This window comes from Tepidimonas sp. HKU77 (genome assembly GCF_049728535.1).
Lineage (GTDB): Bacteria > Pseudomonadota > Gammaproteobacteria > Burkholderiales > Burkholderiaceae_C > Tepidimonas.
On record NZ_CP187300.1, the window covers coordinates 1,397,501 to 1,512,843 of the forward strand.

General features: G+C 66.2%; 94 protein-coding genes, 5 tRNA genes, 2 rRNA genes and 7 pseudogenes (2 of these 108 running past the window's edge). 63 read left to right on the forward strand and 45 right to left on the reverse strand.

Annotated features, from left to right (window positions below; all coding sequences use genetic code 11):
- From ACPP3B_RS06710 to ACPP3B_RS06745, 8 genes and pseudogenes are all read left to right on the forward strand, one after another.
- Window positions 1-781: ribosomal RNA gene (locus ACPP3B_RS06710) — 23S ribosomal RNA — on the forward strand (it extends 2,099 nt beyond the left edge of the window).
- 263 nt (window positions 782-1,044) lie between these two features.
- Window positions 1,045-1,158 (forward strand): 5S ribosomal RNA (gene rrf / locus ACPP3B_RS06715).
- 428 nt (window positions 1,159-1,586) lie between these two features.
- Window positions 1,587-2,951, forward strand: coding sequence for a group II intron reverse transcriptase/maturase (gene ltrA, locus ACPP3B_RS06720; protein WP_424860098.1), 1,365 nt, complete (start codon window positions 1,587-1,589; stop codon window positions 2,949-2,951).
- 132 nt (window positions 2,952-3,083) lie between these two features.
- Window positions 3,084-4,142 carry a homocysteine S-methyltransferase family protein gene (locus tag ACPP3B_RS06725; RefSeq protein ID WP_299020023.1) on the forward strand — a complete coding sequence of 353 codons (1,059 nt, stop codon included), beginning with the start codon at window positions 3,084-3,086 and terminating at the stop codon, window positions 4,140-4,142.
- Window positions 4,143-4,250: 108 nt separating this feature from the next.
- Window positions 4,251-4,963, forward strand: a pseudogene (locus ACPP3B_RS06730) (GGDEF domain-containing protein).
- A 23-nt stretch (window positions 4,964-4,986) separates the two neighbouring features.
- Window positions 4,987-5,856, forward strand: a complete 870-nt coding sequence (locus tag ACPP3B_RS06735; protein WP_299020025.1) for a MinD/ParA family protein — start codon at window positions 4,987-4,989, stop codon at window positions 5,854-5,856.
- On the forward strand, window positions 5,849-7,456 hold the full coding sequence (locus ACPP3B_RS06740; RefSeq protein ID WP_424860114.1) for an HDOD domain-containing protein: 1,608 nt from the start codon (window positions 5,849-5,851) through the stop codon (window positions 7,454-7,456). The genes ACPP3B_RS06735 and ACPP3B_RS06740 overlap by 8 nt, the downstream gene beginning before the upstream one ends.
- A gap of 95 nt (window positions 7,457-7,551) precedes the next feature.
- A complete protein-coding gene (locus ACPP3B_RS06745; RefSeq protein WP_299020017.1) occupies window positions 7,552-7,881 on the forward strand; it encodes a DUF1840 domain-containing protein in 330 nt (109 codons plus the stop codon).
- Window positions 7,882-7,911: 30 nt separating this feature from the next.
- Here ACPP3B_RS06745 and ACPP3B_RS06750 read toward each other — a convergent pair whose 3' ends face one another.
- The 9 genes from ACPP3B_RS06750 to ACPP3B_RS06790 form a co-directional block, all read right to left on the reverse strand.
- Window positions 7,912-8,892 (reverse strand): tripartite tricarboxylate transporter substrate-binding protein, encoded by a 981-nt coding sequence (locus ACPP3B_RS06750; protein ID WP_299020015.1) that lies wholly within the window; start codon window positions 8,890-8,892, stop codon window positions 7,912-7,914.
- Window positions 8,893-8,981: 89 nt separating this feature from the next.
- Window positions 8,982-10,868 carry a potassium transporter Kup gene (locus ACPP3B_RS06755; protein WP_299020013.1) on the reverse strand — a complete coding sequence of 629 codons (1,887 nt, stop codon included), beginning with the start codon at window positions 10,866-10,868 and terminating at the stop codon, window positions 8,982-8,984.
- A 110-nt stretch (window positions 10,869-10,978) separates the two neighbouring features.
- Complete coding sequence (locus ACPP3B_RS06760; protein ID WP_424860115.1) at window positions 10,979-12,244, reverse strand: phenylacetate--CoA ligase family protein; 1,266 nt, start codon at window positions 12,242-12,244, stop codon at window positions 10,979-10,981.
- A 58-nt stretch (window positions 12,245-12,302) separates the two neighbouring features.
- A complete protein-coding gene (locus tag ACPP3B_RS06765) occupies window positions 12,303-13,112 on the reverse strand; it encodes an ABC transporter ATP-binding protein (RefSeq protein WP_299020010.1) in 810 nt (269 codons plus the stop codon).
- A 150-nt stretch (window positions 13,113-13,262) separates the two neighbouring features.
- Window positions 13,263-14,600, reverse strand: a complete 1,338-nt coding sequence (locus ACPP3B_RS06770; protein ID WP_424860116.1) for an ABC transporter substrate-binding protein — start codon at window positions 14,598-14,600, stop codon at window positions 13,263-13,265.
- Window positions 14,601-14,647: 47 nt separating this feature from the next.
- Complete coding sequence (locus ACPP3B_RS06775; RefSeq protein WP_424860117.1) at window positions 14,648-15,724, reverse strand: branched-chain amino acid ABC transporter permease; 1,077 nt, start codon at window positions 15,722-15,724, stop codon at window positions 14,648-14,650.
- 13 nt (window positions 15,725-15,737) lie between these two features.
- Window positions 15,738-16,667, reverse strand: a complete 930-nt coding sequence (locus ACPP3B_RS06780; RefSeq protein ID WP_424860118.1) for a branched-chain amino acid ABC transporter permease — start codon at window positions 16,665-16,667, stop codon at window positions 15,738-15,740.
- A 13-nt stretch (window positions 16,668-16,680) separates the two neighbouring features.
- Window positions 16,681-17,466, reverse strand: a complete 786-nt coding sequence (locus tag ACPP3B_RS06785) for an ABC transporter ATP-binding protein (RefSeq protein WP_424860119.1) — start codon at window positions 17,464-17,466, stop codon at window positions 16,681-16,683.
- Between the two features lie 40 nt (window positions 17,467-17,506).
- Entirely contained in the window at window positions 17,507-19,453 is a 1,947-nt protein-coding gene (locus ACPP3B_RS06790; protein ID WP_424860120.1) for an AMP-dependent synthetase/ligase, read from the reverse strand.
- A 204-nt stretch (window positions 19,454-19,657) separates the two neighbouring features.
- Between ACPP3B_RS06790 and ACPP3B_RS06795 the strand changes: the two genes are divergently transcribed.
- From ACPP3B_RS06795 to htpG, 6 genes are all read left to right on the forward strand, one after another.
- Window positions 19,658-20,371: a Crp/Fnr family transcriptional regulator gene (locus tag ACPP3B_RS06795; RefSeq protein WP_424860121.1), complete on the forward strand. Its 714-nt coding sequence runs from the start codon at window positions 19,658-19,660 to the stop codon at window positions 20,369-20,371.
- 196 nt (window positions 20,372-20,567) lie between these two features.
- Entirely contained in the window at window positions 20,568-21,413 is an 846-nt protein-coding gene (locus ACPP3B_RS06800) for a DUF4394 domain-containing protein (protein WP_424860122.1), read from the forward strand.
- A gap of 16 nt (window positions 21,414-21,429) precedes the next feature.
- Complete coding sequence (locus ACPP3B_RS06805; RefSeq protein ID WP_299019054.1) at window positions 21,430-22,029, forward strand: methylamine utilization protein; 600 nt, start codon at window positions 21,430-21,432, stop codon at window positions 22,027-22,029.
- Window positions 22,026-24,443 (forward strand): putative bifunctional diguanylate cyclase/phosphodiesterase, encoded by a 2,418-nt coding sequence (locus ACPP3B_RS06810; RefSeq protein ID WP_424860123.1) that lies wholly within the window; start codon window positions 22,026-22,028, stop codon window positions 24,441-24,443. Before ACPP3B_RS06805 ends, ACPP3B_RS06810 begins: the two co-directional genes overlap by 4 nt.
- Complete coding sequence (locus tag ACPP3B_RS06815; protein WP_366139707.1) at window positions 24,440-25,210, forward strand: pseudouridine synthase; 771 nt, start codon at window positions 24,440-24,442, stop codon at window positions 25,208-25,210. The genes ACPP3B_RS06810 and ACPP3B_RS06815 overlap by 4 nt, the downstream gene beginning before the upstream one ends.
- 153 nt (window positions 25,211-25,363) lie before the next feature.
- Window positions 25,364-27,301 (forward strand): molecular chaperone HtpG, encoded by a 1,938-nt coding sequence (htpG, locus tag ACPP3B_RS06820; RefSeq protein WP_424858549.1) that lies wholly within the window; start codon window positions 25,364-25,366, stop codon window positions 27,299-27,301.
- An 18-nt stretch (window positions 27,302-27,319) separates the two neighbouring features.
- On the opposite strand, the gene ACPP3B_RS06825 is transcribed toward htpG, so the two are convergent.
- Window positions 27,320-27,925, reverse strand: coding sequence for an AAA family ATPase (locus ACPP3B_RS06825; RefSeq protein ID WP_299019048.1), 606 nt, complete (start codon window positions 27,923-27,925; stop codon window positions 27,320-27,322).
- A gap of 110 nt (window positions 27,926-28,035) precedes the next feature.
- Here ACPP3B_RS06825 and ACPP3B_RS06830 point away from each other — a divergent pair, with 110 nt between their 5' ends.
- From ACPP3B_RS06830 to ACPP3B_RS06845, 4 genes are read left to right on the forward strand one after another with little or no spacing between them, the layout of a single operon-like run.
- Window positions 28,036-28,896: a class I SAM-dependent methyltransferase gene (locus ACPP3B_RS06830; RefSeq protein ID WP_299019045.1), complete on the forward strand. Its 861-nt coding sequence runs from the start codon at window positions 28,036-28,038 to the stop codon at window positions 28,894-28,896.
- Window positions 28,893-30,134, forward strand: a complete 1,242-nt coding sequence (locus ACPP3B_RS06835; RefSeq protein ID WP_424858550.1) for a cation:proton antiporter — start codon at window positions 28,893-28,895, stop codon at window positions 30,132-30,134. The genes ACPP3B_RS06830 and ACPP3B_RS06835 overlap by 4 nt, the downstream gene beginning before the upstream one ends.
- 10 nt (window positions 30,135-30,144) lie before the next feature.
- Window positions 30,145-31,269, forward strand: coding sequence for a YbdK family carboxylate-amine ligase (locus tag ACPP3B_RS06840; protein WP_424858551.1), 1,125 nt, complete (start codon window positions 30,145-30,147; stop codon window positions 31,267-31,269).
- A gap of 60 nt (window positions 31,270-31,329) precedes the next feature.
- Window positions 31,330-32,484, forward strand: coding sequence for an aminotransferase class V-fold PLP-dependent enzyme (locus tag ACPP3B_RS06845; protein ID WP_424858552.1), 1,155 nt, complete (start codon window positions 31,330-31,332; stop codon window positions 32,482-32,484).
- 8 nt (window positions 32,485-32,492) lie between these two features.
- Here the strand turns inward: ACPP3B_RS06845 and ACPP3B_RS06850 are convergent, their stop codons facing one another.
- On the reverse strand, window positions 32,493-33,347 hold the full coding sequence (locus ACPP3B_RS06850; protein WP_299019037.1) for an ABC transporter permease: 855 nt from the start codon (window positions 33,345-33,347) through the stop codon (window positions 32,493-32,495).
- A gap of 10 nt (window positions 33,348-33,357) precedes the next feature.
- On the reverse strand, window positions 33,358-34,293 hold the full coding sequence (locus tag ACPP3B_RS06855) for an ATP-binding cassette domain-containing protein (protein WP_299019035.1): 936 nt from the start codon (window positions 34,291-34,293) through the stop codon (window positions 33,358-33,360).
- 76 nt (window positions 34,294-34,369) lie between these two features.
- Between ACPP3B_RS06855 and asd the strand changes: the two genes are divergently transcribed.
- Window positions 34,370-35,233 carry an archaetidylserine decarboxylase gene (gene asd, locus ACPP3B_RS06860; RefSeq protein ID WP_424858553.1) on the forward strand — a complete coding sequence of 288 codons (864 nt, stop codon included), beginning with the start codon at window positions 34,370-34,372 and terminating at the stop codon, window positions 35,231-35,233.
- A 19-nt stretch (window positions 35,234-35,252) separates the two neighbouring features.
- Here the strand turns inward: asd and ACPP3B_RS06865 are convergent, their stop codons facing one another.
- Both ACPP3B_RS06865 and gorA read right to left on the reverse strand, forming a co-directional pair.
- Window positions 35,253-36,815, reverse strand: coding sequence for an AMP nucleosidase (locus tag ACPP3B_RS06865; protein WP_299019031.1), 1,563 nt, complete (start codon window positions 36,813-36,815; stop codon window positions 35,253-35,255).
- Window positions 36,816-36,847: 32 nt separating this feature from the next.
- A complete protein-coding gene (gene gorA, locus ACPP3B_RS06870; RefSeq protein WP_424858554.1) occupies window positions 36,848-38,254 on the reverse strand; it encodes a glutathione-disulfide reductase in 1,407 nt (468 codons plus the stop codon).
- A gap of 107 nt (window positions 38,255-38,361) precedes the next feature.
- Here gorA and ACPP3B_RS06875 point away from each other — a divergent pair, with 107 nt between their 5' ends.
- Window positions 38,362-38,895 carry a hypothetical protein gene (locus tag ACPP3B_RS06875; protein ID WP_424858555.1) on the forward strand — a complete coding sequence of 178 codons (534 nt, stop codon included), beginning with the start codon at window positions 38,362-38,364 and terminating at the stop codon, window positions 38,893-38,895.
- A gap of 6 nt (window positions 38,896-38,901) precedes the next feature.
- On the opposite strand, the gene uvrA is transcribed toward ACPP3B_RS06875, so the two are convergent.
- Window positions 38,902-41,883, reverse strand: coding sequence for an excinuclease ABC subunit UvrA (uvrA, locus tag ACPP3B_RS06880; RefSeq protein WP_424858556.1), 2,982 nt, complete (start codon window positions 41,881-41,883; stop codon window positions 38,902-38,904).
- Window positions 41,884-42,249: 366 nt separating this feature from the next.
- Here uvrA and ACPP3B_RS06885 point away from each other — a divergent pair.
- From ACPP3B_RS06885 to ACPP3B_RS07025, 29 genes and pseudogenes are all read left to right on the forward strand, one after another.
- Window positions 42,250-42,829, forward strand: a pseudogene (locus tag ACPP3B_RS06885) (anthranilate synthase component I); the annotation flags it as partial.
- 98 nt (window positions 42,830-42,927) lie between these two features.
- Window positions 42,928-43,770: pseudogene (locus tag ACPP3B_RS06890) on the forward strand (anthranilate synthase component I family protein); the annotation flags it as partial.
- Entirely contained in the window at window positions 43,767-44,342 is a 576-nt protein-coding gene (locus tag ACPP3B_RS06895) for an anthranilate synthase component II (protein WP_314226559.1), read from the forward strand. The pseudogene ACPP3B_RS06890 and the gene ACPP3B_RS06895, both read left to right, overlap by 4 nt.
- A 67-nt stretch (window positions 44,343-44,409) precedes the next feature.
- Window positions 44,410-45,465 (forward strand): anthranilate phosphoribosyltransferase, encoded by a 1,056-nt coding sequence (gene trpD, locus ACPP3B_RS06900; RefSeq protein WP_299019019.1) that lies wholly within the window; start codon window positions 44,410-44,412, stop codon window positions 45,463-45,465.
- Window positions 45,462-46,265 (forward strand): indole-3-glycerol phosphate synthase TrpC, encoded by an 804-nt coding sequence (gene trpC, locus ACPP3B_RS06905; RefSeq protein WP_314226561.1) that lies wholly within the window; start codon window positions 45,462-45,464, stop codon window positions 46,263-46,265. Before trpD ends, trpC begins: the two co-directional genes overlap by 4 nt.
- Complete coding sequence (locus ACPP3B_RS06910; protein ID WP_299019015.1) at window positions 46,262-46,825, forward strand: hypothetical protein; 564 nt, start codon at window positions 46,262-46,264, stop codon at window positions 46,823-46,825. The genes trpC and ACPP3B_RS06910 overlap by 4 nt, the downstream gene beginning before the upstream one ends.
- A gap of 15 nt (window positions 46,826-46,840) precedes the next feature.
- Window positions 46,841-46,926, forward strand: a tRNA-Tyr gene (locus ACPP3B_RS06915).
- A gap of 79 nt (window positions 46,927-47,005) precedes the next feature.
- Window positions 47,006-47,079 (forward strand) — tRNA-Gly (locus ACPP3B_RS06920).
- Window positions 47,080-47,140: 61 nt separating this feature from the next.
- A tRNA-Thr gene (locus tag ACPP3B_RS06925) sits at window positions 47,141-47,215 on the forward strand.
- A gap of 70 nt (window positions 47,216-47,285) precedes the next feature.
- Window positions 47,286-48,476, forward strand: a complete 1,191-nt coding sequence (gene tuf, locus ACPP3B_RS06930; protein WP_424858557.1) for an elongation factor Tu — start codon at window positions 47,286-47,288, stop codon at window positions 48,474-48,476.
- 42 nt (window positions 48,477-48,518) lie between these two features.
- Window positions 48,519-48,594 (forward strand) — tRNA-Trp (locus ACPP3B_RS06935).
- A gap of 126 nt (window positions 48,595-48,720) precedes the next feature.
- Complete coding sequence (gene secE / locus ACPP3B_RS06940) at window positions 48,721-49,101, forward strand: preprotein translocase subunit SecE (RefSeq protein ID WP_424858558.1); 381 nt, start codon at window positions 48,721-48,723, stop codon at window positions 49,099-49,101.
- 2 nt (window positions 49,102-49,103) lie between these two features.
- On the forward strand, window positions 49,104-49,682 hold the full coding sequence (gene nusG, locus ACPP3B_RS06945) for a transcription termination/antitermination protein NusG (RefSeq protein WP_314226263.1): 579 nt from the start codon (window positions 49,104-49,106) through the stop codon (window positions 49,680-49,682).
- Window positions 49,683-49,913: 231 nt separating this feature from the next.
- Window positions 49,914-50,345 (forward strand): 50S ribosomal protein L11, encoded by a 432-nt coding sequence (gene rplK, locus ACPP3B_RS06950; protein ID WP_132962721.1) that lies wholly within the window; start codon window positions 49,914-49,916, stop codon window positions 50,343-50,345.
- A 1-nt stretch (window position 50,346) separates the two neighbouring features.
- Window positions 50,347-51,048, forward strand: a complete 702-nt coding sequence (rplA, locus tag ACPP3B_RS06955) for a 50S ribosomal protein L1 (RefSeq protein ID WP_424858559.1) — start codon at window positions 50,347-50,349, stop codon at window positions 51,046-51,048.
- A gap of 316 nt (window positions 51,049-51,364) precedes the next feature.
- Window positions 51,365-51,865, forward strand: a complete 501-nt coding sequence (gene rplJ, locus ACPP3B_RS06960) for a 50S ribosomal protein L10 (RefSeq protein WP_314226261.1) — start codon at window positions 51,365-51,367, stop codon at window positions 51,863-51,865.
- Window positions 51,866-51,905: 40 nt separating this feature from the next.
- Window positions 51,906-52,280 carry a 50S ribosomal protein L7/L12 gene (gene rplL / locus ACPP3B_RS06965; RefSeq protein WP_314226260.1) on the forward strand — a complete coding sequence of 125 codons (375 nt, stop codon included), beginning with the start codon at window positions 51,906-51,908 and terminating at the stop codon, window positions 52,278-52,280.
- Window positions 52,281-52,540: 260 nt separating this feature from the next.
- Window positions 52,541-56,656 carry a DNA-directed RNA polymerase subunit beta gene (rpoB, locus tag ACPP3B_RS06970; RefSeq protein ID WP_424858560.1) on the forward strand — a complete coding sequence of 1,372 codons (4,116 nt, stop codon included), beginning with the start codon at window positions 52,541-52,543 and terminating at the stop codon, window positions 56,654-56,656.
- 28 nt (window positions 56,657-56,684) lie between these two features.
- Entirely contained in the window at window positions 56,685-60,884 is a 4,200-nt protein-coding gene (gene rpoC / locus ACPP3B_RS06975) for a DNA-directed RNA polymerase subunit beta' (protein WP_424858561.1), read from the forward strand.
- Window positions 60,868-62,265, forward strand: coding sequence for a 16S rRNA (cytosine(967)-C(5))-methyltransferase RsmB (gene rsmB, locus ACPP3B_RS06980; protein WP_424858562.1), 1,398 nt, complete (start codon window positions 60,868-60,870; stop codon window positions 62,263-62,265). The genes rpoC and rsmB overlap by 17 nt, the downstream gene beginning before the upstream one ends.
- Complete coding sequence (locus tag ACPP3B_RS06985) at window positions 62,222-62,923, forward strand: DUF4390 domain-containing protein (protein ID WP_424858563.1); 702 nt, start codon at window positions 62,222-62,224, stop codon at window positions 62,921-62,923. Before rsmB ends, ACPP3B_RS06985 begins: the two co-directional genes overlap by 44 nt.
- A complete protein-coding gene (locus tag ACPP3B_RS06990; protein ID WP_424858564.1) occupies window positions 62,920-65,223 on the forward strand; it encodes an ATP-binding protein in 2,304 nt (767 codons plus the stop codon). The genes ACPP3B_RS06985 and ACPP3B_RS06990 overlap by 4 nt, the downstream gene beginning before the upstream one ends.
- Before the next feature lie 9 nt (window positions 65,224-65,232).
- Window positions 65,233-66,030 (forward strand): response regulator, encoded by a 798-nt coding sequence (locus ACPP3B_RS06995; protein ID WP_424858565.1) that lies wholly within the window; start codon window positions 65,233-65,235, stop codon window positions 66,028-66,030.
- 38 nt (window positions 66,031-66,068) lie between these two features.
- Window positions 66,069-66,144 (forward strand) — tRNA-Phe (locus tag ACPP3B_RS07000).
- A 417-nt stretch (window positions 66,145-66,561) separates the two neighbouring features.
- Window positions 66,562-67,926 carry a group II intron reverse transcriptase/maturase gene (gene ltrA, locus ACPP3B_RS07005; RefSeq protein ID WP_424858566.1) on the forward strand — a complete coding sequence of 455 codons (1,365 nt, stop codon included), beginning with the start codon at window positions 66,562-66,564 and terminating at the stop codon, window positions 67,924-67,926.
- A gap of 389 nt (window positions 67,927-68,315) precedes the next feature.
- Entirely contained in the window at window positions 68,316-68,915 is a 600-nt protein-coding gene (locus ACPP3B_RS07010) for a type IV toxin-antitoxin system AbiEi family antitoxin domain-containing protein (protein ID WP_024892246.1), read from the forward strand.
- Window positions 68,912-69,745 (forward strand): nucleotidyl transferase AbiEii/AbiGii toxin family protein, encoded by an 834-nt coding sequence (locus ACPP3B_RS07015; protein ID WP_424858567.1) that lies wholly within the window; start codon window positions 68,912-68,914, stop codon window positions 69,743-69,745. Before ACPP3B_RS07010 ends, ACPP3B_RS07015 begins: the two co-directional genes overlap by 4 nt.
- A 100-nt stretch (window positions 69,746-69,845) precedes the next feature.
- Complete coding sequence (gene istA / locus ACPP3B_RS07020; RefSeq protein ID WP_045786200.1) at window positions 69,846-71,492, forward strand: IS21 family transposase; 1,647 nt, start codon at window positions 69,846-69,848, stop codon at window positions 71,490-71,492.
- A pseudogene (locus tag ACPP3B_RS07025) lies at window positions 71,489-71,953 on the forward strand (ATP-binding protein); the annotation flags it as partial. The gene istA and the pseudogene ACPP3B_RS07025, both read left to right, overlap by 4 nt.
- Window positions 71,954-72,120: 167 nt before the next feature.
- Here ACPP3B_RS07025 and ACPP3B_RS07030 read toward each other — a convergent pair.
- The 14 genes and pseudogenes from ACPP3B_RS07030 to ACPP3B_RS07095 all read right to left on the reverse strand — a co-directional run bounded on the left by ACPP3B_RS07030 (window position 72,121) and on the right by ACPP3B_RS07095 (window position 83,726).
- A complete protein-coding gene (locus ACPP3B_RS07030) occupies window positions 72,121-73,110 on the reverse strand; it encodes an IS5 family transposase (RefSeq protein ID WP_424858568.1) in 990 nt (329 codons plus the stop codon).
- 4 nt (window positions 73,111-73,114) lie between these two features.
- Window positions 73,115-73,768, reverse strand: a complete 654-nt coding sequence (locus ACPP3B_RS07035; protein WP_424858569.1) for a diguanylate cyclase domain-containing protein — start codon at window positions 73,766-73,768, stop codon at window positions 73,115-73,117.
- A gap of 125 nt (window positions 73,769-73,893) precedes the next feature.
- Complete coding sequence (locus tag ACPP3B_RS07040) at window positions 73,894-74,562, reverse strand: c-type cytochrome (protein ID WP_221892517.1); 669 nt, start codon at window positions 74,560-74,562, stop codon at window positions 73,894-73,896.
- An 11-nt stretch (window positions 74,563-74,573) separates the two neighbouring features.
- Window positions 74,574-75,821 (reverse strand): molybdopterin-dependent oxidoreductase, encoded by a 1,248-nt coding sequence (locus tag ACPP3B_RS07045; RefSeq protein WP_045785196.1) that lies wholly within the window; start codon window positions 75,819-75,821, stop codon window positions 74,574-74,576.
- A 37-nt stretch (window positions 75,822-75,858) separates the two neighbouring features.
- Entirely contained in the window at window positions 75,859-77,244 is a 1,386-nt protein-coding gene (locus tag ACPP3B_RS07050; protein ID WP_424860159.1) for a beta-propeller fold lactonase family protein, read from the reverse strand.
- Complete coding sequence (locus tag ACPP3B_RS07055) at window positions 77,244-77,711, reverse strand: DUF305 domain-containing protein (protein ID WP_424858570.1); 468 nt, start codon at window positions 77,709-77,711, stop codon at window positions 77,244-77,246. The genes ACPP3B_RS07050 and ACPP3B_RS07055 overlap by 1 nt, the downstream gene beginning before the upstream one ends.
- 24 nt (window positions 77,712-77,735) lie before the next feature.
- The gene (locus ACPP3B_RS07060; RefSeq protein WP_424858571.1) at window positions 77,736-78,578 is read right to left on the reverse strand and encodes an anti-sigma factor family protein; all 843 of its coding nucleotides are present in this window, start codon (window positions 78,576-78,578) and stop codon (window positions 77,736-77,738) included.
- A complete protein-coding gene (locus ACPP3B_RS07065; protein ID WP_424858572.1) occupies window positions 78,575-79,102 on the reverse strand; it encodes an RNA polymerase sigma factor in 528 nt (175 codons plus the stop codon). Before ACPP3B_RS07065 ends, ACPP3B_RS07060 begins: the two co-directional genes overlap by 4 nt.
- 39 nt (window positions 79,103-79,141) lie before the next feature.
- On the reverse strand, window positions 79,142-79,570 hold the full coding sequence (locus tag ACPP3B_RS07070) for a nuclear transport factor 2 family protein (RefSeq protein WP_424858573.1): 429 nt from the start codon (window positions 79,568-79,570) through the stop codon (window positions 79,142-79,144).
- Window positions 79,571-79,675: 105 nt separating this feature from the next.
- Entirely contained in the window at window positions 79,676-80,713 is a 1,038-nt protein-coding gene (locus tag ACPP3B_RS07075; protein ID WP_424860160.1) for a YeiH family protein, read from the reverse strand.
- Window positions 80,714-80,808: 95 nt separating this feature from the next.
- Entirely contained in the window at window positions 80,809-81,198 is a 390-nt protein-coding gene (locus ACPP3B_RS07080; RefSeq protein ID WP_424858574.1) for a thioredoxin domain-containing protein, read from the reverse strand.
- 14 nt (window positions 81,199-81,212) lie between these two features.
- Window positions 81,213-81,596, reverse strand: coding sequence for a hypothetical protein (locus ACPP3B_RS07085; RefSeq protein ID WP_424858575.1), 384 nt, complete (start codon window positions 81,594-81,596; stop codon window positions 81,213-81,215).
- 317 nt (window positions 81,597-81,913) lie between these two features.
- Window positions 81,914-82,561: pseudogene (locus ACPP3B_RS07090) on the reverse strand (transposase); the annotation flags it as partial.
- Between the two features lie 118 nt (window positions 82,562-82,679).
- The gene (locus ACPP3B_RS07095) at window positions 82,680-83,726 is read right to left on the reverse strand and encodes a YeiH family protein (protein WP_066708475.1); all 1,047 of its coding nucleotides are present in this window, start codon (window positions 83,724-83,726) and stop codon (window positions 82,680-82,682) included.
- Between the two features lie 131 nt (window positions 83,727-83,857).
- On the opposite strand from ACPP3B_RS07095, the gene ACPP3B_RS07100 reads away from it, so the two are divergent.
- The gene (locus ACPP3B_RS07100; protein WP_200899120.1) at window positions 83,858-84,772 is read left to right on the forward strand and encodes a LysR substrate-binding domain-containing protein; all 915 of its coding nucleotides are present in this window, start codon (window positions 83,858-83,860) and stop codon (window positions 84,770-84,772) included.
- Window positions 84,773-85,030: 258 nt separating this feature from the next.
- On the opposite strand, the gene ACPP3B_RS07105 is transcribed toward ACPP3B_RS07100, so the two are convergent.
- The 14 genes and pseudogenes from ACPP3B_RS07105 to ACPP3B_RS07170 all read right to left on the reverse strand — a co-directional run bounded on the left by ACPP3B_RS07105 (window position 85,031) and on the right by ACPP3B_RS07170 (window position 98,837).
- Window positions 85,031-86,269, reverse strand: a complete 1,239-nt coding sequence (locus ACPP3B_RS07105) for an IS256 family transposase (protein ID WP_132963481.1) — start codon at window positions 86,267-86,269, stop codon at window positions 85,031-85,033.
- Window positions 86,270-86,404: 135 nt separating this feature from the next.
- Window positions 86,405-87,394 carry an IS5 family transposase gene (locus ACPP3B_RS07110; RefSeq protein ID WP_066708478.1) on the reverse strand — a complete coding sequence of 330 codons (990 nt, stop codon included), beginning with the start codon at window positions 87,392-87,394 and terminating at the stop codon, window positions 86,405-86,407.
- A gap of 36 nt (window positions 87,395-87,430) precedes the next feature.
- Window positions 87,431-87,712 (reverse strand): annotated as a pseudogene (locus ACPP3B_RS07115) (Clp protease N-terminal domain-containing protein); the annotation flags it as partial.
- 182 nt (window positions 87,713-87,894) lie between these two features.
- Window positions 87,895-88,770, reverse strand: a complete 876-nt coding sequence (locus ACPP3B_RS07120) for a LysR family transcriptional regulator (protein ID WP_424858576.1) — start codon at window positions 88,768-88,770, stop codon at window positions 87,895-87,897.
- A gap of 25 nt (window positions 88,771-88,795) precedes the next feature.
- The gene (locus ACPP3B_RS07125) at window positions 88,796-89,806 is read right to left on the reverse strand and encodes a 2Fe-2S iron-sulfur cluster-binding protein (RefSeq protein ID WP_424858577.1); all 1,011 of its coding nucleotides are present in this window, start codon (window positions 89,804-89,806) and stop codon (window positions 88,796-88,798) included.
- Between the two features lie 10 nt (window positions 89,807-89,816).
- On the reverse strand, window positions 89,817-90,470 hold the full coding sequence (locus ACPP3B_RS07130; protein ID WP_424858578.1) for an aromatic-ring-hydroxylating dioxygenase subunit beta: 654 nt from the start codon (window positions 90,468-90,470) through the stop codon (window positions 89,817-89,819).
- Window positions 90,467-91,813 carry an aromatic ring-hydroxylating oxygenase subunit alpha gene (locus ACPP3B_RS07135; RefSeq protein WP_424858579.1) on the reverse strand — a complete coding sequence of 449 codons (1,347 nt, stop codon included), beginning with the start codon at window positions 91,811-91,813 and terminating at the stop codon, window positions 90,467-90,469. The genes ACPP3B_RS07130 and ACPP3B_RS07135 overlap by 4 nt, the downstream gene beginning before the upstream one ends.
- A 36-nt stretch (window positions 91,814-91,849) precedes the next feature.
- Complete coding sequence (locus ACPP3B_RS07140; RefSeq protein ID WP_424858580.1) at window positions 91,850-92,611, reverse strand: type 1 glutamine amidotransferase; 762 nt, start codon at window positions 92,609-92,611, stop codon at window positions 91,850-91,852.
- 118 nt (window positions 92,612-92,729) lie between these two features.
- Entirely contained in the window at window positions 92,730-94,208 is a 1,479-nt protein-coding gene (locus ACPP3B_RS07145; RefSeq protein WP_424858581.1) for a glutamine synthetase family protein, read from the reverse strand.
- 300 nt (window positions 94,209-94,508) lie between these two features.
- Window positions 94,509-94,946: a DUF1284 domain-containing protein gene (locus tag ACPP3B_RS07150; protein WP_424858582.1), complete on the reverse strand. Its 438-nt coding sequence runs from the start codon at window positions 94,944-94,946 to the stop codon at window positions 94,509-94,511.
- A complete protein-coding gene (locus tag ACPP3B_RS07155) occupies window positions 94,943-95,488 on the reverse strand; it encodes a biotin transporter BioY (RefSeq protein WP_424858583.1) in 546 nt (181 codons plus the stop codon). The genes ACPP3B_RS07150 and ACPP3B_RS07155 overlap by 4 nt, the downstream gene beginning before the upstream one ends.
- 175 nt (window positions 95,489-95,663) lie before the next feature.
- Window positions 95,664-96,653 carry an IS5 family transposase gene (locus ACPP3B_RS07160; RefSeq protein WP_066708478.1) on the reverse strand — a complete coding sequence of 330 codons (990 nt, stop codon included), beginning with the start codon at window positions 96,651-96,653 and terminating at the stop codon, window positions 95,664-95,666.
- A gap of 117 nt (window positions 96,654-96,770) precedes the next feature.
- Window positions 96,771-98,153 (reverse strand): heavy metal sensor histidine kinase, encoded by a 1,383-nt coding sequence (locus tag ACPP3B_RS07165; RefSeq protein WP_424858584.1) that lies wholly within the window; start codon window positions 98,151-98,153, stop codon window positions 96,771-96,773.
- A complete protein-coding gene (locus ACPP3B_RS07170; protein ID WP_072756547.1) occupies window positions 98,154-98,837 on the reverse strand; it encodes a heavy metal response regulator transcription factor in 684 nt (227 codons plus the stop codon).
- Window positions 98,838-98,991: 154 nt separating this feature from the next.
- Here ACPP3B_RS07170 and ACPP3B_RS07175 point away from each other — a divergent pair, with 154 nt between their 5' ends.
- The 11 genes and pseudogenes from ACPP3B_RS07175 to ACPP3B_RS07225 all read left to right on the forward strand — a co-directional run bounded on the left by ACPP3B_RS07175 (window position 98,992) and on the right by ACPP3B_RS07225 (window position 112,647).
- Window positions 98,992-100,851, forward strand: coding sequence for a copper resistance system multicopper oxidase (locus ACPP3B_RS07175; RefSeq protein WP_424858585.1), 1,860 nt, complete (start codon window positions 98,992-98,994; stop codon window positions 100,849-100,851).
- Between the two features lie 23 nt (window positions 100,852-100,874).
- Window positions 100,875-101,792 (forward strand): copper resistance protein B, encoded by a 918-nt coding sequence (locus ACPP3B_RS07180; RefSeq protein ID WP_408033405.1) that lies wholly within the window; start codon window positions 100,875-100,877, stop codon window positions 101,790-101,792.
- Between the two features lie 54 nt (window positions 101,793-101,846).
- Window positions 101,847-102,359 (forward strand): cupredoxin domain-containing protein, encoded by a 513-nt coding sequence (locus ACPP3B_RS07185; RefSeq protein WP_424860161.1) that lies wholly within the window; start codon window positions 101,847-101,849, stop codon window positions 102,357-102,359.
- 24 nt (window positions 102,360-102,383) lie between these two features.
- Window positions 102,384-102,866 carry a DUF411 domain-containing protein gene (locus ACPP3B_RS07190; protein ID WP_043702089.1) on the forward strand — a complete coding sequence of 161 codons (483 nt, stop codon included), beginning with the start codon at window positions 102,384-102,386 and terminating at the stop codon, window positions 102,864-102,866.
- Between the two features lie 19 nt (window positions 102,867-102,885).
- Window positions 102,886-103,131, forward strand: coding sequence for a DUF2933 domain-containing protein (locus ACPP3B_RS07195; protein WP_062196592.1), 246 nt, complete (start codon window positions 102,886-102,888; stop codon window positions 103,129-103,131).
- Window positions 103,132-103,135: 4 nt separating this feature from the next.
- Window positions 103,136-105,493, forward strand: a complete 2,358-nt coding sequence (locus ACPP3B_RS07200) for a heavy metal translocating P-type ATPase (RefSeq protein WP_424858586.1) — start codon at window positions 103,136-103,138, stop codon at window positions 105,491-105,493.
- 409 nt (window positions 105,494-105,902) lie between these two features.
- Complete coding sequence (locus tag ACPP3B_RS07205; protein ID WP_058616470.1) at window positions 105,903-106,199, forward strand: CopK family periplasmic copper-binding protein; 297 nt, start codon at window positions 105,903-105,905, stop codon at window positions 106,197-106,199.
- Window positions 106,200-106,333: 134 nt separating this feature from the next.
- A pseudogene (locus tag ACPP3B_RS07210) lies at window positions 106,334-106,555 on the forward strand (type II toxin-antitoxin system PrlF family antitoxin); the annotation flags it as partial.
- Window positions 106,544-107,827, forward strand: a complete 1,284-nt coding sequence (locus ACPP3B_RS07215) for a TolC family protein (protein ID WP_424860162.1) — start codon at window positions 106,544-106,546, stop codon at window positions 107,825-107,827. The pseudogene ACPP3B_RS07210 and the gene ACPP3B_RS07215, both read left to right, overlap by 12 nt.
- An 11-nt stretch (window positions 107,828-107,838) precedes the next feature.
- On the forward strand, window positions 107,839-109,455 hold the full coding sequence (locus ACPP3B_RS07220; protein ID WP_424858587.1) for an efflux RND transporter periplasmic adaptor subunit: 1,617 nt from the start codon (window positions 107,839-107,841) through the stop codon (window positions 109,453-109,455).
- Between the two features lie 9 nt (window positions 109,456-109,464).
- The gene (locus ACPP3B_RS07225; RefSeq protein ID WP_424858588.1) at window positions 109,465-112,647 is read left to right on the forward strand and encodes an efflux RND transporter permease subunit; all 3,183 of its coding nucleotides are present in this window, start codon (window positions 109,465-109,467) and stop codon (window positions 112,645-112,647) included.
- Here the strand turns inward: ACPP3B_RS07225 and ACPP3B_RS07230 are convergent.
- The gene (locus ACPP3B_RS07230; RefSeq protein WP_424858589.1) at window positions 112,629-113,573 is read right to left on the reverse strand and encodes a heavy metal sensor histidine kinase; all 945 of its coding nucleotides are present in this window, start codon (window positions 113,571-113,573) and stop codon (window positions 112,629-112,631) included. The two genes, ACPP3B_RS07225 and ACPP3B_RS07230, sit on opposite strands and share 19 nt — an antisense overlap.
- Here ACPP3B_RS07230 and ACPP3B_RS07235 point away from each other — a divergent pair.
- Window positions 113,560-113,733 (forward strand): hypothetical protein, encoded by a 174-nt coding sequence (locus ACPP3B_RS07235; RefSeq protein WP_424860207.1) that lies wholly within the window; start codon window positions 113,560-113,562, stop codon window positions 113,731-113,733. The genes ACPP3B_RS07230 and ACPP3B_RS07235 overlap by 14 nt on opposite strands.
- A 385-nt stretch (window positions 113,734-114,118) precedes the next feature.
- On the opposite strand, the gene ACPP3B_RS07240 is transcribed toward ACPP3B_RS07235, so the two are convergent.
- On the reverse strand, window positions 114,119-115,105 hold the full coding sequence (locus ACPP3B_RS07240; RefSeq protein ID WP_424858590.1) for an IS481 family transposase: 987 nt from the start codon (window positions 115,103-115,105) through the stop codon (window positions 114,119-114,121).
- A gap of 108 nt (window positions 115,106-115,213) precedes the next feature.
- On the opposite strand from ACPP3B_RS07240, the gene ACPP3B_RS07245 reads away from it, so the two are divergent.
- Window positions 115,214-115,343, forward strand: the start of a protein-coding gene (locus ACPP3B_RS07245; RefSeq protein WP_058616470.1) for a CopK family periplasmic copper-binding protein. It continues 167 nt past the right edge of the window; the window shows 130 of its 297 coding nt (coding positions 1-130); its start codon is at window positions 115,214-115,216; the stop codon falls past the right edge of the window.

Genomic DNA, 115,343 nt, shown 5'->3' on the forward strand with positions numbered 1-115,343 from the left:
GAGGCTGTGAAGCGGTGCCGCCAGGTGCCGTGGAGCCGACGTTGAAATACCACCCTGGTGCGTTTGAGGTTCTAACCTGGGCCCCTGAATCGGGGTTGGGGACAGTGCATGGTAGGCAGTTTGACTGGGGCGGTCTCCTCCTAAAGCGTAACGGAGGAGCACGAAGGTACGCTAGGCACGGTCGGACATCGTGCTGGTAGTGCATAGGCATAAGCGTGCTTGACTGCGAGACTGACAAGTCGAGCAGGTGCGAAAGCAGGTCTAAGTGATCCGGTGGTTCTGTATGGAAGGGCCATCGCTCAACGGATAAAAGGTACTCTGGGGATAACAGGCTGATACCGCCCAAGAGTTCATATCGACGGCGGTGTTTGGCACCTCGATGTCGGCTCATCTCATCCTGGGGCTGTAGCCGGTCCCAAGGGTATGGCTGTTCGCCATTTAAAGAGGTACGTGAGCTGGGTTTAAAACGTCGTGAGACAGTTTGGTCCCTATCTTCCGTGGGCGCTGCAGATTTGAGGGAGCCTGCTCCTAGTACGAGAGGACCGGAGTGGACGCACCTCTGGTGTACCGGTTGTCACGCCAGTGGCATCGCCGGGTAGCTATGTGCGGAAGAGATAACCGCTGAAAGCATCTAAGCGGGAAACTCGTCCCAAGATGAGATCTGCCTGGGGGCTTGACCCCCCTGAAGGGTCGTCGTAGACCACGACGTTGATAGGCTGGGTGTGTAAGTGCAGCAATGCATGGAGCTAACCAGTACTAATGGCCCGTGAGGCTTGACCCTATAGCTTTGTGAGCCTGTGGCGCGCCTGCGGCGCGCTGCGACGCACGAGCGGCACGAAGACGCAAGTCGTGCAACGCTGCAACAAAGCAGTGTCTTCAACGATCGGCAACGAATGTGGGCGTGTGGCAAGAGCCGCACGACAGACGGCATCCGTCAGCCCGACGCCAATCCGACGCGAGATTCGACTCTGTGAGCACTTGCTGCTGCGGCCGCCCCAACCGTGCGGGGCCAAGCCCCATCGCAGCAGGTGAGAACCGGTTATGCCTGACGACCATAGCAAGGTGGTCCCACTCCTTCCCATCCCGAACAGGACAGTGAAACGCCTTCGCGCCGATGATAGTGCGCACCTCGCGTGTGAAAGTAGGTCATCGTCAGGCTGTTATTGCTAGCCACCCCGGCATCCCCTGCGGATGCCGGGGTTTGCTTTGTGCGCCCGGCACGGGCGCACTCTTGTGGGTGAAAGTCCCACCGTAAGTTGATCACAGCGAACGAAGCGAAGCGCAACTGCATGAGGGCGACCGAGTGTGGGGAGGAAGCGTGGAGCGAAACTGCGAGCCGATGGACAAGAACCGGATAGAAGGCGCTGCCGAGCAGGGCGAGCGGGCATGAATCCGCGAAGCTCTCGTGATCAAGGCGAAGCGGCGTAAATCCGGCGGTTGTGCAGTGAAGGAGTGCGTTCTTACCCGGGGAGATCTCGCCTTATGCCTGAAAGGGCGACGTGGTGACACGGAGCGAGAAGTCAGCAGAGGCCATAGTAGCTGCCAGTCGTGAGCGAAGGGCCGAACGAGAAGGAGTGCTTGAGACCATGTCGATGCTGGAAGCAAGGCGTCAGAAGTCTGCGCAAGCAGAGCGGGCGGGGGTAGCGCACGGTGAAGCCGGGCGGGAACCTGTCAGCGACGAAGCGGCCGGCCCGCGACGGGACACCGAGAGCACAGGGCCGGGACTGCTGCAAGCGGTTCTGGCGAGAGAGAACCTGCGGCGAGCATGGAAGAGAGTCAAAGCCAACAAAGGCGCAGCCGGCGTGGATGGGCTGGACATTGACCAGACCGCCCGCCATCTGGTGACGGCGTGGCCATTGATTCGGGAACAACTGCTGCAGGGGAGGTACCGGCCCAGTCCGGTACGACGGGTAACGATCCCGAAGCCGGACGGTGGCGAGCGCGAGCTCGGCATTCCGACGGTCACGGATCGGCTGATCCAGCAAGCACTGCTGCAAGTGCTGCAACCGCTACTTGACCCGACATTCAGCGAGTGCAGCTACGGCTTCCGGCCGGGCCGACGAGCCCACGACGCGATACTGGCGGCGCAGGGCTACATCCAGTCCGGACGGAAGATCGTGGTTGATGTCGATCTGGAGAAATTCTTTGATCGAGTCAACCACGACATCCTCATCGACCGCCTACGCAAACGCATCGACGATGCTGGAATCATTCGGCTGATACGGGCGTACCTGAACAGCGGCATCATGAGCGATGGCGTAGTGTTTGAGCGGTATCAAGGCACGCCGCAAGGTGGGCCGCTGTCGCCGCTGCTGGCGAATGTGATGCTGGACGAAGTGGATAAGGTACTGGAGAAGCACGGCCACTGCTTTGCGCGCTATGCCGACGACTGCAACGTCTATGTCCGTAGTCGGAAAGCTGGCGAACGGGTCATGGCGCTGCTGCGCAAGTGTTACGGCAAGCTGAGGCTCAAGGTCAATGAAGCCAAGAGTGCGGTGGCCAGCGTCAAGGGAAGGAAGTTCTTGGGCTACAGCTTCTGGTTTGGCAAGGAGGGCGTCAAGCGCAGGGTGGCCGACAAGCCGATGGCGACGTTCAAGCAGCGGGTGAGGCAACTGACCCGGCGCTCAGGCGGACGCAGCATGGCGGAGGTCATTGAGCGACTGAAACCTTATCTGTTGGGATGGAAAGCCTACTTTGGGCTGGCGCAAACACCGGGCGTCTGGCGATCGCTGGACGAATGGCTGCGCCACCGACTACGGGCGATCCACCTCAAGCACTGGAAGCGGGGTAGCACGATCTACCGGGAACTGCTCAACCTAGGCGCGTCCGAACACGTGGCAAAGCGGGTGGCAGGCAATTCCCGCTGCTGGTGGCGGAATAGCGCGGGCGAGCTCAACCGGGTGCTGACCATTGCCTACTTCGACAAACTTGGCGTTCCCCGTCTCTCATGACCTCAACTTCTCGAACCGCCCGGTGCGGACCCGCATGCCGGGTGGTGTGGGAGGGGCCCGGTCAGGTATCCTGACCGCCCCTATCTCGATTTGGTGTCGCGTCTTCGCGTTGCGGCACAATCGGGGACCAATATGAGGAACGTGTACACCCGGGGGCGAGAGCTGGTGGCGCTGCTCGCGCGCCGTATCGTGATCATCGACGGTGCCATGGGCACGATGATCCAGCGCTTTCGATTGGACGAAGCCCAATATCGCGGGGCGGGGCCGGGCGGACGCGACGCCGATCCGCGTTTCGAGTCTCACCCGGTTGACCTCAAGGGCAACAATGATCTGTTGAGCCTGACGCGGCCCGATGTGATCCGCCAGATCCACGAGGGGTACCTCGCCAGCGGGGCCGACATCATTGAGACGAATACGTTTGGTGCCACGGCAATCGCGCAGGCCGACTATGGGCTGGAGGCTTGGGCCTACGAGATGAATGTCGAGTCGGCGCGGCTGGCTCGCCAGGCGTGCGAGGCATATTCGTCGCCGGATCGGCCCCGCTTCGTGGCGGGCGCGCTTGGGCCCACGCCACGGACGGCCAGCATCAGTCCGGACGTTAATGACCCCGGAGCGCGCAATGTGACGTTCGATGAGCTGGAGCACGCGTACCACGAGCAGGCCTTGGGGCTGATCGAGGGGGGCGCTGACGTGCTGTTGGTCGAGACCATTTTCGACACGCTCAATGCCAAGGCAGCGTTGTTCGCGATCGAGCGCGCCTTCGACGACACCGGCGAGCGCCTGCCCATTCTGATCAGCGGGACGGTGACCGACGCGTCCGGCCGACTGCTCAGTGGGCAGACGGTGACGGCATTTTGGGCCAGCGTGCGTCACGCGCAGCCGCTTGCCGTGGGGCTCAATTGCGCGCTCGGGGCGGCGTTGATGAAGCCCTATATTCAAGAGCTGGCGCGGGTGGCGCAAGGCACGTACATCAGCTGCTATCCCAATGCCGGTCTGCCCAACCCCATGAGTGAGACGGGGTTCGATGAGACGCCCGAGGACACGTCGCGTCTGTTGCACGGCTTTGCGGCGGAGGGGCTGGTCAACATCGTTGGGGGGTGCTGCGGGACCACGCCGGACCACATCGCGGCCATTGGCGCGGCGGTGAAGCCCTGCGCGCCGCGCCGCGTGCGTTGGTGGCGAGATGAATGACGGGCCGCTCGTCGTGCCGGGGGCCTGAAGGGAGGACGCGCTATACTGCCCCAAACCCTTGCATCTCGGTTCGACGGGGTCACGGGGTCCGTTTTGGCGAGTCAGCCCATGCAGCACGACCAACTGCGACTGGATCATGCCCGTACCCTGTTGCAGCAGGCGGGGGTAGCATTGTCCGTGCCTGAGGGCGCGCCGCCCGAGGTCGAGCTGCAGGCGATCATCGATGCGTTGTGCGAACTCAGCGAGCGTGACGCCCTGACGGGGTTGCCCAACCGGCGTGCGTTTCTAGCGCGCGTGACGCAGGAGTTAGACCGGTCGGCCCGGGCGGGCGAGACCGCGTTGCTCGTGATGATCGACATCGACCACTTCAAATCGGTCAACGACCGCCATGGGCATGCCGCGGGCGATGCGGTCTTGCGCGCCGTGGCGCACGCGCTGCAATCGGCCGTGCGCCCGATGGACACCGTGGCGCGTCTGGGCGGCGAGGAGTTCGGGGTCGTGTTCCCCAATTGCGCGCCGTCGGCGGGCGCGGCGCTGGCCGAACGGTGCAGGAGAGCCCCATCGTGTTGCCCGACGGGGTGACCACGATCCATGTGACCATCAGCGCGGGCGGGGCGTATTCTCCCGCATGGGTGCGCTCCAGCGCCGAACACTGGCTGGAGCGCGCGGATCGGCAGCTCTATTTGGCCAAGCGCCAGGGGCGCAACCGTGTCCTGATCGAGCCGGTCGCCCACACCGAGGTGAGTGCGGAGGAAAAACACTTGCTGTTTGGCTGGCACGATGCGGACGGCCTTATCATCGACTCCGCCGACGCGGTTTGAATGCGAGGCGATGCCTGATGTCCATGAACACTGCCGAGACCACCTCCACGACATCCGACCCGGCCCCCGGCGGCGTCTTGTTTCGCCCGAGCAAGGGGCGGGTCATCGCCATCACGAGCGGTAAGGGGGGCGTGGGCAAGACGTTCGTCGCGGCCAACCTGGCCGCCGCGTTGGCGCGCCGAGGCTTGCGCGTGCTGGTGCTTGATGCCGATTTGGGCCTGGCCAATCTGGACGTCGTGCTCAATCTCTACCCCAAACTGACGCTACACGACGTCTTCACGGGCAAGTGCGGGCTCGACGATGCGATCGTGAAGGCGCCAGGCGGGTTTTCGGTGTTGCTCGCCGGATCCGGTATGGTGGAGTATTCGCGGTTGACGCCCGAGGTGCGTGAGGACTTTTTGCGGCTCATGGGCCAGGTCGTGCCGCGTTACGATGTCGTGCTGCTCGACACCGGCGCCGGTATTTCGGATGTTGTGTTGTTCGCCCTGTCGCTGGCCAGCGAGATCCTGCTCGTCGCCACGCCCGAGCCGACCTCGCTCACCGATGCCTACGCCACCATCAAGGTTTTGGCGACGCAGCAGCAACGCCAACTCGTGCGGCTGATCGTCAATCAGGCCGCGCGTCCGGGGGATGGACGGGCCATCACCGCGCAACTGCAGGCGGTGCTCAACCGGTTCGTCGGTGCAGCGCCGTCCGCGGGCGCGGACAAGCGCCCTGCCACCGTGCGGCTCGTGCACATGGGGGATATCCCCGCGGACAAGGCGGTCAAAGAGGCGGTGATGCGCAGGCAGCTCCTGCTGTTGCAGGCGCCGGGGTCTCCAGCTGCGCTGGCGGTGGCGCAAATCGCTGGCCGTCTGGTCGACACGGTACTGCGGGCGCACGAGCATGTTTGAGCGGCGGATGGGGGACGCCAGCACCACGCCCGCTACCTCGAGTGAAAAGCAGCGACTCGAAGCGCTGCTGGCTCATCTGCGCGGGAACGCCGAGTTTCCCGCGCTGTCGGCACAGGTCAGCCGCATCCAGGTGCTGGCAGGCGACGAGCAGGAAAACCTGCACCGCTTGGCCGAGGAGATCCTCAAGGATGTCGCGCTGACCCAAAAGCTGCTGCGTGTGGTCAACGCGGCACCGCACGTGGCCCATAGGGGTGGCGTGTCCACCGTCTCGCGTGCATTGAGCCTGATTGGCCTGGATGCGGTGCGTGGTATCGCGGCCAGCCTGGTGTTGCTCGAGCAGTGGAAAGACCGCGCTCAGTCCCAGCGCTTGCGCGAGGCCTACGCACGGGCGCTGTTGGCGGCGCAGATGGCCGCCGAGCTTTGCGGTCAAGGCCCGGAGCGGGAGGAGGTTTTCCTCGCCGGACTGTTCCAGGGGCTGGGCCGGATGTTGACAGAGTGCTTTTTTCCCGCCGAGGCACAGCGCATACGGGCCGAAGCGCAGGGTGACCCCGCGCGCGAACACGCCGCGGTGCTCAAGCATCTCGGGGTGGGATATGACGCGCTGACGCAGGCCGTTGCGCGGGACTGGGGTTTTCCCGAGGCGCTGTGTCGGGCCATGGAGCGACCGGCCGGCCCCGTCCCGCCCCGTCCCCCGCAGGATCGGGTCGAATGGGTGCGTTGGGTGGCCGCCGCCGGAACCGATTTGGCCGATGCCTGGCTGCGCGGTGCCAGCGAAGGATCGGGAGAGGGGTTCCGTCGCCTGTCCGCGCGCTATGGGCATTTGGTGAATCAGTCGTCGGAAATGGTGGCCGAGACCGCCCGGCAGGCGCGCTCGAACTATCTGGCCTTGCTCGAGGCGGTCGACTTGGCGCGCAGCTTGAGCGCACCCGAGTGGACGGCGTGGCTGCGCAGCGAGCAGACCGATCCGCTGCATCCGGTCAGCGGTACGGCGAGCCCCGCCCCCGCGACGCCCAGCACTGATGCGAACGATGACCGAGGTGGCGAGGACGACACGCGATCCCTGGATCTGCCCAGCGGTTTGCTGACGCTGGCCCAGGGACTGCAGGACGCGACCGCCGCCCTCTTGGAGGGCGCGCCCGCGCCACTGCGCGTCGAGCTGGGGCTGGAAACCTTGCACCGTGCGCTCGGCGTGCGCCGCACTTGGCTGGTGAAGCCCGGCGCCGATGGCGTGTGCCAGGCGTGCCGTTGGCTGGGCGACGGCGCCGCCAAGGTGGCTCCCTTCTACCGCGTAATGGCTTCGCGTGGCGCGTCGGCAAGCGAAGATTTACTGGCGACGCTGGGGCGGCTGCGCAAGGATACCCGTATCGAGTGCACGCCGGCGGCACATCTGGTGGCGCGTCTGCCGCAGTGGTACCGTGACCGCCTGCCACGCGATGGGGTGCTGCTCGTGTTTCCCTTGTGGCGGGGCGACGAATGGATCGGCTGGATTCACGCCGATGGGCCCGCCGCGGCCCTGCCGTCGTTCGGCGCGACCGAGTTGGCATTGTTGCGCGCCATTCGGCACCTGCTGACCGTCGCCCTCAAGGATGAGCACATCTGACCCGGGGCCCACTTAGCGCGGGGTTGCCGTGCCGTCAGAATCGTAACATGCTGGGGAGGCGCAACCCCGATCTCGATTCTCGAAAGGAGCCAACCATGCTGTACCGCTTCAAATCCAAGGCCACTGGTGACGTGGTCATGCTCGAGCCCAACGGCCGGCGGGTCCTGGAAATCCTAGGTAAGGATCCGTCGGGGCCGGGCATCATCCTGCCGGAGCAAATGCCCGCCGCCATCGAGGCGCTGCGTGCCGCAGTGGCCGCCGAAGAAGCCGAAGCCGAACGCCGGCGCCGCGAAGCCGAAGAAAAGGGCGAAGAACCCTTGGAGCCCGTCGAAGAGCGCGTGCCATTGCGCACGCGCGTCGCGCCCTTCATCGAGATGCTGCAGCACTGCCAGCGCGAAGGCAGCGAAGTGGTCTGGGGCGTTTGACCCTCGCGCGGTCCGGAAGCCCTGACTTGCTCAGTCGGCGTATTGACCGGCGGCGTCTACCACCGCTTTGATTTTCGCGATTTCGCTCGCGACGAAGGCTTTGTGGCCTTCGGGCGTGCTGCGCCGGTCGTTGCTCACGATCGCGCCTAGAGCTTTTTGTTTTTGGATGAATTCTGGGTCGCGCAAGGCGGCGCGCAGTGCTTCGTTGAGGCGTTTGAGGACGGGCTCGGGCGTGCCCTTGGGCGCATACAGGCCGTGCCAAATGGTGAGGTTGAAATCCTTGAGCCCCATCTCCTGCAGCGTGGGATAGTGTTTGAGCAGCGGGTGATCCGACAGCGGTTTGGCGGTCGTGACGGCGAAGGCCTTGATGCGGCCGGCCTCGATCTGCTGCGTGGTGTTGGTCGTCTGGTCGCACATGACATCGATCGTGCCGGCGATCAGGTCGTTCATCGCAGGGCCGGTGCCGCGGTAGGCGATGGTCGTCATCGACTTGTCGAGCTTGACCGCGTATTGCCACATCAGACCGCACAGATGCGATGCCGAGCCCAGCCCTGCATGCCCCAGGTTGAGCTTGCCCTGGTTGGCGCGAATGTAATTTTCGAAGTCACGGTACGTGTTGGCGGGCAACTGGGGCTTGCCCACCAGGGTCATGGGCACGTCGTTGATGATGCCCAGGTACTCGAAGTCCTCAAGCGGTTTATAGGGTAGTTTGCGGTATAGCGCCGGGGTCGCGGCCATGCCGATGTGCCACACCAACAGCGTGTGTCCGTCGGGTGTCGCACGCGCGACCTTGTTGGCGCCGATCGTGCCACCGGCGCCGGCGGCGTTGTCGACCACGATGGTGGCGTTGTTCAAGTGCTTGCGCATCGACTCGGCGAGCTGGCGTGCGACGGTGTCAGTGGGGCCGCCTGCCGCAAACGGCACGACGAAGGTGATGGGCTTGGAAGGGAAGTCCTGGGCAGATGCGGCAAAAACCGCGGCCGACAGGGCGAGCGCAACAAGGCGTTTCATGTTTGGTCGGCTCCAACGGAGACATGAATGACCGACGAATGGTAGCGCGTCGGCGCCACCCTGCACCATGCGGGAAACCACGAACGCGCTCAGATTTCGATTTGCGCGCCAAGTTCGACCACGCGGTTGGCGGGCAGGTGTAGAAAATCAGCGATGGATGTGGCGTTGCGGTGCATGCCTGCAAACAGCTTGTTGCGCCAGTGCATCGGCCCTTCATCGTGGCGTGGCAGCACGATCTCGCGCGACAGAAAATACGAGGTGTCCATGTCGTCCAGCGGCACCCCGTGGCTGCGCAACAGCTGAAGGGCTTGTGGTACGTCGGGATCGTTTTTGAAGCCGAAGTGCAGCACGACGCGCCAACAGTCGTGGCCCAGCGGCTGCGCCTCGACCCGCCGGTCGAAGCCGATCCACGGGACCTCGTGATGGCGCACGGTCACGAACAGGTTCGTCTCATGCAGCACCTTGTTGTGCTTGAGGTTGTGCAGCAGCGCATTGGGCGCGACGTCCGGCTCGGCATTGAGGAAGACGGCCGTGCCAGGCACGCGCAGCGGCGGGGCCGAGAAGATGCTCGCCAGGAAGGCCTCGAGCTCGATGGACTGCTCGTGCAGGCGTTGTGCCAGGCGTTCTCGGCCGCTGTGCCAGGTGGTCATCAAGGTAAACATCGCCGCGCCGATGGCCAGCGCGAACCACCCCCCACTGAGCAGCTTGACCGCATTGGCGGCGAAGAAGACGGCGTCGATGGCCAGAAACAGACCCGTGGCGCCCACGCACATCCACCATGGGTAGCGCCACGCGTAGCGCACCACGAAGAAGGTCATCAACGTCGTGATGAGCATGTCGATGGTGACGGCGATGCCGTAGGCGGATGCCAGCGCGGAACTCGACCCAAACCCCAGCACCGCACCGACGATGCCGAGGTACAGCGCCGCGTTGACGGTGGGAATGTAGATTTGGCCGGTGTCACGCACGGACGTGTGCAACAGGCGCTGGCGCGGCAGATACCCCAGTTGCACCACCTGCTTGGTGACGGAAAACGCGGCTGTGATGAGGGCTTGGGACGCGATCACCGTCGCACACGTGGCCAGCCCGATCAGCGCGGGCAGCGCCCAAGCGGGCGCCATGGCGTAAAACGGGTTTTCGACGGCATCGGGCGCGTCCAACAGCAGCGCGCCCTGACCGAAATAGTTCACCACCAGCGCGGGCATGACCAGACCGAACCATGCCAGCCGGATCGGGCGTCGGCCGAAATGCCCCAGGTCCGCGTAGAGCGCTTCTGCCCCCGTGACGCACAGCACCACCGCCCCCAAGGTCAAGAACGCCACCCACGGCTGCGACAGCACGAACTGGACGGCGTGATGCGGTGCGAGCGCTTGCAGCACCTCCGGGTGGCGGGGGATGTTGAGCAGCCCTAGAGTGGCCAACGTTGCGAACCACACCGCCATGATCGGTCCGAACAGGCGGCCGATGCGGGCCGTGCCGTGTCGCTGCAGGGCAAAGAGACCCGTCAGAACGGCCAGCGTCACCGGCACCACCACGGGCTCCAGCGCGGGGGTGAGGACCTCCAGCCCTTCGACCGCCGACAGCACGGAGATCGCAGGCGTGATGACACCATCACCGAAAAAGATGGCCGTGCCAAAAATGCCCAGCGCGAGCAGCGCGCGCTTGAGCCGCGGCCGATCCGCCACGGCGGTGGATGCCAAGGCGAGCATCGCGACCAGGCCGCCCTCGCCCTGGTTGTCCGCCCGCAGGATGAGCGTGACGTACTTGAGCGACACGACCAGGGTCAGTGTCCAGAAAACCAGGGACAGCACGCCGTAGACGTTGTCGGGCGTGACCGGCAGCCGCCCGAGGTTGAAGACCTCCTTGAGCGCGTAGAGCGGGCTGGTGCCGATGTCGCCGTAGACGACGCCCAAGGCGGCCAACGTCAACGTCGGCAACGGCGAGCGGCCAACGGGATGAGCAAGAGCAGATGCCAAGACCGGGAACGATCGTTGCGATGCCCGTATTGTGCCGTATTGTGCGCCCACGGCGCGGGGTCCATCCGGCTACTTGTTGCGTGGGGACAACGGCTCGCCTGAGCGGGCGGTCAGTCGTAGGTACGAGCGTCTTCGATCACTTTGCCATCGTTGGGCAGCGACCCACTGGCCACCAGCTCGACCGTGCCGCGCAGCTTGGTCACCTCGCGCAGCGTGGCGTGCAGGGCCTGCTCGAGCGCGGGCGAAGGTTGATCGGTCTCCGCCAGCAAGCGCATGTGGTCGTCGGCCATGCGGCCGCTGACCACCAAGCGCGCCCGACGCACTTCCGGGTGTCTGCGTACCACCTCGGCCACCTGGGCCGGGTGCACGAACATGCCCTTGACTTTGGTCGTCTGGTCGGCCCGTCCCAGCCAGCCGCGGATGCGGGTATTCGTACGCCCGGTGGGGCATGGGCCGGGCAGCACCGCCGACAGGTCGCCCGTGCCGAATCGGATCAGCGGATAGTCCAGGTTGAGCGCGGTGACCACCACCTCGCCCACTTCGCCGTCCGGCACCGGTTCGTCGGTGCCGGGGCGCACGATTTCCACGATGACACCTTCGTCGACGACCAAGCCCTCGCGCGCGGCCGTTTCGTAGGCGATGAGGCCGACGTCGGCGGTGGCGTAGGCTTGGTACGCGACCACGCCCCGCTCCGCCAGCCAGTCGCGCAGGCTGGGCGGGAAGGCCTCGCCCGAGACCAGCGCTTTGCGGATGGGCAGTGTCCGGCCTACCGCTTCGGCTTTTTCCGCCAAGATGCGCAAAAAGCTTGGCGTGCCGCAATACGCCACCGGCTGCAAGTCGAAGATGGCCGCCAGTTGCTGCTCAGTGTTGCCCACCCCACCCGGAACCACCGGGCAGCCCAGCGCCTGCGCGCCCGCCTCCATGATCCACGCCCCCGGCGTCAAGTGGTAGCTAAAGGCGTTGTGGATCAAGTCGCCGGGTTCGAAGCCGGCGGCCACCAGCGCGCGCGCGCTGCGCCAATAGTCGCTCGCGTGGCCCTCGGGTTCATAGATGGGGCCGGGCGACTGGAATACGCGTCGCACGCCGCGGGCGCGCAACAAACCGTTCCAGCCGATGGTGGCCAGCCCTCCGAAGGGATCGCCACCCTCTTGCCGCGCCGCCTGTTGGCGCTCCATCAACTCATGTTTGCGCAGCACGGGCAGGCGAGCGAGCGCGGCGCGCGTGGTGATCTGGGCAGGGTCGATCCCTGCCAGCCGTTCACGCCACGCCGTCGAGTGCGCGCACGCGTGCGCGATCAGTTTGGGCAATGCGGCGAACTGGGCGGATTCGCGCTCGGCCGGGGAACGGGTTTCGAGGGCGTCGTAATGGGCAGGCATGGTACGCAGCGTCCAAAGGTCGTCGAGGAGGGCACGGGGCCAGGGGGGGGCAGCAGGGTCAGGCCAGCCAGCGCTTGCGGCGCTTGTAGCTCTTGACCTCGCGAAAGCTCTTGCGCTCACCACCGCCCATGCCCAGGTAGAACTCTTTGACGTCTTCGTTGTTGCGCAGGTCCTCGGCCTTGCCGTCCATCACGATGCGGCCCGACTCCATGATGTAACCGTAATTGGCGTAGCGCAGCGCCATGTTGGTGTTTTGCTCCGCGATCAGGAAGGAGACTTTTTCCTTCTGATTGAGGTCCTTGACGATCTCGAAGACTTCTTCCACGATTTGCGGCGCCAGCCCCATCGAGGGCTCGTCGAGCAACACGACGCTGGGGTTGGCCATCAGGGCGCGGCCGATCGCACACATCTGTTGTTCGCCGCCCGAGGTGTAGGCGGCCTGGCTGGTGCGCCGTGTCTTCAGGCGCGGAAAGTAGGTGTAGACCTTCTCCAGGTTGGCCGCGATTTCGGCCTTGTCCTTGCGCGTGTAGGCGCCCGTGAGCAGGTTCTCCTCGATGGTGAGGTGGGCAAAGCAGTGCCGCCCCTCCATGACCTGCACCACGCCGCGTTTGACCAGTTCCGCTGGCGTGAGGTTTTCGATGCGCTCGCCGCGCAGCTCGATCGAGCCCTTGGTAACCTCGCCACGCTCGCCCTTGAGCAGGTTGGAGATGGCGCGCAGCGTCGTCGTTTTGCCCGCGCCGTTGCCCCCCAGAATGGCGGCGATCTGGCCCTCGGCGAGCTGCAATGAAACGCCCTTGAGCACCAGAATGACGTGGTTGTAGATGACCTCGATGCCGTTGACGGTGAGGACGGGTGGGGTTGTCGTCATGGCGGACCTCGATGAAATGACTGGGTGCGACGGCACCACGCGCCAGCACCGACGCGGCGGCGCTGGCGGGTGGTGACGGGAGCTGCCAACCCCGATGGGCGCTGCTCCCGTGGTGGACCCGGGGGGGGAAGTCGCGCCCCCCGAGTCGTATCAGGACTGGCAGTCCTGCGGCGTGCGGCGTTGGATCTTCTTCTCGGCCGCGTACTTGTCCGCGGCTGCGCGCACCATCGGCTTGATAATCTGCTCGTCGGCCTGGTACCAGTCACTCGTGAACTGCCACTTGGTGCCGTCCCAGGTATGGATACGCGCCCAGGCCGCGCCCATGTGGTCCTGGCAGCTGGTGGAAATCGGCCGCATCACGCCCTTGAAGCCCAGCGCGTCGAGCTTGGCCTGCGTCAGGTTGAGGTTTTCCAGACCCCAGCGCACCTGCTCGCCGGTCATGACTTTGCCCTTGCCGAAGCGCTCTTGCGCCGCGCGCACACCCTCCACGGCCAGCATCGCGCTCATCGCGCCGCGCACGTACAGCACCGATCCGACCTCTTCCTTGGGTCCCGTGCCCTGGCCCTTGCCGTGAACCTTCTCCAGGATCTCCTTGATGAACGGGGCGTTGGGTTCGGCGCCGTGTTGCATGGTGATCGCGTTGTAGCCCTTGGCTCCCATGCCAACGTCTTTGACGTCCGGCTCGGCGCCGGCCCACCACACGCCATACATCTTCTCACGCGGGTAGCCAACCGCTTGGGCTTCCTTGAGCGCGGTGGAGTTCATGACGCCCCAGCCCCACAACAGGATGTAGTCGGGGCGCTGTTGGCGAATTTGCAGCCAGGTGGATTTTTGTTCCACGCCGGGGCTAGTCACCGGCAGCAGGCTGAGCTGGAAGCCATGCATGGCGGCGCGTTCCTGCAGCAGCGGAATGGGTTCTTTGCCAAACGGGCTGTCGTGATAGACGAGCGCGATCTTCTTGCCCTTGAGGTTGGCCAGGCCACCTTCCTTCTTGCCGATGTGCTGGATGAGCACGTCGGCGGCGACCCAATAGGTGCCCGCGAGCGGGAAGTTCCATTTGAAGACGCCGCCGTCTTGCGATTCGCTGCGACCATAGCCTGCGGTGATGAGCGGGATCTTGTCGACGGGGGCCTTTTCGGTCAGTGCGAAGGTGATGCCGGTCGACAGCGGCTGGAACATTGTGGCACCGCCATTCTTACCTTTGAGGCGTTCGTAGCACTCGACGCCGCGGTCGGTGGCGTAGCCGGTCTCGCATTCTTCCCAAACGATCTTGACACCATTGATGCCACCGCGCGCGTTGGTCAGCTTGAGGTAGTCCACGAAGCCATTGGCCCAGGGCACGCCATTGGGCGCAAAGGCGCCGGTGCGGTACACCAACACGGGGAAGAATTGCTCCTTGGCCTGTGCATAGGCCGCGTTGCCCAGCAGTGCGCTGGACAGAAGGGCGGAGGCTGCCGCGGCAGCGAGGAGGGCGGAACGTGGCTTCATGGTCTGTCTCCTTGGGTGGTTGAAGCACGGGGTGGAAAAGGCATGCATCAGTGTGGGAACGGCCAGATGCGCAACTTTTGTTTGCCGATACTCCACAGTTTGGCCAAACCGTGCGGCTCGACGATCAGGAACCACACGATCAGCGCGCCAAAGATCATATGCTCGGTATGAGACACCGTTGCTGTCGAGATGGCAATCCCGAATAACCCGCCCAGCCAGGGCAGGAACTGGTTCAGAAAAATCGGCAGCAGCACGATGAAGGCAGCGCCAAAGAAGCTGCCCATGATGGAGCCCAGCCCGCCGATGATGACCATGAACAGCAGCTGGAACGAGCGGTCGATGGAGAAGGCGGCGGGCTCCCACGAGCCCAGATGCACGAAGCCCCAGAGGGCGCCGGCCACGCCGATGATGAACGAGCTGACCGCGAACGCCGACAATTTGGCATAGACCGGGCGGATGCCGATGACGGCGGCGGCCACGTCCATGTCGCGGATCGCCATCCATTCGCGCCCGATCGCGGAGCGCACCAGATTCTTGGCCAGCAGCGCAAACACCACCACGAACGTCAGGCAGAACAGGTATTTCTCCATCGGGGTGTCGATCGTCCAGCCAAGCACGCTCAGATTGGACACCGACACCGACCCCGATGGATTGTTATTCGTGAACCAGCCAATGCGCAGGAACGCCCAGTCGCAGAAAAACTGCGCTGCCAGCGTCGCCACCGCCAGATATAGGCCCTTGACGCGCAGGCTGGGGATGCCAAAAATGATGCCCACGATCGTGGCGCACAGGCCGCCGATGATCAACGCGGCGATGAGCGGCATGCCCTCGACGCGGATGAAGGCGTTGTAGGCCATGTAAGCCCCCACCGCCATGAAGGCGCCCGAGCCGAGCGAGATTTGCCCGCAGTAGCCGACCAGGATATTCACCCCGATCGCAGCCAGCGACAGGATCAGAAACGGAATCAGGATGGCACGAAAGAAGTATTCATCGGCCAGTAGTGGCACGCCGACGAACGCAAACGCCACCAGCGCCAGGATGAACCAGCGGTCCTGCGCAATCGGGAAGATCTGCTGGTCCTCCCGGTAGCTGGTCTTGAATTGGCCATTTTCACGGTAGATCATGGTGGGGAGTTCCTTACACGCGGTCGATGATCTTCTCGCCGAACAGGCCCTGCGGACGGAACAGCAGGAATACCAGTGCCAGCACGTAGGCGAACCAGATTTCGATGCCGCCGCCGACGTAGGGGCCGAGATAGACCTCGGAGAGCTTTTCGCCCACGCCGATGATGAGGCCGCCGACGATGGCGCCGGGCACCGACGTCAGCCCGCCCAGGATGATGACCGGCAGCGCGCGCAGCGCCACCGTTGACAGCGAAAACTGCACGCCCAGCTTGGAGCCCCAGATCATGCCGGCCACCAGCGCGACGATGCCGGCTACGCACCAGACGATGACCCAGATGCGGTTGAGGGGGATGCCGATCGACTGCGCGGCCTGGTGGTCATCGGCCACCGCGCGCAGGGCGCGGCCCGTGCTCGTCTTCTGGAAGAACAACGACAAGGCGGCCACCAGCACCGCGGCGATACCGGCGGCGAAGAGGTCCTCCTGATTGAGCAGCAGTCCCCCCTCGAACGTGCCCTCGAGCACGAAGATCGGGTCCTTGGGCATCCCGATGTTGATCTGGTAGATGTCGCTGCCGAAAATGGTCTGTCCCAGGCCGTCGATGAAGTAGGCGATACCGAGCGTGGCCATGAGCAGCGTGGCGCCCTCCTGGTTGACCAAGTGGCGCAGCACCAGGGCCTCGATCAGCCAGGCCAGCGCGAACATCAGCAGCGCCGCCAGTGCGAAGGCCAGCACGTTGGCCAGCAGCAGGCTCTCGAAGCCGAACCACTGCGGCAACCATTCCGAAAAGCGCGCCATCGCCAGCGCGGCAAACAGCACCATCGCGCCCTGCGCGAAGTTGAACACGCCGGATGCTTTGAAGATCAGCACGAAGCCGAGCGCCACCAGCGAGTACAGCATGCCGGCCATCAGGCCGCCAAAGAGGGTTTCCAGAAAAAAGGCCATCGTCGGGGCTCCTTCAGTGGCTCGTGCCCAGGTAGGCGCGGATCACGTCTTCGTTGTTGCGCACCTCGTCGGGCGTGCCGTCGCCGATCTTCTTGCCATAGTCCAGCACCACCACGCGGTCGGAGATGTCCATCACCACGCCCATGTCGTGCTCGATGAGCACGATGGTGGTGCCGAATTCGTCGTTGACGTCGAGGATGAAGCGGCACATGTCCTGCTTTTCCTCGACGTTCATGCCCGCCATCGGCTCGTCGAGCAACAGGACTTGCGGCTCCATGGCCAGCGCGCGACCCAGGTCGACGCGCTTTTGCAGCCCGTAGGGCAGCTGCCCCACGGGCGTTTTGCGCCAGGCCTGGATTTCCAGGAAGTCGATGATGCGCTCGACTTTCTCGCGGTGTTCGATTTCCTCGCGCTCGGCCGGACCGATGCGCAGTGCCTGCAGGAAGAGGTTGCTCTTCATGCGCAGGTTGCGCCCGGTCATGATGTTGTCGAGCACACTCATGCCCTTGAACAGGGCCAGGTTCTGGAACGTGCGCGCGATGCCCATCTCGGCCACCTGGCGCGAGTTCATGTGCGTGAACGTCTGGCCGCGGAAGGTGATGCTGCCCTCCTGCGGCGTGTAAACGCCGTTGATGCAGTTGAGCATCGAGCTCTTGCCCGCTCCGTTGGGGCCGATGATGGCGCGGATCTCGTGCTCCCGGACGTTGAACGAGATGTCGGTCAGCGCCTTGACGCCGCCGAATCGCAGGCTGATGTTCTGGACGTCGAGGATGACGTCACCGATTTGCTTGTGGGCCATGGGGCATCCTGAAAGGTCGAAGTGCCGTCGGGCGCGTGCTTTAGGCCGCGGCCTTCAGGGGGGCGAAGGTCTTGGCGTCCACGATCCGCAGGGTCGCGCTGATCTGGCCGGTGCGGCCGTCCTCGAACTTGACCTGGGTCTCGATGTACTGCTCGGTCTTGCCGCCGTAGAGTGCGTCGACCAGCACCGCGTACTTCTCGGCGATGAAGCCGCGGCGGACCTTGTTGGTGCGCGTGAGTTCCCCGTCGTCAGCGTCGAGCTCCTTGTGCAGGATCAGGAAGCGGTGGATCTGGCTGCCCGAGAGCATCTGATCGCGGCTGAGGTCGGCGTTGACCTTTTCCACGCACTCCTGGATCAGGGCGTACACCTCCGGCTTGCCGGCCAGGTCGGTGTAGCCCGCGTAGGGCAGGCCGCGCCGTTCGGCCCAGTTGCCCACGGCCTCGAAGTCGATGTTGACCATCGCGCAGACCTTCTCGCGCCCGTCGCCGAAGGCCACCGCCTCCTTGATGTACGAGAAGAACTTGAGCTTGTTTTCGACATATTTGGGCGCGAACATCGCGCCGTCGTTGGGCCCGCCCTTGAGGCGCCCCACGTCTTTGACGCGGTCGATGATCTTCAGGTGCCCGGAGCTGTCCAGGAAGCCGGCGTCGCTGGTGTGGTACCAGCCGTCGGCGTCCAGCACCTCGGCGGTGGCCTTGGGGTTTTTGTAGTACTCCTTGAGCAGCCCGGGCGAGCGCACCAGGATCTCGCCCTGCTCGGACAGCTTGATTTCCACCCCCTCGCACGGCACGCCGACGGTGTCGGCCTTGACCTCGTGGTCGGGCTGCAGGCAGACGAACACGGCCGTCTCGGTGGAGCCGTAGAGCTGCTTGAGGTTGATGCCGATCGAGCGGTAGAAGGTGAACAGGTCCGGGCCGATGGCTTCGCCGGCGGTGTAGGCCACCCGCACGCGCGAAAAGCCCAGCGTGTTGCGCAGCGGGCCGTAGATCAGGATGTCGCCCAACGCATACAGCAGCCGGTCGCCCAGACCGACGGGCTTGCCGTCCATCAGCTGCGGGCCGACGCGGCGGGCCACGTCCATGAAGGTGTGGAACAGCTTGCGCTTGAGGGCGCCGGCGTCCTCCATGCGGATCATGACGCTGGTCAGCAGCCCCTCGAACACGCGCGGCGGCGCAAAGTAGTAGGTCGGCCCGATTTCCTTCAGGTCGATCATCACGGTGCTGGCCGATTCGGGGCAGTTGACCACGTAGCCGCACGCCAGCCACTGCGCGTAGCTGAAGATGTTCTGCCCGATCCACGCCGGCGGCAGGTAGGCCAGGACCTCTTCCTTTTCGGTCAGCTTGTCGAACTTGGCGCCCACTTCGGCGCGGTTGAGCAGCGTGAAGTGGGTGTGCACCACGCCCTTGGGGTTGCCGGTGGTGCCGGAGGTGAAGAACATCGCCGCGACGTCGTCCGGGCGGGCCTTTTCCACCTCTTCCTGGAAGAAGTCGGGGTGCTCCTGGCAGAACACGGCGCCCGCGGCCTCGATCTCCTTCAACCCCGCCAGGCCGGGCGCGTCGTAATTGCGCAGCCCACGCGGGTCGTCGAACAGGATGTGCGCAAGCTGCGGGCACTGCGGCCGGATCTCCAGCATCTTGTCGACCTGCTCCTGGTCTTCCACGACGACGAAGCGCACCTCGGCGTTGTTGATCGGGAAGACGCATTCGGCCGCCACGGCGTCCTGGTACAGCGGCACCGGGATGGCGCCGAGCGACTGCGCCGCGAGCATGGTGGCGTACAGGCTGGGGCGGTTGGCCCCGATCACCACCAGGTGCTCGCCCCGTTGCAGGCCCAGCTGGTGCAGGCCGGCGGCAATGTGCCGCACGCGGTCGAGCATCTGGCGCCAGGTGGTCGTTTGCCAAATGCCGTATTCCTTTTCGCGCATGGCGGGCGCGTCCGGGCGCGCGCTCGCGTGCTGGATCAGCAGGCGGGGAAATGTCGTTTGCATACAGGCTCCTCTGCCGCGGCGGTCGTGTCAACACGAGGCGGTGCCGCTGTGTTGCCGCAAATGTACGGGTGCGTTTGACGCTGTTCTGTCTGTCCGTTGACAATCTAGGGGTTGCCCTAACTGGGACTTTCCCTAGGTGCTTTCGGGCGCGGGAGAGCGTGGGCGAAGAATGGCGACACCACAGCGGGAGTTCGAGGGACCACCGTGAGCCAAGCCAATCGACTGCGGCAGCGCGCGCGCGCGCTCAACGAGGACGAGCTCGCCAGCATCCCCTGGCTGACCCGGCTAGAGGGCGAGGCGCGCCTGCGGGCCGTGGATGCGCTCGTGGTCAGCGAGGCCGATGCGGGCGACTACATTTGCCGCGTCGGGCGGCCGGTGACGTATTGGTTCGGCCTCATCGACGGGTTGCTCAAAATGAGCAACGACGACAGCCAGGGGCCGATCATGACCTTTACCGGTGTGGCCCCGGGCGGCTGGTTCGGCGAGGGCACGGCACTCAAGCGCGAGGCCTACCGCTACAACATCCAGGCCCTGCGCCGCAGCCGCGTGGCGGGGTTGCCGGTGGATACCTTTCACTGGCTGCTGGACCATTCGATCGCCTTCAACCGCTTCGTGATGCACCAGCTCAACGAACGCCTGGGGCAGTTCATCGCCGCGCGCGAGATCGACCGCATCACCGACCCGGACGTGCGCGTGGCGCGCAGCCTGGCCAATCTTTTCCATCCGGGTCTCTTTCCGGGTGTGGGGCAGGTGCTGCGTATCACCCAGCAAGAGCTGGCGTATCTGGTGGGCCTGTCGCGCCAGCGCGTCAACTTGGCGCTGGCGCGCTGGCAGCAGGCGGGCGCGATTCAGGTGGAGTATGGGGGCTTGCGGGTGCTCGATCTGCAGATGCTGCGCCGCGCCGGACTGCCGTCGTGAGGCTTGAGTCGGGCGGGCCGCAAGGGCGCAACCGCAGCAGGCAGCAGGCGGCGCTTTGTCGTATAAGATGACATTGATATATCAGCGGTGCGCGGGACCGGGCGCGGCAGTCACGCCGGGGCCCGGAGGTGTTCCCTCAGCCGTGTCCGTGACTCAACGACGAAAGGAGATGCCGATGTCGAGCGGGTGGACTCCGATGACGCGCTGGGTAGCGCGGGCCATTGCCGCCATATCGTTGCTCGCAGCAACCGTCGCCAGCGCGCAGCCCGCACGGGCACCGCAGCCGCATACGCTGTGGGTGCTGACGGCATCGCACACCCTGCTCCAGGTGCGCGCGGATGCCCCGCAGAAGGTGGTGCAGCGCCGCCCACTGCAGGGACTCGAATCGGGAGAATCCGTCGTTGGCATGGATTTTCGTGTGGCCAAAGGTGTGCTCTATGCCGTGACCGACCGCAACCGCTTGCTGACCATCGACACCGCGACCGGCGCGGTGCGCGAGGTGGGGCGAATCGCGGATTTGCCACTGGCCCCAGGGCCAGTGGGCGTGGATTTCAACCCAACGGTGGACCGGCTGCGCCTCACTACCGCGCAGGGTGTCAACGCGCGCGTGCACCCCGATACCGCCGCGCTCATCAAGCGCGATGCCGACTTGCAGTGGGTGGCTGGGGCGCCGGACGCCCAGCCGCCGCGCGTGCTGGCGTCGGGCTACACCTACAACACGCGGGACGAGAAAAAGACCACCAAATACGCCATCGATGCGCGTGGGCTGCTGCTGATGCAAGGCTCGCACGAAGATGCCTCACCCTTCGTGTCGCCCGATCTTGGGGGGCTGACGGTCGTCGGGCCGCTTGGCACCGGCCCGCTGGCCGACGCGGCCTTCGACATCGCGGACGTCGACAACGCGGCATTCGCAGCTGTGCGGGCGGAAGCCTCTGGCGCGCCGACGCGGCTGCTGCGGGTGGACCTGGGCCGCGGCAGCGCGCAGGACTTGGGCCCTCTGGGCGATGGCGAGGCCGTGCGTGGCCTGGCCATCGAGCCGTGACGCGGGCGGTGTTCCCATGTGGCGTTGGCTGGTGGTGGGGCTTTGGCTGGCGGCGACCTTGGCCAGCGCCGCCGAGTTGCGGGTGACGGTGCGCGACGCGCGCGGCCAGCCGCTGCCGGAGGCGGTCGTGATGCTGGAGTCACCCCAGGCCGCCCGTGCGGTCACGCCTCTGACTGGGGTCGAGATGGTTCAGCGTGACAAAACGTTCAATCCCCAAGTGCTGGTGGTCACGCGTGGCACGGCGGTGTCCTTTCCGAACCAGGACACGGTGCGGCACCACGTTTACTCGCTGTCACCGGCCAAGCCATTCGAGATCAAGCTCTATGCCGGCACCCCCGCCAACCCGGTCGTGTTCGACCGGGCCGGTGTCGTGTTGCTCGGCTGCAACATCCATGACCACATGGTGGGGTGGATCGTGGTGGCGGACACCCCGTACCATGGCTTGACGGACCCCAAAGGCACGACGCGGCTGGCACCGGTCCCGGCCGGTGCCTATGCGCTGGTGGTGTGGCACCCGGATCTGCCGGTCGGCTCCAACGGCGTGCGCCGCGCCGTGACCCTACGCGACGGCGCCCCGGTGGTGGTCGACGTGGTGTTGGCGGAGGTGGGGCGTTGAACGCGCGCGCGGACGGGCGGCACGGCTGGCGCCACACCCGGCTGGCGCCGCGCATCGTGGGCATCAGCGTCGTGTTGCTGTTGCTGGTGCAGGCCGTGGTCTTTGCGATCGTGCGTGTGGGCATCGAGCGGCAGGCGCAGGCCGTCATTGCCAAGGAACTGGCCACGGGCGAGCGCGTCTGGCGCCGGTTGCTCGACCAGAACGCGGCGCGGCTGCGGCAGGGCGCCCAGTTGCTGGCCAGCGACTACGGGTTTCGTACGGCCGTCGCCTCGGCGGATCGCGAGACGGTGCTGTCGGCGCTGGAAAACCACGGTGAGCGCATCGGGTCGGTGCTGACGGCTTTTCTGGATGCCGAAGGACGGCTCGTCACGCGCACCGACTTGCCCGCCACCGCGTTGTCGCCGCAACAAGTGGACGATCGGCTGCAGGCCGTGGCCCGCTCGCTGGCCGAGCAGCCGCAGCGACCGAGCGTGCTCGCACTGCTGGACCGTGTGCCCTACCAGTTCGTTCTGGTGCCGGTGCGCGCGCCACTCGTGATTGGCTGGGTGCTGATGAGTTTTCCGATCGACCAGGCCTTGGCCGACGATATGGATCAGCTATTCGCGGTGCCGTTGGCCGTGGTGGGCCACGGGCCGGGGCAGGAGCCGGCGGTCGTGGTCAGCACCGGGGTGGCGCGGCCGCCGCAGCGGCACGCCGCGATCGCGGCGCTGCCGCTGGGGGTGAGCCCCTTGACCTTCGATGGCGAGCGCTACCTGGCGCGGGCCTTTGCGCTCGATACGCTGCACGGCGAGGCCACCACCGTGCTGTTGCGCTCGGTGGACGAGGCGATGGCGCCGTTTTGGCAGCTGCAGTGGCTGCTGCTGGTCGTCGCGGCGCTGGGTGTGGGGCTGTTTGCAGCCATCAACTGGGCGGCGATGCGCCGAGTAACGCGGCCGCTGCGTGCCCTGACCCGTGCAGCCCAAGCCCTGGAACGCGGCGAAGCCGCGGTGGCGCTGGAGGGCGCCGACCGCGGTGACGAGGTGGGGGCGCTCGCCCGCGGGTTCGAGACCATGCGCAGCAGCCTCGCGCGTCAACAGGCGGACATTCAGCGCTTGGCGTTCGAGGACCCGCTGACGGGGCTGCCCAACCGGGCGCGGCTGCGGCTGGCGCTGTTGCAGGTGTTGGACGGACGGTCGCCGTCCCACCCGCTGACGGTGCTGACGCTCAACCTCGATCGATTCAAACACATCAACCACGTGCTGGGCTACGCGTTTGGCGACACCGTGCTGCGCGCCGCGGCCCAACGCCTGCGCGACGTGGTGGACGCCCCGGGTGCGCTGCTGGCGCGGGTGGGCGGAGACGAGTTTTGCGTGCTGGTGCCGGGTGCCGATGCCGATGCGGCCATGGCCCTGGCCGAGCGGCTTGCGGCGGCCTTTCAGGCGCCGCTCGTGCTGGACGAGCAGACGGTCGATTTGAGCGCGGGCATGGGCGTTGCGGTGTGGCCCGACGATGGCGCCGACGCCGATACGCTACTCGGGCGGGCCGAGATTGCGATGCGGGCCGCCAAGGCGCGCGCCGAGCACTGCTTGCGCTATGACGCCGCGCTCGATGCCGGCAGCGCGCAGACGCTGTCGCTGCTGAGCGACCTGCGTCAGGCGGTCGACCGGCACGAGCTGCGCTTGTATCTGCAGCCCAAGATCGACGTGCGCACCGGGGCCGTGGTTGCCGCCGAGGCGTTGGTGCGCTGGCACCACCCCCGGCGCGGCCTGGTGCCGCCGATGCAGTTCATCCCGTTTGCCGAGCAGACGGGGTTCGTGCGGGCGTTGACGCGCTGGATGGTGGAAGAGACCGCGCGCCAGTGGCCGGGGCTGCAGGCCGCCAGTCCCGGTTTGCGTGTGGCGATCAACCTCTCGACGCGCGATCTGATGGCCCCCGATTTGGTCGAATGGCTCGAAGCGTGGCAGCGCCGCCACGGGATCGGCCCGGCCGCGGTCGGTTTGGAGATCACCGAGAGCGCTATCATGGACGACCCGCAGCGGGCCGAAGCGACGCTCAATCGACTGGCCGCGATGGGTTTTCGGTTGTCCATCGACGATTTCGGCACGGGTTACTCGTCGCTGGCCTACCTGAAGCGGCTGCCGGTGCAGGAGCTCAAGATCGATCGCTCCTTCGTGATGGGCATGGAGCGCGCAGCCGACGACGCCGTCATCGTCCGATCCACCATCGACCTGGCGCACAACCTGGGGTTGTCGGTGGTGGCCGAAGGGGTGGAAAACGCAGCCATCCTGGTGGCACTGCGCGACCTGGGCTGCGACGAGGCGCAGGGCTACCACATCGCGCGGCCCATGCCGGTGGACGACTGGGCGGCTTGGTGCCGCACCTGGCGCAGCACGGGGTCACCCGCCGCGCCCCCGTCGGGTACAGTGGCGGCATGACCATCCGTTTGAACAAGCGCTTGGCCGACCTCGGCCTGTGTTCGCGCCGCGAGGCCGACGAGTGGATCGCGCGTGGCTGGGTGCGCGTCAACGGGCACCCCGCCACGCTGGGGCAGACTGTCACCGAGGCCGATCGCATCGACGTGGCGGCGCCTGCCCGCGCCCAGCAGCGCGAGCGGGTGACGATCGTGTTGCACAAACCCGTCGGCTACGTCAGCGGTCAGCCCGAGGACGGCCACCCCAGCGCGGCCACGCTGATCCGGCCACAGACCCGCTGGTGCGAGGATCGGTCGCGGCGGCGGTTTCAGCCGGCCCACGCGCGTGGGCTTGCGCCCGCGGGCCGGCTGGATATCGATTCCACGGGGCTGCTCGTGCTCACGCAAGACGGCCGGGTGGCCAAGGCGCTGGTGGGCGAGCACTCGACGGTGGACAAAGAGTATCTGGTGCGCGTGCAGTGGGGGGCGCCGGGTTCGGCGGGGGTGGTGGCGCGCAACGTGCAGGCGGTCTTTCCGCCGCAGCGCTTGGCGCTGTTGCGCCACGGGCTGGCGCTCGACGGTGTGGCGCTGCGGCCCGCCCAGGTCGAGTGGGTCAATCCCGAGCAGTTGCGCTTCGTGTTGACCGAGGGCCGCAAGCGCCAGATCCGCCGCATGTGCGAGCAGGTGGGTCTGCACGTGGTGGGCCTCAAGCGCGTGCGCATCGGCGGCGTGACCTTGGGGGCATTGCCGCCGGGCCAGTGGCGCTACCTGGGGGAGCACGAACGCTTCTGAGGCGGTGCCGCAGCGGCCGGGGCGGCCGTGAGCTGGCCTCTTGAAATACGGGCGCTCTGTCCCCAGTGTCCTATTGTTGCGGGGCGGGCGGATGACGAGCCGTATGTTCCCGCAGGGCTTTACCCGTTTTCGGTTGTAACGGACGTCTGATTCATGAGCAAACACACCCACGCGTTTCAGGCCGAAGTGGCCCGGCTGCTGCACCTGGTCACGCACTCGCTGTACTCCAACCCCGACATCTTTTTGCGCGAGCTGATCTCCAACGCATCCGACGCGTGCGACAAGCTGCGCTTCGAGGCACTGGCCAACCCCGCGCTGTACGAGGATGCGCCCAACCTGGATATCCGCGTCACGTTCGACAAGGCGGCCAAGACCATCACCATCACCGACAACGGCATCGGTCTGAGCGAGGCGGAAGCCATCGAACACCTGGGCACCATCGCCAAAAGTGGCACGCGCGAGTTTTTGCAGCGGCTCTCGGGTGACCAGCAGCAAGACGCACAGCTGATTGGCCAGTTTGGCGTCGGTTTTTACTCGGGCTTCATCGTCGCCGACCGCATCACGGTGGAAAGCCGCCGCGCGGGCCTGGCGCCCGAGCAGGGCGTGCGCTGGAGCAGCGACGGTACGGGCGCCTTCGAGACCGAGGCCATCACCCGCGCCGCGCGCGGCACCAGCGTCATCCTGCACCTGCGCGACGACAAGAGCGAATACCTCAACCGCTGGAAGCTCAAGTCCATCATCGGCAAATACTCAGACCACATCTCGCTGCCGATCCTGATGCCCAAGGAGCAATGGGACAAGGACAAGGGCGAGTACGTGCTGCTGGACGAGTGGGAGCAGGTCAACGCCGCTAGCGCCCTGTGGACGCGGCCCAAGAAGGACATCAGCGACGAGCAGTACATCGAGTTCTACAAAACCATCGCCCACGACGACGAGCCACCGCTGGCCTGGAGCCACCACCGGGTAGAGGGCAGCACCGAGTACACCCAGCTGCTCTATATTCCGGCCAAGGCGCCGTTCGACCTGTGGAACCGCGACAAGCGCGCGGGCGTCAAGCTCTACGTCAAGCGCGTCTTCATCATGGACGACGCCGAAGCGCTCATGCCCACCTACCTGCGCTGGGTCAAGGGCGTGGTCGATTCGGCCGACCTGCCGCTCAACGTCAGCCGCGAGCTGTTGCAGGAAAGCCGCGACGTCAAAGCCATCCGCGACGGCAACACGCGCCGCGTGCTCGCCATGCTGGAGGATTTGGCCGCCAAGGACCGCCTGCCCGAGGGCGAGGCGTGGGATGCGCTGTCCGACGACGAAAAGGCCCAGGCCCAGCGCGACGCCGGTCGCTACACGCGCTTCTGGGCCCAGTTCGGCGCCGTGCTCAAGGAAGGGCTGGGCGAGGACTTCGCCCACCGCGAGCGCATCGCCCGCCTGCTGCGCTTTGCCTCCACCCAGAGCGACGCGCCCACCGTCAGCCTGGCCGACTACAAGGCGCGCATGAAGGAGGGGCAAAAGGCGATTTACTACCTGACCGCCGACACGCTGGCCGCGGCCAAACACAGCCCGCAGCTCGAGGTGTTTCGCAAGAAGGGTATCGAGGTGCTGCTGATGACCGACCGCGTGGACGAGTGGGCGCTGTCGTTTTTGCACGAGTTCGATGGCACCCCGCTGCGTTCCGTGGCCAAGGGCGCGGTGGATTTGGGCGAGCTGCAAGACGAGGCCGAGAAACAAGCGGCCGAACAAGCCGCCGAGGCATTCAAGCCCGTGCTCGAGCGCCTGCGCGATGCGCTCAAAGACCGGGCCAAGGACGTGCGCGTGACCAGCCGCCTGGTCGAGTCGCCCGCCTGTTTGGTGGTGGACGATGGCGAGTATTCGCTCCAGCTGGCGCGTCTGCTCAAGGCCGCGGGTCAGAAGGCGCCGGAGGTCAGACCCATCTTGGAAGTCAACCCCGAGCACGCGCTGGTGAAAAAGCTCGCCGACGCAGGGGAGCGCTTCGACGACTACGCGCACATCTTGTTCGACCAAGCGCTGCTGGCCGAGGGCGGCCTGCCCGAGGACCCGGCGGCCTACGTGCGCCGCGTCAACGCGCTGCTGGCGTGACGGCAGGCACCGCCGCCGTCAGCCGGCGCTGGGCTGGCCCAGCGTGCCCGTCCACTCGATGATCTTGCGGTGGTCGGGCGGCAGCAGGGTGTAGCGGATGCCCTCGGCGCTGAGCAGGTTGCGCATTTCGGCATCGATCTGGCGCGCCCGGGTTTCGTCCTGCAGTCGGCCAGCCCGAATGTAGGGCTTGTCCGGGTCGCGCTCGGCGAACACGTTGATGTGGTCGAACTGGTGGTACCACGCCAGGATCTGTTTGCGCGTCTTTTCGACGTCGCAGATATTGTCCGGGTAGTGCGCGTTGTAGTACAGCAGCTGCGGCAGTCCGCCCTCCGTGACCAAGTATTGCACCTGGCCGTCGAGGGCGGCCAGCATGTTGTACTGCAGCAGCGCGATGTCGTACTGGTTGCGCAGCGCGTCGGTGTCGCCCTGCCAGACCAGCGCCTTGGCCACTTCCGGCACCAGCTCCACGGTCTTGTGCATCAGGTGCAATTTGAGCACGATGGCCGAGGAGTACAGCGATTTGTCGCAGCCTGGCCCACCGATGATGTTGATGACCTTGGTGGGGTAGCGTCGCAGTTTGTTTTCTGGCAGCTTCGGGGTGGTGTAGCCGACGATGGTACCCATGGCAGTCTCCTCTGCTCGACCGGCTCGACGCCGCCACACGCGGCGAGCACCGGTGCCCCATGCTAGCACCATTGGCGCGGCGACGCGACGCCCGCGCGTATGATCGCCGCATGTCCCGCGCCCGCCATCGCCCACCCGCGGCCAGCCTCGCCCCCGACGTGCTGGCCGAGCTGTACGCCGGCCAGTCGGTCGCCTTGCTGCAGGAGCTGCATATCCTGACGCGCGACGCCCGACTCAATCAGGACTCGCGCCGCAAGCTCAAGCAGGTCAACCACCTGCTGCAGTTCATTGAGCCGTTGCTACAGCAAGCGCTGCAGGCGCGCGGCGACGTGACGCTGGTGGACCACGGCGCGGGCAAGTCTTATTTGGGGTTTTTGCTCTACGACCGGTTTTTTGCCCAGCGCGCGGTCGGCACCGTGTGGGGGGTCGAGGCGCGCGCGGAGTTGGTCGCGCGCTCGGCTGACCTGGCACAGCGCTTGGGTTTTGCGCGCATGCGCTTCGTGGCGGCGACGGTGCGCGACGCGATGGCGGCGCTGCCCGCGACGGTGGACGTGGTCACCGCGCTGCACGCCTGCGACACCGCCACCGACGACGCGATCGACTTCGCGCTGCAGCGGCAGGCGCAGGCGATCGTGGTCGTGCCCTGCTGTCAGGCCGAAGTGGCGGCCGCGCTGCGCCGCCACAAGGCGCTGCAGCTGGCGCGCACGCCGCTGGCCGAGCTGTGGCGGCACCCGCTGCACACGCGCGAGTTTGGCAGCCAGGTCACCAATGTGATGCGCTGCCTGCGGCTGGAGGCGATGGGCTACGACGTGACCGTGACCGAGCTCGTGGGCTGGGAGCACTCGTTGAAAAACGAGCTGATCCTGGCGCAGCGCACGGGACGCCGCAAGCGCAGCGCCGCCGAGCGGCTGGCGCGCATGCTCGATGAACTGGGGCTGGCGGAACTGCGTGCGCGTTTTGCGGTCGCATGACCATGGCAGGTTTCGATTCGATACGGGCCGCACTGCTGGGCTGGCCTGCGCTGCTGTGGTTGGCATGGTGGCTGGGGGAGCGCTGGCAGCCGCACGGCGTGCCGCGGGTGAGCGTTTACGTGGCCGTTGGCCTTGCGGGCAGCGCCATCGGGCTTGCCGTGGGCTTGGATGCCGACAGCGGCGGGCCGGCGTTGCTCGCGCAGCTTGCGCTGTCGCTGGTGTTGTTCGAGCTGGGCTGCCGCATCCACCTGGGTTGGTTTCGGCGCAACCCGTGGGTGCTGCTGATCGGGCTGTTGCAGTCGGTGGTGATTTTCGTCGCCGTGCTGTGGGCCTTGGCCGCCGCCGGGTTGGGGGGGCAGTGGCGTCCGCTGCTCGCCGCCGTTGCGGTGGCGGCGTCGCCGGCCAGCTTGCTGCGTGTGGCCAATGACTTGCGTGCCGCCGGGCAGGTGACCGAGCGCGTGTTGCACCTGGCCGCTATCCAGTGTGTGGTGGCGGTATTGCTCGTCAAAGGGGTGACCGGCCACTGGTACCTGAGCGAGGCGGGGGATTGGGCGCAGGCCGCCCTCGGCAGTGTGTATGCGGTGGGCATCTCGATCGCGCTGGGTGTGGCGCTGGCCATCGTGGTAGCGGCCCTGCTGCGCGGGCCGTTCACGTCACCCGCAGCACCCACGGTGGGCTACGCGTTGGCACTGGTGTGGCTGACGGTGGTGTCCGACGCGCTGCACCTGTCGCCGCTGCTGGCGGCGCTCAGTTTTGGCGTCGCTTTGCGCGAGCGGCGCGTGTTCGTGGCCAACGCACAGCGCGACTTCGGCTCGCTGGGCCTGCTGCTGGGTGTGTTTCTGTTCGTCTATGTCGGCTCGCGTTTGTCGTGGGATGCGCTGACACAGGGCGCCGTTTGGGGCGTGGCCGCCGTCGTCTTGGCCGCCCGGATTCTGATCCCCGTGGCCATCCACGCGATGTTGGCCGTACCCAGCGGCACCACGCCGCGCAAAGGGGCGCTGACCGGTGTGGCGCTGGTGCCGATGTCGGCCATGACGCTGTTGCTGCTCGAGCGCAGTATCGTGCTGGGCCTGCCGCCAGCGGCCGAGGCCCTGTGGTTTCTGTCCGCCGCACTGTTGTGGTTGGAGTTGTGCGGTCCGTGGGTCACGCAATGGGCGCTGGTTGCCGCGCGCGAGGCTGGCTCGCCATCGAGGGGGCCGGCCACGGCGTCCGTCCCCCCGAGTCCGCCCCCGCGTTGAGGAGCCCGCCATGCCGCTGGAGCCGTTCAAGACCTCCGCTGCGCTCTCCATGGGCGTCGAGCTCGAACTGCAAATCGTCAACACCTACGACCAGGACCTCTCCAGCAGCGCCGACGACTTGCTGGCGCTGCTGCAGCGTGCGCCGTTTCCGGGCACCGTCACGCCCGAGATGACGCAAAGCATGATCGAGATCGCCACTGGCGTGCATACCCGCCACGGCGAGCTGCTGGCGCAGCTGCGCGCGATCCGCGACACGCTGGTGGCAGCGGCCGACCGGCTCAATGTCGAGCTCGCGGGTGGCGGCACCCACCCGTTTCAGCGCTGGTTCGAGCAGCGCATCTTCGACAAGCCGCGCTTTCAGCAGCTGTCGGGCCTGTACGGCTATTTGGCCAAGCAGTTCACCGTGTTCGGGCAGCACGTGCACATCGGTTGTCGCTCGGCGGACGAGGCGTTGTTTCTGCTGCATGCGCTCAACCGTTACGTGCCGCACTTCATCGCGCTGTCGGCGTCGTCGCCGTTTTTTCAGGGGGTCGATACGCTGTTCGACTCGGCGCGGTTGAACTCGGTGTTTGCGTTTCCCCTCAGTGGCCGTGCACCCTTCGTGCTGAGTTGGGAGGCATTCGAGCAAGGCTATTTCCGCAAGATGGAAGCCACGGGCGTGGTGCGGTCGATGAAAGATTTCTACTGGGACATTCGCCCCAAGCCCGAGTACGGCACGATCGAACTGCGCGTGTGCGACACACCACTGACCGTGGAGCGCGCGGCGGCGCTGGCTGGCTACCTGCAAGCGTTGTGTCGGCACTTGCTCGAGGGCGGCGACCCCGCGCCCGTGGAGGACGACTACCTCGTTTACACGTACAACCGTTTTCAGGCCTGCCGCTTCGGGCTCGAGGGCACGCTGGTGCACCCGCGCACGCGCGAGGCCCTGTCGTTACGCGAGGATATCTTGGCCACCGTACGTCGCCTGCGCCCGCACGCCCAGGTGCTGCAGAGTGACGAGGCACTCGACGAGATCGAGCGCGTCGCGGGCATGGCTGGCAATCACGCCAGTTTTTTGCGCGCGCAGTACGCCCGCAGCGGCAGCATCCAAGGCGTGGTGCGTGCCGCCGTCGACGCCTGGCGCCGACCGTGCTAAGCTGGCGCGGTCTGCCGCGGCGCGTCACCCGCGCCGTGGGTCACCACAGGAGAGTCGTCCATGCCAGGTTTGCTGCCCCACGTCGACCCCGATGGGTTGCTCGAATTTTCGGTGGTATACACCGACCGCGCGCTCAACCACATGTCCCGGCGCTTCCAGCGTGTCATGACCGATATTTCGGGCATCCTCAAGGAGGTCTACGGCGCGCATTCGGTGGCGCTCGTGCCGGGAAGCGGCACGTTTGGCATGGAGGCGGTCGCGCGCCAATGGGCCACCGACCGCCGCGTACTGGTGCTGCGCAACGGCTGGTTCAGCTACCGCTGGACGCAAATCTTCGACATGGGGCGCATCCCGGCCGAGGCGCACGTGCTCAAAGCCCGGCGCGTGAGCGACGAACCGCAGGCACCCTGGGCACCCGCGCCGCTGGATGAGGTGGTGGCGACCATCCACGCGCAGCGCCCCGCGGTGGTGTTCGCCCCGCACGTGGAAACGGCCGCCGGCATGATGTTGCCGGACGACTATTTGCATGCCGTCGCCGAGGCGGTGCACGCGGTGGGCGGCCTGTTTGTGCTGGACTGCATCGCCTCCGGGGCGATGTGGGTGGATATGCGCGACAGCGGCGTGGACGTGCTGATTTCGGCACCGCAGAAAGGCTGGAGCGGCTCGCCCGCGTGCGCCATGGTGATGCTGTCGGCGCGTGCGCGCCACGCGATCGACGGTACGACCAGCACCAGCTTCGCCTGCGACCTGAAGAAGTGGTTGCAGGTGATGGAAACCTACGAACAGGGTGGGCACGTCTACCACACGACCGTGCCCACCGATGCGCTGGTGCGGCTGCGCGACGTGATGCAAGAGACGCGCGAAGCGGGCTTTGCCGCCATGAAAGCGGCGCAGGCCGAGCTGGGCCGCCGCGTGCGTGCCGAGTTGGCCGCGCGCGGTTTGCGCAGCGTGGCTGCGGCCGGATTCGAGGCACCGGGCGTGGTGGTCAGCTACACCGACGATCCCGATATCGCTAATGGCAAAAAATTTGCGGCCGTGGGCTTACAAACCGCCGCTGGCGTGCCCCTGATGTGCGACGAGCCGGCGGACTTTCGTACCTTCCGCATCGGCCTGTTCGGGCTGGAGAAGCTGCGGCACATCGAGGGCACTGTGGGGCATTTGACGCAGGCGCTGGATGCGCTGGGGCTATCGGTACGCGAGCCCAGCTTGGTCTGAACCCAGCCCTAGCCGAAAAACCGCCGCCGCGTCAGCGCCAGCGCCATCCAAAACGCCACTCCTCCATAGGCCAGCAGCACCGCCAGGTGCAGCAACGGTTGCTCGGGCCAACGGTCCAGGAACATCGGCCGCACCAACGCCACCGCATGGGTCAGGGGTAAGGCGTCGCTGATCGTCTGCACCCAGCCCGGCAGTTGCTCGCGCGGAAAGAACACGCCCGACAAAAACATCATCGGCGTGAGAAACAGCGTGAAGTAGTAGGTGAAAAAATCGTAGCCCTTGGCCAGCGCATTGAAGATCAGCGCCAGGCTGGCAAACACCGTGCCCGTGAGCCCCAGCACGGCCCACGCCAGCGCGAGCTTGGGCGTGTGGCTGATGCCCAGCGCCAGCATCACCGCCAAAATGGCGCTGACGGTAAAGAGCGCTTTGAACGCGGCCCACAGCATCTCGGCCAGCACGATGTCGTCCAGCGTGACCGGCGCGTAGAGGATGCCGTCCCAGGTTTTTTGCACGTGCATGCGCGAAAACGCGGAATACAACGCCTCGAACGTGGCGGCGTTCATCGCGCTCATGCAAATGCTGCCACTGGCTAGAAAGACCAGATAGGGCACCGCCTGGACCTCTCCACCGGGCAGCCGCAGATTGACGCTGCCCACCAGCGCCCCCATGCCGTAGCCGAATGCAACCAGCCAGATGAGCGGCTCGGCGATGTTGCCCACCAGGCTGGGGATGGCGAGTTTTCGCCACACCAGCAAATTGCGTAGCCAGACGGCCGCGAAGCGGCGTGTGGGACGAGGGGGATGCCAGACCGTGCGGGCTGGCGCGACGCGGGGTGGCTCTGGGAGGGTCGTGGGCGTTGCCATGGCGTCGATCCTACCCCTCCGCCCGAATCTGGCGCCCGGTCAGTTTCAGAAACAAGTCTTCCAGATTGGCCGGGCGGTGCAGCAGACGTAAACGCGGCTGCGCGCCCAGCGCTGCCAGCAGCGGGCGCGCGTCGTGCGTGTACAGAAACGCCGTCTCGCCGCTGACCTCGACGCGGGCAGCCAGCGCCCGCGCCTCGGGGGGGAGTCCTTGTCGTGCGTCGGCGTGGCCCTGCTCGCCGTAGATTTCCACCACCTCCGGCTCCAGGTGTTGGGCAATGAGCTCGCGGGGGCGGCCTTCGGCAATCTTGCGGCCGTGGTCGACGATGACCAGCCGGTGGCATAGCCGCTCGGCCTCGTCCATGAAGTGCGTGGTCAGCAAAATGCTCTTACCCTGCTGCAGCAGGCGCTGCAGCCGCTCCCACATCAGGTGGCGCGCCTGGGGGTCGAGCCCCGTGGTCGGCTCGTCGAGCAGCAGCAGCGCCGGGTCGTTCACCAACGCGCGCGCCAGGCTCAGGCGTCGGCGCATGCCCCCCGACAGTTCACCCGGGCGCGCGTCGGCCTTGTGCGCCAGCGCGGCAAAGTCCAGCAACTCGGCGATCCGTGGGCGCAGTTCGCGCGCCGTCAGCCCAAAATAGCGCCCGTAGACGAGCAGGTTCTCGGCGCACGTGAAGTCCGGGTCCAGCGTGTCGAACTGCGCCACCACGCCCAGCCGGGCCTTGACGGCCTGCGCGTGCGCGGGCATGTCCAGCCCCAGGATGCGCACGCACCCGGCATCGGGCACCACCAGCCCCAGCGCCATGCGCAGTGTGGTCGTCTTGCCCGCCCCGTTGGGGCCGAGCAGTCCCAGGCACTCGCCCGGCGCGATGGCAAACGACAGGTCCTGCACCACGGGCCGCCCGGCATAGTGCTTGACCAAGCCGTCGATTTCGAACAACGGGGATGTCATGAGCCGCATTGTGCATGGTGCTCTGGCTGTTCGCGGGTCGCCCGCGCCACGGGCTTGGTGCTACGATCGGCGCCCCATGCAGGTTTCGGAACGCGCAGCGGTGGCGCTGCAATACCTTTTGCCCAAGCAGGTGCTGACGGCGCTGGCGGGCGCGTTGGCGCGCCGGCCGCTCGGGCCGGTGACGCAAGTGGCCATCCGGCGCTTCATCCGGCGCTATGCGGTGGACATGGCCGAAGCGGCCCAGCCCGATCCGGCCGCCTACGCCACGTTCAACGACTTTTTCACGCGCGCGCTGCGCGCCGATGCGCGCCCGTTGGCCGCGGCCGATCTGGTGTGTCCGGTGGATGGCGCGATCAGTCAGTGCGGCGCCATCCAGCGGGACCGCATGCTGCAGGCCAAAGGCCACGACTACACCGTCGGCGCGCTGCTGGGCGGCGACACCGCGCTGGCCGCCGCGTTCACCGACGGGACGTTTGCCACGCTGTACCTGAGCCCGCGCGACTACCACCGCATCCACATGCCGTGTACGGGGCGGCTGCGCCAGATGGTGCATGTGCCGGGGGATTTGTTTTCGGTGAATCCGACGACGGCGCGCGGGGTGCCGGGGCTGTTCGCGCGCAACGAGCGCGTGATCTGTGTGTTCGAAGGCGAGCGCGATGGCCAGCGCTTTCCGTTCGTGCTGGTGCTGGTGGGGGCCACCATCGTGGGCAGCATGGCCACCATTTGGCACGGGGTGGTCAACCCGCCGCGGCCCGGCATCGTGCGCCGCTGGGACTACGGCGACCGCGACATTACCCTGGCGCGGGGGGTGGAGATGGGCCGCTTTTTGTTGGGCTCGACGGTGATCGTGCTGCTACCGCCAGGCGTGGCGGCCCTGAACCCTGACTGGGTACCGGGCCGCCCGGTGCGCATGGGCGAGCCGATGGGCCGCTGGGCCTGACGGCGCCCAGCGCCGCGGGTCACTGAAACGCGACTTCGGCAAAACTGCGCAGCTTGCGGCTGTGCAGTTGATCGACGCCCGCCGCGCGCAGCCGCTCGATGGCGCGCAGCCCGATGCGCAGGTGTTGGTCGACGCGCTCGCGGTAGAACCGGTCGGCCATGCCGGGCAGTTTGATGGCGCCGTGCAGCGGTTTGTCGCTCACGCACAGCAGTGTGCCGTAGGGCACGCGGAAGCGAAAACCGTTGGCGGCGATGGTGGCGGACTCCATGTCCAGCGCCACCGCGCGCGATTGCGAAAAGCGCCGCTGGGGCAGGTTGTCGGGCAGCAGCTCCCAGTTGCGGTTGTCGGTGCTGGCCACCGTCCCGGTGCGCAGCACGCCCTTGAGCGCGGCGCCCTCCAGTCCGGTCACGTCGGCCACGGCCGCTTCCAGCGCTTGCTGGATTTCGGCCAACGCGGGGATGGGTACCCACAGCGGCAGCTCTTCGTCGAGCACGTGGTCCTCTCGCACATAGGCGTGCGCCAGCACGTAGTCGCCGAGTTGCTGGCTGGTGCGCAGCCCGGCACAGTGGCCCAGCATCAGCCACGCATGGGGGCGCAGCACGGCAATGTGGTCGGTGGCCGTCTTGGCGTTGCTGGGCCCCACCCCGATGTTGACCAGCGTGATGCCGCTGCGATCCGCGCGCACCAGGTGGTAGGCCGGCATTTGCGGCAGGCGCGGTGGGGGGCTGCCGGTGGGGCCGGTCAGCGCGCAGCGCTCGGCCGCCGTCAGCCCGGCGCGCCAGGAGACCACGTTGCCCGGCTCGACGAAGGCGACGTACTCGCTGTCGGGGCGGGTCATCTCCTGCTGGGCCAGCCGGACGAACTCGTCGACGTAGAAGCCATAGTTGGTAAAGAGCACGAAGTTTTGAAACCACGCGGGCGAGGTGCCGCTGTAGTGGCGCAGCCGCTGCAGCGAGTAGTCGATGCGCGCACCGGTGAACAGCGCCAGCGGCTGCGGCGCGCTCGGCGGGGGCGTGTGGGTGCCGTTGGCAATACCGTCGTCCATCGCGGACAGGTCGGGCAGGTCGAACACGTCGGCCAAGCGGGCGCGGTGCAGGGTGTCGAGCTCTCCTTCGAAATGCGCGTCCTCGCCCAGCGCGAAGTGCACCGGGATGGGCTCGTTGCTGAGGCCGATGTCGAGCGGTTCGCCGTGGTTGTCCAACAGCAGGCGAAACTGCTCGCGCCAATAGTCGGCGAACAGATCGGGCCGGGTGAGGGTGGTTTCGTAGCGCCCCGGGCCAGCGACGAAGCCATAGCTCAGTCGTCCCGCCACCCGGGCCTGCGGCAGGCGGGTGGCACGCTGCGTGCGCAGGCGCACGAAGGGGTAGGTCGCGCGCACGCGCGCCAGCCCCATGTCAGGATCGAGCGGCGTGCGCACATACGCGTGCAGCTCGGCCTGCAAGAAGCCGACGGCGGCGTCGTAGAGCTGCCGCACATGGGCCACGGCAGCATCGGCATCGGTGAAGGACTGCGGTGCGACGAAGGGGGGCGTGCGCAAGGGCGGCACACCGTCGGTGGGATGGGGTTCTGAACGATGGTTCATGGTGAAGGCGATAGAGGGCTGCACGGGCCTGGTTAGCCGGTAGTCACCGGCTCGCGCATCGTGACGAATTCTTCGGCCAGGGTGGGGTGGATGCCCAGTGTGGCGTCGAACTGCGCCTTGGTTGCGCCGCAGCGCAGGGCGACGGCAAAGCCTTGCACGATCTCGCCCGCGTCTGGGCCTACCATGTGCAGGCCGAGCACCCGGTCGCTCGCGTCATCGACCACCAGTTTGACCAGCGCGCGCTCGTCGTGGCCGCTGAGCGTGTGGCGCAGCGGCTTAAAGGCGCTGCGGTAGATGCGCAAGCGCCGGCCTTCGGCGCGGGCTTGCGCCTCGGTCAGGCCCACCGTGCCGACGCTGGGCAAGGTGAAGACGGCGGTGGGGATGAGGTCGTAGCGCGCCTTACGCGCCGACTGGCCGGGGGCGGGCCCGAACAGGTGGTCCACCACGGCCATGGCTTCGGCCAGCGCGACCGGGGTCAGTGCCGCACGCGCCACCACGTCGCCCACTGCGTATACGCTGGGGACGTTGGTGCAGAAGTGGTCGTCGACCACGATGGCGCCTTGCGCGCCCTGCGCCACACCCAGCGCCTCCAGGCCCAGGCCGTGCACGTTGGGCACGCGCCCGGTGGCGTAGAGGATGGCGTCGGCCACCACGTGGCCGCCGTCGTCGAGCACGGCGTGCAGGCCGTCGGCGGCGCGCCGCACGGCGACCACACTGGTGGCGAGGCGCAGGTCCAGCCCCTTTTTGCGCATCTCATCGGCCAAGAAGTGCCGCACCTCGTCGTCGAAGCCGCGCAGGATTTGCTCGCCGCGGTACAACTGCGTGACGCGCGCGCCCAGCCCCAAAAAGATGGAGGCGAATTCGCACGCGATGTAGCCCCCACCCACGACCAGCAAGCGCTGCGGGAAGGGCTCCAGGTCGAACACCTGGTCCGAGGTGATGACGTGCTCGCGGCCCTGAAAGTGCGGCACGTGCGGTGTGCCGCCGGTGGCGATCAGGATGCGCTCGGCACGCCAGCGCTGCGTGCCGGTGCTGCCATCGGGGCGCGGGGTGTGCAGCTCCACGGTATGCGGATCGGCCAATCGGGCCCAGCCGTGCAGCACGGTCACGCCGCTGCCTTGCAGCAGCCGTTCGTACACGCCATTGAGGCGCGCGATCTCGGCGGCGCGGCGGCGTTTGAGCGTCGCCCAGTCCAGGCGCGGCGGGTCAACGTGCCAGCCATAGCCGCGTGCCTCGTCGAATCCATGCGCGTAGTGAGCCGCGTAGTGGTAGAGTTTCTTGGGGATGCACCCCAGCGTCACGCACGTGCCGCCGAGGCCTTCCAGGCCGCGCGCTTCGGCCAGGGCGACGCGGGCGCCGCGCTGGGCGGCCAGGCGCGCGGCGCGCACGCCGCCGCTGCCGCCACCGATGACGAAGAGGTCGAAGTCGAAACCGCTCATGGGGGTGGGATGTGAGATGGGCTGTTACGGTTGTTTGCAGGCGTTGCCAAACGGTTGCCGTCGGCCTGGCCCGAGCGGTCTATGATGCCAGCAAAGGAGCAATGGCGATGGACATCCTGGCGGATCATGGGCATCTACGACGCGTGGGGCTGGCGCTGGCGGTCTCATGGGTCTGCGCGGCCGCCCCTGGGGCCTGGGCGGCCAAGCCCGAGTGGGCCGGCCACGGCAAACCGGCGCATGCCACCCACCCGGCAGCGCCCACGCACGACGCACCACGCGGCGCGGTGGCTGCCACCAGCGGCAACGACGCGCTGTCGATCGCAATCGGCGGCTACTTTGGTGACCGCCAACGCGAGGCGGTGCGCCTGGTGTTCGGATCCCAGATCGCCCAAGGGCACTGCCCGCCGGGGCTGGCGAAGAAAAACAACGGCTGCCGCCCGCCAGGGTTGGCCAAGGCGTGGGCACTCGGCAAGCCGCTGCCGCCCGGCGTCGTGACCTACCCCTTGCCAAAGGAGCTGCAGCGCCGCCTTGGCGATCCTCCCCCGGGATACCGTTTCGTCCGGGTCGCGGCCGACATCCTGCTGATCGCGATCGGCACGGCGATCGTGGTCGATGCGATCGAGGATCTGGCGGGGCTGTGAGGGGGGTCACCCTCGCGCCAGCACCCGAGCCAAGTAGCGGCCCGTGTGGCTGTCGGGGTGTGCCGCCACGGCTTCCGGCGTGCCGCAGGTCACGACCGTCCCACCGCCCGCGCCACCTTCGGGCCCCATGTCGATGATCCAGTCGGCCGTCTTGATGACGTCGAGGTTGTGCTCGATGACGACAATGGTGTTGCCCGCGTCGCGCAGCCGATGCAGCACCTGCAGCAGCAGCTCGATGTCGGCGAAGTGCAGACCGGTCGTGGGCTCGTCCAGGATATAGAGCGTGCGGCCGGTGTCGCGCTTGGACAGCTCTTGCGCCAGCTTGACGCGCTGCGCTTCCCCACCCGACAGCGTGGTGGCGCTCTGGCCCAGGCGCAGGTAACCCAGCCCGACGTCGAGCAGGGTCTGTAGCTTGCGCTGCAGGGTCGGCACGGCCGCAAAGAAGGCGTGCGCCTGCTCGACCGTGAGGTCGAGGATCTCGGCGATGTGGCGCCCCTTGTAGCGCACTTCGAGCGTCTCGCGGTTGTAGCGGCGGCCGCCACAGACGTCGCAGGGCACGTACACGTCGGGCAGGAAGTGCATTTCCACCTTCACCACGCCGTCGCCCTGGCAGGCTTCGCAGCGGCCGCCCGCCACATTGAAGCTAAAGCGCCCCGGCCCCCAGCCGCGCTCGCGGGCGGCTGGGGTCTCGGCGAGCAGCTCACGGATGGTGGTGAACAGCCCCGTGTAGGTAGCCGGGTTGGAGCGCGGGGTGCGCCCGATCGGGCTTTGGTCCACCGCGATCACCTTGTCGAAGTGCTCCAGCCCTTCGATCGCTTCGAAGGGCTCGGGCTCATCGTGGCTGCGGTAGAGGTGGCGTGCCACGGCGCGCAGCAGCGTGTCGTTGACCAGCGTGGATTTGCCCGAGCCGCTCACCCCCGTGACGCAGATGAAGCGCCCGACCGGAAACGCCACCGTGACGTTGCGCAGGTTGTGCCCGCGCGCTCCCACCAGCCGCAGCGCCGCGCCCGTGGGCGGCGGGGTGTCGAGCGCTGGCCGATCAGCGCTGGCACGAGTGGCCTGCGTGGGCCAGCCGCCGCGCCGCGCAGGGGACGGCGCGGCCGCCGGTGCCGAGGGGTTGGGCACCCAGGCCAAGCGTCGCTCGGGCACCGGAATACGACGCCGCCCGGACAGGTACTGGCCCGTGACCGATGACGGCTCGGCCGCCACCGCCGTCCAGTGGCCTTGCGCGAGCACCTGGCCGCCGTGCACGCCCGCGCCGGGGCCCAGGTCGATCAGGTGGTCGGCGGCGCGCATGATGTCTTCGTCATGTTCGACCACGATGACCGTATTGCCCAGATCGCGCAGGCGCAGCAGCGTGGCGATCAGGCGGTCGTTGTCGCGCTGGTGCAGGCCGATGCTGGGCTCATCGAGCACATACATCACGCCGCTGAGGCCCGAGCCGATCTGGCTGGCCAGTCGGATGCGCTGCGCCTCGCCGCCGGAGAGCGTGTCTGCGCTGCGCGCCAGGGTCAGGTACGGCAGCCCCACGTCGTTGAGGAAGCGCAGCCGCGCCTGGATTTCGCGCACCACTTTGCTGGCGATCTCGGCGCGCGCCCCGTGCAGCCGCAGACCGTCGAAGTACGCCAGCGCCTCGGCCAGCGTCATCTGGGTGATGGCGTGGATGTGGCGCCGCTGCTCGCCCTCGCCCAGATAGACCTGCAGCGCCTCGGGGCGCAACCGGGTCCCGCCGCATGCGGGGCAGGCATGGGTGCTGCGGTATCGGCCCAGTTCCTCGCGCACGGCGACCGAGTCGGTGTCGCGCCAGCGGCGCTCGAAGTTGGGCAGGATGCCCTCGAAGGGGTGGCGCTGGGTTACGCGCCGCCCGCCGTCGGCGGTGTAGTGAAAGGCGATCGTCTCGTTGCCGCTGCCGTGCAGCAGCACGTGCCGCACCGACTCGGGCAGCGCGTTCCATGGCGTTTCGGGGTCGAAGCCGTAGTGGGCCGCCAGGCTTTCGATGAGGGCGAAAGCGTGTGCGTTGCGCCGGTCCCAGCCTTTGATGGCGCCGCTGGCCAGGCTGAGCTCGGGGAAGGCCACCACGCGCGTGGCGTCGAACAGCTCGACGTGTCCCAGCCCGTCGCAGCGCGGGCAGGCGCCCTGTGGGGCGTTGAAGGAAAACAGCCGCGGCTCGGGCGGCGCTTGCGTGTGGTCGCACACCGGGCACGCGGGGCGCGCCGACCACGCGTGTAGCGTTTGCGTCTCCAGTTCGAGTGCGCGCGCCTTGCCGCCACCCACGCGCAGCGCGGCCTCGAGGCTGTCGGCGAGGCGTTGGCGTGCGTCGGGCCGCACCTTCAAGCGGTCGACCACCACTTCCAGCGCCGCGCCGGGGCGCAGGCGTTGGTGCGCTTCGTCGCCCTCGACCACGTCGCCATCGATGCGAAAACGCACGAATCCCTGCGCCTGCAGGCCGCGCAACGCGGCCGCCGCCCCGTCTGCATCGGGTGCCACCACCGGGGCCAGCAGCATCAGCCGCGCCTCGGGCGGCAGTGCCAGCAGCGCATCGACCATCTGACTCACGGTCTGGGCTTGCAGGGGCAGATCGTGGTGCGGGCAATAGGGCACCCCAGCGCGTGCGAACAGCAGGCGCAGGTAGTCGTGGATCTCGGTGACCGTGCCGACCGTCGAGCGTGGGTTGTGGCTGGTGGCCTTCTGTTCGATGGCGATGGCGGGGCTCAGTCCCTCGATCAGGTCCACGTCGGGCTTGTCCATACGCTCCAGAAACTGCCGCGCGTAGGCCGACAGGCTCTCGACGTAGCGGCGTTGCCCCTCGGCGTACAGCGTGTCGAAGGCCAGGCTCGACTTGCCCGAGCCCGACAGGCCGGTGATCACGACCAGCGCATCCTTCGGGATGTCCAGGTCCAGGTTGCGCAGGTTGTGCGTGCGTGCGCCGCGCACGCGGATGTAGCGCTCGGGCGGGGCTGGCGGGGGCGAGACGGGCAGCGGGGTCATGCGTTGGAGTGATCAAGGCCAAAGCCGGGCAACCCACCATCATAGGGCCGTCCCGGCTGTCGGCGCATGGCCAGGCCTGGCACGCCTTTGCTACACTGTGCGCATGTTCGCTGCGCGCAGCCTGTTCGACGCTCGCCGGGCGGCCGCCCTCAAGACCGGCCGCCGGGAGGCTTGGCCTTGGCGTCAGCCAACGACGCGCGTCTGATTCCCTCGAGCCCCTCTCGTGCGGCCGGGCTCCTGCCCCCTGGCAGTGGGATGTTCGAGCCGCCTCGCCGGTTGTCCCGACCGGCCCCGTAGGATCTTCACCGGCCGCGCCGACCGCCCGCAGTGGATCGCCGGCCGCCCCCCGCCCGGAGCCCGATTGCCGTGATCACCGAACAGGAATTCCGCCGCTTGGCCGACCTCGGCCACCACCGCATCCCGCTCGTCGCCGAGGCGCTGGCCGACCTCGACACGCCCCTGTCGCTCTACCTCAAGCTCGCCCATGCCAGCGACGGCGGGCGCAACAGCTTTTTGCTCGAATCGGTCGTCGGTGGCGAGCGCTTCGGCCGCTACAGCATCATCGGTCTGCCCGCGCGCACCTGGCTGCGCAGCAGCGGTTTTGGTGATGCCGCCCGCACCGAGGTGGTGCGCGACGGCGCCGTCATCGAGACAATTGGCGGCAACCCGCTCGACGCCATCGCGGCGTATCAGCGGCGCTTTCGCGTCGCGCCCCTGTCGGGATTGCCGCGGTTTTGCGGCGGCCTGGCGGGCTATTTCGGCTACGACACGGTGCGCCACATCGAGCCCAAGCTGGTCGGCACCTGCCCGCCCGACCCGCTGGGGTTGCCCGACATCGTGCTGCTGCAAACCGAGGAGCTGGCCGTCATCGACAACCTATCCGGCCGTCTGTATCTGATCGTCTATGCAGACCCGGCTGAGCCCGACGCCTACGCGCACGCCCAGCAGCGGCTGCAGGTGTTGGCCGAGCGCCTGCGCGCGCCGGTCGGCGTGCCGACGCTCGAGCCCGCCGCTCCCGTGGCCGCGACGCACGAGCGCACCCAGGCCGATTTCATGGCCGCGGTGGAGCAGGCCAAGGCGCTGATCCAGCAGGGCGATTTCATGCAGATCGTGATCGGCCAGCGCATGCACAAGCCGTTTGCCCATCCGCCGCTGAGCCTGTACCGCGCGCTGCGCTCCCTCAACCCCAGCCCCTACATGTACTACTACAACCTGGCGGGGGCGGACGCGCGCGGCAGTGATTTGCACGTCATCGGCGCCTCGCCCGAAATCCTGGTGCGGCAAGAGCGCACGCCGCAGGGCGTCAAGGTCACCATCCGCCCGCTGGCGGGCACCCGCCCGCGCGGCGCCACGCCCGAGCTGGACAAGGCCGCCGAGCAGGAGTTGCTCGCCGACCCGAAGGAGCGTGCCGAGCACGTCATGCTCATCGACCTGGCGCGCAACGACATCGGGCGCATCGCCGAGATCGGCAGCGTGCGCGTCACCGAGGCATTCGCCGTCGAGCGCTACAGCCATGTGATGCACATCGTCAGCAACGTCGAAGGCGTGCTGCGCCCGGGCCTCGACAACATGGACGTGCTGCGCGCGACCTTCCCTGCTGGCACGCTGACCGGTGCACCCAAGGTACACGCCATGGAGCTGATCGACCGGCTCGAGCCGACCAAGCGCGGCATCTATGGTGGCGCAGTGGGCTACTTGAGCTATGCAGGCGACATGGACCTGGCGATCGCGATTCGCACCGGTGTCGTGCACGACGGCACGCTGTACGTGCAGGCCGCGGCTGGCGTGGTCGCCGACTCGGTGCCCGCGCTCGAGTGGCAGGAGACCGAACACAAGGCGCGCGCGTTGTTGCGCGCGGCCGAACTCGTCGAGGAGGGGCGGGTATGAGCCTTCGGTTATTGATGATCGACAACTACGACTCGTTCACCTACAACTTGGTGCAGTACTTCGGCGAGCTCGGGGCCGAGGTGGAGGTGTTTCGCAACGACGAGATCACGCTAGAGGGCATCGCCGCGCGCGCGCCCGATCGGCTGGTGATTTCGCCGGGGCCGTGCTCGCCGGCGGAAGCCGGCATCTCGGTGGCGGCGATTCGCCACTTCGCCGGGCGCGTACCCATCCTGGGCGTGTGTCTGGGGCACCAAAGCATTGGTGCGGCGTTCGGCGGCACCATCGTGCGCGCGCGCGAGCTCATGCACGGCAAGACGAGTGTCATCACCACCACGCAAAGCGGGCTCTTTGCCGGGTTGCCGCGCCAGTTCACCGTCAACCGTTACCACTCGCTGGCCATCGACCGCGCCACGCTGCCCGCGGTATTGACCATCACCGCTTGGTGCGACGACGGCGAGATCATGGGCGTGCAGCACCGCGAGCTGCCGGTGCACGGGGTACAGTTCCACCCCGAAAGCGTGCTGTCCGAACACGGCCACGCGCTGTTGCGAAATTTTCTGCTGGCCCCCTGAATCCGGCGGCCGCGCTGGGCCGTCCACCTAGCGTGCGCCTCGATTCCCGTCCCCTCGGAGGTCTTTCATGTCCCATCGCCACCACATCACGCCCCAGGAAGCGCTGCAGCGCGTCATCGAGCACCGCGAGATTTTTCACGATGAGATGCTGCACCTGATGCGGCTGATCATGGCCGGCGAGGTCTCGCCGCTCATGATTGCGGCCATCCTCACCGGCTTGCGTGTCAAGAAGGAGACGATCGGCGAGATCACCGCCGCAGCGCAGGTGATGCGCGAATTCGCCACCCCGGTGCACGTGCCGGACACGACGCACCTGGTCGATATCGTGGGCACGGGTGGGGACGGCGCGCACACCTTCAACATCTCGACCTGTGCCATGTTCGTGGCCGCCGCCGCGGGTGCGCGGGTCAGCAAGCATGGCGGGCGCAGCGTCAGCAGCAAATCCGGCAGCGCCGACGTGCTCGAGAGCCTGGGCGTCAACATCCAGCTGCCGCCTGCGGCGATCGCACGCTGCATCGAGGAGGTGGGCATCGGCTTCATGTTCGCGCCCAACCACCACCCGGCCATGAAAAACGTGGCCCCGGTGCGGCGCGAGATGGGGGTCAAAACGCTGTTCAACATCCTCGGGCCATTGACCAATCCGGCGGGTGCGCCCCATATCCTGATGGGCGTGTTCCACCCGGATCTGGTGGGCATCCAGGTGCGCGTGTTGCAGCGCCTGGGGGCGCGGCATGCGCTGGTCGTGCATGGCCGCGACGGCATGGACGAGGTCAGCCTCGGTGCCGCCACCTTGGTCGGCGAGCTCAAGGACGGCGAGATCGTCGAGTACGACATCCACCCCGAGGATTTTGGCCTGGCGATGGCCAGCCACCGGGCATTCCAGGTCGCCACGCCCGAGGAGTCGCGCGCGCGGCTGCTGGCGGTGCTCGACGGCGAGTCGGGGCCGGCCGCCGACATCGTCGTCTTCAATGCCGGGGTTGCGCTCTACGCTGCCGACGTGGTGGATTCCATCGCCGCTGGCATCGAGCGTGCCCGCGCGGCGCTCACCAGTGGCGCGGCCAAAGCCAAGCTCGAGCAACTCGTCACCACGGCGCACCGCCTGGGCGCGGAGGCTGCCGCATGAGCGACATCCTGCAGCGCATCTGCGCCACCAAGCGCGAGGAGGTCGCCACCGCCCGTGCCGCCGAACCGCTGCCCACGCTGCGCGGGCGCGCCGAAGCCGCACGGCGCGACGATCCGCCGCGTGATTTCGTCGGCGCGCTGCGCGCCAAGGTCGCCGCGGGCCGCGCCGCCGTCATCGCCGAGGTCAAGAAAGCCAGCCCCTCCAAGGGCGTGCTGCGCGCCGACTTCGACCCCGCCGCGATCGCGGCCAGCTACGCCCGCTTCGGTGCCGCCTGCCTGTCGGTGCTGACCGACCAGCCCTATTTCCAGGGCCACCCGGCCTACCTGCGCCAGGCGCGCGAGGCGGCGGCGCTGCCCGCGCTGCGCAAGGACTTTATCGTCGACGCCTACCAGGTCTGGCAGGCGCGTGCGTGGGGTGCCGACGCCATTTTGCTCATCGCGGCGTGTCTGGACGATGCGCAGATGGCCGACTTCGAGGCCATCGCGCACGAACTGGGCATGGCGGTGCTGGTGGAAGTGCACGACGCCGCCGAGCTCGACCGCGCGCTGCGCTTGCGCACCCCGCTCATCGGTGTCAACAACCGCGACCTGCGCACCTTCGAGGTCTCGCTGGAGACGACGCTGAACCTGCTGCCGCGCGTGTCCGCCGATCGCCTGCTGGTCACCGAAAGCGGCATCGTGCAGCGCGACGACGTGCGGCGGTTGCGCGATGCGGGCGTGCACGCCTTCTTGGTGGGCGAGGCGTTCATGCGTGCGCCCGACCCCGGCTTGGCGCTGGCCCAACTGTTCGATCCGGCATGAGCGCGCCGCTGCCGCTGGCGTCTGGGGCGACGCCGCACCACCAGCCGTGTCCGGGGGCGCGCACCGGTTTCGTCTTCATCTGTCCAGGCCGGTTCGAAGCCCAGCGCGGCTACCCCTGCGCGGCGGGCACGGGCGCCAACCTGGCGCGTGCGCTCGTCGCACTGCAGCGGCTCGACCCGCATCGGTTCGCGTCGGCGCAGCGCGTGGACTACGTGGTGACCAACGCCTGGCCACGGGTCGAATATCCCGACTTGACGGGGCGCTCGGTGCCGACCGTGGCCGAGGTGCTGCAGCCCGACAACCTGGAGCGCCTGGCCCGCGAGCTGGCCGGCTTGCAATGGGTGGTGGCGTGCGGTGTGCAGGCGCACGAAGCGGTGCGCGCGCTGCGCGCCGACGGCCGGCTGCGCGCGGCGGTGGCCTGCGAGCGCCACTTGAGCCAGCGCAGCATCAACGGCATCCGCGGCGCGGCCGATACGGCTGGCCGCATCGCCCTGTGGGCGGCGTCGGTCGTTCAACAATTTTCAGCCCAGGCCGAAAACGGCCAACAAAACGTGGCATAATCTGGGGCTCTCGCCGGAGGGGTGCCCGAGTGGCTAAAGGGGGCAGACTGTAAATCTGTTGGCTTACGCCTACGTTGGTTCGAATCCAACCCCCTCCACCAGCGATGCCGGTTGTGTTGGCCAGAGTGAAGGCGGTGGCGGCCCGTGTCCGAATCTTGCGGGTTGGCTTGGAAATGGTCCGCGGGAGTAGTTCAATGGTAGAACCTCAGCCTTCCAAGCTGATGACGCGGGTTCGATTCCCGTCTCCCGCTCCAGCGACGCGCCGGTGACTGGGTTTCGCGAAGGTTTTTTGTGGTCGTCGCGAGGCGGTCGCAAGCCCATGTGGCTCAGTGGTAGAGCACTCCCTTGGTAAGGGAGAGGTCGGCAGTTCGATCCTGCCCATGGGCACCAGCACAAATGTCTTCGCCCCACGCAGGGGCGTGTGAGTGAGTTCGGCAAACATCCATTCGGAGCGGTAACGATGGCAAAAGAGAAATTCGAGCGGACCAAGCCGCACGTCAACGTGGGCACGATTGGTCACGTGGACCACGGCAAGACGACGCTGACGGCGGCGATCACGACGGTGCTGGCGTCCAAGTTCGGCGGCCAAGCCAAGAAGTACGACGAAATCGACGCGGCGCCCGAAGAAAAGGCGCGCGGCATCACCATCAACACCGCGCACGTCGAATACGAAACCGCCAACCGCCACTACGCGCACGTCGACTGCCCCGGCCACGCTGACTACGTCAAGAACATGATCACGGGTGCCGCCCAGATGGACGGCGCCATCCTGGTCGTGTCGGCCGCCGACGGCCCCATGCCGCAAACCCGCGAGCACATCCTGCTGGCGCGCCAGGTTGGAGTGCCCTACATCATCGTCTTCCTCAACAAGTGCGACATGGTCGACGACGCCGAGCTGCTCGAGCTCGTCGAGATGGAAGTGCGCGAGCTGCTCTCCAAGTACGAGTTCCCCGGCGACGACATCCCCATCGTCAAGGGCTCGGCGAAGCTGGCGCTCGAAGGCGACAAAGGCGAGCTGGGCGAGCAAGCCATCCTGAAACTCGCCGAGGCGCTGGACACCTACATCCCCACGCCCGAGCGCGCGGTGGACCAGCCGTTCCTGATGCCCATCGAAGACGTGTTCTCGATCTCCGGTCGCGGCACCGTGGTGACCGGGCGTGTCGAGCGCGGCATCATCAAAGTCGGTGACGAAATCGAGATCGTGGGTCTGCGCCCGACGACCAAGACCACCTGCACCGGCGTGGAGATGTTCCGCAAGCTGCTCGACCAGGGCCAGGCGGGCGACAACGTTGGCATTCTGCTGCGCGGCACCAAGCGCGAAGAAGTCGAGCGCGGCCAAGTGCTGGCCAAGCCCGGCTCCATCACGCCGCACACCCACTTCGTGGGCGAAGTCTACGTGCTGTCCAAGGAAGAAGGCGGCCGCCACACGCCGTTTTTCAACAACTACCGGCCGCAGTTCTACTTCCGCACCACCGATGTGACGGGTGCCATCGAGCTGCCCAAGGACAAAGAGATGGTGATGCCGGGCGACAACGTGACCATCACGGTCAAGCTGATCGCCCCGATCGCGATGGAAGAGGGCCTGCGCTTTGCGATCCGCGAAGGCGGCCGCACCGTCGGCGCCGGCGTGGTGTCCAAGATCATCGAGTGATAGCATAGGCGTGGCTGGCCGCGATCCGTGGCCAGTCGCTGAAGGGGCATAGCTCAATTGGCAGAGCGTCGGTCTCCAAAACCGAAGGTTGGGGGTTCGATTCCCTCTGCCCCTGCCACCCGGTGATGCGCGCCACGTCACTGGTTGCATCGTCCAAGCCCGCCCGTGTCCCCGGACCGCAGCGGGCTTGTGTTTCTGGTGCGCGGCGTCTGGCGCGTGGTTTCAGTCAATGAAGGTGTGGGCGATGGCCTCTACGGAAATCGAAACCGTCAGCAGCAGCGCGGACAAGGCCAAACTGGCCGCCGTCGCGCTGTGTGTGCTGCTCGGATTCGTGGGTTTTTATTGGCTCAAGGCCCAAGGGGCTTGGGTGCAGTGGGCCGTGCTGCTGGTGGCGATCGGTGTCGCGCTGGGTATCGGCGCTACCGCCACGCCGGGGCAGCGGCTCATCGCCTTCGGGCGTGATGCCATCAAGGAAGTCAAAAAGGTCGTCTGGCCGACCCGCAAGGAGGCCACGCAGATGACCGCCTACGTCTTTGCGTTCGTCGTGGTCATGGCGTTGTTTCTGTGGCTGACGGACAAGCTGCTGGAGTGGGTGCTCTACGGCCTCATCCTGGGTTGGAGGTGAATATGAGCGAAGCGAACGCAACGCCCCCGATGAGCGCGACGCCCGCCGAAGGCATGCGCTGGTATGTCGTGCATGCGTATTCCGGGATGGAAAAGGCGGCCGAGCGCAATATCCTCGAGCGCGTGCAGCGCGCGGGCATGCAACACAAGTTCGGTCGCATCCTGGTGCCGACCGAAGAGGTCGTCGAGATCAAAAACGGTGTCAAGCGCACCACCGAGCGCAAGTTTTTCCCCGGCTACGTGCTGGTGGAAATGGTGATGGACGACGACACTTGGCACTTGGTCAAGAACACCAGCAAGGTGACGGGTTTCGTCGGCGGCGCGCGCAACCGACCCTCGCCGATTTCCGAAGAGGAAGTGCAAAAGATCATTGGCCAGATGCAGGAGGGGGCGGACCGTCCTCGCCACAAGGTCGAGTTCCAGGTGGGCGAGCTGGTGCGCGTCAAGGAAGGACCCTTCGCCGACTTCAACGGCTCCGTCGAAGAAGTCAACTACGAGAAGAACAAGCTGCGCGTGTCGGTCACGATCTTTGGTCGCGCGACCCCGGTCGAGCTCGACTTCAATCAGGTGGAGAAGACCTGAAGCGCGTCGGCGCTTGCCGCAGCGCCTAGCGCATTTCCGAAAACGCGCTATAATGCCAAGTTCTTCAGCCTGCGCAGCCGTGCGCGGGCTTCGTGCTGTCGGGGTCGGCTCGGCGACGGTGCGGCGGCTGCCCAGTGCGGCCGAAAGAGATATCCGGGTCTTGGTGCGAGGAGGTGACGAGCGTCCCTTGGGGCGCGCGATGCCGACAGCACTCGCAGGAGCGTATCACTCATGGCCAAAAAAATCGTCGGCTTCATCAAGCTGCAGGTGCCAGCGGGTAAAGCCAACCCCTCTCCCCCGATCGGTCCGGCGCTGGGTCAGCGCGGCCTCAACATCATGGAGTTCTGCAAGGCGTTCAACGCCCAGACCCAGGGCATGGAGCCCGGTCTGCCGCTGCCGGTGGTCATCACCGCCTACGCGGACAAGAGCTTCACCTTCATCATCAAGACGCCGCCGGCGACCACGCTGATCAAGAAGGCGATCAAGTTGGACAAGGGCTCGTCCAAGCCGCATGCGCAGAAGGTCGGCAAGATCACGCGCGCGCAGCTCGAGGAAATCGCCAAGACCAAGATGAAGGACATGACCGCTGCCGATCTGGATGCCGCCGTGCGCACGATCGCTGGTTCGGCGCGTTCGATGGGTGTGATCGTGGAGGGGCTGTGAGATGGCGAAACTGACCAAAAAGCAAAAGGCCCTGCAAGGCAAGGTCGACTCGACCAAGCTGTATCCGCTGCCCGAGGCGCTGGCCATCGTCAAGGAATGCGCCACCGCCAAATTCGATGAATCGGTCGACGTCGCCGTGCAACTCGGCGTCGATCCCCGCAAGTCGGACCAAGTCGTGCGTGGCGCCGTGGTGCTGCCCAATGGTACCGGCAAGACCAAGCGGGTCGCGGTGTTTGCTCAGGGCGCCAAAGCGGAAGAGGCCAAGGCTGCCGGTGCCGACGTCGTCGGTTTCGACGACCTGGCGGCACAGGTCAAGGCCGGCAACATCGATTTCGACGTCGTGATCGCTGCCCCCGACGCGATGCGCGTCGTCGGCACGCTGGGTCAGATTCTGGGTCCGCGTGGCCTGATGCCCAACCCCAAGGTGGGCACCGTGACGCCGGACGTGGCCACCGCGGTGCGCAATGCCAAGGCGGGTCAGGTGCAGTTCCGCGTCGACAAGGCGGGCATCGTGCATACCACCATCGGCCGTCGGTCGTTCGACACCGAGAAGCTGCAGGGCAACCTGGCGGCGTTGATCGAAGCGCTCAACAAGGCCAAGCCGGCTGCGGCCAAGGGTCAGTACCTGCGCAAGATCGCCGTGTCGTCGACCATGGGCGTGGGCGTGCGGGTCGATCCGCAGACGGTGACGGCTGCGGGCTGAATGGAATCCGCGTCACGCGTGCAGTGGCTGCTGTGCGCATGGCGCGAGTGTGTGGTGGGTTCGCCGCGTCTGCCCAGGTGTGGCGAAGCCATCCGAGACCGCTGGTGTGGGCCATCGGCTCACTTAAGTGTCGACGATCGGGTCGACAGCCAGCGCAGATGGCGATCCCGCCGCGGGATGGAATCGGGTACCGGGTCGAGCCGGTGCGGTTTCCTGAAAACGGTTGATCGCTGCAACAGGTGCGTGGCTCCGGGGTCGGGGTCGCGTGATCGGGAAACCCCCTCCTCGCCGGGAGGGGTTCTCAAAGGAGTCAACCTTGAGTCTGAACCGCAGTGAGAAGCAGGCCGTCGTCGACCAAGTGTCGGCACTGGCCGCGAAGGCGCAGACGCTGGTGATGGCCGAGTACCGTGGCATCACGGTGGCCGACCTCACGAAGTTGCGTGTCGAGGCCCGCAAGGCCGGTGCGACCGTCAATGTGCTGAAAAACACGTTGGCGCGCCGTGCCCTGGCTGGCACGCCCTTCGAGGTCGCCGCCGACCAGATGACCGGTCCGCTCATCTACGGCTTTTCGGAAGACGCTGTCGCCGCCGCGAAAGTGGTGGTCGAGTTCGCCAAGACCAACGACAAGATGGTCCTGCGCGGTGGGGTCTACGCCGGCAAGCCGCTGGATGTCAACGGCGTGAAGTCGCTGGCGAGCATCCCCTCCAAGGAGGTGCTGCTGTCGCAGTTGCTGGGCCTCATGCAGTCGCCGGTGTCGCGCCTGGCGCGCGTCGTGGCGGCCCTGGCCGAGAAAAAGGGCGAGGCGCAGCCCGCCTAATTCGGTCGTTCCCAATCAACCCGTTTTTTAGGAAATCATCATGGCATTCGACAAAGACGCATTCCTGGCCGCTCTGGACACCATGACGGTGATGGAGCTCAACGATCTGGTCAAGGCGATCGAAGAGAAGTTTGGCGTGAGCGCCGCGGCCATGGCCGCCCCCGCTGCCGCTGCGGGCGCTGCCGCCCCGGCCGCCGAAGAAAAGACCGAGTTCGACCTGATCCTCAAGGAAGCCGGTTCGAACAAGGTGGGCGTGATCAAGGCCGTGCGCGAGATCACCGGCCTGGGTCTGAAGGAAGCCAAGGACCTGGTCGATGGCGCGCCCAAGACCGTCAAGGAAGCGATGCCCAAGGCCGACGCCGAGGCCGCCAAGAAGAAGCTGGAAGAAGCCGGCGCGAAGGCCGAACTCAAGTAATTGGCTCTTCATCCAAGGGCTGGAGTGCCTGTGCGGGCCTCCAGCCTTTGCCGCTTGCAGAGCACACGGCAAAACGGTCACATGGCCGACCGCTTTGCCGTGTCTTCTGACCCCGACTGCAGCAAGACCGCTTGGTTCGGGCCTGCGCGCCGCGCGTGGGCCGTCTGCCCAGAGACCGGTAGGGGCCGGTCGCCAAGAACCCCCAGGCGCGCACCCGCCGTGCGCCGTCAGTCGCCGCAGACCTCAAGCCCGGAGATCTCATGGCTCAATACTCCTACACCGAACGCAAGCGCATCCGCAAGAGCTTTGGCAGCCGCGACAGCGTGTTGGAAATCCCCTACCTGCTGCAGATGCAAAAGGACGCCTACACGGCGTTTCTGCAAGCCGACGTGCCGCCGCGCGAGCGCAAATCGGTCGGCCTGCAAGCCGCGTTCGAGTCGGCGTTTCCGATCGTGTCGCACAACGGCTATGTCGAGATGAAGTTCGTCGAATACACGCTGGGCAAGCCGGTGTTCGACGTGCGTGAATGCCAAACGCGCGGCCTGACGTATGCGTCGGCGGTGCGTGCGCGCGTGCAGCTCATCATCTACGACCGCGAGGCCTCCACGCCACAGTCCAAGGTGGTCAAAGAGGTCAAGGAGCAAGAGGTCTACATGGGCGAGGTGCCCCTGATGACCGACAAGGGCTCTTTCATCATCAACGGCACCGAGCGCGTCATCGTCAGCCAGTTGCACCGTTCGCCGGGGGTGTTTTTCGAGCACGACAAGGGCAAGACGCACAGCTCGGGCAAGCTGCTGTTCTCGGCCCGCATCATTCCCTACCGCGGCTCGTGGCTGGATTTCGAGTTCGACCCGAAGGATCTGCTGTACTTCCGCGTCGACCGCCGGCGCAAGATGCCGGTGACTATTCTGCTCAAGGCCATCGGCCTGACGCCGGAGGCGATCCTGGCCAATTTCTACGTCAACGACCACTTCCGTCTGATGGACAGCGGGGCGTTGATGGCCTTCGTGCCCGAGCGGCTCAAGGGCGAAGTGGCGCGCTTCGACATCACCGACGCCAACGGCCGCGTCGTGGTCGCCAAAGACAAGCGCATCACGGCGCGCCACGTGCGTGAGCTGGAGCAGGCGGGCACCACCCACATCAGCGTGCCCGAGGACTACCTCATCGGTCGGGTGGTGGCCAAAAATATCGTCGACCCCGACACCGGTGAGATCATCGCGCGCGCCAACGACGAGCTGACCGAAACCCTGCTCAAGAAGCTGCGCTCGGCCGGCATCCAGGAGCTGCCCTGCATCTACACCAACGAGCTGGACCAAGGGCCCTACATCAGCCAGACGCTGCGCATCGATGAAACGGCCGACGAATTTGCTGCCCGGGTGGCGATCTACCGCATGATGCGCCCCGGCGAGCCGCCGACCGAGGACGCGGTGCAGGCCCTGTTCCACCGCCTGTTCTACAACCCGGAGACGTACGACCTGTCGCGCGTGGGGCGCATGAAGTTCAACGCCCGCGTCGGCCGTGAGTCGTCCGAAGGCCCGATGGTCCTGACCAACGAGGACATCATGGCCGTGGTCAAGATCCTGGTGGACCTGCGCAACGGCAAGGGCGAGGTGGATGACATCGACCACCTGGGCAACCGCCGCGTACGCTGCGTGGGCGAACTGGCCGAAAACCAGTTCCGCACCGGGCTGGCGCGCATCGAAAAGGCGGTCAAGGAGCGGCTGGGCCAAGCGGAACAAGAGCCGCTGATGCCGCACGACCTGATCAACTCCAAGCCGATCTCGGCCGCGCTCAAGGAGTTTTTCGGCGCCAGCCAGCTGTCGCAGTTCATGGACCAGACCAACCCGCTGGCCGAGATCACGCACAAGCGGCGCGTCTCGGCCCTGGGCCCGGGTGGTCTGACGCGCGAGCGCGCCGGCTTCGAGGTGCGCGACGTGCACGTCACGCACTACGGTCGCGTGTGCCCGATCGAGACCCCCGAAGGCCCCAACATCGGCCTGATCAACTCGCTGGCGCTGTACGCGCGGCTGAACGAGTACGGCTTCATCGAGACGCCGTATCGCCGCGTGGTGGACGGCAAGGTGACCGACCAGATCGACTATCTGTCGGCCATCGAGGAGGGCAAGTACATCATCGCCCAGGCCAACGCCGAGCTGGACGAAGAAGGCCGCCTGGTCGGTGAGCTGGTGTCGGCACGCGAGAAGGGCGAATCGGTGCTGACCACGCCGGATCGCGTGCAGTACATGGACGTCTCGCCCGCGCAGATCGTCTCGGTGGCGGCCTCGCTCGTGCCGTTCCTGGAGCACGACGACGCCAACCGCGCGCTCATGGGCGCCAACATGTCGCGCCAGGCGGTGCCGGTGCTGCGGCCCGAGAAGCCCTTGGTTGGCACGGGCATCGAGCGTGTGGCCGCGATCGACTCGGGCACCGTCGTCACCGCCAAGCGCGGCGGCGTGGTGGACTACGTCGACGCCACCCGTATCGTCATCCGCGTCAACGACGACGAGGCGGTGGCGGGCGAAGTGGGCGTGGACATCTACAACCTGATCAAGTACCAGCGCTCCAACCAGAACACCAACATCCACCAGCGCCCCATCGTCAAGAAGGGCGAGCGCATCCACAAGGGCGCGGTGATCGCGGATGGCGCTTCCACCGATCTGGGCGAAATTTCGATCGGCCAGAACATGCTGATCGCCTTCATGCCCTGGAACGGCTACAACTTCGAGGACTCGATCCTGATCTCCGAGAAGGTGGTGGCCGAGGAGCGCTACACCAGCATCCACATCGAGGAGCTGGTGGTCATGGCGCGCGACACCAAACTGGGGCCGGAGGAAATCACGCGCGACATTCCGAATCTGTCCGAGCAGCAGCTCAACCGGCTGGACGAGTCGGGCATCATCTACGTCGGCGCCGAGGTGCAGCCCGGTGACGTGCTGGTGGGTAAAGTCACGCCCAAGGGCGAGACGACGCTCACGCCCGAGGAAAAGCTGCTGCGCGCGATCTTTGGCGAGAAAGCGTCCGACGTCAAGGACACCTCGCTGCGCGTGGAGCAGGGCTCGCAGGGCACCGTCATCGACGTGCAGGTCTTCACGCGCGAGGGCATCCAGCGTGACAAGCGGGCGCAGCAGATCATCGACGACGAGCTCAAGCGCTACCGCCTCGACCTCAACGACCAGTTGCGCATCGTCGAGGCCGACGCCTACGACCGGCTGGAGAAGCTGCTGGTGGGCAAAAAGGCCAATGGCGGCCCGAAGAAGCTGGCCAAGGGCACCGTCATCACACGCGAGTACCTGGCCGAGGTCGACAAACACCACTGGTTCGACATCCGCGTGGCCGACGACGACGTGGCCGCGCAGATGGAGTCGATCAAGAACGCGCTGGAGGCCACGCGCCACGGCTTCGACCAGGCCTTTGAAGAGAAGCGCCGCAAGCTCACCCAGGGCGACGAGCTGCCCGCGGGGGTGCTGAAGATGGTCAAGGTTTACCTGGCCGTCAAGCGCCGACTGCAGCCCGGCGACAAGATGGCCGGCCGCCACGGCAACAAGGGGGTGGTGTCGAAGATCGTGCCGGTGGAAGACATGCCCTACATGGCCGACGGCACGCCGGTGGATATCGTGCTCAACCCGCTGGGGGTGCCCTCGCGCATGAACATCGGGCAGGTGCTGGAGGTGCACCTGGGCTGGGCGGCCAAGGGGCTGGGCGAGCGCATCGGCGAGCTGCTGCAACGGCAAGCGGCGGTGGCCGAGATCCGCGCCTTCCTGGACAAGATCTACAACTCCACGGGCCGCAAGGAGAACCTCGACGAGCTGTCGGACGACGAAATCGTCGCCATGGCGCGCGAGCTGACCAAGGGGGTGCCGTTTGCCTCGCCCGTGTTCGACGGCGCCAGCGAAGAGCAGATTCGCGCCATGCTGCAGCTCGCCTACCCCGATGAGGTGGCCAAGGCCAAGGGCCTGACCGAGTCGCGCACGCAGGCGCAGCTGTACGACGGCCGCACCGGCGACCCGCTGGAGCGCAAGACCACGGTGGGCTACATGCACTACCTGAAGCTGCACCACTTGGTGGACGACAAGATGCACGCGCGCTCCACCGGCCCGTACTCGCTGGTTACGCAGCAGCCGCTGGGTGGCAAGGCGCAGTTCGGTGGCCAGCGCTTCGGCGAGATGGAAGTGTGGGCGCTGGAAGCCTACGGCGCGTCGTACGTGCTGCAGGAGATGCTCACCGTCAAGTCCGACGACGTGCAGGGCCGCACCAAGGTGTACGAAAGCATCGTCAAGGGCGAGCACGCGATCGATGCGGGCATGCCCGAATCGTTCAACGTGCTGGTCAAGGAAATCCGCTCGCTCGGTATCGACATCGAGCTGGAACGCAACTGAATAGAGCCCCCACCCGAGGACGCACGCCATGAAATCCTTGCTCGACCTGTTCAAGCAGTTCACGCCCGACGAGCACTTCGATGCCATCAAGATCGGTCTGGCCTCGCCGGAAAAAATCCGCTCTTGGTCGTTCGGTGAGGTGAAAAAGCCCGAGACCATCAACTACCGCACCTTCAAGCCGGAGCGCGACGGTCTGTTCTGTGCCAAGATCTTTGGCCCCATCAAAGATTACGAGTGCTTGTGTGGCAAGTACAAGCGCCTCAAGCACCGCGGCGTCATTTGCGAGAAGTGCGGCGTCGAAGTGACCCAGACCAAGGTGCGCCGCGAGCGCATGGGCCACATCGAGCTGGCCGCGCCGTGCGCGCACATCTGGTTCCTCAAGAGCCTGCCGTCGCGGCTGGGCCTGGTGCTCGATATGACGCTGCGCGACATCGAGCGCGTGCTGTATTTCGAGGCCTACGTGGTGGTCGACCCGGGTATGACGCCGCTGAAGAAGTTCAGCATCATGTCCGAGGACGACTACGACGCCAAGCGCCGCGAGTACGGTGACGAGTTCGTCGCCAAGATGGGCGCCGAAGGCATCAAAGAGCTGCTGCAGGCCATCGATTTGGACGCCGAAATCGAGAAACTGCGCAACGACCTGACCGGCTCCGAGATGAAGGTCAAGAAGAACGCCAAGCGCCTGAAGGTGCTGGAGGCGTTCAAGAAGTCGGGCATCAAGCCCGAGTGGATGATCCTGGAGGTGCTGCCGGTGTTGCCGCCGGACCTGCGCCCGCTGGTGCCGCTCGATGGCGGGCGCTTTGCGACGTCCGACCTCAACGACCTGTACCGCCGCGTCATCAACCGCAACAGCCGGCTCAAGCGCCTGCTGGAGCTCAAGGCGCCGGAGATCATCGCGCGCAACGAAAAGCGCATGCTGCAGGAAGCCGTGGACAGCCTGCTGGACAACGGCCGCCGCGGCAAGGCCATGACGGGCGCCAACAAGCGTGCCCTGAAGTCGCTGGCTGACATGATCAAGGGCAAGAGTGGCCGCTTCCGCCAGAACCTGCTGGGCAAGCGCGTCGACTACTCGGGCCGCTCGGTCATCGTGGTGGGCCCGACGCTCAAGCTGCACCAGTGCGGTTTGCCCAAGCTGATGGCACTCGAATTGTTCAAGCCGTTCATCTTCGCGCGGCTGGAGCAAATGGGCATCGCCACCACCATCAAGGCGGCCAAAAAAGAGGTCGAGGCGGGCACCCCCATCGTCTGGGACATCCTGGAAGACGTCATCAAAGAGCACCCGGTGCTGCTCAACCGTGCGCCGACGTTGCACCGCTTGGGCATCCAGGCGTTCGAGCCGGTGCTGATCGAAGGCAAGGCGATCCAGCTGCACCCGCTGGTGTGCGCGGCGTTCAACGCGGACTTCGACGGCGACCAGATGGCGGTGCACGTGCCGCTGTCGCTGGAAGCGCAGATGGAAGCGCGCGTGCTGATGCTGTCGTCCAACAACGTGCTCTTCCCTGCCAACGGCGAGCCCTCCATCGTGCCGTCGCAGGACGTGGTGCTGGGGCTGTACTACGCCACGCGCGAGCGCATCAACGGCAAGGGTGAGGGCATGGTCTTTGCCGACGTGGCCGAGGTGCAGCGCGCGTTGGACGCCGGTGTGGTGGAGCTGACCAGCCGGGTCAGCGTGCGCCTGACCGAGTGGCTCAAAAACAAGGAAACCGGCGAACTGGAGCCGGTGACCAAGCTGCGCGACACGACGGTGGGTCGTGCGCTGCTGTCGCAAATCCTGCCCAAGGGGTTGCCGTTCGAGCTCATCGACAAGCCGCTCAAGAAAAAAGAGATCTCCAAGCTCATCAATGCCTCGTTCCGCAAGTGCGGCCTGAAAGAGACGGTGGTGTTTGCCGACAAGCTGCTCCAAAACGGCTTCCGGCTGGCGACGCAAGCCGGCATCTCGATTTGCATCGATGACATGTTGGTGCCGGCCGAGAAGCAAGCCATCATCGAGCGGGCCGAGGCCGAGGTCAAGGAGATCGCGCAGCAGTACGCCTCGGGCTTGGTGACGGCAGGCGAGCGCTACAACAAGGTGGTCGATATCTGGGGCAAGGCCGGCGACGAGATCTCCAAGGTGATGATGGAGCACCTCAAGAAGGAGAAGGTCGTCGACCGCCACGGCAACGTGGTCGAGCAAGAGTCGTTCAACTCGATCTATATGATGGCCGACTCGGGCGCACGGGGTTCGGCGGCGCAGATTCGCCAGCTCGCCGGCATGCGTGGCCTCATGGCCAAGCCCGATGGCAGCATCATCGAGACGCCCATCACGGCCAACTTCCGCGAGGGGTTGAACGTGTTGCAGTACTTCATCTCGACGCACGGCGCGCGTAAAGGTCTGGCCGACACGGCGCTCAAGACTGCCAACTCGGGCTACCTCACGCGCCGTCTGGTGGACGTGACGCAGGACCTGGTGGTGACCGAGGAGGACTGCGGCACTACCAACGGCACGCTCATGCGCGCCATCGTCGAGGGTGGCGAGGTCATCGAGAGCCTGCGCGAGCGCATCTTGGGCCGCACCACGGCCGAAGACATCGTCGACCCCGAGACGCAGCGCGTGCTGGTGGCGGCGGGCCAGATGCTGGACGAGGACGCGGTGGACCTGATCGAGCAGGCTGGCATCGACGAGGTACGGGTGCGCACCGTGCTGACCTGTGACACGCGCTACGGCGTGTGCGCCAAGTGCTACGGGCGTGACCTGGGCCGCGGCGGTTTGGTCAACGTGGGTGAGGCCATCGGTGTCATCGCGGCGCAGTCGATCGGCGAGCCGGGCACGCAGCTGACGATGCGCACCTTCCACATCGGGGGCGCGGCGTCGCGCGCGGCGGTGGCCTCCAGCGTGGAAGCCAAGTCCAACGGCGTGGTCGGCTTCAACCCGACCATGCGCTACGTCACCAACGCCAAGGGCGAGCAGGTGGTGATCGCGCGCTCGGGTGAAATCATCATCCACGACGACAACGGCCGCGAGCGCGAGCGCCACAAAGTGCCGTATGGCGCGACGCTGGCCGTCAAGGCCGACCAGCGCATCACGGCCGGCACCATCCTAGCCAACTGGGATCCGCTGACGCGCCCCATCATCACCGAATTCGCCGGTGTGGTGAAGTTCGAAAACGTCGAAGAAGGCCTGACCGTGGCCAAGCAGGTCGATGAGGTCACAGGCTTGTCGACGCTGGTGGTCATCGACCCGAAGCGGCGCGGGGCCACCAAGGTCGTGCGGCCGCAGGTCAAGCTCATCGACGCCGAGGGCAAGGAGGTCAAGATCCCGGGCACCGACCACGCGGTGACGGTGACCTTCCCCGTGGGCGCGCTGATCCAGGTGCGCGACGGCCAGAGCATCCACCCCGGCGAGGTGCTGGCGCGCATCCCGGTCGAAGGGCAGAAGACGCGCGACATCACCGGCGGTCTGCCGCGCGTGGCCGAGCTGTTCGAGGCGCGCTCGCCGAAGGACAAGGGGATCCTCGCCGAGATCACCGGCACGGTGTCGTTCGGCAAGGAGACCAAGGGCAAGGTGCGCCTGCAGATCACCGACCCGGATGGCAAGGTCTGGGAGGAGCTGGTGCCCAAGGAAAAGAGCATCCTCGTGCACGAAGGCCAGGTGGTCAACAAGGGCGAGCTCATCGTCGACGGCCCGGCCGACCCGCAGGACATCCTGCGCCTGCTGGGCATCGAGGAGCTGTCGCGCTACATCGTCGATGAGGTGCAGGACGTCTACCGCCTGCAGGGCGTGAAGATCAACGACAAGCACATCGAAGTGATCGTGCGGCAGATGCTGCGCCGCGTCGAGGTGGACAACCCCGGCGACAGCCACTACATCGCCGGCGAGCAGGTCGAGCGCTCCGAGATCCTCAACACCAACGACGCACTGCGCGCCGAGGGCAAGACGCCGGCGACCTTCCGCAACCTGCTGCTGGGCATCACCAAGGCCTCGCTGTCGACCGACTCGTTCATCTCGGCCGCATCGTTCCAGGAGACGACGCGCGTGCTCACCGAAGCCGCCATCATGGGCAAGAAGGACGAGCTGCGCGGCCTGAAGGAGAACGTCATCGTCGGCCGCCTGATCCCGGCCGGCACCGGCATGGCGTTCCACGAGGCGCGCCGCGCCAAGGAGCGCATGGACGAGGAAGAGCGCCGCGCCATCGCCGAGGCGGACGCGCTGTCCGCGTCGCCGCTGGATGCGGATGCCGCCACCGAGTAAGGCTGGGCGGGCCGTGCGGTCGGCCCAGTCAGTGGTGCCGACATCGGTCCCTTTGTCGGCCCAGTTGGCCGTGGTGGCGCGCGCGATCGCCGCGGTGCGGCAGGGGCGCTCGCTCGCGGCCGTTTTGCCTCAGGTGCCTGCACCCCTGCGGCCAGGGGTGCAGGCGCTGGTGTTTGGGGCGTTGCGCCGCGGGGGCGAAACACAGGTGCTGCTGGGCTTGCTGGCCAAGCGGGCGCCACCCGCGCCGGTGGCTGGGTTGTTGGAGGCGGCGCTGGCCCTGCTTGTCGATGGGACAGGGTACGCCCCGCACACGGTGGTCGATCAAGCCGTGCGCGCCCTGACGCCGCTGCGCCAGCCGGCGTTGGCGGGCTTCGTCAACGCTTGCCTGCGTCGCTTCTTGCGCGAGCGTGAGGCGTTGCTCGCGCAAGCCCGTGCCACCCCGCTGGGTCGATGGAATCACCCCCCATGGTGGGTCGAGCGGCTGCAGCGGGACCACCCGCAGCGCTGGCGCGCCATCTTGGAGGCGGACGATCAGCCCGCGCCGATGGTGCTGCGTGTCAACCGGCGGCACGGCAGCCGCGACGCCTACCTCGCCCAGCTGGCGGCCCTGGACTGGGCGGCCGAGCCGATAGGCGAGGACGGCTTGGTTTTGGCCGAAGCCGTGCCGGTGGAGCGGCTACCCGGTTGGGCCGAAGGTGCCGTGTCGGTGCAGGACGGGGCCGCGCAGCTCGCCGCCCCACTGCTGTTGGGGGCGGGGTTGCCCGCGGGGGCGCGGGTCCTGGACGCTTGCGCTGCCCCCGGCGGCAAGAGCGCGCACCTGCTGGAGCGGGCCGACATCGAGCTGTGGGCGCTGGATGCCGATGCGGCGCGCATCGAGCGCGTCCGCGAAACGCTCGAACGGCTGCGCTTGCCCGCGGCAGGCTCGACCGTGACGGTGCGCGCGGCCGACGCGGGCAGCGTCGCCGACTGGTGGGATGGGCGGCCGTTCGATGCGATTTTGTTGGATGCGCCGTGCAGTGCCTCGGGCATCGTGCGCCGCCACCCGGATGTGCGCTGGCTGCGCCAGCCCGACGACGTCGATCGGCTCGCGGCGCAGCAGCGCCGGTTGCTGGACGCGCTGTGGCCGCTCTTGGCGCGTGGCGGGCGGCTGTTGTATGCCACCTGTTCGGTCTTTCGGGCCGAGGGCGCCGACGTGGCGGCCGACTTTGCCGCGCGCCATGCCGATGCGCGTGCACTGCCCGCACCAGGGCATCTCTTGCCGGGCCGCGTGGTGGCCGATGCGGCCGATGCAACGCCGGGCTTCGTATTCGGCCCTGCCATGGGCGACAATGCGCGCCGTGGCATGGACGGATTTTTCTACGCCTTGTGGGCCAAAGCCTGAGCCGCGTGGCGCACAAGCGCCCGCGCTGTACCGCCGCGCACTGCTGCGCGCAGCCGGGGGGCTGGTCGTGGCCAGTCTGGCGGCCTTGCCTGTCGTGGCGACATCGGCCCAGCGCGACGGCGCAGTCTGGCAGCTCGAGCGCGGTGCCGATGGCCTGTATTTGGACGCGCGCATCCCGCTGGAATTGCCCATAACCTTGCTCGATGCGCTGCAACGCGGGGTGCCGCTGCACTTTGTCTGGCGCGCCGAGCTGCGCCGTCCACGCTGGTACTGGACCGACCGCCACCTGGCGCGGGCGGTGCGCACGGTCCGCCTGGTCTTTCAGCCGCTGACCCAGCGCTGGCGCCTGAGCGTGCAAGAGAGTGACGCACCCGAAGGGGACACCGCCGCTCTCACGGCGCTGCACCGCAACCTGGACAGCCTGGACGAGGCGCTAGCGCTCGTGCGCCGCGTGCAGCGCTGGCGTGTCGCACCGTCCGAAGGGCTCAAAGGCGACGAACGGTTGGAGGTGGAATTTCGCCTCGATGTCCGCCAACTGCCGCGGCCCTTGCAGATCCTGCCCGGCGGGTCTGTCGAAGCACCCGTCTGGCGCACCGTGCTGGCCGTGCCGGCACCGGGTGACGTCGAATCTGCCGAGACGTCGGAGGCGCGCCCATGAGCGAGGCGCGCCAGCGCGACCTCCAGCGCGCGCGCCATCTGCGCTGGTTTTTGGCGCTGGCGCTGGTATTTATCCTGGGCGTGGGCCTGGTGTTGTTTTACCTGCTGACGCTGGCCACCGACCACCGCGCCGTCCGGCCCCAGACGTACACGCATTTGCTGGTGCTCAACCTGGGGGTGGCCGCCGTGTTGGCGGGCGTGCTCGTCTGGCTGGCACTGCGCCTGCTGATACGCTTGCGCCGACGGCGCTTTGGCAGCGTGCTGCTGCTCAAACTCGCGGCCATCTTTGGCTTGGTCGGCGTGGTGCCGGGTGCACTGATCTACCTGGTGTCGTACCAGTTCGTCAACCGGGCCATCGAAACCTGGTTCGATGCCCGGGTAGAGACGGCCTTGCGCGCCGGTCTCGAACTCGGGCGCACCGCGCTCGATACCGTGAGTGCCGACTGGGCGGCCAAGACGCGCACGCTGGCGGGCGCAATCGCCAACAGCTCTGACGGCGCCGCTGGTGTGATGCTCGAGGGGTGGCGCGAGCAACTGGGCGCCACCGACGTGGTGCTGTGGAACACCCAAGGGCGCGCGGTGGCCAGCGCGGGTGCGTCGCGCTTTCGGCTGGCGCCGGAGCGCCCATCGTCGACGCTGATGCGCCGGGCCCGCGCCGAGCGGGTGGTCACCTGGATCGAGGGCCTGGAGGAGCTGGAGAGCCTGCGCGACCCGCGCGAGGTGTTGGGGTTGCCGGCCGAGGCACTGCCGCGCGTGCGTGTGTTGGCCTATGTGCCCACTGGCAGCCTCTCGTTCGGTGTGGAGTCTCGGTACCTGGACGTGACCGCACCCATGCCGGCGGCATTGGTGGCCAACGCGCTGGCGGTACAGGCGGCCAACCGCGAATATCAGGAACGCGCGCTGGTGCGCGACGGTCTGCGCAGCATGTACCTGGGCACACTCACGCTGGCGCTGTTTCTGTCGGTTTTTGGTGCCGTGTTGCTGGCCGTGCTGCTGGGTAACCAGCTCGTGCGGCCGCTGCTGCTGCTGGCCGAGGGGATGCGTGACGTCGCCCGCGGCGACTTGGGGCCCAAGGTGGCCTTGCCCGCTCGCGACGAACTCGCGGGCTTGACACGTACCTTTGCCCACATGACGCAGGAGCTGGCCGACGCGCGCCAGGCGGTGCAATCGTCCATGCAACAAGTCGATGCGGCGCGCGCCAGCCTGCAAACGCTGCTGGACAACCTCACGGCGGGGGTCATCGTCATGGCGCCCGACGGTCGGCTGCGCAGCGCCAACCCCGGTGCGGCGCGCATCCTGCGCGTACCACTGGACGACTACCTGGGCCTGCCGCTGGACGCTGTGCCAGGGCTGCAGCCTTTCGGTGCCTGGGTACGGACGCAGTTCGCCCGTTTCGTCGCCGACGGTGAACCGACAGGCGAGGGCGCGCATTGGCAGCAACCCTACGAGCTGCAGCCCGATACTGACACACCCGCTGGGGGCGCGGTTCGCACCTTGGTCGTGCGCGGCGCCTTGCTGCCCGGTGGCGACTACCTGCTCGTGCTCGACGACGTCAGCGACCTCATCTCGGCGCAGCGGGCCCAGGCGTGGGGCGAGGTCGCGCGGCGCCTGGCGCACGAAATCAAAAATCCCCTCACACCGATTCAGCTGTCGGCCGAGAGACTCGCCCTCAAGCTCGAACCCCGACTGCAGGGCACCGACTTGGCCATGCTGCACAAGTCGGTCAAGACGATCGTCGATCAAGTCGAGGCGATGAAGCGGCTGGTCAACGAATTCCGCGACTACGCTCGGCTGCCCGCGGCCCAGCTCGCCCCTGTGGACCTCAACGCCTTGTTGCAGGACATCGTCACCCTGTACGAGTCGTCTGCCGTGCCGGTGCGGCTGGATCTCGATCCTGACTGCCCGCCGGTGCTGGCCGATGCCCAACAGGTGCGACAGGTGGTGCACAACCTGGTGCAAAACGCGCAGGACGCGAGCGCCACGGCTGCCAGTCAGGGAGTGATCACGCTACGCACGCGGCGCTCCGGCAGCGGCACATGGGTGCGGCTGTCGGTCATCGACGACGGGCCAGGATTTGCACAGACGATCCTGCAGCGCGCCTTCGAGCCCTACGTCACCACCAAGGCCAAGGGCACGGGTCTGGGGTTGGCGGTGGTGAAAAAGATCATGGACGAGCACGGTGGCCGGGTCGAACTGGTCAACCGGCGCGAGGGCGACACTATCGTCGGCGCGGAAGTGTCGCTATCATTCAGGGTTGCAAATACGCAACACTGGCAACAGGGGGCTCCCATCCAGGGGTGAGTGCAGACGATGGCAAACATTCTGGTCGTCGACGACGAGCTGGGTATCCGTGAACTGCTGTCCGAGATCCTGAACGACGAGGGACACACCGTCGAGTTGGCCGAAAACGCTGCGCAGGCGCGACAGTTTCGCCAGCGTGCCTGCCCCGACCTGGTGTTGCTAGATATCTGGATGCCCGACACCGACGGCGTCACCTTGCTCAAGGAGTGGGCGGCGTCTGGGTTGTTGACGATGCCCGTCATCATGATGAGCGGCCATGCCACGATCGATACTGCGGTCGAGGCCACCCGCATCGGGGCCATGGCCTTCCTCGAGAAACCCATCACACTGCAAAAGCTGCTGCAGGCGGTCGACAAAGGGTTGACCCGCGGTGCCATGGGCGGGCCCGCGCGCTCACAACCGGGCAACGGGGGCATCTCGCCGGTGCCGCCGGCGAACGGTGCCCCGGTACGCGCTGCCTTGGCCGCCGGTGGCAGCCCGAGTGCGGTGGGTGACGGGGGGGTGCGGCTGGTCGATCGCCCAGCAGGTGCGGCCGACGAAGGAGACACCCTAAACGGGATGGTACCGAAGGCTTGTGGGGTGGCGGTTCCCGTGGCAGGACTGGGCTGGCAGACGCTGGACCTGGATGCCCCCCTACGCGAAGCACGCGACGCCTTCGAGAAGGCGTACTTCGAGTTCCATCTGGCCAAGGAAAACGGCTCCATGACCCGTGTGGCCGAAAAAAGCGGGCTGGAGCGCACGCACCTGTACCGCAAACTCAAACAGCTGGGCGTCGACCTGTCGCGTGCCAAACGTTGCGCAGCCTGAAGTCGCGTCCCTGCTTGTGTTACAATGAGCACTTAGACGGCCCGGTAGCTCAGTTGGTAGAGCAGCGGACTGAAAATCCGCGTGTCGGTGGTTCGATTCCGCCCCAGGCCACCACCATTCAGCGCCCAACCCTCTCCGGTTGGGCCTTTTCGTGTGCGCCCGGCACGGGCGCACTCTTGTGGGTGAAAGTCCCACCGTAAGTTGATCACAGCGAACGAAGCGAAGCGCAACTGCATGAGGGCGACCGAGTGTGGGGAGGAAGCGTGGAGCGAAACTGCGAGCCGATGGACAAGAACCGGATAGAAGGCGCTGCCGAGCAGGGCGAGCGGGCATGAATCCGCGAAGCTCTCGTGATCAAGGCGAAGCGGCGTAAATCCGGCGGTTGTGCAGTGAAGGAGTGCGTTCTTACCCGGGGAGATCTCGCCTTATGCCTGAAAGGGCGACGTGGTGACACGGAGCGAGAAGTCAGCAGAGGCCATAGTAGCTGCCAGTCGTGGGCGAAGGGCCGAACGAGAAGGAGTGCTTGAGACCATGTCGATGCTGGAAGCAAGGCGTCAGAAGTCTGCGCAAGCAGAGCGGGCGGGGGTAGCGCACGGTGAAGCCGGGCGGGAACCTGTCAGCGACGAAGCGGCCGGCCCGCGACGGGACACCGAGAGCACAGGGCCGGGACTGCTGCAAGCGGTTCTGGCGAGAGAGAACCTGCGGCGAGCATGGAAGAGAGTCAAAGCCAACAAAGGCGCAGCCGGCGTGGATGGGCTGGACATTGACCAGACCGCCCGCCATCTGGTGACGGCGTGGCCATTGATTCGGGAACAACTGCTGCAGGGGAGGTACCGGCCCAGTCCGGTACGACGGGTAACGATCCCGAAGCCGGACGGTGGCGAGCGCGAGCTCGGCATTCCGACGGTCACGGATCGGCTGATCCAGCAAGCACTGCTGCAAGTGCTGCAACCGCTACTTGACCCGACATTCAGCGAGTACAGCTACGGCTTCCGGCCGGGCCGACGAGCCCACGACGCGATACTGGCGGCGCAGGGCTACATCCAGTCCGGACGGAAGATCGTGGTTGATGTCGATCTGGAGAAATTCTTTGATCGAGTCAATCACGACATCCTCATCGACCGCCTACGCAAACGCATCGACGATGCTGGAATCATTCGGCTGATACGGGCGTACCTGAACAGCGGCATCATGAGCGATGGCGTAGTGTTTGAGCGGTATCAAGGCACGCCGCAAGGTGGGCCGCTGTCGCCGCTGCTGGCGAATGTGATGCTGGACGAAGTGGATAAGGTACTGGAGAAGCACGGCCACTGCTTTGCGCGCTATGCCGACGACTGCAACGTCTATGTCCGTAGTCGGAAAGCTGGCGAACGGGTCATGGCGCTGCTGCGCAAGTGTTACGGCAAGCTGAGGCTCAAGGTCAATGAAGCCAAGAGTGCGGTGGCCAGCGTCAAGGGAAGGAAGTTCTTGGGCTACAGCTTCTGGTTTGGCAAGGAGGGCGTCAAGCGCAGGGTGGCCGACAAGCCGATGGCGACGTTCAAGCAGCGGGTGAGGCAACTGACCCGGCGCTCAGGCGGACGCAGCATGGCGGAGGTCATTGAGCGACTGAAACCTTATCTGTTGGGATGGAAAGCCTACTTTGGGCTGGCGCAAACACCGGGCGTCTGGCGATCGCTGGACGAATGGCTGCGCCACCGACTACGGGCGATCCACCTCAAGCACTGGAAGCGGGGTAGCACGATCTACCGGGAACTGCTCAACCTAGGCGCGTCCGAACACGTGGCAAAGCGGGTGGCAGGCAATTCCCGCTGCTGGTGGCGGAATAGCGCGGGCGAGCTCAACCGGGTGCTGACCATTGCCTACTTCGACAAACTTGGCGTTCCCCGTCTCTCATGACCTCAACTTCTCGAACCGCCCGGTGCGGACCCGCATGCCGGGTGGTGTGGGAGGGGCCCGGTCAGGTATCCTGACCGCCCCTATCCCGATTGCGCGCTCCCGCGTGTTCGCGGGGACTCCTGCGGATTCCTGCGGACTTCCTTCCTCCGGTCGTCTCGCCCATCTCGGCCCCATTTCGCTCTCTCCTGGCCATTCTTCTCTCCAGCCTCGCTCGCCGGCTAAGGGCCGAAGTCCGCAGAGGCTGCAACGTGGACCTATACAGATCAATGGGTTACGTGCTGACGAATCAAACGGTTGGATTGCGGCATCGGCAGGCAAAGGAAACCATGGCCGTTGTGTTTTGTCGGTAGTTCTTGACAACTACCGACGTTTCGCAACATTATGACGACATGGACAGTTCGCACCAGAGCATTCTGGATCTTGCCGCCCAGCGCGGCCTTATTCGCCCACGCGATCTCAATGAGCGTGGGCTGCCCACGATCGCCCTCACGCGGCTGGTGCGGCAAGGGCTGCTCCAGCGCGTGGGACGGGGCCTGTACGCAATTCCGGACCGGGCCGTCTCGGAACACGGCGCACTCTCCGAGGTGGCACGCAAGCACCCGCAAGCCATCGTCTGCCTGCTGTCGGCACTGCGCCTACATGAACTCACCACACAGTCGCCGTTCGAGGTCTGGCTGGCAATTCCCAACAAGGCACGCGCGCCAAAGATGGACTATCCCCCGCTGCGCATCGTGCGCTTCTCTGGCGCCGCGCTGACGGAGGGGGTCGAGGAGCACCTCATCGATGGTGTGCCGGTGCGCGTGACCAACGTCGCCCGGACCGTGGCTGACTGCTTCAAGTTCCGCAACAAGATCGGCCTCGATGTCGCGCTGGAGGCGCTACAGGAGTCCTGGCGTGCCAAGCGCGTCAGCATGGATGAACTTTGGCGTTTTGCTGCGCTGTGCCGTGTGGCCAATGTGATGCGCCCCTACATGGAAAGCCTGTCATGAACCAGCGCAACATGGCCGCCTCGGTGCGCGCCCGCCTGCTCAACCGCGCCCGCGAGACCCGGCAAGACTTCAATCTGATCTTGACCCGCTATGCGCTTGAGCGCCTGCTTTACCGGCTCAGCATCTCCCCCCACGCCGACCAGTTCCTGCTGAAAGGTGCGCTGCTGTTCGACTTGTGGTTCGACATCCCGCATCGTCCGACACGCGACGCCGATCTGCTGGGCTTCGGCTCGGCCGAGATCCCGCATGTCGAGGCGGCGTTTCGGGACATCTGTACGGTGGAACTGGACGACGGCATACGCTTCCAGCCTGACTCGGTACACGCGGAGGAGATCCGCAAGGAAGCCAACTACTCCGGTGTCCGGGTCACGCTGATCGGCCTGTTGGACGGTGCCCGATGCCACGTGCAGGTCGACGTGGGTTTCGGCGACGCCGTGACGCCCGGCCCCGAGGCCGTCGACTACCCGGTAATGCTGCCGGACATGCCAGCCCCGAAGCTGCGCGCCTACCCCCGCTACACGGTTGTCGCCGAGAAGCTGGAGGCACTGGTGTCGCTCGGCATCGCCAACAGCCGCATGAAGGATTACTTCGATCTCTGGATCTTGTCGCGCTACACCGACTTCGACGGCGCGCTCCTGTGCAAGGCGATCCACGCCACCTTCGAGCGCCGCAGGACACCGCTGCCGGATGGCGTCCCTTTCGGATTGAGCGACGAATTCGCGCAGGATCGGCAGAAGCAGACTCAGTGGCAAGCATTCTTGAGGAAGAATGCCTTCCCCGGCGGCCACCCAAAGTGCTCCACTTATGGCCACCCAAATTGCTCCACCTGACCAGTGGTGACCTGATGCATTGAGCTTGGCATGTTGGTCGCCCGCTGGCCGACAGGCAGGACGTTACTTTCACCCCCTCACCAACGAGGGGACCACCGGAGTGAACGTCTTGAAGCCACACTTGCAAACCACCATATGGACGCTGCTGGAGGCCAACGCCAGCCAGCGAGAGATCGAGCGGGTCACAGGTATCTCCCGTCACACCATCCGCGCCTACCGGCAACGCTTTGCGGCCGAACGGGCAAACTGCCCCGGGGTGGCCACCGGCTCTGAGGCGGTGGCCAGTCAAACTGCCCCACCCCGGCCACCGGCTCCTGCTGTTGCCCCTGCGCCACTGGCTTCCTCCCTGTGCGAACCCCACCGTGAGTTCATCCAGGCGCAGTTGCGTCTCAAGCGCAACGCCATGGCCATCTTCCAGGACCTGGTCGACCAGCACGGCTTTGCCGGCCAGTACAACTCCGTCAAACGCTTCGTGGCCCGACTGCGCCAGAAGGAGCCCGAGCAGTTCGACCGCCTGAGCTTCCTGCCCGGCGAGGAGATGCAGGTCGACTACGGCGAAGGCGCTCCCACCCGGGTGCCGGGTTCTGATCGGTACCGCAAACCCCGCCTGTTCGTGGCCACGCTGCGCTACTCGCGGGCAAGCTTTCGCTGCGTGGTCTGGAAGTCCAGCCACCAGATCTGGGCCGAGCTGCACGAGCGGGCCTTTCGCTTCTTTGGTGGTTGCCCCCAGTACGTGGTGCTGGACAACCTCAAGGAAGGCGTCATCACGCCCGACCTGTACGAACCCGAACTCAACAAGGTCTACGCTGCCACCCTGGCGCACTACCATGTGGTGGCCGACCCAGCCCGGGTACGCGACCCCAACCGCAAGGGCACGGTCGAGCACGCTATCGGCCACACCCAGGCCACGGCCTTGAAGGGCCGGCGCTTCGAGTCCATCGAGGCCCACAACGAGTTCCTGGCGCACTGGGAGAAGAACTGGGCGGCCAAGCGCATCCACGGCACCGAGCGGCGCCAGGTGCAGGCCATGTTCGAGGAAGAACGCGCCTACCTCAAGGCGCTGCCGCTGTTGGGCATGCAGTATTTCAGCGAGGTCGAGCGCACGGTGTGCGATGACAGTTGCGTGCGCGTCGCGCACAGCAGCTACGCCGCGCGCCCGGCGGCCATCGGATCGAAGGTGCTGGTGCGCATCTACGCCCAGCGCATCGAGATCCGTGAGGCCAGCACGGGCGATCTGCTGCGCACCCACCCCAAGGCCGAGCGTCCTGGCTCTGTCGTGCTGCCCCAGGACGAGCGGGTGTTCAACCCCTCGCGCGAGACCCGCTACATCCTGCGCCAGGCCAGCGAGATCGGCGAACATGCGGCCCGTCTGTGTGAGCTGCTCTTTGCCATCGAGGGGCGGGTCGGGCAGCGCAAGCTCTGGGGCATCGTGGCTCTGGTGCGGCGCTACCCGGCCCACTGCGTCAACGCCGCCTGTGCCCAGGCCCTGGAGCAGGGCATCTACAGCTACAAGCGCGTGCTGGCTTTGAGCGAGGGTCTTTTTGCCCAGGCGCTCGCCGCCATTGAAGCCCATGCCAGCGGTGACAACGGCGCGGTGCTCACCACCCCAGAGCTGACCCAGCAGCACGGGCTCATCCGCGATGTCGATGAGTACGGTGATCTCTTCGCGCACGCCGCAGCCACGGCCACGGCAACCGTATCCAGTACCACCGCTGCCACCACCACCGCACCGGGGAGCCTGGCATGAACCTGGCCGAGATCGAACGCGCGCTGCGCGAATTGCGCCTCTCGGGCATTGCCGAGACCCTGTCGACCCGCGTGATGCAGGCCCAGGCCAGCCAGGAGCCGTTCCTGGAGACCTTCGCCGCCATGCTGCAAGACGAGCTGGACCGGCGCCGAACGCGCCTGATGGAGCGCCGCTACAAGCGCTCGGGGCTGGATGAGAAGGTCACGCTGGCCGACTTTGACTGGCGCTTCAACCCCAAGCTGCCCAGATCGGCCTGCTTTGAGCTGCACACGCTCAAGTTCATCGCAGAGGGCGCCAATGCACTGATCGTGGGCAAGCCCGGCACGGGCAAGAGCCACTTGGCCAAGGCGGTGGCCTACCAGGCCACGCTGGCCGGTCACGATGTGCGCTATCTGGAGGCGGACACCGAGTTTGGCCGCTACGCGCTGGGCAATGCCACCGAGCGGGGCTCACTGCTCAGGAACCTCTGCACTACCCCGCCCACTCGTTCGTGGCGACGAGTTCAGGGTCAATATCGTTTCGTAGGATGGGATCGAAACAGATGCTGAACGGTTCTTGGGCTCCAGCAAGCCCCTTCGTGGGCCCTCTGCAGCCTCATCCGGCCCCAGTGAGCCCACTGCGGGCGCACTTATCCCGTCGCAGCCAGCAAGGCTTTGCGCGCCAGCCACAGATTGACCAGCGCAAACAGGACGTTGAGCTGCGCGCCGTTCTTGGCCAAGCCTCGATAGGGCGTCTTGCGGTAGCCAAACTGGCATTTGAGTACCCGAAACGGATGCTCACCCTTGGCACGAATGCGCGCCTTGGTGCGTTCCAAGGCATCCATCACCTGGCCAAGAAAAGTGCGCTTGTCCAATGCCCGGCGCTTGCCCGGCCGCATGGCCACGTGCCAAGCGACTTGCTTGCCCTGGTTTTCCGCTCGCTTGTCCACTCCCTGATAGCCCGCATCGGCAAAGACGTCGGTCTCTTGCCCGTGCAAGAGCCGATGCGCCTGCGTCACATCCGAGACGTTGGCAGCGGTGGCCACCACCGTGTGTACCAGCCCTGTCTCGGCGTCGACCCCAACGTGCGCTTTCATGCCGAAGTACCACTGGTTGCCCTTCTTCGTCTGGTGCATCTCAGGGTCGCGCTCACGGCGGGCGTTCTTGGTCGAGCTGGGAGCAGCAATGAGCGTGGCATCCACGATGGTGCCGCTCTTGAGCATGAGGCCACGCTCGGTCAGGATGCGATTGACCGTCTCGAGGATACGCTGGCTCAGGCCGTGTTGCTCCAGCAGGTGGCGAAAGCGCAGGATGGTGCTCTCATCCGGCACGACATCCACCCCCAGGTCCAGACCAACAAAGCTCGCCAGCAGCGGCGTGTCGTACAAGGCTTCCTCCACCGCCGGGTCCGACAGACCAAACCACTGCTGCAAAAAATGAATCCTCAGCAGCTTCTCTACCGCAAAGGGTGGCCGCCCACCCTTGGGACCCGCCTTCGGCGCATACGGCTCGATGAGTGCGACCAACTCTGCCCACGGCACCACACGGTCCATCTGCTCCAAAAACGCACGCTTGCGGGTGCGCTTGGTGCGCAGCTCAAAGCCCGTATACATCGTCGCCTCCAGACTCATCTGCTTCATGTCGCTATTGTCCCATCCCGGCAGTCTGGCAGGAAGGTTTTGCAGACCTTCCATAGTGGAGTTGCAACCGTCCGGCGGCAAGCGCGGTTTCCAGGCGATGGACGATTTCCAGCTTCCTCGCCAAATCCGTACCCATCTCCGAACGGTAGAAGCGATAGCCCCCGCCGCTGGCCTTGGCCCGGTACATGGCGATGTCGGCGTGTTTGAGCAGCTCCTCGGCCGAGCGTCCATCTTCTGGATAGAAAGCAATGCCGATACTTGCCTTGAGCGCAAAAAACCGTCCATTGATTGCGAGAGGTTCGGCGAGCGCTTTTTGGATACGTTCGGCGATGAGGGCCGCGGCCGACTGGTTGGCCCCCATTGCAATCACGACGAACTCGTCGCCTGCCAGGCGCGCCAGGGTTTCCTCCTCTCGCAATGCGGCCTGAAACCGCCGGGCGATCTCGATGAGCGCCCGGTCGCCGATGGCGTGCCCCTGGGTGTCGTTGATCTCCTTGAAGCGGTCGAGATCCAAAAACAGAAGCGCCACCCGCTGTCCGTGGCGCTGGGCGCTCGCCAGCGCTTGCTTGAGCCGATCCAGGAACAACGCCCGGTTGGGCAGGCCCTGCAACGTGGTGGTGCGGGAGGACACGCCGGGGCTGAGCACCGTCGCGTTCATCGATCCGCAAACCATGGTCGCGTTGAGCGGCAACCCACAGGTGCGCGAGGTGGCCGATGACGCCGCGGCGCGGCTGGCTCGCGTGCGCGAACGCCTGGCGGCGGGATGAGGAACGCGGACCGGCGTCAGCGGCTCAGCACCCACTTCGCCAGCGTATCCAGCTCGGCCGGCGTCAGTCCCGGGTACGGCGGCATCGGCACCGTGCCCCACTTGCCGGCGCCGCCCGCGCGGATGTTGGCGGCCACCTGCTGCAGCGCATCGGCCTTGCCGGCGTATTTCGCCGCGACCTCCTTGAACGCAGGGCCCACGACCTTCTGCTCGACGGCGTGACAAGCGGTGCAATTGTTGGCCTTCAGCAGCGCTTCGGGCTGCAGCGACGCAGCGGTAGTGGGGGTTGCCGGTGCAGCGGTCTTCGGGGGCGGCGCGGCGGCCACCATGGCGGGTGCCGGTGTGGCAGCGGTGGTCTGCTCGGCGCCGTAGGTCTTGACGAGGTAGTCGACCATTGCCGGAATGTCCTCGTCGGAGAAGGGCGCACCGAACGGGTGTTTCATCTTCTTCACCGTGGCTTCCCAGTAGCTGCGCGGGGAGGTGGACGGCTGGTACTGCACATATTGCGCCGAATGACAGGTCATGCAGTTCTGCTGCACCAGCCGGTAGCCCGGCAGCTCGCTGGGCTTGTATGCGGCCGTCTCAGCGGGCAGCGTGATGTCCAGCGCGAAAGCGGCAGGCAGCGCGGCCGTCGCCGATATGATCCCCACGAGAACGCGCAGGCAGTAACGTTGTTTTGTGCTCATGCCTGTTCTCCTCATGCCGCGACGACGCGCGTGGTCTCGACGACGTTGCGCATGTAGCCGGCCGGGTTCCACAACGCGGACAGCGGCTGGCTTTGACCGATGCGGTTGACCGCGCGCACCTTCAGTTCATGAGCGCCTCGCTTGCTCGGCTTGAAGGCCACACTCCACTCGCGGAAGGAATACTTGCCCAAATCCTTGCCGAGCCGGGCTTCCGTCCAGGTGTGTCCACCATCGGCGGAGAAGGCGACTTCGGTGATGCCGAAGCCGCCGTCGAAGGCAATGCCGCGCACCACCGTCTCGCGCCCAACGCGCACCTTGTCGCCGTCGCGCAGGCTGGTGATGAACGAGCGCACGTTGAACCGGTTGATAGGCACGGTCTTGGCTGGCGCCTTGCCCGGCTCCACGCAGGCGCAGGCGTTGTCGGGAATGCGGTAGGCCGTACTCATCCAGAACCCGTCGAACGCCTTGTCCAGCACTTGAATGTCGGACAGGTGCTTGACCCAGTAGGTGCCGTAATGGCCGGGAACGATCAGCCGGACCGGATAGCCGTTGAGCATCGGCAGGTCCTCGCCATTCATCGCCCAGGCCAGCATCACCTCGCCGTCGAGCGCGTGGTCGACCGCGAGCGCCTTGACGAAGTCCGGGCTCTCGCCTTGCAGCGGCGGATGGTCCAGGCCATTGAAGCTCACCTGCACGGCACCGGCCTGCACGCCGGCCTTCTCCAACACTTTCTTCAGCGGCACCCCTGTCCAGCGTGCGTTGCCCATCGCGCCATTGGACAGCTGGCCGCCGTTGGCGCGCGGCGTGAAATGCCCGCGGCTGTTGCCGGAGCACTGGTTGACCGCCACCAGCTCCACCGGGTCGGCCAGACGCTTCAGGTCGTCCAGCGACAGCTCCAGCGGCGTGTTGACCTTGCCGCCCACGCGCAGCCGATAGCTTTGCGGATCGATCGAGGTGGGAATGCCGCTCCAGTGGTAGCGCACGAAGAACGCGTCGTTGGGCGTGATGACGCCTTCGTTGAAGACCGAAAACGGCGTCTCCAGCTGCGGCGGCCGGCTGGTCAGCAGGATCAGCGGGCGCTTCTGCGGAAAGGCCACCAACTCGCGCTCGCCATTGTCGAACGGCAACACGACGCGACCCGCAGTCGCCGCAAGCGCCTCGGCGGTCGGACCCATCAGGCCGGCACCGGCGCCGATGGCGCCCAAGGTCTTCAGCACACGGCGGCGCGCAGGCCAGGGGGGGGTGTCGTCACGCTCCATGTTTGTCTCCTTCTTCGAGTAGATGGGAAACCGCGCCCTATCGGGCGCTCACCAGAACTGCATTCGACGCCTGCGCCGCCGCATCACCTTCGACCACGAGAATCTGCGCGACGGAAGGCGTTTTCGACGACATGGTGGTCACCGCGTCTCGCAGCGGGCCGATCACCGTGCCGTTGGCCGCCCCGGCGGGGTTGGTCTTGAAACTCGCGATCGGCGAACGCTGGCTGCTCACATACACGTTGTACACCGTTTCCGGCTTGAGCTTGAAGAGGAAGACTTCCAGAGCGTCCACCAGCCCCAGGTTGCGCGCCACGACGAAGCCGCGGGCCTCTCCCTGCGTGGCTTTGAGCGTAATGTTGACTGGCTCGTCGTTGACGCGGGGCACGAGGTGGGCTGTGCCCGTGCCGCTGGGCACGGCGTTCGACACATAGACCAGCGCCTGCGGGGCCTGCCCCACGGGTACGCGAGCGATCACCCGGTCGGTGGCGGTGTCGATCACGTCCACCGCGTCACCGTTTTCCAGCCCCACGTACATGCGCGTGCCATCGTCGGATGGCCAGATGCCGTGCGGTAGCGCGCCCACCGGGATGGTGGCCAGCAGCTTGGGCGTGGCGTCGGTGGTGTAGACCTTCACCACGTTCTCGCCGCCGATGGTCACGTAGGCCAGCGTGCCGCGTGCGGTCTTGGCGAACCCGAGGTGGTTGGTGATGAATCCGGTCTCGATCACGCCCTTGACCTGAAGCGTATCGGTGTCGATGCGGGTCACCTTGCCCACGTCCTTGTGCGTCATCCACACTTCCTTGAAGTCCGGGGTTAACTGCAGGAAGGGCGAGAACGGGCTGACCACCGGGATGCGCTTGATCACCTTGCGCGTGGGCACGTCGATCACGTCCACCTCCGGCGTGAAGCTGTGCACCACGAAGGCGATGTTCTTCTGCGGATGGAACAGCACCATGCCCGGCCCGGGCGCGGTTTCGATGCGGCCGACTTCCTTGAAGGTCGCGGCATCGATCACGGACACGTAGTTCTCGCCGCGCACGACCGCCCACACGTGCTTGCCGTCCGGCGTGAAGAAGGCTTCGTGCGGCGAGCGGCCGATGTAGGCGATGCCTTTGACCTGGTTGGTGGCGGTGTCGATGAAGGCCACCGAGTTGGAGCCGTTGGAGATCGCGATCAGCGTCTTGTGGTCGGGCGAGAACCCCAGGCCGTGGACGTTGAGCTCACCCTTGTACAGCGGCGACAGCACGTCCGGCCGCACGTTGCCGAGGCGAATCTGACCCAGCAGCGTGTTGGACGAAGGATCGATCACCGACACCGTGTTGGTGTTCTGATCGGCGGTGTAGACGCGATCAGCGGGGGCCGGCGCGGCCAGCGCGATGCCGCTGCACATCACCAGTTGCAGGGCGAGGAAGAGTCGTTTCATCATCGGGTTCCTTGTGTCGTTTCGGTTGAGTGGGATGGGTGCGCCGCTGCGGCCTTGGCGGCGGCATCGTCGGCATGCCGTGCAAGCCAGGCCTGCATCAGTCGAATCTCGTTGCGCTGCTCGACAATGATGGACAGTGCAAGGTTGCGCAGTTCCGGGTCCTTGGTGGACAGCAGCACAGCCTTGGCCATGTCGATGGCGCCTTGATGGTGCGGGATCATCATCACGACGAAGTCGTGGTCGGGGTTGCCGTTCATCGGGGCGGTACGCATGCCGTGGTCCATGACCGCCATCGCGTCGTCCATCAACTGGGCGAAGGACTTGGCGGTGCTGGCCACGAAGCTCGGCGGGGGCGGTGTCTGCGCTTCGGCCGCTGGGGAATGAGCATGCTGCGCCAGGGCCGGCAGGCTCGCCAGCATGGCCAGCGCCGCCATCGCCCACTGGCGGGCGGGTCTCGGTGATGTCATCTTGAAAGCGAGAGGCTGCATGGATCAGCTCGGTTGAAGTTGGGCGTAGACGGCCGTGGCGATGCGCGCCAGCTCGCCTTTGTCGATGCCGGCCGATAAGGCGTAACCGAACTTGCCGTCGATCCAATAGAACACATTGACCGGCCCGTCCTGCGCGAAGCGGAAGCCGGTATCCTGATTGGATGCTTGCTCGTTCGTGACGTACAGCGTCAGGCGCTGCCCCGTGGTGTCGTGGTACATGAACTGCGCCACCGGGCCGCTCGATCCGGGCAACAGGCGCCCGCCGATCAGTTCGTAGCCCAGTGCACCCAGCTTCGGGGGGCGGATCTTCGCGCCCAAGCGCTTGGACAGCCAGGCGACCAACTGGTCTTCCTGGTCGGCGCCGATCTCCACCGGTCGCCGCACGTCGGGGCTGTAGACCACGTGCGCGATGGCCGCTTGCCGCGGCAGGCTGCCGGCCGCCGCGTTGATGATGGCCGCCGGTCCACGGGTCGATCGGGCGAGCATCTCTGGCGGTTGCAAGGCGCCTCGCCCCAGCCAGCCGGCGCCTGCGCCGAAGAACACCAACGCAAAGCCTGCCGCCACGCGTTCGAGCGACCAGCGCGACAGGCGCGTTCCCGCGTGGGGTGCAGCGGAGCGCGTGCGCGGCGCACGGGCAGCCTGCAGCAATACGTCGGGAACGGGTTCATCCAGCAGCGACCCGTACAGCGCCTTGATCGCCTGCTTGTCTTGCCGGTAGGCCTGCAAGCGCTGCGCCTCCTGCGGGCGCTCGGCCAGGTAGGTTTCGATCTCGGCGCGCCGGGATTCGGGCAACAGGCCGTCGACAAAGGCATGCAGATCCGCTTCAGTGATGGGCAACGGGTTCATTTCACCACCTTCAATGCCGTGGGTTGGATGCGTCCCTCCATCACGCCGCGCAGGCGCGCGCGGCCACGCGACAGCCGCGACATCACGGTGCCCAGCGGCACACCGAGCGTGCGCGCGATCTCGTCGTAGCTCATGTCCTCCAGCGCCACCAGCAGCAGCACCTCGCGCTGCTCGGGCGGGAGCTGCCGCAGTGCAATTTCGAGATCTCTCATTTCGAGGCCGTCGGTCTGTGAAGCCCTGACCGGCGACGCCAGCGCTTCTTCGTCCAGCGGCACGGCTACCACGGCGGGCCGGCGGCGCTGGTCCACATGCAGGTTGTGCAGGATGCTAAACAGCCAGGCGCGCATGTCGCCGTCCGGCCGCCAACTGTCGATGCGCGCCCAGGCCCGCTCCAGGGTGTCCTGTACCAGGTCGTCGGCAGCGGCGCGGTCGCCGACCAGCGCGCGAGCGTAGCGCCGCAGGCGCGGCAGGGCCGCCACCATCAGCGCGCCCGCCTCGGTCAACGCCACGTCCTGGGCCTTCATCGCGCACCGACGCCGTTCGCTGCCGTCGCCCGTGGCTGCTCAGTAACTGGCCACTGACAGTTTCGGATCGATCTGCCAGGTTTCGTTGACGATCTTGGCGTCGCGATAGGTCAGAACGTAGCGCACCTTGATCGGCTGCTTGCCCTCGAACTGCACGTTGGCCGTCACGGTGGCGCCCTTGGGGTTGGCCGATTCCTCCACCTTGTCGATCGACACCTTCAGAGTCCCTTGCGACTTGGTGAACTTCTCCCAGACCCCGCGGATCGCGTCAGCGCCCGCGTAGCTGCCATCCAGCGGACCACCGACCCAGGTGAGGTGGGCGTTGTCGGCGTAGCCCCGCATCAGCGCGGCCAGATCGCCCGAGCCGATGGCCTGGAAGTGCGTGCGGGCGTCGTCGGCGGGTCCGGCGAACGCCGTGCTGCTGAATAGGGTCACGAGGGCAAAGGCTGTTGCGGTGAGTGGCTTCATGGTCGGTGGTCCTTGTCGAAGGGTTGAAGAAATTGGGCTCGCATGAGGTATACGGGGGCGCGGGCCTGTTTATTCCCGCGCAACGCAACTTTGCTCCGGCGCGAGTCACCCCAGTCCATGGGTGACGGCTCTGTTCACGCCGTAGCCGCCGATCACCAGAAAGCCGAACAGCACCGCCGCCAGCAGCAGCGGCCTGAGCCCCGCCTGGCGGATGGCGCCCACATGGGTGCGCAGCCCGAGCGCGGCCATGGCCATCGCCAACAGCACCGTGTCCAGTTGCACCAGACGGGCGACCCACTGCGGCGGCAGCCACTGCATCGAGTTGATGCCTGCGGCAGCGATGAACAGCAGCGCGAACCAGGGAATCGTGATGCGGGCGACAGCACCCTGTCCTTCGGCGCGGTCGGCACGCGACAGCACCAGCAGAAAGGGCGCCAGCATCATCACGCGCAGCATCTTGACGATGACTGCAGTGGCCGCCGCTGACTCGCTGACGCTGCGCCCGGCCGCCACCACCTGCGCCACCTCGTGGATGGTCGAGCCCGCATACACACCGTAAGCCTGCTCCGACAGATGCAGGTACGGGTACAGCAGCGGGTACGCGAACATCGCCAGGGTGCCGAAGACGACCACGGTCGCCACGGCCACCGACACCTTGTGCGCCTGCGCGCGCACCACCGGCTCGGCGGCCATCACGGCGGCGGCGCCGCAGATCGCGCTGCCCGCGCCGATCAGCATCGAGGTCTGCCGGTCCAGCTTGAACACTCGCGTGCCCAGTTGCACCGCCAGCACAAAGGTCAACGTCACGATGGCAACGTCGATCACCATGGCCGCCCAGCCGACGGCGGCGATCTGCTGGAAGGTGATGCGAAAGCCGTACAGCACGATGCCCACCCGCAGCAGCCGATTCTTCGAGAAGTCCACCCCGGCAGCGGTGTGTGTCGCGATCGCCGGAAAGAAGGTGTTGCCCGCCACGATGCCCAGCACGATGGCCAGCGTCAGCGCCGACAGGCCCCACTGCCCGGCCCAGTGCGTTTGCGCGGCGGCCATCGCGGCTGCGGCCAGGCCGCCCGCCAAGGCCACACCCAGCCACCACGCGCGTGTACTCCAAGGCAGAGGCACGGCATCGGCGCCGGCAGACATCGAGGTGGGCATGGTCGGACTCCTTCAACGGAAACAGGTGGCTGGCGAACGGTTCCGGTCGGCATGATGAATCTCCTTGAAGTGAGTGGCTGACTTCAGGACGACGAACGGGCGTGGCCGGAATCGACACGCCGCGCCAGCCGGTCGGCGAAGGCCTGAATCTCGGGCGCAACCGCCGCGACGGGAGCGTTGGCGGAAACGCCCAGCGCCGTCGCGCGGAGCAGGCGGTTCAGGGTTGATGCCTGCGGGGTCACAGGCCCGGCAAACCGCACCACATTTCCAGTGACGATGATGATCGTCGGGAACGTCTCCACCTCCACCTCACCGACGAAATCCGCTTCGTCTTCGATGTCGACCCAGTGCACCTGCAGGGAAACACCCTCCGCCTGGAACGAGGCGACCACTGTGTCGATGACGGCGGCATATTCTTCGCACAACCTGCACCAGGCCGCGCACAGGCAGGCCACATGAATGTCGGGAGACATGGCGTGTTCGAGGTTCAGAGTTTTTCCCACTCGGGCAGGCAGTGCCGCGCAAGCGCCGTGACCCAGCCGGGTTCGTGCGGGTCGAACGCCAGGCCCAGGGCCGGGCTCACCCAGAAGCGCATGCGCTGGAACGCCTGCGCATCCTGTCGGCGCACGAAAGAGGCCAGATGGCCGAACGGGATGGCCAAGGCCCCCAGGTACAGCACCGGGGCCTGCGCGGTGATCTCCTCAAGGCGCCCGCCCTCCTGGAAGCGCAGCACCACGTCGCCGTAGTCGTATTCATTCAGGCCGATCTCGTTGCGCCCCTGCCGCATCGGCGGACCGTGGCGGGCGAGCAGCTCGGCCGGCGTGAGCGAAAAGGCATGGCCCGCGAAGGACACGAAGGGCTCAAGCCGCATGGCGCCTCCGCCACGCGGCCATCGCAGGCGGCGCCAGTACGGTCACGGCCAGCACCAAGCACCCGCCCCCCAGGGCCGCCGGGCGCGCCGGGAACCACGGCTCGCTGCCGGTCCGCCAGCAGCCCGCGGCCGCGTCCAGGCCGCCGGGGATCAGCGGGCCCCCGCGCCAAGCCCGGCGGCGATGCCGATCCCGCTCAGGCACCACCCCCTTGCGATCATCCTCGAGCTGCAAAGCGAACCTCAATGCCGACAAGGGTTGAACTCCATGTCATGCAGCATAAACGGCTCCATGTCGTTTCGTGTGGAAAGCAACACTGTCACTGGGGCATCGCCGGCGCGAACGGACTGGCCGGCAGGTGCTTGAGCTTGGACATGCGCAGGTAGGCGATGGCGATGAAGTTCTGGCTCGTCCTGAAGCCGCGCGCGGCGCGCTTGGCCTGCTGCAGCAGCCCGTTCATCGTTTCGACGAAGGCGTTGCTGCGGTGATCGACCATGCCGCGCACCACCGCGTCGAACCGCTCCTTGAGCGTGGCGGCCAGCTTCTTGAACGGCTCGAGCCGACAGCGCCGCGCCCAGCTCAGCCAGGCCCTGAGGTCGGATGCGGCCTGTTCGATGCTGTTGTGCGCTGTGGCCCGTGCGTACACCGCGCGCAGCGCCATCTTCAGCCGCCACGCCCGCGCGCTTTTGAGCGTCGAGCGCTGCAGCCAGTGCATCGCCTGGATCTGGCGGGCGCTCCAGCTGCTGGGGTTGCGCCGCATGCCCCACAGCAGCTGCCTGAGCGTCTTGCGGCCGCCAGCGCCCAGCGCGGCTCCCACCGCCTGCGCGTCGGTGGCCATCTCCGCGCGGCGCACCTGGTCCATCGCCTCGATGGCCATCGAGACGACGTGGAAGCGGTCGTAGCTGATCTGCGCCTCGGGCAGCGCCAGCGCCACGCCCTTGGCGTAGGCTGCGCTCATGTCCATGCACACTCGGTAGTCCTTAGTACGTGGGTGGAAGAAATGAGGTTGACATTGAGGTATACGGGAGCGTCGGCCGGTTTATTCCCGCCTGGGCGCAAAACTCATCGCCTCATCGCGGCATGCTTCACCCCAGCCAGTGGCTGACGGCCCGGTTCACACCATAGCCGCCGACCATCAGAAAACCGAACAGCGTGGCCGCCAGCAGCAAGGGCTTAAGGCCCGCTTGGCGGATGGCTCCCACGTGGGTACGCAGCCCGAGCGCGGCCATCGCCATGGCCAGCAGCACGGTGTCGAGCTGCACCAGGGCCGCGACCCATTGCGGCGGCAGCCACCCCAGCGAATTCACGCCGGCGGCGGCGATGAACACCAGCGCGAACCAGGGAATGGTGATGCGGGCCGCGCCACCCTGTCCGTCGGCCCGGTCGGCCCTTGACAGCGCCAGCAGGAACGGCGCAAGCATCATCACGCGCAGCATCTTGACGATGACGGCCGTGGCGGCGGCCGGCTCGCTGACGCTGCGCCCGGCGGCCACCACCTGCGCCACCTCGTGGATCGTCGAGCCCGCGTACACGCCATAGGCCTGCTCGGACAGGTGCAGGTACGGGTACAGCAGCGGGTAGGCGAACATCGCCAGCGTGCCGAACACGACCACCGTGGCCACGGCCACCGACACCTTGTGCGCCTGCGCGCGCACCACCGGCTCGGCGGCCATCACGGCGGCGGCGCCGCAGATCGCGCTGCCCGCGCCGATCAGCATCGAGGTCTGCCGGTCCAGCTTGAACACGCGCGTGCCCAGCTGCAGCGCGAGAACAAAGGTCAGCGCCACCATCAGCGCATCGATCACCACGCCGGCCCAGCCGATGGCGCCGATCTGCTGGAAGGTGATGCGAAAACCGTACAGCACGATGCCCGCGCGCAGCAGCCGGTTCTTGGAGAAATCGACCCCGGCAGCCGTGTGCGCGGCGATGGCCGGAAAGAACGTGTTGCCGGCCACGATGCCCAGCACGATGGCCAGCGTCAGCGCCGACAGGCCCCAGCGCCCCGCCCAAGGCGTCTGCGCCGCCACCATGGCGGCGGCGGCAAGTAGCCCCGCCAGCGCCAGGCCTTGCCACCAGGCACGCGTCCTCCAGGTCGGAGGCGCAGAGGTCGTGGCGGACAACGAGGTGGACATGGTCGGACTCCTTCACGGAAAACGTTGGCTGGCGCTTAGAGACCGCTATGAGCGCCGCGATGCACGTCAGTTTCCTGCATCTGGTACCATGAGTCCAATACATTCTTTTCAAGAAAACGTAACTTTAAGTTATGCGACTGAATCTTCACCTGCTGCGCGTGTTCTTCACTGTGGCTGAGCTGCGAAGCTTCTCGCGCGCGGCCGAGGCCCTGTTCATCAGCCAGCCCGCTGTCTCCAAAGCCGTGCGCGAGCTGGAATGCCAGATCGGCCTACCCTTGCTCGAACGTGGCGCGGGCGGCCCCAAGAGCGCCCGGGGCGTGCAACTGACGCCGGACGGTGCGGCGGTGTTCGAGCATGCACGGGGCATCTTTGCGCTGGAGCGGGCCGCGATCGAAGACGTGCAGGCGCGCGTGGGGCTGCAGCGCGGTCGCCTGCGGGTGGGGGCCAGCACCACCGTGGGTGCCTACTGGCTGCCCCAACTGCTGGCGGACTTTGTGCATCGCCATCCAGCCGTCGATGTGCAAGTGGTTCAGGGCAACACGCAGATGGTCTGCGAGGCCCTGCTCGACTGCCGCATCGACATCGGTCTGGTCGAGGGCGATGTGCACGACCCGCGTCTTGCAGCGCACACGTGGCGCGAGGAGCCGCTGTGCGTCGTCGCTGGCGTGCACTCGCCGCTGGCGCGCAGCCGACGCCTCACCGCCGCCACACTGAGCAGCGAGATCTGGCTGCTGCGCGAGCCGGGCTCCGGCACCCGCGACGTGGCCGACCGGCTGCTGCACGAACTCGCGATCCGGCCACAGCGATGCATAGAGATCGGCAGCAACGAAGGCATCGCCCGCGCCGTCGCGGCCGGCCTGGGGGTGGCACTGCTGCCGATGCGCGTGGTGCGCGAGCTGCTGGCGCTGCGTGAAGTGGCTGCCCTCAAGCTATCAGGCGCACCCAAGCTGGTCCGGCTCCTGTGGCGCGTGGAACTGAAGGGCCGTCCGCCGTCGCCGCTGGTGCTGGCCTGGCGTGAGGCGCTGGCGCGCCCGCTCGCGCACTGACCGGGCGCGAGCGGGCCGCTCTGCTGTCGTTGCCTTCAGGAGTAGTCGTCTGAGCTGCGCGAGTTACTGGCACCAGATCGCATTCACAAGCTGACCGAGCAGGAGTTCGTAGATGCCGTTTCCCGGGTGCACGCGATCCGAGACCAGGCCGTCAGGCAGGGATACGAGCACTTGGTCTTGCCTGACCGACCGCAGGCCGGCGAGGGGATGTCCTGTTTTTTGTGTGTGGGGCGGTTTCTGAATCTGTCCTCGTGTCGTTCAGCGTGGTGCGAGGGTGAAGCGGTCGCCGTATAGTATCGCGAACTGGTTCATCGCCGATTTCCACTCCTTGCTCGCCCGCTTCCAGTCCGCGGTGATGTTGCGCAAGGCCAGCCAGATCAGCTTGGTGGCCGCCTCGTCGCTTGGGAAGTGCCCGCGGCTCTTGATGATCTTGCGTAACCGCGAATGCACGCTCTCGATGGCGTTGGTGGTGTAGATGATCCGCCGCACTTCGGGCGGGAACGCGAAGAACGGGATCACCCGGCTCCACGCCCGCCGCCAGGCCGCGACCACGGTCGGGAAGCGCTGGCCCCACGGCCCTGCCTCGAACGCGTCCAGCGCGCGCTCGGCGGCCTCCGCGCTCGGTGCGGTGTAGATCGGCTTGATCGCCGCGGCCAGCGCCTTACGGTCCTTCCAGCTCGCATAGTCGAGGCTGTTGCGGATCAGGTGCACGATGCAGGTCTGCAGGGTCGTGGCCGGAAACACCGCCTCCAGTGCCTCCGGCAGGCCCTTCAGGCCGTCGGCCACGCCGATCAGCAGGTCCGTGACCCCGCGGGTCTTGAGATCGTTGAACACCTTCATCCAGAACTTCGCGCCTTCGGTGTTCTCGATCCAAAGCCCCAGAATGTCGCGGGTCCCGTCCGGCAGCACGCCCAAGGCCAGATACACCGCCTTGTTGCGCACCACGCCGTCCTCGCGGATCTTCACCCGCAGGGCATCGAAGAACACCACCGGGTACATCGGCTCCAGCGGCCGGGCCTGCCAGGCCCCCACCTCGGCCATCACCGCGTCGGTGACGGCGCTGATGAACTCCGCTGACACCTCGATGGCGTACATCTCGGCCAGATGGCCCTGAATCTCGCGCACCGACATGCCGCGGGCATACATCGAGATGATCCGGTCGTCAAAGCCGGCAAACCGGCGCTCATGCTTCGGGATCAGCTGCGGTTCGAAGCTGCCGGCCCGGTCGCGGGGCACCTCGATCCGCAGCGGCCCGCCGTCGGTCAGCACGGTCTTGCCGCTGCGGCCGTTGCGATGGTTCCCGCAGCCGCCCTCGGGGCTGGCCAAGTGCACGCCCAGCTCAGCCCCCAAGGCGCGCTCGATCACGGCCTTCTTCAGCTTCTGGAACACGGCCTCGACGCCGGCGGCGTCCATCGGGCCGGGGATCAGCTTCTCAAGCAGCTCGTCGGGAAGAATGGCGTCCGGCTTCGCGGCGGGGGTGGTCTTCTTGCGTGGCATGGGGGCTCCTGAACATCGTCATGGTAGGCCCCCCACACAAAAATCCTGACACCCTCCGGTTCTTGGGCTCCAGCAAGCCCCTTCGTGGGCCCTCTGCAGCCTCATCCGGCCCCAGTGAGCCCACTGCGGGCGCACTTATCCCGTCGCAGCCAGCAAGGCTTTGCGCGCCAGCCACAGATTGACCAGCGCAAACAGGACGTTGAGCTGCGCGCCGTTCTTGGCCAAGCCTCGATAGGGCGTCTTGCGGTAGCCAAACTGGCATTTGAGTACCCGAAACGGATGCTCACCCTTGGCACGAATGCGCGCCTTGGTGCGTTCCAAGGCATCCATCACCTGGCCAAGAAAAGTGCGCTTGTCCAATGCCCGGCGCTTGCCCGGCCGCATGGCCACGTGCCAAGCGACTTGCTTGCCCTGGTTTTCCGCTCGCTTGTCCACTCCCTGATAGCCCGCATCGGCAAAGACGTCGGTCTCTTGCCCGTGCAAGAGCCGATGCGCCTGCGTCACATCCGAGACGTTGGCAGCGGTGGCCACCACCGTGTGTACCAGCCCTGTCTCGGCGTCGACCCCAACGTGCGCTTTCATGCCGAAGTACCACTGGTTGCCCTTCTTCGTCTGGTGCATCTCAGGGTCGCGCTCACGGCGGGCGTTCTTGGTCGAGCTGGGAGCAGCAATGAGCGTGGCATCCACGATGGTGCCGCTCTTGAGCATGAGGCCACGCTCGGTCAGGATGCGATTGACCGTCTCGAGGATACGCTGGCTCAGGCCGTGTTGCTCCAGCAGGTGGCGAAAGCGCAGGATGGTGCTCTCATCCGGCACGACATCCACCCCCAGGTCCAGACCAACAAAGCTCGCCAGCAGCGGCGTGTCGTACAAGGCTTCCTCCACCGCCGGGTCCGACAGACCAAACCACTGCTGCAAAAAATGAATCCTCAGCAGCTTCTCTACCGCAAAGGGTGGCCGCCCACCCTTGGGACCCGCCTTCGGCGCATACGGCTCGATGAGTGCGACCAACTCTGCCCACGGCACCACACGGTCCATCTGCTCCAAAAACGCACGCTTGCGGGTGCGCTTGGCGCGCAGCTCAAAGCCCGTATACATCGGCGCCTCCAGACTCATCTGCTTCATGTCGCTATTGTCTCATCATGAGGGGCTGAGAGGAGGTTTTGCAGACCTTTCCAAGAGCTTGAGCAGGTCGGGGCCGGGCTGCACCTGTTCCTGCCCCTGCACGCCGGGCAGGCGTTTGATCGCGGCACTGGCCTCCTGCGCCAGGCGCGCCACGTTCACTCCGGCGCGCGCCAGCAGCGACTTGGGGCCATCCTCCTGCTGCAGCATGGCCGCGAGCAGGTGCTCGGGCTGGATATAGGCGTTGTCGTGCCCGAGCGCGAGCGATTGGGCGTCGGCCAGGGCTTGCTGAAATTTGGTGGTGAGTTTGTCGAGTCGCATGGAACCTCCGAATGGTCCTTCAGATAGGGCAATTCCGAGCGGTTTCAAGCCGGACGCGCGTGCCGAGGCACCTCCCATGCCAGCCGTTTTTTCAGGTCAAAAAGGCATGTAACTCTTTACTTCAAAGCGCTAATAGCTACTTAATATATAGCATGCTCCAGGGCCCGGCGACCAAACCCTGCTCACTGCGACCAGCGCGCCAGCTCGGCCTGCAGCAGGTCGGCCAGGTCACGCTGCCAGACAGCATGCATGTCGAAACGGCTGACCAACCACAGCTCCGTATCGATGAAGACGTCCGCCGGGTTGGCCACCAGTTGCGGGTGCTCGTCCGCGAGAAACCGGGGCAGCAGTGCCAGGCCCTGGCCGAGCGCGCACCACCGTGCCAATTGCGCGAAGCTATCGGACTGCAGCCGCACCCGCCCGGCCAGGCCGAAGCGGGACCAGTCCTGCTGGGCGTAGATGAAATCGTGGTCCTGGTGAAAGAACTGCAGGTTCATCGCCAGCAATTGGTGCTCCCGGTGTTCCTGCGCCAGATAGGCACGGCTGGCATAGGCACCGACCGCGACGTTGCCGAGCTTGCGCACACGCAGCGAGTTGCTGTTGCGCACCGGGCGCGCCAGGCGCACGGCGATGTCCACCTGATCCTGCTCCAGGTTGACGAAATGCGCCTCGGTGGTGATGTCGAGCACCAGCCGGGGGTATTTCTCGCTCAGCGTCGCGAACACTGGCGCGAAGCGCTGCGCGAACACATCCATCACGCTGATGCGGATGGTGCCGGCGTCGGCCTGGTGATCCTGGAAGAAGCTGCGCGCGGCGACTTCCATGCGCTGCGCCGCCGATACGAGCGCGTGCAAGTCAGCCGAGGCGCGCCAGCCGCTTTCCGACCGCACGAACAGGGCGCGGCCAAAGTGCTGCTCCAGCTGGCGGATGCGCCGGCGCAGCGTGGAGTCGTCGATGCCCTCCAGTTCCGCGGCCACTTCATAGCTGCCGTGGCGCTCCAGCGCCAGGAAACACCGGATCAGGTCCCAGGGCGGTGTAGCGGCGCCGTCTCGGGTCATGGTGACGTGGTCCGTGGTTCGCAGGTCAGGAAAATCGCACCTGCAGCGCAGGGCTGGCGGCACGGGTGCGGCAAGCGAGCAACCAGCCCGCGGCCACATCGTCCTCGTCCAGCACCGAGTTGTCCAGCCGCTGCACCTCGCCCGCCTCCAGCCGGCACATGCAGGATGCGCATTCGCCGACTTGGCAGGCATGCGGCGCAGGCAGTCCGGCGCGCAGCATGGCGGTCAGCAGCAGTTCGCCGGGCTGCACCGCGATGGTGTGGGTCTGGCCCTTGATCTGCACCGTAAGGGTCGCCGCCGGACCATCGGCGGCATCCTCCCGCGCGCCCTGCACCGCAGCGCCAAAGTCCTCCCGGTGCACGCGGGCGGCGTCGAACCCGCAAGCCGCCAGAGCGGTGGCGGCGGCGCGCATGAAAGGCTCGGGGCCGCACAGATAAGCATCCGCCTGCTCCAGCCCATGCGTCTGCCGCTCCAGCCCGGCCTGTGTCGGCAGACCCTGCTCGGCGTCATACCAATGTTCGATCTCCAACCGGCCTGCGCTGGCGTCTTGCAGCGCCTGCAGCTCGGCCAGCAGCATGGCACTGGCACGGTCGCGGTTGGCGTAAAAAAGCCGCACGCGGGACGCACCTTGCTTGAGCGCCTCGCGCGCCAGCGCGAACACCGGCGCAATGCCGCTTCCGCCTGCGTAAAACAACGCCGGCCGCCCTGGCCGTGCCAGGGTGAAGCGCCCGGCGGGGGGAAGAACCTTCAACTGCAGGCCCGGCCGGGCGTTGTCGCACAGCCAGTTCGAGACGCGGCCGCCGGCAACGCGGCGCACCAGCACGCTGATCGGCTGCCCTGTCACGGGCTCGCTGGTGATCGAGTAGCAGCGCCAGTGCTCTTCGCCCTGCACTTCGACCGCCAGCGTCAGGTACTGGCCCGGCTGGAACGTGAACTTCGGCTGCTGCTCATCGTCCACGCGCAGGCTGAGCAGGATGGCGTCGCTCCCCTGGGCCGTGACGTCGGTGATGGTGAGTGATTGCGCTCGCGTGGCCATGCCGTCGTTTTCAGAGAAAAAAGGAGTTGTTGCCCTGCGGCTGATCGCAATCGATCAAGTTGACCTGCTTGAGCACGATGCGCAAACCCTCAGGCGTTGCGCGCAGCACGAAACCGTTCCAGCCTGCAAGCAGGCGGCCATGGCCCTCACGCGACTCGGCCAGCAAAAAGCTGCAGCGCGCTCGCCACTCGTCGGTGCGGTCCGGGCTGGGCCAGACCTCCAGGCCGCTGTACTGCCGCGCCGTGCGCGAGGCCGGGACCTGCGAGAACGCAAGGCCCGTGCCCAGCCGCGCGACGCGATCCAGCAGCCGGCGGCGGTCGTGGAATTCCAGCGTGACCGCCTGGCGCGGATCGGCTGCGGGCGCGCTGGCCGGAATCCAGTAGACGCACTCCTCGGCAAACAGCGCCAGCCAGCGCACGTACGCCTCTTGCGCCAGTGCACCCTGATCCAACAGACGCGCCTCGAGCGTCAGCAGCCGGGCAATCTCAGCCTCACGCGCCGCCTCGACGGTGCCGGGCTCGCGCACCGCGGGTGCGGCCAGATCGGCCGATGTCTCCACCAGCCAGTCGTAGAACGAGGGCACGACGTAGAGCGACGGCGGCTGGTGGCGATACGCGCGCGCGCCCTGTGCCGGAATCGCGGTGGAAGGTGCCGTGCTGCTCATGCCAGCCTCCCCTTGTCCATGCGCAGCGTGGGTTCGGCCTTCATCAGGCGCTTCCACTGCGCGTAATAGTTGCGCATGTGCAGATCGGTGGTCACCGGTCCACGGACGATGCCATCCTCGGCCGGCACGTCCCTGCCCGTCTCGTGGTGCCGGCTCATGTCCACCCATTCATCCTCGGGGCTGTTGGTCAGGCCGCGCTGGCATTCCTCGAAGTTGGCCGCATCGTCCATCTCGCCCATCACCGGAAAATCTTCCTGGGTACGCAGGCGCATGGTGTTCACCTGCGCATCGGCGTCGCGGCGTTGCGTCGCGTACCAGTGCACCACCGTGGAGGCGACGGCCAGCGGCTGGATCACCTGCACCTGGTTGCCGATCAAGGCCAGGTTGGGAAAGATGTTGAGGTTCATCCCCGCGCCGACGGTGGTGTCGAGCACGCGCTGCGCCTGCTCGCCATAGGTTGCAGCCACATGGTCTTCATAAGGCTCGCGCCCCGGCTGCGGGCGCTGCTGGCGCCAGGCCGATTCGCCGTGCATCTCCGGGCGCTGGTCGATCACGGTGTGGCCGTTGTCCAGCGCGCTGTTGGTCATCTTGGAGCGATCGGCATCGGCGAAGTAGGCCATGTCGCCGCCGCCATAGCGCGCGTTCGTCATGACCAGCAGCGACTGGTGCGAGAAGGGGACGTGGTAGCCGTCGCCGGCGTTGTCCCAGATCAGCTTCCAGTTGCAGGCCAGGTGAAAGCGCTGCACCCCTGCCAGGCGCAGGTTCGAGGCCCCGCCGTTGTGATCGATCCAGGCGTCGAGGTAGCGCGCCGCGTTGCCGAGGTGGTCCAAGAGCGGTGGCGCGTCGGGGTTCAGCGTGGCAAACACGAAGCCCTTGTACGAATCCACCTGCGCCGGCCGCGCCAGGTGCATGTCGCGGGACTTGAAGGTCGGACCGTAGGCGTTCTTGCCCGGGATGCCGAACAACTGGCCTCGGTTGTCGAAACGCCAGCCGTGGTAGGGGCAGGTGAAGCCGGCGGCGTTGCCCCGATGTTCACGGCAGACACTGGCGCCGCGGTGCGAACAGCGGTTGGAAAAGACGCGGATGACGCCTGCTTCATCACGCGCGACGATGACCTCGCGCACGCCGATCCAGGCTTGCTTGAAATCGTTGGGCTCGGGGATTTCGCTCTCGTGGGCCAGATAGACCCAAGTGGCCGCGAAGATGTTGTTCATCTCGCGGGCGAAGATGGCTTCGTCGGTATAGAGGCGACGATGCACCCGATCTTCCTGGACCAGATCATCCCAGTCGCCCTGGGCGGCGGGCGTCCGTGGAAGGACGGATATCTTGGCGGTGTTTGTCATGGGGGTTTCCTTGTTCCTCTTCGATTGCCTATGGCCTTAGGCCGGCAAGGCCGAAATGTCCTGCGGTGTCGCGGGAAGGCGCCCCGCGTCGAGCAGGCGCCGCCCCAACGCGATCACGCGCTCCGGATACAGGGCCTGCTGCGATTCCTGCTGCACGCGGACCCATTCGTCGTCGTCGAACAACGCACGGTGGTAGGCCATGAACTTCTGCTGCAGGAACTGCCGATCCACTTCCGGGTGCCCCTGGATACCCAGGAACTGCCCATTCACCAGGAAAACTTCGTGCGGGATCGTCTGCGAGGACGCCAGCTGAACGCCGCCCGGCGGCAGGGTGGTCACGCATTCGCCGTGGCTTTGCACCAGCACGGTGGGGCCTGCGCCGACCTGAGGGCCAAACAGCACCTGGGCCTCGTTGCTCCATTCCAGCCGGTCCACACCCAGCTTGAAGCGACCGGACGGATTTCTCCCGACCTGCCCGCCCAATGCGGCCGCGATGGCCTGGGCGCCGAAGCAAAGCCCGACCACCGGCCCCTCGCCACGCTGCGCCGCACCTCGCAGGAACGCCAGCAGGTTGCTCACCAGGGGCGTCTGCGCGTCATCGATCACCGACTTGGGGCTACCGCTGATGACATGCCCTGAATAATCGAATGCCTTCTCGAGAAAATCATTTTCAACAGGCTGGATAATCTCCCATTCTTCATTTTCCCGGCCAAAGGCCGAGATTATTTTTTCCTGCAACTCCAAGTCACCCGATGCATCCGAGCACCATATAACTGCGTACTTCTTCATGGCAGTCATCAGAAAATCTCCCATTCTTCATTTTCCCGGCCAAAGGCCGAGATCATTTTTTCCTGCAAATCCAGGTCGCCCGATGCATCCGAGCACCATATAACTGCGTACTTCTTCATGACAGTCATCAGAAAAGCTCGAAATATTCACGATGCTCCCAGTTGGTAACCGGATCACCCGAGAAATCAACCTGCCCTTCGGCGTCAACAAACCTTTTCCATTCGCTGCGCCGCAAATGCATCCAATAACGGATGAATTCCTCGCCGAATGCCTCACGGAAGAATTTCGAGGTTTCCAGAACATCCAGCGCCTCGGACAGGTTACGAGGCAGGATGGTGACGTCCGCCGCATAGGGTGTTTCCTGCAGCGGCCCCGGATCGAGTTGGCGGCGGATGCCGTCGATCCCGGAAAACACCTGCGACGCGAGGTACAGATAGGGGTTGGCGGCCGGCTCGCCGACGCGGTTCTCCACCCGGCTGGCCGAGTCGCCCGGCGCGGAGATGACACGCACCATCGCGGCGCGGTTGTCCTTGGCCCAGGTCACGCGATCTGGCGCCAGCGAATACGGGCGGCGACGGCGGTAGCCGTTGATCGTCGGCGTGGTGAAGCTCGACGCTGCGCAGGCATGCTCGAGCAGCCCGCCGACGTAGGAGCGCCCCAGCGCCGAGAGCGCCTCGCCCGGCTGCGGAATGAAGGCGTTGGCGCCCGAGTCCCGCGCCGTGAGTGACTGGTGGAGGTGCCAGCCGGAGGCATAAAAGCCTTGGATGGCCGGCTTGCACATGAAGCTCGCGAGATAGCCTCGACGGCGGCAGATCTGCTTGACCGCGTTGCGGAACAGCACCATCGTGTCCGCGACGTCCAGGCCGGGCATGACGTCGAAGGTGGTTTCCATCTGGCTTGGTGCCCACTCGTCCTCGATGCTGCGCAGAGGCATTCCCAGGGCCAGCAGGTGCTGGCGCACCTCGGCCATGATGGGCTCGACCTCGTCCAGGTGGTTCTCCAGCAGGTACGAATACCCTTTGGCCACCGGCATCACCTTGGGAGGCGCCGCAGGCGTTCCGGGGCCGCCAAGGGTTTCGGGCTCCAGGCAGGGATCGACGATGCGCGTCAGATACCACTCGACCTCGAGGCCGGCCTGGTAGTCGTAGCCCAGGTCCTGCATCTCGGTCAGCGCCTTTTTCAGGATGGCGCGCGGACTCAACGCGAACGGGCGCCCACTGGTCATGTAAAGGTCGGCCAGCATCCAGCCGGTGCGATCCGCCCAGGGCAGGATGCGAAACGTGGTGGGGTCCGGGACCATCACGACGTTCGGGCTGCCGGCCAGTTCGGCGCTGCCGAGGCCCCCGTCGGCAGAGAAAGGGTTGAATACGATGGCGCTGGCTGTATCGAAAAAGAACGGCGCCATCGTGATCTCCGAGCCGCTGGCGAATGCCGACTTGAGCGCGGCGACCGACAGCATTTTTCCGCGCAGCAGGCCATATTGATCCGGCCAGGACAGGCGCACCATCTGCAGGCCCGCCTTTTCGATCTGTTGCAATACCTCGGCTGCCGCTGCCTTTTGGGCATCAGACCATAGTCCATGCAATTCAATGAATTTCTTGCTCATTTTGTCTCCTGGGTTTTATTCCGGCATCCAATGCCGGGACAAGCGCTTCATCCAGTGGGAATACCGAACACCTCACTTGCCTGTCGACTATTATTCTAGGTCAAAAACAGAGCGTAAATACCAAAACTGCGACTTTGATTCGCAATATTGCAACTGCTGCAGCGCAGCAATGGTGCGGGCGGCCTCGAAACAGACCGCCTGGTTCTGGAGGTGAGCGGGGTGGCGCGGGCCCCGGGAACGTGGCCACGACCGCTTCATGCCCGCTCAGGCGAGTGCCGGCAGGGATTCAAAAACGGGCAGCTATGTTGAAAGCCGCTGGTGCAGCCGCGCCCCGGCATAGTCGCTCGCGGCCACATGGGTGCACATCGCGTGCCAGGGGCAATCGGTGCAGGCGCCGCGGATGGCGCCCTGGGCAAAGGCGCAGCGCATGCGCGCGACCCGCGCCGCATCCAGCACCAGGCGGCTGCCGCTGGCAATGTCTCCCAGCAAAGGGGCCAGGTCCCGCAGCGCGCGCCGGTCGCGCTCCTGCACGCTCATGCCGTGGCAGTGGGCGCAATCCCCCTCTTCTGCGCACAGCGGCGCGCAGAGGGTATCTGGCCCTGATACCAGTTCAAGCCCCTCGCGCTTGTCCAGCCTGCGGACAACGCTATCGAAATTGCGAACGAACGCCGGGCTGTAGCCCTTGCCCGAATAGGTCAGCACGCACAGCAGATGGTGCGCGCGCAGGGTGATGGTCACGCGCCGCGGCGGCGCACCCCGTGCCACAGCGCCAGCGTGGCGGCGCCCAGAGCGGACTTGAGCACATCACCCAGCAGGAAGGGCAGCACGCCGAACTGCCAGCCCTTGTCCATGCCGATCAGCATGCCCAGCCAGGTGCCGCCCGCCAGCAGGATCAGCGTGGTGCACAGGAACATCGCCAGGAAGGCGCGCACCGGTTTTGCACCATCCCAGCCACGGGCGGCCAGCCAGCCCATGAGCATCGCGCCCAGCGGAAAGGCGAACAGATACCCCGCCGTCTTGCCCATGAAGGGCGCCAGTCCCCCGGCGCCGCCGGCCAGCACCGGCAGGCCCGCCAGCGCCTCCATCAGCCAGGCCAGCACCGTGATGCCGCCCAGGCGCCAGCCGTAGAGCGCGCCGATCATCAGCACCGCCAAGGTCTGCATCGACACCGGCACCGGCTGCAGCGGGATGCTGATGTACGACGACGCGGTCAGCACCGCCGTGCCGCCCAGCACCATCAAAACCTGGCGCGCCAGCGAAGGGGAGCGGGACGAAGGCAAGGCTAGGGAACCTCTGCACTACCCCGCCCACTCGTTCGTGGCGACGAGTTCAGGGTCAATATCGTTTCGTAGGATGGGATCGAAACAGATGCTGAACGGTTCTTGGGCTCCAGCAAGCCCCTTCGTGGGCCCTCTGCAGCCTCATCCGGCCCCAGTGAGCCCACTGCGGGCGCACTTATCCCGTCGCAGCCAGCAAGGCTTTGCGCGCCAGCCACAGATTGACCAGCGCAAACAGGACGTTGAGCTGCGCGCCGTTCTTGGCCAAGCCTCGATAGGGCGTCTTGCGGTAGCCAAACTGGCATTTGAGTACCCGAAACGGATGCTCACCCTTGGCACGAATGCGCGCCTTGGTGCGTTCCAAGGCATCCATCACCTGGCCAAGAAAAGTGCGCTTGTCCAATGCCCGGCGCTTGCCCGGCCGCATGGCCACGTGCCAAGCGACTTGCTTGCCCTGGTTTTCCGCTCGCTTGTCCACTCCCTGATAGCCCGCATCGGCAAAGACGTCGGTCTCTTGCCCGTGCAAGAGCCGATGCGCCTGCGTCACATCCGAGACGTTGGCAGCGGTGGCCACCACCGTGTGTACCAGCCCTGTCTCGGCGTCGACCCCAACGTGCGCTTTCATGCCGAAGTACCACTGGTTGCCCTTCTTCGTCTGGTGCATCTCAGGGTCGCGCTCACGGCGGGCGTTCTTGGTCGAGCTGGGAGCAGCAATGAGCGTGGCATCCACGATGGTGCCGCTCTTGAGCATGAGGCCACGCTCGGTCAGGATGCGATTGACCGTCTCGAGGATACGCTGGCTCAGGCCGTGTTGCTCCAGCAGGTGGCGAAAGCGCAGGATGGTGCTCTCATCCGGCACGACATCCACCCCCAGGTCCAGACCAACAAAGCTCGCCAGCAGCGGCGTGTCGTACAAGGCTTCCTCCACCGCCGGGTCCGACAGACCAAACCACTGCTGCAAAAAATGAATCCTCAGCAGCTTCTCTACCGCAAAGGGTGGCCGCCCACCCTTGGGACCCGCCTTCGGCGCATACGGCTCGATGAGTGCGACCAACTCTGCCCACGGCACCACACGGTCCATCTGCTCCAAAAACGCACGCTTGCGGGTGCGCTTGGCGCGCAGCTCAAAGCCCGTATACATCGGCGCCTCCAGACTCATCTGCTTCATGTCGCTATTGTCCCATCCCGGCAGTCTGGCAGGAAGGTTTTGCAGACCTTCCTTAGGGAGGTTTCGAGAAGTGCCCCAAAGGCACTTGGGCTGGCTCGCCCCAACTGCTTCACCTCATCAGGTTCCGCCTGGGAACTCCAGGCAGAACCGGGTCCTGCCCTGCGCGGACGTCACGCTGATCGATCCTCCATGGGTTTGCATAATGGCGCGGGTAATCGCCAATCCCAGCCCTGCGCCGTCGGTTTCCGGATGTGACCGCGATGGGTCAGCACGGTAAAACCGATCGAACAGGCGCGGCAAGATCTTCGGCTCGATGTCCTCGCCGGTGTTCTCGACGCTCACCCGGGTGGCTTGGGAAGACTGGCTGATCTCGATCGTGACCTCGCCATGTGGCGGGGTGTGGCGCAGCGCGTTCGAAAGCAGATTGCTCAGGGCACGGCGGAACATCAAGCGATCACCGACGATCTCGCCCTCACCACGCTGAGCCAGTCTGACGCCCTTCTCCTCGGCGACCGCCTCATAGAACTCGATCAGGGCGTGCGTTTCCTCGGCTGCCGAGAAACGTTCCCGGTTCGGCAGCATCATCCCGCGTTCGGCCTTGGCCAGGAACAGCATATCGGACACCATGCGGCCCAGACACTGCAGTTCCTCGGCATTGGAAGCCAGGATCTCCCGGTAGGTATCGGCATCCCGCCGGGTAGCCAACGCGACCTGGGTCTGGGTCAGCAGGTTGCTCAGGGGGGTGCGCAGCTCATGCGCCAGATTCGACGAGAACTCCGACAGTCGCGTGAACGCGTCTTCCAGCCGGTCCAGCATCTTGTTGAGTTCGTGAGCCAGATCGGCCATTTCGATGGGTACCGCCTCGACGGGCATGCGCTGGTGCAGCCGCTGGCTCGTGAGCGTGGTGGCTCTGGATTTCATGGCACGCAATGGCGCCAGCCCCTTGTACGCGGCAAACCAGCTCAGCAAGCCACAGATGACGATCGTCACGACGGCATAGGTCATCAGGGTGCGCCGCAACTCCAGCATGAACCGTGTGTGATGCGCCGTGTCCATGGCAACGAGGATGTCCAGCCGCGTCGTTGCGTCATAGGCTGGAATAACCCGGACAAGCATCCCGCGAAACGCCTGCCCTTCGTCGGCCCAATTCTTCAGCGCGTCGTTGCCGTTGCCTTCATCCGCCGGTGACAGTTCGCGCGGGAGGCGAAATCCTTCGGACTGGAAGAGCGTTTCACCTTTCGAATCGTGGACGCTGACGTACAGCCCGTGATGGTGGCTCAATGCCTCACGCAGCAGCCACTTGGCGTCCTCGGTCGAATTGGATCGCGCCAAAATATCCTCGATCAGGTGCTGCTTGTCCTGCAGCGCCATGTGATCCAGCTCGATGAAATGCCGCTCGGATGCAGCGATGACCAACAAGGCCAATCCAAACACCACAGCCCCAGCCGCCAACGTAAAGAAGAGGGTGAGCCGGGTCGTCAGTGACAGGGAGCGAAACATTCAGCGCTCCTCCGGTGCTTCCAATACGTAACCCATGCCACGTACGGTGTGGATCAGCTTGACCTCATGACCCTCATCAATCTTCGCGCGCAAGCGCCGGATGGCCACCTCGATCACATTGGTGTCGCTGTCGAAATTCATATCCCAGACCTGCGAGGCGATCAGCGAGCGGGGCAGAACCTCGCCATGACGGCGCATCAGCAGTTCCAGCAAGCCGAACTCTTTGGCCGTCAGGCTGATTCGTCGCCCGCCGCGTGAAACGCGTCGGCGCAGCAGGTCCAGTTCGAGATCGGCCACGCGCAGCACGGTGCTCTCGTTGCCACTGCGCCCCCGGCGCAGGATCGTGCGCACGCGGGCCAGCAATTCGGCAAAGGAGAAAGGCTTGACCAGATAGTCGTCCGCACCGAGTTCAAGGCCTTTGACCCGGTCTTCCACCTGATCGCGTGCGGTCAGGAACAGCACCGGCATCTGCAGGCCGCGATGGCGCAAGGACTGCAGTACCTGCCAGCCGTCGAGGCCGGGCAGCATCACATCCAGGATGACCAGGTCGTACTCGCCCTGCAAGGCCAGGTGCAGACCGTCGGCGCCGTCTTGCGCCAGATCGACCACGAAACCCGCTTCGCTCAAGCCTTGACGCAGGTAGTCGCCCGTTTTGGGCTCATCTTCAACGATCAGTATCTTCATGAGGGTGCTCGGCCATATCGAATAGCCGCTAGTGTGACGATTTTGGGTGCACCTGACATGAAGATAACAAAAATGTAATCTGACGAACAGCATCCTGACAGGTTGGCTCCATAGCATCTCACCCACGACTTCAGTAACTCATCGCGAGAAGCCCATGTCATCTTTGAGTCCGTTTCATTTGCCATTGCCGTTGATGCCCTCGCGGCGGCGTTTCGTGCGCGGCTTGGTCGCCGGCGGCGTGATGGTCGGCCTGTCACCCTGGGTGCGTGCTGCGGCGCAGGGGCTGGCCGACACGCGCACGGGTGCGGCGCCCGTGCTCAGCGGCACGAACATCGACCTGGTGGTTGCCGAGTCGCCGGTCAACTTCACCGGCAGGCCAAGGATGGCGACCACCATCAACGGCTCCATCCCGGCGCCAACGCTCAAACTTCGGGAAGGCGACACGGTCACCATCCGCGTCACCAACCGCCTGCGCGAGGCCACCTCGATCCACTGGCACGGGATCATCCTGCCCTACCAGATGGACGGGGTGCCTGGGGTCAGTTTCCCGGGCATCGCCCCTGGCGAAACCTTCACCTACCAGTTTCGCCTCGAACAAACCGGCACCTACTGGTATCACTCGCACTCCGGCACGCAGGAGCAGACCGGCATGTACGGGGCCTTGATCGTCGAGCCGCGTGAGGCAGACCCCATCCGCGCCGACCGCGACCATGTCGTGCTGCTGTCCGACTGGACCGACGAAGACCCCATGCGGGTGCTCGCCAAGCTCAAGGCGCAAAGCGACTACTACAACTTCAATCAGCCGACGGCCATCGACTTTTTTCGCGACGTCGCCGAGATGGGGCTTTCTCGTGCACTCGACAAGCGTGCGATGTGGAACCAGATGCGGATGAACCCGACCGATCTCGCCGATCTCTCGGGGGCGACATTGACCTACCTGATGAACGGCGTCACCCCTGCCGGCAATTGGACTGGCCTGTTCCGGCCGGGCGAGCGCGTGCGTCTGCGGTTCATCAACGGCGCGGCCAACACCTTCTACGACGTGCGCATCCCGGGGCTCAAGATGACGGTGGTGCAAAGCGACGGGCAGAACGTCGAGCCCGTCACCGTCGATGAGTTCCGCTTCGGGCCGGGCGAGACCTACGACGTGATCGTCACGCCCCGAGAGGACGCCTACACGATCTTCGCGCAATCGATGGATCGAACCGGCTTCGCCCGCGGCACGCTCGCGGTGCGCGAGGGCTTGAACGCCGCCGTGCCTGCTCTCGATCCCGTCGAATGGCTCACCATGGCCGACATGATGGGCGCGATGGACCACGGCGCGATGGGGCATGGCGGCTCGGCCATGGGCGCGATGGACCACGGCGCGATGGGCCACGACATGCCGGGCATGAAGCACGACATGTCCGGCATGAACCATGGCGCGATGGCCATGGATCACGGCCAGCACGCGATGCATGGCATGACAGGCGGCGCGATGGCCAAGCCCAGCGCCACGGTCCGTCACGCACGCACGGAATACGGCCCAAGCACGGATATGCGGGTGGACATGCCGCGCACCAATCTTGACGATCCGGGCATTGGCCTGCGCAACAACGGCCGGCGCGTGCTGACGCTGGCCGACCTCAAAACGATCGGCGGCCCTCTCGATCCTCGCGGGGCCGAGCGCGAGATCGAGCTGCACCTCACCGGCAACATGGAGCGCTATACCTGGTCGCTCGACGGCCTCGAGTTCGGCAAGAGCACGCCGGTGCATCTGAAGTACGGCGAGCGGGTGCGCGTCATCCTGCACAACGACACGATGATGACGCACCCGATGCATTTGCATGGGCTGTGGAGCGAGGTGGAAACGCCCGACGGGCAGTTCCTGGTGCGTCGCCACACCGTCCCGGTTCAACCCGCGCAGCGCGTCAGCTTCCTCGTGACCGCCGACGCCCTGGGTCGCTGGGCCTGGCACTGCCACCTGATGTTGCACATGGACATGGGCATGTTCCGCGTGGTGGTCGTGTCATGAAACTCATCCCAAGTAGATTCGCCATGAAACCCTGCTCTCTCTTCACTGCGGCGCTGGTGCTGCTCGGTGCGGCGCCCGTCTGGGCGCAAACAACGATGGAAGGCGGCGCCCATGCCGCGCACTCGGGCGCGGCTGCCGCCCCAACGCGCGCCCCATCGTCCGCGAACGCCACCATGGACCACGGCAGCATGCGCATGCAAGGCGGCCCCGCCCCCGCCGATGCCCGCGATCCGCACGCGTATGCCAATGGCTTGACCTTGGAGTCGGGCCCGTACGCATTTCCTGGGCCACGGCAACTGCGGCTGTCCGATGAACATGCGTTCGGCAGCGTGCTCCTCGATCGCCTGGAGCGCGTCGACACGAAGGACGGCAACGCCACCGCCTATGAGGCGCAAGCCTGGTTCGGCGGCACCTACGACCGCCTGGTCCTCAAGGCCGAGGGTGACGTCGCCAAAGGCAAACTGGAGGAGGCACGCACGGAGGTCCTGTGGGGCCATGCGATCGCCTCGTACTGGGACACCCAACTCGGGGTGCGGCTGGACAGCGGCACGGGGCCTGACCGGACTTGGCTCGCTGTGGGCATCCAAGGGCTCGCCCCGTACTGGTTCGACGTCGATGCCACCGCCTACGTCGGCAGCTCGGGACGCACGGCACTGCGCCTGTCGGGCGAGTACGAACTCCTGCTCACCCAGCGCCTGATTCTGCAGCCCCGCATGGAAGTCAATCTGTATGGCCGGCGCGATGAAGCGCGTGGCCTGGGCAGCGGGCTGGCCGATGCCACCATAGGGCTGCGCCTGCGTTACGAATTCTCGCGCCAGTTCGCGCCCTACGTCGGCGTCGAATGGGCTCGCAAGTTCGGACAGACCGCCGATTTTGCGCGCGCCGAAGGACAGCGTACCCGGGAAACGCGTTATGTGGCGGGTGTGCGGCTGTGGTTCTAGAAGCCGCCACGCGCAACTCCGATCTTATTCACCAACCCTAAGGAGAAACCGATGATGAAGAAAACCTTGAGCGTTTTGGCGCTGAGCGCGTTGCCTGTGTTGGCGCTGGCCGCCGGCAATCATCAGGGCGGCCATGGCATGGCCGGGCACGACATGCAAGGCATGCACGGTTCGATGCACGGTGGCGCATCACACTCCAACGTCGGCAAACCAGGCGATCCCGCCAAGGTCGACCGCACCATCGAGGTGGTCATGGACGACTCGATGCGGTTCACGCCCGCCACCATCACGGTCAAAAAGGGCGAGACGATCCGCTTCTTTGTCAAAAACGCGGGCAAGGTGCCGCATGAAATGGTGGTCGGCTCCTTGCAGGAGCTCAAAGAACACGCTGAGATGATGCGCAAGATGCCGCACATGCAGCATGCCGAGCCGAACATGGTGACGCTGCAGCCCGGCCAGCGCGGCGGGCTGGTTTGGCAGTTCGATCGGCCCGGTACGGTGGACTTCGCCTGCCTCATCCCCGGCCATATGGAAGCGGGCATGGTGGGCAAGATCGTCGTCGAATAAGCAGCGTCACCGGGGGTCCTTGTCATGCACCAAACCGTTGATCAACCGTTCCCCCGGCGGCGCAGGCTGCTGCTGGCGGTGCTTGCGCTGAGTCTTCCCTCCCTGGCACCAGCCGCCGCACCGCAGACGCTTGCCGTGCAGGTGTGGAAGGACCCGAACTGTGGGTGTTGCAAGGACTGGATTGCCCACCTGGAGAAAAGCGGATTCCGCGTGAATGCCGTCGACCAGGGCAACGGCGCGGCCCGCGCTCGCCTCGGGATGCCGCAGAAATTCGGTTCCTGCCATACGGCCCTGATCCAGGGCTATGTGATCGAAGGCCACGTACCCGCCACGGACATCCAGCGGCTGCTCAAGGAAAAGCCCCAAGCCCTGGGCTTGGCGGTGCCGGGCATGCCCATTGGTTCACCCGGCATGGACGGGCCGGTGTATGGCGGCCGACGTGATGCCTACCAGGTCTTGCTGGTTGGGAAAGACGGGTCGGCACAAGTGTTCAGTTCCCATCCATGAAGAAACCCCTCACCCGGCGATGAGCGCGACGCATCATGATCACCACCCCGACACGCGTGGCTCGTCCGGCCTGAGCCGGCGTGTCAGGATCGCGTTGCTGATGGTGGCCCTCATCGGCGGCTTCTACCTGCTGCGCGAGCACTGGAGCCATGTCGCAGGCAATTGGGTGTACCTGTTGCTGCTAGCGTGCCCGCTGATGCACCTGCTGCATGGCCACGGCAGGCATGGCGCACTGCCCGACAACCGCCCCGACAAAGAGGCCTGAAGCCATGGACCTGCGATCTGCGCACGACCACCGCCGACACACCCACGACCACCCGAGCGCACAGCAGCGGGCCGAAGGTCTGAAGGACCCTGTCTGCGGCATGGACGTGACCGCGCAGTCCGAGCACCACGTCGAGCACGCAGGCCGACTCTTTTACTTCTGCAGCGCCAAGTGCCGGGCGAAGTTCGTCGCCGAGCCGGCGCGCTATGCCTACAGCGGCCATGAGCCTTCGTCTGTCGAAGCGCCGGCGCTGGCCGCAGGAACCATCTACACCTGCCCCATGCACCCCGAGATCCGGCAGGATCACCCCGGCTATTGTCCGAAGTGCGGCATGGCGCTGGAGCCGGTGCTGCCCGATCTCCAAGAAGAAGAGAGTCCCGAGCTGCGCGATTTCCAGCGCCGCTTCTGGTACACCCTGCCGCTGACCGTCATGGTCACTGTGCTGGCCATGTTCGGCCACCAGTTGCATTGGTTCGAGGCGCGCACACAGACCTGGATCGAACTCGTTTTGTCCCTGCCCATCGTCCTGTGGGCGGGCTGGCCGTTCTTCGTGCGCGGCTGGCAGTCCGTGGTCCATCGCAGCCCGAACATGTGGACCCTGATCGGGCTGGGCACCGGGGCGGCGTTCGTCTACAGCGTGGCGGCGACCGTGGCCCCACAACTGTTCCCGGACTCGTTCGTGTCCATGGGACGGGTCGCGGTGTACTTCGAGGCGGCGGCGGTGATCATTTCCCTGACCCTGCTGGGGCAGGTACTGGAACTCAAGGCGCGTTCGCAGACCTCGGCCGCCATCAAGTCCTTGCTCGGACTGGCCCCCAAGACCGCCCGGCGCCTTCGCGACGATGGCACGGAAGAGGACGTGCCCCTGACGCACATCCATGTCGGCGATCGGCTGCGCATTCGACCCGGCGAAAAGGTTCCGGTAGATGGTACGGTAATCGAGGGCAGCAGCGCTGTGGACGAATCGATGCTGACGGGGGAGTCCCTGCCCGTGACCAAGCGGGTGGGCGACAAGGTCATCGGTGCGACGCTCAATACCAGTGGCGCGCTCGTCATGGTCGCCGAACGTGTCGGCTCGGCGACCATGCTGTCCCAGATTGTGCAGATGGTGGCGCAGGCGCAGCGGTCCAAGGCGCCGATGCAGCGCATGGCCGATGTCGTGGCGGGCTATTTCGTGGTCGCGACGGTGTCCATCGCCGTGCTGACCTTTTTTGCCTGGGGCCTGTTCGGGCCGGAACCGCGTTGGGTTTTTGGCCTCATCAACGCCGTGGCTGTGCTGATCATCGCCTGCCCCTGCGCGCTGGGCTTGGCCACGCCCATGTCGATCATGGTGGCGACCGGGCGAGGGGCTACGCAGGGGGTGCTGTTTCGCGATGCCGCCGCGATCGAGAAAATGCGCCAGGTCGATACCCTGATCGTCGACAAGACCGGCACATTGACCGAGGGCCGGCCGCGCTATCAGACGACGATCGCAGCCGAAGGCTTCACCGCCGGCGAAGCCTTGCGACTGGCTGCCAGCCTCGACCAGGGCAGCGAGCACCCGCTGGCGGAAGCCATCGTCACGGCCGCGCGCGAGCAGGGCCTGGTGCTCTCACGCGCCGAGGAGTTCGACTCGCACTCAGGCATCGGCGTGCGCGGGCGCGTCGATGGACATGCCGTGGCACTGGGCAACACCGCGCTGATGGAACAGCTCGGTGTGGACGTGCGGCCATTGGCCGAGCGGGCGGAGGCGCTGCGCACCGAGGGGGCCAGCGTCATGTATCTGGCCGTCGATGGCGTGCTCGCCGCAGTCCTGGCCGTCGCCGACCCGGTGAAGAAGACCACACCGCAAGCGCTGGCGTCGCTGCGCGCGGAGGGCTTGCGCATCGTCATGGCCACGGGCGACGGTCTGACCACGGCCAAGGCCGTGGCGGCGCGCTTGGGCATCGATGAGGTGCATGGCGAGGTCAAGCCCGCCGACAAACTGCAACTGGTGGAGCGGCTGCAGCGCGAGGGGCGTATCGTTGCGATGGCTGGTGACGGCATCAATGATGCCCCGGCCTTGGCAAAGGCCGACGTCGGTATCGCCATGGGCACCGGCACCGACGTGGCGATGAACAGCGCACAGATCACGCTCGTCAAGGGTGACCTGCGCGGTATTGCGGTGGCGCGCGCCTTGTCAGTGGCCACGGTCCGCAACATGAAGCAGAACCTGATGTTCGCCTTTCTCTACAACGCACTGGGCATTCCCATTGCGGCCGGCGTGCTGTATCCGCTCACCGGTTGGCTGCTTTCACCGTTGATCGCCGCCCTGGCGATGAGTTTGAGCTCCGCATCGGTGATCGGCAATGCGCTGCGTTTGCGTGGCGTCCGTCTTGTCTGAACACGAGGATCGTCGCGCGTGCCGTGGTGGGTGCTGGTTGCACTCCCAGATCGCTGGGTCTGTCGTATCGGTTGCCACCCGACGTTGGACACCTGATCCCTATCGAGGCCTGGAATGCTCTCGACCACGGCACCTGAGCCGCCTCACACCGATACCGCACTTGGCGCCTAGTCGGCATCGCCATAAGCACTTGCACCGATGTGGCGATGAGTCCGCGCCCCGCCTCGGTGAGCAGGAATGCATTGAGATTGGCACACGATTAATCCCGATTCCATCCCGAATGGAATCTGATATATACGTAACGGCCGTGTTATCTTCTCGTTAGCGGTGGCTTTGTAGAATACATACTGTGCAGTCGCACAAGGCATTGACAGAAATGCCTTCACGTTTGATTGAAAGGAGTGTAGAGATGAAAGCCAGGATTACCGCTGTTGTCGCCGCCACCGTGCTGAGCGCCATCGTAACCCCATCGTTCGCTGGTGACGCGGCAGCGGCCAGCGCCAAGAAAATGTTCCTCCTCAAGGACGGTGGAACCCTGTATGTATTCGAGGACGGCAAGATGGCGCTGGAAGACAAGTTCGGACGGGCTATCCACCTGAAAGAGGGGCAATCGCTCGAAACGGTCGATGGCCAGAAGATTACAGCCAACGGCAACGAGGTCGCTCGACTCGATTTTCTTCTCCGTAAGGGTCATTCCAACCATTGACTACTCGATTCAATTCGTGAACTGCACGCCAGCGGATGTCGGGCCAACTCGTTGACCAACACGCGCTGGCGGGTCATCGGTCATAGCTGGCGCAGTTGCATTGCACTCGTCCCGATTGCAGCCGGAGAACCGCCATGCCTGCCACCCTCGAAGCCGAATCAACGCTGACCGATCGCTATCAGACGACCGTGCCGGAAACCGTGCGCCGCGCGCTGCGCCTGGGCAAGCGCGACAAGATCCACTACACCATCCGCCCGAACGGTGAGGTCGTGCTCACGCGCGCGGCCCCCGGCGACAGCGACGACCCGGCGCTGATGCCGTTCCTCGGCTTCCTCGCCCGCGACATGGCCCGCCATTGGTCCCTTGCAGGGGTACGTGCTGGCGCCGGTGCCGTCCTGTTGGCGTTGCCCCTGTGGGCAGCCGCGCAGCAGGCCGCACTGGGCAGCGACCTCGCATCTCTTCTCGACTACGCCCGCCAGAACAACCCCGAGCTCGCCTCGATGCAGCACGAAGCCGCTGCCGCGGCACAGCGCGTGCAGCCGGCCGCAGCCTTGCCCGACCCGGTGCTGCGCGTCGAGCTCGAGAACTTCAACAACTACGGCAACAGCGCCGGCCCCAGCTTGCTGCCGTCGAAGGTGGCCCAGACGAAGTACACGTTGATGCAGCAGTTCCCCGCCTGGGGCAAGCGCGAGCTGCGCCGCCAGGCCGCGGAAGCGGAGGCCCGGCAGGCCCAGGCGCGGGCCGCGGTCCTCTGGGCGGAGCAGGCCGCGCGCATCCGCGTGGCCTATGCGCAGTACTTCCTGGCCAGCCGCAACGAACGCATCACCCGCGAACTCCTGGACCTCGTCACCCGCATGGAGCAGGTGGCCCAGACCCGCTATGCCGGCGGCCTGGCGGCGCAGCAGGACGTGCTTCGCGCCCAGTTGGAGCAAACCGCCATGCGCTCGGAGCTGATCGCGGCGGCCAACGACAAGCGCCAGTTGCAGGCGCGGCTGAACGCGCTGCTCGGGCGCGGCCCGGGCGCGCCGCTGGCGGAACCGCAAGACCTGCCGGCCCTGCCCGCCACGGCAGCATTGCCCGCAACCGAACTGTTGGCTCGCGTGCGCGAGGCCAACCCCCTGGTGCGGGCGGAGGCAGCCCGGCTCGAGGCCGCGCAATCGAACCGCGACCTCACGTGGCGCAACCGCTATCCCGACTTCAACATCGGGATCACTCCCACGCAGATGAGGTCGCGCGTGACGGAGTGGACGCTGATGGTGGAGTTCAACATCCCGCTCCAGCAAGCCAGCCGTCGGTCGCAGGAGCGCGAGGCCGCGGCCATGGTCGAAGCGGCGCGTGCACGCGCCGAGGCCGCTGCCACCCAGGCCGCCGCCGAGCTCGAAGAGCAGCTGTCGGCGCTGGAGGCGGCGCGCCACGGCGAAGAGCTGATCCGAACGCGCCAACTGCCGCAGGCCGAGTTGAGCCTGCAATCCGCGCTGGCCGGTTACGAGACGGGCAAGGTGGACTTCACCAGCCTGCTGGAAGCACTACGCCAGACCCGCAGGGCCCGCCTGGACCTGCTCAAAACACAGGTCGACGCGCAGATGCGCGCCGCGGAGATCGAACGCATCCTGGGAGACGCGCTGTGAAGAACTCGTTCGTGGCCCTGCTCACCGTGACCGTGGCCGCAGCCGGTGTCGTGGCCGGCCAATGGTGGAGCAGCCGCCAGCACTCCGCCGCCACGGCAACCCCCACCAGTGCCGAGACCGCGAAGGCCGGGCCTGCGGCGCGCAGGATCCTCTACTACCGCAACCCGATGGGGTTGCCGGACACCTCGCCCACACCCAAGAAGGATCCGATGGGGATGGACTACATCCCCGTGTACGAAGGCGAGGAGCCCGAAAGCACGAGCGGCGCGCCGCAGGTCCGTATCAGCGCCGAGAAGGTGCAGAAGATGGGTGTGCGAACGGAAGCCGCCGCCCTGCGTCCGTTGGGACGCGTCGTGCGCGCGAGCGGACGTGTGGAGCCCGACGAGCGCCGCGTCTATGCCGTGACGGCCAAGTTCGAAGGGTACGTGGAGCGCCTCCATGTGAACGCAACGGGGCAGCCGGTCGCACGCGGCCAGGCGCTGTTCGAGGTGTACAGCCCGGAGCTGGTCTCGGCCCAGCGCGAGTACGCCATCGCGGCTCAGGGGGTGCGAGCGCTGGCGGGAGCGGGGGGCGACGCCGCCGCCGGCATGCGCCAGCTGGCGGAATCGAGCCTGCTGCGCCTGCGCAACTGGGACATCCCGCCTGATCAGGTGGAAGCGCTCGCCCGCACCGGCGAAATCCGCCGCACCGTGACGTTCCGCTCGCCGGTCAGCGGCATCGTGACCGAGAAGAAAGCCGTCCAGGGCATGCGGTTCATGCCGGGCGAAACGCTGTACCAGGTGACGGACCTCGGCGCCGTCTGGGTGATCGCTGATGTCTTCGAGCAGGACATCGGCTCGCTCAAGCGCGGTGCGCGGGCCACGGTGCGCATCGATGCGTACCCGGAAAGGACCTTCAGCGGCACGGTGACTTACGTGTATCCCACGCTGAACGCGCAGACGAGGACGATCCCCGTGCGGCTCGAACTCGCCAATCCGGGGCACCTGCTCAAGCCGGCCATGTTCGCCCAGGTGGAGCTGGCCGCCGCCGACACGAGGCCGGTCCTGGCCGTGCCCGATTCGGCCGTCATCGACAGCGGAACGCGACGCATCGTCCTGGTGCAAGTCGGCGAGGGCCGCTTCGAGCCGCGGGAGGTGAAGACGGGCGCGCGCAGCGACACCCACGTCCAGGTGCTGGAGGGCGTGCGTGAGGGCGAGCAGGTCGTGGTGGCCGCGAACTTCCTGATCGACGCCGAGAGCAACCTCAAAGCCGCCGTTGGCGCGCTGGCGGCCCATGCCGGCCATGCCGCTCCCGGCCCCTCGGCGGTGCCAGCCTCGGGCCCTGCGGCCACCGGCGCTGCGGCCCATGCCGGCCATGCCGGCCATGCCGCTCCCCCGCCCGCCGCCGGCGCGCCCGCCTCGGTGGGGCACCGGGCCGAGGGCATCGTGGAGGACGTGGACGCAAAGACCGGCTCGCTGAGCATCAACCATGGCCCCGTTCCCACCTTGGGCTGGCCGGCCATGACCATGGAGTTCAAGGTGGCCAACGAAAGCCTGCTGCGCGACTTGAAGCCTGGTACCAAGGTCAGGTTCGAGTTCGTCGAGCGCGAACCGGGCGAATGGGTCATCACGTCCGTTTCCCGGATGTAAGGAGCGGCGATGCTTACCAAGATCATCGACTGGTCCGGCCGCAATCCCTTCGTCGTCCTGCTCGCCACCTTGTTCGTCGTCGTCGGCGGCCTCTATGCCGTGCTGAAGACGCCGCTGGATGCGCTGCCGGACCTGTCCGACGTCCAGGTCATCGTGTACACGGAGTACCCGGGGCAGGCGCCCCAGGTCGTCGAGGACCAGGTCACCTACCCGCTGACCACCGCCATGCTGGCGGTGCCCAAGTCGAAGGTCGTGCGGGGCTTCTCGTTCTTCGGGGCCTCCTTCGTCTACGTGATCTTCGAGGACGGCACCGACATCTACTGGGCGCGCAGCCGGGTACTGGAGTACCTGAACTCCGCGGCCGGCCGCCTGCCGAAAGGCGTGAGCCCGCAGCTCGGGCCCGACGCCACGGGCGTGGGCTGGGTGTACCAGTACGTGCTGCTCGCCAAGGACCGCACGCTCGCCGAGCTGCGCAGCATCCAGGACTGGTACGTGCGCTACCAACTCACGAAGGCCCCTGGCGTGGCCGAGGTCGCCTCCCTGGGCGGGTTCGTCCAGACCTACCAGGTCACCGTGGACCCGGCCAAGCTGCGTTCCTACGGCATTCCGCTGTCGAAGGTCTCGCAGGTCATCCGCGACTCCAACCGCGACGTGGGCGGACGCGTCGTCGAAATGGCGGAAACCGAGTACATGGTGCGCGGCAGGGGCTACCTGCGCGGGCCGGCGGACCTGGAGACCCTCGCGGTCAAGAGCGACGGCGGCACGCCGGTCCTCATCCGCGACATCGCGCGGGTGGAGCTCGTACCCGACGAGCGCCGGGGGCTTTCGGAGCTCAACGGCGAAGGCGAAGTGGTGTCGGGCATCGCGATGGCCCGCTATGGTCAGAATGCGCTGGAGGTGATCGACAACCTCAAGCTCAAGATCGCCGAGATCGCGTCCGGGCTTCCCGCCGGTGTTTCGATCGAGTCGGTCTACGACCGGTCCGAGCTGATCCACCGTGCCATCGACACGCTCACGCGGACGCTGATCGAGGAAAGCCTGATCGTCGCAGCGGTGTGCGTCATCTTCCTGCTGCACGTGCGCTCGGCCCTGGTCGCGATCCTGATGCTGCCGGTGGGGGTGCTCATCGCCTTCATCGCGATGCGCCTGCTCGGGATGAACTCCAACATCATGAGTCTGGGCGGCATTGCCATCGCCATCGGGGCCATGGTGGACGCGGCGATCGTGATGATCGAGAACGCCCACAAGCACCTGGAGCGCTTGCCGGCAGGGCACACCACGGCCGAGCGGGCCGCCGCGATACTCGACGCCTGCAAGGAGGTGGGGCCCGCGCTCTTCTTCTCGCTGCTCATCATCACCGTGTCGTTCCTGCCGGTGTTCACGCTGGAGTCGCAAGAGGGGCGGCTGTTCTCGCCGCTGGCCTACACGAAGACCTTCTCGATGGCGGGCGCCGCGCTGCTGTCGGTGACGCTCGTGCCGGTGCTGATGATGCTGTTCATCCGCGGACGCATCCTGCCGGAGGCGAAGAACCCGGTGAACCGCTTCCTGATCTGGGCCTACCGCCCGATGATCGCCGGCGTGATGCGCTGGAAGAAGACGACCATCCTCGCCTCGGTGATCGTCTTGCTGGCCACCTTGTACCCCGCGAGCCGGCTCGGCACCGAGTTCATGCCCACGCTCAACGAGGGCACCCTGCTGTACATGCCTGCATCCCTGCCGGGCATGTCGATCACCAAGGCTGCCGAGCTGCTTCAGACGCAGAACAAGATCATCAAGAGCTTCCCCGAGGTGGCTTCGGTCTACGGCAAGGCGGGCCGCGCGAACACCGCCACCGACCCGGCCCCGCTGGAGATGTTCGAGACCGTCATCAACCTCAAGCCCGAATCCGAATGGCGCGAGGGGATGACGGTGGACAAGCTCATCGCCGAGATGGACCAGGCCCTCCAGTTCCCCGGTGTATCCAACGCCTGGACCATGCCGATCAAGGCCCGCATCGACATGCTCTCCACGGGCATCCGCACGCCCATCGGCATCAAGGTGTTCGGCAAGGACCTGCTGGAGATGGAGCGGCTGGCCAAGGAGATCGAGGCCGTCGTCAAGAAGGTCCCCGGCACGACCTCGGCCTTCGCCGAGCGCATCACGGGCGGCTTCTATCTCAACATTGAACCGGACCGCGCGCAGCTTGCGCGCTACGGGCTCTCGGTCGGGGAGCTGATGGATGTGATCTCGACCGCGCTGGGCGGCGAGATCGTCACCACGACGGTCGAAGGACGGGAGCGTTATGGCGTGACGGTGCGCTATCCGCGCGAGCTGCGGGCCAACCCTCAGTTGATCGAGCGCGAGGTGCTGGTGCCGACGATGGAGGGCCGCACGATGGTCCCGCTCGGCCAGGTCGCGAAGGTGCAGGTGGCCCGCGGGACGCCCGGCATCCGGACGGAGAACGGGTTGCTGTCGGCGTACATCTTCGTCGACATCCGCAACCGCGACATCGGCTCCTACGTGGCCGAGGCGCGCAAGGCCGTGGCCGAGCAGGTGAAGTTCCCGCCCGGCTACTACGCCACCTGGAGCGGCCAGTTCGAGTACATGGAGCGCGCCATCGACCGCATGAAGATCGTCATTCCGGTGACCCTGCTGACGATCTTCCTGCTGCTGTACCTGAACTTCCGCCGCCTGACGGAAACGCTCATCGTGATGCTGTCGGTTCCCTTCGCGCTGGTCGGCGGCGTCTGGCTGCTGTGGATGCTCGGATACAACCTCTCCGTGGCGGTGGCGGTGGGCTTCATCGCGCTGGCCGGCGTGGCCGCGGAGACGGGCGTCGTGATGCTGATCTACCTCGATCACGCCTGGGACGAGGCGCGCCGACGGTGTGAACGGGAAGGCCGACGTCCGCAGGCGGCCGACCTCTACGCCGCCATCATGGAAGGTGCCGTCGAACGCGTGCGTCCGAAGATGATGACGGTCGTCGCGATCATGGCCGGCCTCCTGCCGATCATGTGGGGCACCGGTACAGGCTCGGAGATCATGAGCCGCATCGCCGCCCCCATGGTAGGCGGCATGATCTCCTCGACCGTGCTCACCCTGGGCGTCATCCCGGCGATCTACGCGCTGGTGAAGGAATGGGAGCTCAGACGCGCTGCGCGCACACCGAACGCGGCTTCCGCGGCGAGGGACGCTTACGCTGCCGCCGAGTGATGTCGCTGCGGGCCTGCGCCCGGAAAGTGCAGGGTGAAGGTGTTGCGGCCGCCCGCCGCATCGCTGGCGGCCTGCACCTCGCCGCCGTGCGCGTGCATGATCGAGCGCACGATGGCCAACCCCAGCCCGGTGCCACCGCTCCACCGGGCGCGCGAGGCGTCCGCACGGTAGAAGCGGTCGAACAGCCGTGCCAGCTGCTCGGGCGCGATCGGATCGCCGACGTTGCTCACGGCCAGCGAGGCTGCCCCGTCTGCGTCCTGTTGGATCGAGACATCGACCACCGAGTGGGCGCGAGCGTGGCGCACCGCATTGGAGAGCAGGTTGGTCACCGCGCGCTGGATCAACAGCGGGTCGCCGTCGATGGTCGCCTCCCCTGCCACGTTGACCGTCACGCCCTTTTCCTCCGCGACCAGGCCCAGGTACTCGGTGACCCGGTTCGACTCCTCGTGCAAGTGCACGCGTTCGTGGCACGCCAGCGCCTGGCCATGGTCCGCCTGGACAATGAACAGCATGTCGGCGATGAGGCGGGAGAGCCGTTCCAGCTCCTCGATGTTGCCTTCCAGCACGTCGCGCAGCTCCTCGGGGCGGCGCGGCTGCGACAGGGCCACCTGGCTGCGCCCGAGGAGCGTGGCGATGGGAGTGCGCAGCTCGTGCGCCAGGTCGGCGGAGAACTCCTGCAGCCTTCGGTAGCCGGCGTCGATGCGCTCCAGCATCGCATTCAGCTCCCGCGCCAGCTCCTGCAGTTCCGACGGCAGGTTCGCCTCGGTGATGCGACGCCCGAGGGACCGCGCCCCGATCGATGCCGCCTGCCGCCGAAAGCGCAGCAACGGCGCCAGCCCGGTGCGCGTGATGAGCCAGGCACCCACGGCCACCGCCGCCAGCAGGAAGGGCAGCCCCACCAGGCTGGCCCGGATGAATCCGTCCAACAGTCTCTACAACGCACTGGGCATTCCCATTGCGGCCGGCGTGCTGTATCCGCTCACCGGTTGGCTGCTTTCACCGTTGATCGCCGCCCTGGCAATGAGTCTCAGCTCCGCATCGGTGATCGGCAATGCGCTGCGTTTGCGCGGCGTCCGTCTTGTCTGAACACGAGGATCGTCGCGCGTGCCGTGGTGGGTGCTGGTTGCACTCCCAGATCGCTGGGTCTGTCGTATCGGTTGCCACCCGACGTTGGACACCTGATCCCTATCGAGGCCTGGAATGCTCTCGACCACGGCACCTGAGCCGCCTCACACCGATACCGCACTTGGCGCCCAGTCGGCATCGCCATAAGCACTTGCACCGATGTGGCGATGAGTCCGCGCCCCGCCTCGGTGAGCAGGAATGCATTGAGATTGGCACACGACAATTAATCCCGATCCCATCCCGAATGGAATCTGACATATACGTAACGGCCGTCTCATCTTCCCGTCAGCGGTGGCTTCGCAGAATACATACTGTGCAGTCGCACAAGGCATTGACAGAAATGCCTTCACGTTTGATTGAAAGGAGTGTAGATGTCAGGTCCCGGACGATTACGTGGTTTGAAGATGAAAAGATCGGGGCGTTGAGGGTACCACTTTTTCAAGGCCTCCAGAGGTGTTATGTGTCCGATTGCCTTCTGGGGTAAATGATGGTTGTACAGCCAAACATAACGGGTCAAGGTAGTCTCGAGGTCCTCGGCGCTGTTGAAGTGATGGGTGGCAAGGACCTCGGCAATACGGCCGTTGAAGCGTTCGACCATGCCATTGGTCTGAGGGTGTCTGGGCTTGGTGAGGCGATGCTCGATGCCAAGGGCCTGGCAGAGCTGATCGAACTCGTGCTTCCCGGACGGTGCGCGCGCGCCTGAGGCGAAGAGGCGATCCGTGAACTCCTTGCCGTTGTCGGTGAGGATGTGCGTGATTCTGACCGGGCAGGTCTTGTGCAAGGCCTTCAGGAAGCTTCTGGCCGCGGCTGCGGTCTTGTTTGGCTTAATCTGGATGAAGACCCAACGGGTGGCGCGGTCAATGGCGACGAAGAGATAACGCCTCTGATGTTCGTCGGGCATCTGCGGCAGGTACTTGACGTCGATGTGCAGGTAGCCCGGCATGTAGGTCTTGAATGGCTTGGAAGCAGGCGCATCCTTGGCTTCACTGGGCAGTTGGGATAGGCCATGGCGCTTGAGCAGACGATACAGCCCAGAACGTGAGGCCCGGGGGTTGATGAACTCCCGTGTGACCACCAGCAGATCGTCAAGGGGTAGCTGGAGGGTCTTGCGCAGCTCCACCACCAAAAGCTCCTGCGCCGGGGTGAGCGTCGTCTGCAAACGATGCGCGGTATGCGGGCGATCTTCCACAAAGTCCCGACGCTTCCAGCGGCGGATGGTGTCTTCGGATACGCCCAACTCGGCTGCCAAGGCCGCAACCGACAAGGACGAGGACTGGATGTAGGCGCGGGTGGCGGGGGTTGTGGTGGCGTTTTTGTGTAGGCGAATAATCATGGTTGAGCGCTCCGGAGGTTGTCGATCAGCTCTCGCATCACTGCGCGACTAACGAAGAGTGCACGACGCGAAGGATCTATGCAATCGTCCGGAACCCTACATGTAGAGATGAAAGCCAGGATTACCGCTGTTGTCGCCGCCACCGTGCTGAGCGCCATCGTAACCCCATCGTTCGCTGGTGACGCGGCAGCGGCCAGCGCCAAGAAAATGTTCCTCCTCAAGGACGGTGGAACCCTGT

Coding starts and splice junctions, on each gene's coding strand:
- ltrA (WP_424860098.1), top strand. CDS start 1,587: ATGTCGATGCTGGAAGCAAGGCGTCAGAAGTCTGCGCAAGCAGAGCGG.
- ACPP3B_RS06725 (WP_299020023.1), top strand. CDS start 3,084: ATGAGGAACGTGTACACCCGGGGGCGAGAGCTGGTGGCGCTGCTCGCG.
- ACPP3B_RS06735 (WP_299020025.1), top strand. CDS start 4,987: ATGAACACTGCCGAGACCACCTCCACGACATCCGACCCGGCCCCCGGC.
- ACPP3B_RS06740 (WP_424860114.1), top strand. CDS start 5,849: ATGTTTGAGCGGCGGATGGGGGACGCCAGCACCACGCCCGCTACCTCG.
- ACPP3B_RS06745 (WP_299020017.1), top strand. CDS start 7,552: ATGCTGTACCGCTTCAAATCCAAGGCCACTGGTGACGTGGTCATGCTC.
- ACPP3B_RS06750 (WP_299020015.1), bottom strand. CDS start 8,892: ATGAAACGCCTTGTTGCGCTCGCCCTGTCGGCCGCGGTTTTTGCCGCA.
- ACPP3B_RS06760 (WP_424860115.1), bottom strand. CDS start 12,244: ATGCCTGCCCATTACGACGCCCTCGAAACCCGTTCCCCGGCCGAGCGC.
- ACPP3B_RS06765 (WP_299020010.1), bottom strand. CDS start 13,112: ATGACGACAACCCCACCCGTCCTCACCGTCAACGGCATCGAGGTCATC.
- ACPP3B_RS06770 (WP_424860116.1), bottom strand. CDS start 14,600: ATGAAGCCACGTTCCGCCCTCCTCGCTGCCGCGGCAGCCTCCGCCCTT.
- ACPP3B_RS06775 (WP_424860117.1), bottom strand. CDS start 15,724: ATGATCTACCGTGAAAATGGCCAATTCAAGACCAGCTACCGGGAGGAC.
- ACPP3B_RS06780 (WP_424860118.1), bottom strand. CDS start 16,667: ATGGCCTTTTTTCTGGAAACCCTCTTTGGCGGCCTGATGGCCGGCATG.
- ACPP3B_RS06785 (WP_424860119.1), bottom strand. CDS start 17,466: ATGGCCCACAAGCAAATCGGTGACGTCATCCTCGACGTCCAGAACATC.
- ACPP3B_RS06790 (WP_424860120.1), bottom strand. CDS start 19,453: ATGCAAACGACATTTCCCCGCCTGCTGATCCAGCACGCGAGCGCGCGC.
- ACPP3B_RS06800 (WP_424860122.1), top strand. CDS start 20,568: ATGACGCGCTGGGTAGCGCGGGCCATTGCCGCCATATCGTTGCTCGCA.
- ACPP3B_RS06805 (WP_299019054.1), top strand. CDS start 21,430: ATGTGGCGTTGGCTGGTGGTGGGGCTTTGGCTGGCGGCGACCTTGGCC.
- ACPP3B_RS06815 (WP_366139707.1), top strand. CDS start 24,440: ATGACCATCCGTTTGAACAAGCGCTTGGCCGACCTCGGCCTGTGTTCG.
- htpG (WP_424858549.1), top strand. CDS start 25,364: ATGAGCAAACACACCCACGCGTTTCAGGCCGAAGTGGCCCGGCTGCTG.
- ACPP3B_RS06825 (WP_299019048.1), bottom strand. CDS start 27,925: ATGGGTACCATCGTCGGCTACACCACCCCGAAGCTGCCAGAAAACAAA.
- ACPP3B_RS06830 (WP_299019045.1), top strand. CDS start 28,036: ATGTCCCGCGCCCGCCATCGCCCACCCGCGGCCAGCCTCGCCCCCGAC.
- ACPP3B_RS06835 (WP_424858550.1), top strand. CDS start 28,893: ATGACCATGGCAGGTTTCGATTCGATACGGGCCGCACTGCTGGGCTGG.
- ACPP3B_RS06840 (WP_424858551.1), top strand. CDS start 30,145: ATGCCGCTGGAGCCGTTCAAGACCTCCGCTGCGCTCTCCATGGGCGTC.
- ACPP3B_RS06845 (WP_424858552.1), top strand. CDS start 31,330: ATGCCAGGTTTGCTGCCCCACGTCGACCCCGATGGGTTGCTCGAATTT.
- ACPP3B_RS06850 (WP_299019037.1), bottom strand. CDS start 33,347: ATGGCAACGCCCACGACCCTCCCAGAGCCACCCCGCGTCGCGCCAGCC.
- ACPP3B_RS06855 (WP_299019035.1), bottom strand. CDS start 34,293: ATGACATCCCCGTTGTTCGAAATCGACGGCTTGGTCAAGCACTATGCC.
- asd (WP_424858553.1), top strand. CDS start 34,370: ATGCAGGTTTCGGAACGCGCAGCGGTGGCGCTGCAATACCTTTTGCCC.
- ACPP3B_RS06865 (WP_299019031.1), bottom strand. CDS start 36,815: ATGAACCATCGTTCAGAACCCCATCCCACCGACGGTGTGCCGCCCTTG.
- gorA (WP_424858554.1), bottom strand. CDS start 38,254: ATGAGCGGTTTCGACTTCGACCTCTTCGTCATCGGTGGCGGCAGCGGC.
- ACPP3B_RS06875 (WP_424858555.1), top strand. CDS start 38,362: ATGGACATCCTGGCGGATCATGGGCATCTACGACGCGTGGGGCTGGCG.
- uvrA (WP_424858556.1), bottom strand. CDS start 41,883: ATGACCCCGCTGCCCGTCTCGCCCCCGCCAGCCCCGCCCGAGCGCTAC.
- ACPP3B_RS06895 (WP_314226559.1), top strand. CDS start 43,767: ATGAGCCTTCGGTTATTGATGATCGACAACTACGACTCGTTCACCTAC.
- trpD (WP_299019019.1), top strand. CDS start 44,410: ATGTCCCATCGCCACCACATCACGCCCCAGGAAGCGCTGCAGCGCGTC.
- trpC (WP_314226561.1), top strand. CDS start 45,462: ATGAGCGACATCCTGCAGCGCATCTGCGCCACCAAGCGCGAGGAGGTC.
- ACPP3B_RS06910 (WP_299019015.1), top strand. CDS start 46,262: ATGAGCGCGCCGCTGCCGCTGGCGTCTGGGGCGACGCCGCACCACCAG.
- tuf (WP_424858557.1), top strand. CDS start 47,286: ATGGCAAAAGAGAAATTCGAGCGGACCAAGCCGCACGTCAACGTGGGC.
- secE (WP_424858558.1), top strand. CDS start 48,721: ATGGCCTCTACGGAAATCGAAACCGTCAGCAGCAGCGCGGACAAGGCC.
- nusG (WP_314226263.1), top strand. CDS start 49,104: ATGAGCGAAGCGAACGCAACGCCCCCGATGAGCGCGACGCCCGCCGAA.
- rplK (WP_132962721.1), top strand. CDS start 49,914: ATGGCCAAAAAAATCGTCGGCTTCATCAAGCTGCAGGTGCCAGCGGGT.
- rplA (WP_424858559.1), top strand. CDS start 50,347: ATGGCGAAACTGACCAAAAAGCAAAAGGCCCTGCAAGGCAAGGTCGAC.
- rplL (WP_314226260.1), top strand. CDS start 51,906: ATGGCATTCGACAAAGACGCATTCCTGGCCGCTCTGGACACCATGACG.
- rpoB (WP_424858560.1), top strand. CDS start 52,541: ATGGCTCAATACTCCTACACCGAACGCAAGCGCATCCGCAAGAGCTTT.
- rpoC (WP_424858561.1), top strand. CDS start 56,685: ATGAAATCCTTGCTCGACCTGTTCAAGCAGTTCACGCCCGACGAGCAC.
- rsmB (WP_424858562.1), top strand. CDS start 60,868: ATGCCGCCACCGAGTAAGGCTGGGCGGGCCGTGCGGTCGGCCCAGTCA.
- ACPP3B_RS06990 (WP_424858564.1), top strand. CDS start 62,920: ATGAGCGAGGCGCGCCAGCGCGACCTCCAGCGCGCGCGCCATCTGCGC.
- ACPP3B_RS06995 (WP_424858565.1), top strand. CDS start 65,233: ATGGCAAACATTCTGGTCGTCGACGACGAGCTGGGTATCCGTGAACTG.
- ltrA (WP_424858566.1), top strand. CDS start 66,562: ATGTCGATGCTGGAAGCAAGGCGTCAGAAGTCTGCGCAAGCAGAGCGG.
- ACPP3B_RS07010 (WP_024892246.1), top strand. CDS start 68,316: ATGGACAGTTCGCACCAGAGCATTCTGGATCTTGCCGCCCAGCGCGGC.
- ACPP3B_RS07015 (WP_424858567.1), top strand. CDS start 68,912: ATGAACCAGCGCAACATGGCCGCCTCGGTGCGCGCCCGCCTGCTCAAC.
- ACPP3B_RS07030 (WP_424858568.1), bottom strand. CDS start 73,110: ATGAAGCAGATGAGTCTGGAGGCGACGATGTATACGGGCTTTGAGCTG.
- ACPP3B_RS07035 (WP_424858569.1), bottom strand. CDS start 73,768: ATGAACGCGACGGTGCTCAGCCCCGGCGTGTCCTCCCGCACCACCACG.
- ACPP3B_RS07040 (WP_221892517.1), bottom strand. CDS start 74,562: ATGAGCACAAAACAACGTTACTGCCTGCGCGTTCTCGTGGGGATCATA.
- ACPP3B_RS07045 (WP_045785196.1), bottom strand. CDS start 75,821: ATGGAGCGTGACGACACCCCCCCCTGGCCTGCGCGCCGCCGTGTGCTG.
- ACPP3B_RS07050 (WP_424860159.1), bottom strand. CDS start 77,244: ATGAAACGACTCTTCCTCGCCCTGCAACTGGTGATGTGCAGCGGCATC.
- ACPP3B_RS07055 (WP_424858570.1), bottom strand. CDS start 77,711: ATGACATCACCGAGACCCGCCCGCCAGTGGGCGATGGCGGCGCTGGCC.
- ACPP3B_RS07060 (WP_424858571.1), bottom strand. CDS start 78,578: ATGAACCCGTTGCCCATCACTGAAGCGGATCTGCATGCCTTTGTCGAC.
- ACPP3B_RS07065 (WP_424858572.1), bottom strand. CDS start 79,102: ATGAAGGCCCAGGACGTGGCGTTGACCGAGGCGGGCGCGCTGATGGTG.
- ACPP3B_RS07070 (WP_424858573.1), bottom strand. CDS start 79,570: ATGAAGCCACTCACCGCAACAGCCTTTGCCCTCGTGACCCTATTCAGC.
- ACPP3B_RS07075 (WP_424860160.1), bottom strand. CDS start 80,713: ATGTCTGCCGGCGCCGATGCCGTGCCTCTGCCTTGGAGTACACGCGCG.
- ACPP3B_RS07080 (WP_424858574.1), bottom strand. CDS start 81,198: ATGTCTCCCGACATTCATGTGGCCTGCCTGTGCGCGGCCTGGTGCAGG.
- ACPP3B_RS07085 (WP_424858575.1), bottom strand. CDS start 81,596: ATGCGGCTTGAGCCCTTCGTGTCCTTCGCGGGCCATGCCTTTTCGCTC.
- ACPP3B_RS07095 (WP_066708475.1), bottom strand. CDS start 83,726: ATGTCCACCTCGTTGTCCGCCACGACCTCTGCGCCTCCGACCTGGAGG.
- ACPP3B_RS07100 (WP_200899120.1), top strand. CDS start 83,858: ATGCGACTGAATCTTCACCTGCTGCGCGTGTTCTTCACTGTGGCTGAG.
- ACPP3B_RS07105 (WP_132963481.1), bottom strand. CDS start 86,269: ATGCCACGCAAGAAGACCACCCCCGCCGCGAAGCCGGACGCCATTCTT.
- ACPP3B_RS07110 (WP_066708478.1), bottom strand. CDS start 87,394: ATGAAGCAGATGAGTCTGGAGGCGCCGATGTATACGGGCTTTGAGCTG.
- ACPP3B_RS07120 (WP_424858576.1), bottom strand. CDS start 88,770: ATGACCCGAGACGGCGCCGCTACACCGCCCTGGGACCTGATCCGGTGT.
- ACPP3B_RS07125 (WP_424858577.1), bottom strand. CDS start 89,806: ATGGCCACGCGAGCGCAATCACTCACCATCACCGACGTCACGGCCCAG.
- ACPP3B_RS07130 (WP_424858578.1), bottom strand. CDS start 90,470: ATGAGCAGCACGGCACCTTCCACCGCGATTCCGGCACAGGGCGCGCGC.
- ACPP3B_RS07135 (WP_424858579.1), bottom strand. CDS start 91,813: ATGACAAACACCGCCAAGATATCCGTCCTTCCACGGACGCCCGCCGCC.
- ACPP3B_RS07140 (WP_424858580.1), bottom strand. CDS start 92,611: ATGACTGCCATGAAGAAGTACGCAGTTATATGGTGCTCGGATGCATCG.
- ACPP3B_RS07145 (WP_424858581.1), bottom strand. CDS start 94,208: ATGAGCAAGAAATTCATTGAATTGCATGGACTATGGTCTGATGCCCAA.
- ACPP3B_RS07160 (WP_066708478.1), bottom strand. CDS start 96,653: ATGAAGCAGATGAGTCTGGAGGCGCCGATGTATACGGGCTTTGAGCTG.
- ACPP3B_RS07165 (WP_424858584.1), bottom strand. CDS start 98,153: ATGTTTCGCTCCCTGTCACTGACGACCCGGCTCACCCTCTTCTTTACG.
- ACPP3B_RS07170 (WP_072756547.1), bottom strand. CDS start 98,837: ATGAAGATACTGATCGTTGAAGATGAGCCCAAAACGGGCGACTACCTG.
- ACPP3B_RS07175 (WP_424858585.1), top strand. CDS start 98,992: ATGTCATCTTTGAGTCCGTTTCATTTGCCATTGCCGTTGATGCCCTCG.
- ACPP3B_RS07180 (WP_408033405.1), top strand. CDS start 100,875: ATGAAACCCTGCTCTCTCTTCACTGCGGCGCTGGTGCTGCTCGGTGCG.
- ACPP3B_RS07185 (WP_424860161.1), top strand. CDS start 101,847: ATGAAGAAAACCTTGAGCGTTTTGGCGCTGAGCGCGTTGCCTGTGTTG.
- ACPP3B_RS07190 (WP_043702089.1), top strand. CDS start 102,384: ATGCACCAAACCGTTGATCAACCGTTCCCCCGGCGGCGCAGGCTGCTG.
- ACPP3B_RS07195 (WP_062196592.1), top strand. CDS start 102,886: ATGAGCGCGACGCATCATGATCACCACCCCGACACGCGTGGCTCGTCC.
- ACPP3B_RS07200 (WP_424858586.1), top strand. CDS start 103,136: ATGGACCTGCGATCTGCGCACGACCACCGCCGACACACCCACGACCAC.
- ACPP3B_RS07205 (WP_058616470.1), top strand. CDS start 105,903: ATGAAAGCCAGGATTACCGCTGTTGTCGCCGCCACCGTGCTGAGCGCC.
- ACPP3B_RS07215 (WP_424860162.1), top strand. CDS start 106,544: ATGGCCCGCCATTGGTCCCTTGCAGGGGTACGTGCTGGCGCCGGTGCC.
- ACPP3B_RS07225 (WP_424858588.1), top strand. CDS start 109,465: ATGCTTACCAAGATCATCGACTGGTCCGGCCGCAATCCCTTCGTCGTC.
- ACPP3B_RS07235 (WP_424860207.1), top strand. CDS start 113,560: ATGAATCCGTCCAACAGTCTCTACAACGCACTGGGCATTCCCATTGCG.
- ACPP3B_RS07240 (WP_424858590.1), bottom strand. CDS start 115,105: ATGATTATTCGCCTACACAAAAACGCCACCACAACCCCCGCCACCCGC.